Source organism: Halobacteriovorax sp. ZH5_bin.2 (assembly GCF_043196375.1).
Classification (GTDB): Bacteria; Bdellovibrionota; Bacteriovoracia; order Bacteriovoracales; family Bacteriovoracaceae; genus Halobacteriovorax_A.
This window is the reverse complement of sequence record NZ_JBEBMJ010000001.1, coordinates 250727-366069: the sequence shown is the minus strand read 5'-3', so window position 1 is coordinate 366069 and position 115343 is coordinate 250727. Positions and strand designations below refer to the sequence as shown.

Annotated in this window: 120 protein-coding genes (2 of these 120 running past the window's edge); 60 read left to right on the top strand and 60 right to left on the bottom strand. The window is 37.2% G+C overall.

Translation table 11 applies throughout. From position 1 onward, the window contains the following. Positions 1-711, top strand: the 3' portion of a protein-coding gene (locus ABMA76_RS01800) for a sensor histidine kinase (protein WP_393060738.1). The gene continues 600 nt to the left of window position 1, outside the view; the window shows 711 of its 1311 coding nt (coding positions 601-1311); its start codon lies beyond the left edge, outside the window; it ends in the stop codon at positions 709-711. A 12-nt stretch (positions 712-723) separates the two neighbouring features. Here ABMA76_RS01800 and ABMA76_RS01795 read toward each other — a convergent pair whose 3' ends face one another. Together ABMA76_RS01795 and ABMA76_RS01790 are read right to left on the bottom strand one after the other, a co-directional pair. After that, complete coding sequence (locus ABMA76_RS01795) at positions 724-1095, bottom strand: hypothetical protein (RefSeq protein ID WP_392912400.1); 372 nt, start codon at positions 1093-1095, stop codon at positions 724-726. An 83-nt stretch (positions 1096-1178) separates the two neighbouring features. Next, on the bottom strand, positions 1179-1592 hold the full coding sequence (locus ABMA76_RS01790) for a VOC family protein (protein WP_392912398.1): 414 nt from the start codon (positions 1590-1592) through the stop codon (positions 1179-1181). A 139-nt stretch (positions 1593-1731) separates the two neighbouring features. On the opposite strand from ABMA76_RS01790, the gene ABMA76_RS01785 reads away from it, so the two are divergent. The 3 genes from ABMA76_RS01785 (at position 1732) to ABMA76_RS01775 (ending at position 3223) form a co-directional block, all read left to right on the top strand. Continuing rightward, positions 1732-2334, top strand: coding sequence for a 2OG-Fe(II) oxygenase (locus ABMA76_RS01785; protein ID WP_392958059.1), 603 nt, complete (start codon positions 1732-1734; stop codon positions 2332-2334). 81 nt (positions 2335-2415) lie between these two features. Continuing rightward, on the top strand, positions 2416-2625 hold the full coding sequence (locus ABMA76_RS01780; RefSeq protein WP_392912394.1) for a DUF2892 domain-containing protein: 210 nt from the start codon (positions 2416-2418) through the stop codon (positions 2623-2625). 43 nt (positions 2626-2668) lie between these two features. Continuing rightward, positions 2669-3223: a hypothetical protein gene (locus ABMA76_RS01775; protein WP_392912392.1), complete on the top strand. Its 555-nt coding sequence runs from the start codon at positions 2669-2671 to the stop codon at positions 3221-3223. 2 nt (positions 3224-3225) lie between these two features. Here the strand turns inward: ABMA76_RS01775 and ABMA76_RS01770 are convergent, their stop codons facing one another. Continuing rightward, complete coding sequence (locus ABMA76_RS01770) at positions 3226-3750, bottom strand: PepSY domain-containing protein (RefSeq protein ID WP_392912390.1); 525 nt, start codon at positions 3748-3750, stop codon at positions 3226-3228. Positions 3751-3753: 3 nt separating this feature from the next. After that, entirely contained in the window at positions 3754-4206 is a 453-nt protein-coding gene (locus tag ABMA76_RS01765) for a PPC domain-containing DNA-binding protein (protein ID WP_392912388.1), read from the bottom strand. 123 nt (positions 4207-4329) lie between these two features. Here ABMA76_RS01765 and ABMA76_RS01760 point away from each other — a divergent pair, with 123 nt between their 5' ends. From ABMA76_RS01760 to ABMA76_RS01750, 3 genes are all read left to right on the top strand, one after another. Then, a complete protein-coding gene (locus ABMA76_RS01760; protein ID WP_392912386.1) occupies positions 4330-5058 on the top strand; it encodes a hypothetical protein in 729 nt (242 codons plus the stop codon). Continuing rightward, positions 5033-5926, top strand: a complete 894-nt coding sequence (locus ABMA76_RS01755; protein ID WP_393060736.1) for a patatin-like phospholipase family protein — start codon at positions 5033-5035, stop codon at positions 5924-5926. Before ABMA76_RS01760 ends, ABMA76_RS01755 begins: the two co-directional genes overlap by 26 nt. A gap of 64 nt (positions 5927-5990) precedes the next feature. After that, on the top strand, positions 5991-6860 hold the full coding sequence (locus tag ABMA76_RS01750) for a mechanosensitive ion channel family protein (RefSeq protein WP_393060734.1): 870 nt from the start codon (positions 5991-5993) through the stop codon (positions 6858-6860). Here the strand turns inward: ABMA76_RS01750 and ABMA76_RS01745 are convergent. The 3 genes from ABMA76_RS01745 to ABMA76_RS01735 all read right to left on the bottom strand — a co-directional run bounded on the left by ABMA76_RS01745 (position 6857) and on the right by ABMA76_RS01735 (position 10939). After that, positions 6857-7891, bottom strand: a complete 1035-nt coding sequence (locus ABMA76_RS01745) for a murein L,D-transpeptidase catalytic domain-containing protein (protein WP_393060732.1) — start codon at positions 7889-7891, stop codon at positions 6857-6859. The two genes, ABMA76_RS01750 and ABMA76_RS01745, sit on opposite strands and share 4 nt — an antisense overlap. 86 nt (positions 7892-7977) lie before the next feature. Then, positions 7978-9393: an MATE family efflux transporter gene (locus ABMA76_RS01740; protein ID WP_392912378.1), complete on the bottom strand. Its 1416-nt coding sequence runs from the start codon at positions 9391-9393 to the stop codon at positions 7978-7980. A gap of 31 nt (positions 9394-9424) precedes the next feature. Further along, complete coding sequence (locus ABMA76_RS01735) at positions 9425-10939, bottom strand: potassium/proton antiporter (RefSeq protein ID WP_393060730.1); 1515 nt, start codon at positions 10937-10939, stop codon at positions 9425-9427. 176 nt (positions 10940-11115) lie between these two features. On the opposite strand from ABMA76_RS01735, the gene ABMA76_RS01730 reads away from it, so the two are divergent. Both ABMA76_RS01730 and ABMA76_RS01725 read left to right on the top strand, forming a co-directional pair. Further along, positions 11116-11601 carry a hypothetical protein gene (locus ABMA76_RS01730; protein WP_393060728.1) on the top strand — a complete coding sequence of 162 codons (486 nt, stop codon included), beginning with the start codon at positions 11116-11118 and terminating at the stop codon, positions 11599-11601. After that, positions 11589-12242, top strand: coding sequence for an O-methyltransferase (locus ABMA76_RS01725; RefSeq protein ID WP_393060726.1), 654 nt, complete (start codon positions 11589-11591; stop codon positions 12240-12242). The genes ABMA76_RS01730 and ABMA76_RS01725 overlap by 13 nt, the downstream gene beginning before the upstream one ends. Here ABMA76_RS01725 and ABMA76_RS01720 read toward each other — a convergent pair. Beyond that, positions 12196-13197, bottom strand: coding sequence for an HAD family hydrolase (locus ABMA76_RS01720; RefSeq protein ID WP_393060724.1), 1002 nt, complete (start codon positions 13195-13197; stop codon positions 12196-12198). The genes ABMA76_RS01725 and ABMA76_RS01720 overlap by 47 nt on opposite strands. A gap of 3 nt (positions 13198-13200) precedes the next feature. Further along, positions 13201-13674: a chemotaxis protein CheX gene (locus ABMA76_RS01715; protein WP_393060722.1), complete on the bottom strand. Its 474-nt coding sequence runs from the start codon at positions 13672-13674 to the stop codon at positions 13201-13203. 310 nt (positions 13675-13984) lie between these two features. Between ABMA76_RS01715 and ABMA76_RS01710 the strand changes: the two genes are divergently transcribed. Together ABMA76_RS01710 and ABMA76_RS01705 are read left to right on the top strand one after the other, a co-directional pair. Then, entirely contained in the window at positions 13985-14683 is a 699-nt protein-coding gene (locus tag ABMA76_RS01710; RefSeq protein ID WP_393060720.1) for a YdiY family protein, read from the top strand. A gap of 8 nt (positions 14684-14691) precedes the next feature. Further along, complete coding sequence (locus ABMA76_RS01705) at positions 14692-15516, top strand: mechanosensitive ion channel family protein (RefSeq protein ID WP_392912363.1); 825 nt, start codon at positions 14692-14694, stop codon at positions 15514-15516. Between the two features lie 39 nt (positions 15517-15555). On the opposite strand, the gene ABMA76_RS01700 is transcribed toward ABMA76_RS01705, so the two are convergent. Then, positions 15556-16917, bottom strand: a complete 1362-nt coding sequence (locus ABMA76_RS01700; protein WP_392912361.1) for a hypothetical protein — start codon at positions 16915-16917, stop codon at positions 15556-15558. A gap of 145 nt (positions 16918-17062) precedes the next feature. On the opposite strand from ABMA76_RS01700, the gene ABMA76_RS01695 reads away from it, so the two are divergent. Then, a complete protein-coding gene (locus ABMA76_RS01695) occupies positions 17063-17752 on the top strand; it encodes an RluA family pseudouridine synthase (protein ID WP_392858664.1) in 690 nt (229 codons plus the stop codon). On the opposite strand, the gene ABMA76_RS01690 is transcribed toward ABMA76_RS01695, so the two are convergent. The 5 genes from ABMA76_RS01690 to ABMA76_RS01670 all read right to left on the bottom strand — a co-directional run bounded on the left by ABMA76_RS01690 (position 17702) and on the right by ABMA76_RS01670 (position 20810). Further along, positions 17702-18454, bottom strand: a complete 753-nt coding sequence (locus tag ABMA76_RS01690) for a DNA-binding domain-containing protein (protein ID WP_392912359.1) — start codon at positions 18452-18454, stop codon at positions 17702-17704. The two genes, ABMA76_RS01695 and ABMA76_RS01690, sit on opposite strands and share 51 nt — an antisense overlap. Next, on the bottom strand, positions 18451-19269 hold the full coding sequence (locus ABMA76_RS01685) for a DUF692 domain-containing protein (protein ID WP_392912357.1): 819 nt from the start codon (positions 19267-19269) through the stop codon (positions 18451-18453). Before ABMA76_RS01685 ends, ABMA76_RS01690 begins: the two co-directional genes overlap by 4 nt. Before the next feature lie 3 nt (positions 19270-19272). Further along, positions 19273-19566, bottom strand: a complete 294-nt coding sequence (locus ABMA76_RS01680; RefSeq protein WP_393060718.1) for a hypothetical protein — start codon at positions 19564-19566, stop codon at positions 19273-19275. An 82-nt stretch (positions 19567-19648) separates the two neighbouring features. Continuing rightward, entirely contained in the window at positions 19649-20272 is a 624-nt protein-coding gene (locus ABMA76_RS01675) for an NrsF family protein (protein ID WP_392912353.1), read from the bottom strand. Continuing rightward, entirely contained in the window at positions 20262-20810 is a 549-nt protein-coding gene (locus tag ABMA76_RS01670) for an RNA polymerase sigma factor (RefSeq protein WP_392912351.1), read from the bottom strand. The genes ABMA76_RS01675 and ABMA76_RS01670 overlap by 11 nt, the downstream gene beginning before the upstream one ends. Before the next feature lie 54 nt (positions 20811-20864). On the opposite strand from ABMA76_RS01670, the gene ABMA76_RS01665 reads away from it, so the two are divergent. From ABMA76_RS01665 to ABMA76_RS01650, 4 genes are read left to right on the top strand one after another with little or no spacing between them, the layout of a single operon-like run. Next, on the top strand, positions 20865-21131 hold the full coding sequence (locus ABMA76_RS01665) for a hypothetical protein (protein ID WP_392858651.1): 267 nt from the start codon (positions 20865-20867) through the stop codon (positions 21129-21131). A gap of 12 nt (positions 21132-21143) precedes the next feature. Beyond that, positions 21144-21461 carry a DUF2288 family protein gene (locus ABMA76_RS01660; RefSeq protein WP_392858648.1) on the top strand — a complete coding sequence of 106 codons (318 nt, stop codon included), beginning with the start codon at positions 21144-21146 and terminating at the stop codon, positions 21459-21461. After that, the gene (locus ABMA76_RS01655) at positions 21461-21898 is read left to right on the top strand and encodes a DUF1499 domain-containing protein (RefSeq protein WP_392912349.1); all 438 of its coding nucleotides are present in this window, start codon (positions 21461-21463) and stop codon (positions 21896-21898) included. Before ABMA76_RS01660 ends, ABMA76_RS01655 begins: the two co-directional genes overlap by 1 nt. A gap of 50 nt (positions 21899-21948) precedes the next feature. Then, on the top strand, positions 21949-23034 hold the full coding sequence (locus tag ABMA76_RS01650; RefSeq protein ID WP_392912347.1) for a hypothetical protein: 1086 nt from the start codon (positions 21949-21951) through the stop codon (positions 23032-23034). Here ABMA76_RS01650 and ABMA76_RS01645 read toward each other — a convergent pair. Both ABMA76_RS01645 and ABMA76_RS01640 read right to left on the bottom strand, forming a co-directional pair. Further along, entirely contained in the window at positions 23002-25320 is a 2319-nt protein-coding gene (locus ABMA76_RS01645; protein WP_392912345.1) for an RCC1 domain-containing protein, read from the bottom strand. The two genes, ABMA76_RS01650 and ABMA76_RS01645, sit on opposite strands and share 33 nt — an antisense overlap. 171 nt (positions 25321-25491) lie before the next feature. Beyond that, the gene (locus ABMA76_RS01640; protein ID WP_392912343.1) at positions 25492-28386 is read right to left on the bottom strand and encodes a FecR domain-containing protein; all 2895 of its coding nucleotides are present in this window, start codon (positions 28384-28386) and stop codon (positions 25492-25494) included. A gap of 60 nt (positions 28387-28446) precedes the next feature. On the opposite strand from ABMA76_RS01640, the gene ABMA76_RS01635 reads away from it, so the two are divergent. Genes ABMA76_RS01635 through ABMA76_RS01615 form a run of 5 tightly spaced genes read left to right on the top strand, consistent with a single transcriptional unit; the run spans position 28447 to position 33306 of the window. After that, positions 28447-30171: a SpoIIE family protein phosphatase gene (locus ABMA76_RS01635; RefSeq protein WP_392912341.1), complete on the top strand. Its 1725-nt coding sequence runs from the start codon at positions 28447-28449 to the stop codon at positions 30169-30171. Positions 30172-30178: 7 nt separating this feature from the next. Next, complete coding sequence (locus ABMA76_RS01630) at positions 30179-30934, top strand: hypothetical protein (protein ID WP_392912339.1); 756 nt, start codon at positions 30179-30181, stop codon at positions 30932-30934. 3 nt (positions 30935-30937) lie between these two features. After that, entirely contained in the window at positions 30938-31399 is a 462-nt protein-coding gene (locus ABMA76_RS01625) for a hypothetical protein (protein WP_392912337.1), read from the top strand. Positions 31400-31414: 15 nt separating this feature from the next. Further along, entirely contained in the window at positions 31415-32890 is a 1476-nt protein-coding gene (locus tag ABMA76_RS01620; RefSeq protein ID WP_393060716.1) for an ATP-binding protein, read from the top strand. After that, a complete protein-coding gene (locus ABMA76_RS01615) occupies positions 32890-33306 on the top strand; it encodes a response regulator (protein WP_392958062.1) in 417 nt (138 codons plus the stop codon). Before ABMA76_RS01620 ends, ABMA76_RS01615 begins: the two co-directional genes overlap by 1 nt. On the opposite strand, the gene ABMA76_RS01610 is transcribed toward ABMA76_RS01615, so the two are convergent. The 3 genes from ABMA76_RS01610 to ABMA76_RS01600 are packed head-to-tail and all read right to left on the bottom strand — an operon-like array spanning position 33296 to position 34768. Further along, a complete protein-coding gene (locus ABMA76_RS01610; RefSeq protein ID WP_392912331.1) occupies positions 33296-33820 on the bottom strand; it encodes a gamma carbonic anhydrase family protein in 525 nt (174 codons plus the stop codon). The genes ABMA76_RS01615 and ABMA76_RS01610 overlap by 11 nt on opposite strands. Continuing rightward, complete coding sequence (locus ABMA76_RS01605) at positions 33821-34213, bottom strand: cell envelope biogenesis protein OmpA (protein ID WP_392912329.1); 393 nt, start codon at positions 34211-34213, stop codon at positions 33821-33823. Positions 34214-34267: 54 nt separating this feature from the next. Then, entirely contained in the window at positions 34268-34768 is a 501-nt protein-coding gene (locus ABMA76_RS01600) for a c-type cytochrome (RefSeq protein WP_392912327.1), read from the bottom strand. Positions 34769-34947: 179 nt separating this feature from the next. Between ABMA76_RS01600 and leuS the strand changes: the two genes are divergently transcribed. Together leuS and metG are read left to right on the top strand one after the other, a co-directional pair. Further along, positions 34948-37356: a leucine--tRNA ligase gene (gene leuS, locus ABMA76_RS01595; RefSeq protein WP_392912325.1), complete on the top strand. Its 2409-nt coding sequence runs from the start codon at positions 34948-34950 to the stop codon at positions 37354-37356. Positions 37357-37359: 3 nt separating this feature from the next. Beyond that, on the top strand, positions 37360-38844 hold the full coding sequence (gene metG / locus ABMA76_RS01590) for a methionine--tRNA ligase (protein ID WP_393060714.1): 1485 nt from the start codon (positions 37360-37362) through the stop codon (positions 38842-38844). 67 nt (positions 38845-38911) lie between these two features. Here metG and ABMA76_RS01585 read toward each other — a convergent pair whose 3' ends face one another. The 3 genes from ABMA76_RS01585 to ABMA76_RS01575 all read right to left on the bottom strand — a co-directional run bounded on the left by ABMA76_RS01585 (position 38912) and on the right by ABMA76_RS01575 (position 42572). Next, positions 38912-39436 (bottom strand): hypothetical protein, encoded by a 525-nt coding sequence (locus ABMA76_RS01585; RefSeq protein ID WP_392910195.1) that lies wholly within the window; start codon positions 39434-39436, stop codon positions 38912-38914. A gap of 165 nt (positions 39437-39601) precedes the next feature. Continuing rightward, entirely contained in the window at positions 39602-40780 is a 1179-nt protein-coding gene (locus ABMA76_RS01580; RefSeq protein ID WP_392910197.1) for a trypsin-like serine peptidase, read from the bottom strand. A gap of 217 nt (positions 40781-40997) precedes the next feature. Then, positions 40998-42572 (bottom strand): hypothetical protein, encoded by a 1575-nt coding sequence (locus ABMA76_RS01575; RefSeq protein WP_392910199.1) that lies wholly within the window; start codon positions 42570-42572, stop codon positions 40998-41000. Between the two features lie 189 nt (positions 42573-42761). Between ABMA76_RS01575 and ABMA76_RS01570 the strand changes: the two genes are divergently transcribed. Continuing rightward, positions 42762-43709 carry a hypothetical protein gene (locus ABMA76_RS01570; protein ID WP_393060712.1) on the top strand — a complete coding sequence of 316 codons (948 nt, stop codon included), beginning with the start codon at positions 42762-42764 and terminating at the stop codon, positions 43707-43709. 1 nt (position 43710) lies between these two features. Here ABMA76_RS01570 and ABMA76_RS01565 read toward each other — a convergent pair whose 3' ends face one another. Further along, positions 43711-48318 carry a hypothetical protein gene (locus tag ABMA76_RS01565; RefSeq protein WP_392910203.1) on the bottom strand — a complete coding sequence of 1536 codons (4608 nt, stop codon included), beginning with the start codon at positions 48316-48318 and terminating at the stop codon, positions 43711-43713. A 207-nt stretch (positions 48319-48525) separates the two neighbouring features. On the opposite strand from ABMA76_RS01565, the gene ABMA76_RS01560 reads away from it, so the two are divergent. Beyond that, positions 48526-49071 (top strand): hypothetical protein, encoded by a 546-nt coding sequence (locus ABMA76_RS01560; protein ID WP_392910204.1) that lies wholly within the window; start codon positions 48526-48528, stop codon positions 49069-49071. A 37-nt stretch (positions 49072-49108) separates the two neighbouring features. On the opposite strand, the gene ABMA76_RS01555 is transcribed toward ABMA76_RS01560, so the two are convergent. Beyond that, complete coding sequence (locus ABMA76_RS01555; RefSeq protein ID WP_392910206.1) at positions 49109-50770, bottom strand: long-chain-fatty-acid--CoA ligase; 1662 nt, start codon at positions 50768-50770, stop codon at positions 49109-49111. A 225-nt stretch (positions 50771-50995) separates the two neighbouring features. Between ABMA76_RS01555 and ABMA76_RS01550 the strand changes: the two genes are divergently transcribed. Together ABMA76_RS01550 and ABMA76_RS01545 are read left to right on the top strand one after the other, a co-directional pair. After that, positions 50996-51247, top strand: coding sequence for a DUF5522 domain-containing protein (locus ABMA76_RS01550; RefSeq protein WP_393060710.1), 252 nt, complete (start codon positions 50996-50998; stop codon positions 51245-51247). A 117-nt stretch (positions 51248-51364) separates the two neighbouring features. Further along, positions 51365-51697 carry a hypothetical protein gene (locus ABMA76_RS01545; protein ID WP_392910210.1) on the top strand — a complete coding sequence of 111 codons (333 nt, stop codon included), beginning with the start codon at positions 51365-51367 and terminating at the stop codon, positions 51695-51697. Here the strand turns inward: ABMA76_RS01545 and ABMA76_RS01540 are convergent. Continuing rightward, positions 51694-52593, bottom strand: a complete 900-nt coding sequence (locus ABMA76_RS01540) for a class I mannose-6-phosphate isomerase (RefSeq protein ID WP_392910212.1) — start codon at positions 52591-52593, stop codon at positions 51694-51696. The genes ABMA76_RS01545 and ABMA76_RS01540 overlap by 4 nt on opposite strands. Positions 52594-52692: 99 nt before the next feature. Between ABMA76_RS01540 and ABMA76_RS01535 the strand changes: the two genes are divergently transcribed. Continuing rightward, complete coding sequence (locus ABMA76_RS01535) at positions 52693-53379, top strand: LON peptidase substrate-binding domain-containing protein (RefSeq protein ID WP_392910214.1); 687 nt, start codon at positions 52693-52695, stop codon at positions 53377-53379. On the opposite strand, the gene ABMA76_RS01530 is transcribed toward ABMA76_RS01535, so the two are convergent. Beyond that, positions 53376-54017, bottom strand: a complete 642-nt coding sequence (locus tag ABMA76_RS01530; protein WP_392910216.1) for a diacylglycerol/polyprenol kinase family protein — start codon at positions 54015-54017, stop codon at positions 53376-53378. The genes ABMA76_RS01535 and ABMA76_RS01530 overlap by 4 nt on opposite strands. Before the next feature lie 104 nt (positions 54018-54121). Between ABMA76_RS01530 and ABMA76_RS01525 the strand changes: the two genes are divergently transcribed. The 6 genes from ABMA76_RS01525 to ABMA76_RS01500 are packed head-to-tail and all read left to right on the top strand — an operon-like array spanning position 54122 to position 59280. After that, positions 54122-55087, top strand: a complete 966-nt coding sequence (locus ABMA76_RS01525) for a P-loop NTPase (RefSeq protein WP_392910218.1) — start codon at positions 54122-54124, stop codon at positions 55085-55087. A 19-nt stretch (positions 55088-55106) separates the two neighbouring features. Continuing rightward, a complete protein-coding gene (locus ABMA76_RS01520) occupies positions 55107-55751 on the top strand; it encodes a helix-turn-helix domain-containing protein (RefSeq protein WP_392910220.1) in 645 nt (214 codons plus the stop codon). A gap of 6 nt (positions 55752-55757) precedes the next feature. Then, positions 55758-56729 (top strand): RluA family pseudouridine synthase, encoded by a 972-nt coding sequence (locus ABMA76_RS01515; RefSeq protein ID WP_392910222.1) that lies wholly within the window; start codon positions 55758-55760, stop codon positions 56727-56729. A 2-nt stretch (positions 56730-56731) separates the two neighbouring features. Then, positions 56732-57316 (top strand): polyphenol oxidase family protein, encoded by a 585-nt coding sequence (locus ABMA76_RS01510; protein WP_392910225.1) that lies wholly within the window; start codon positions 56732-56734, stop codon positions 57314-57316. A 3-nt stretch (positions 57317-57319) separates the two neighbouring features. Further along, positions 57320-58471 carry a thioredoxin domain-containing protein gene (locus tag ABMA76_RS01505; RefSeq protein ID WP_392910227.1) on the top strand — a complete coding sequence of 384 codons (1152 nt, stop codon included), beginning with the start codon at positions 57320-57322 and terminating at the stop codon, positions 58469-58471. Continuing rightward, positions 58471-59280 (top strand): TatD family hydrolase, encoded by an 810-nt coding sequence (locus tag ABMA76_RS01500; protein WP_393060708.1) that lies wholly within the window; start codon positions 58471-58473, stop codon positions 59278-59280. Before ABMA76_RS01505 ends, ABMA76_RS01500 begins: the two co-directional genes overlap by 1 nt. Here ABMA76_RS01500 and cysK read toward each other — a convergent pair. The 4 genes from cysK to ABMA76_RS01480 all read right to left on the bottom strand — a co-directional run bounded on the left by cysK (position 59272) and on the right by ABMA76_RS01480 (position 62979). Further along, positions 59272-60195, bottom strand: coding sequence for a cysteine synthase A (gene cysK / locus ABMA76_RS01495; RefSeq protein WP_393060706.1), 924 nt, complete (start codon positions 60193-60195; stop codon positions 59272-59274). The genes ABMA76_RS01500 and cysK overlap by 9 nt on opposite strands. Further along, positions 60185-61021: a serine O-acetyltransferase EpsC gene (epsC, locus tag ABMA76_RS01490; protein ID WP_393060704.1), complete on the bottom strand. Its 837-nt coding sequence runs from the start codon at positions 61019-61021 to the stop codon at positions 60185-60187. The genes cysK and epsC overlap by 11 nt, the downstream gene beginning before the upstream one ends. Positions 61022-61120: 99 nt before the next feature. After that, the gene (locus ABMA76_RS01485) at positions 61121-62029 is read right to left on the bottom strand and encodes a S1 family peptidase (protein WP_393061045.1); all 909 of its coding nucleotides are present in this window, start codon (positions 62027-62029) and stop codon (positions 61121-61123) included. 56 nt (positions 62030-62085) lie between these two features. Beyond that, a complete protein-coding gene (locus ABMA76_RS01480; protein ID WP_393060702.1) occupies positions 62086-62979 on the bottom strand; it encodes a hypothetical protein in 894 nt (297 codons plus the stop codon). Positions 62980-63129: 150 nt separating this feature from the next. On the opposite strand from ABMA76_RS01480, the gene gap reads away from it, so the two are divergent. From gap to tpiA, 3 genes are read left to right on the top strand one after another with little or no spacing between them, the layout of a single operon-like run. Then, positions 63130-64149 (top strand): type I glyceraldehyde-3-phosphate dehydrogenase, encoded by a 1020-nt coding sequence (gene gap / locus ABMA76_RS01475; protein ID WP_393060700.1) that lies wholly within the window; start codon positions 63130-63132, stop codon positions 64147-64149. Between the two features lie 27 nt (positions 64150-64176). Then, complete coding sequence (locus ABMA76_RS01470; protein ID WP_392910237.1) at positions 64177-65373, top strand: phosphoglycerate kinase; 1197 nt, start codon at positions 64177-64179, stop codon at positions 65371-65373. Between the two features lie 28 nt (positions 65374-65401). Continuing rightward, on the top strand, positions 65402-66127 hold the full coding sequence (gene tpiA, locus ABMA76_RS01465; RefSeq protein ID WP_392910239.1) for a triose-phosphate isomerase: 726 nt from the start codon (positions 65402-65404) through the stop codon (positions 66125-66127). On the opposite strand, the gene ABMA76_RS01460 is transcribed toward tpiA, so the two are convergent. Together ABMA76_RS01460 and ABMA76_RS01455 are read right to left on the bottom strand one after the other, a co-directional pair. Further along, positions 66128-67213 (bottom strand): hypothetical protein, encoded by a 1086-nt coding sequence (locus ABMA76_RS01460; RefSeq protein WP_392910241.1) that lies wholly within the window; start codon positions 67211-67213, stop codon positions 66128-66130. It abuts the gene before it with no gap. 86 nt (positions 67214-67299) lie between these two features. After that, positions 67300-68199 carry an endonuclease/exonuclease/phosphatase family protein gene (locus ABMA76_RS01455; RefSeq protein ID WP_393060698.1) on the bottom strand — a complete coding sequence of 300 codons (900 nt, stop codon included), beginning with the start codon at positions 68197-68199 and terminating at the stop codon, positions 67300-67302. Between the two features lie 160 nt (positions 68200-68359). Here ABMA76_RS01455 and ABMA76_RS01450 point away from each other — a divergent pair, with 160 nt between their 5' ends. Then, the gene (locus tag ABMA76_RS01450) at positions 68360-69796 is read left to right on the top strand and encodes a phosphatidylserine/phosphatidylglycerophosphate/cardiolipin synthase family protein (RefSeq protein WP_392910245.1); all 1437 of its coding nucleotides are present in this window, start codon (positions 68360-68362) and stop codon (positions 69794-69796) included. A 119-nt stretch (positions 69797-69915) separates the two neighbouring features. Further along, positions 69916-70263: a preprotein translocase subunit SecG gene (secG, locus tag ABMA76_RS01445; RefSeq protein ID WP_392910247.1), complete on the top strand. Its 348-nt coding sequence runs from the start codon at positions 69916-69918 to the stop codon at positions 70261-70263. A 47-nt stretch (positions 70264-70310) separates the two neighbouring features. Here secG and ABMA76_RS01440 read toward each other — a convergent pair whose 3' ends face one another. From ABMA76_RS01440 to ABMA76_RS01430, 3 genes are all read right to left on the bottom strand, one after another. Next, the gene (locus ABMA76_RS01440) at positions 70311-71012 is read right to left on the bottom strand and encodes an ankyrin repeat domain-containing protein (RefSeq protein WP_392910249.1); all 702 of its coding nucleotides are present in this window, start codon (positions 71010-71012) and stop codon (positions 70311-70313) included. A 100-nt stretch (positions 71013-71112) separates the two neighbouring features. Next, positions 71113-71583 (bottom strand): single-stranded DNA-binding protein, encoded by a 471-nt coding sequence (locus tag ABMA76_RS01435; RefSeq protein WP_021268448.1) that lies wholly within the window; start codon positions 71581-71583, stop codon positions 71113-71115. Positions 71584-71795: 212 nt separating this feature from the next. Beyond that, on the bottom strand, positions 71796-72218 hold the full coding sequence (locus ABMA76_RS01430) for a hypothetical protein (protein WP_392910251.1): 423 nt from the start codon (positions 72216-72218) through the stop codon (positions 71796-71798). 389 nt (positions 72219-72607) lie between these two features. Between ABMA76_RS01430 and ABMA76_RS01425 the strand changes: the two genes are divergently transcribed. The 7 genes from ABMA76_RS01425 (at position 72608) to ABMA76_RS01395 (ending at position 80357) form a co-directional block, all read left to right on the top strand. Continuing rightward, on the top strand, positions 72608-75358 hold the full coding sequence (locus ABMA76_RS01425) for a Tad domain-containing protein (protein ID WP_392910253.1): 2751 nt from the start codon (positions 72608-72610) through the stop codon (positions 75356-75358). 134 nt (positions 75359-75492) lie between these two features. Then, the gene (locus ABMA76_RS01420; RefSeq protein WP_393060696.1) at positions 75493-76515 is read left to right on the top strand and encodes a histone protein; all 1023 of its coding nucleotides are present in this window, start codon (positions 75493-75495) and stop codon (positions 76513-76515) included. Positions 76516-76584: 69 nt separating this feature from the next. After that, a complete protein-coding gene (locus tag ABMA76_RS01415) occupies positions 76585-76827 on the top strand; it encodes a glutaredoxin family protein (RefSeq protein WP_392910257.1) in 243 nt (80 codons plus the stop codon). Positions 76828-76847: 20 nt separating this feature from the next. Next, positions 76848-78161 (top strand): HD domain-containing protein, encoded by a 1314-nt coding sequence (locus tag ABMA76_RS01410; RefSeq protein ID WP_392910259.1) that lies wholly within the window; start codon positions 76848-76850, stop codon positions 78159-78161. A gap of 50 nt (positions 78162-78211) precedes the next feature. Beyond that, positions 78212-78886: a hypothetical protein gene (locus ABMA76_RS01405; protein ID WP_392858550.1), complete on the top strand. Its 675-nt coding sequence runs from the start codon at positions 78212-78214 to the stop codon at positions 78884-78886. Next, a complete protein-coding gene (locus tag ABMA76_RS01400) occupies positions 78879-79784 on the top strand; it encodes a hypothetical protein (protein WP_392910261.1) in 906 nt (301 codons plus the stop codon). Before ABMA76_RS01405 ends, ABMA76_RS01400 begins: the two co-directional genes overlap by 8 nt. A 66-nt stretch (positions 79785-79850) precedes the next feature. After that, positions 79851-80357, top strand: a complete 507-nt coding sequence (locus tag ABMA76_RS01395; protein WP_392858547.1) for a rhodanese-like domain-containing protein — start codon at positions 79851-79853, stop codon at positions 80355-80357. Positions 80358-80365: 8 nt separating this feature from the next. On the opposite strand, the gene ABMA76_RS01390 is transcribed toward ABMA76_RS01395, so the two are convergent. The 6 genes from ABMA76_RS01390 to mreC form a co-directional block, all read right to left on the bottom strand. Beyond that, complete coding sequence (locus tag ABMA76_RS01390) at positions 80366-80851, bottom strand: MarR family winged helix-turn-helix transcriptional regulator (RefSeq protein ID WP_392858546.1); 486 nt, start codon at positions 80849-80851, stop codon at positions 80366-80368. Between the two features lie 77 nt (positions 80852-80928). Further along, the gene (locus ABMA76_RS01385; RefSeq protein ID WP_392858544.1) at positions 80929-81201 is read right to left on the bottom strand and encodes a hypothetical protein; all 273 of its coding nucleotides are present in this window, start codon (positions 81199-81201) and stop codon (positions 80929-80931) included. 63 nt (positions 81202-81264) lie between these two features. Further along, positions 81265-82377, bottom strand: a complete 1113-nt coding sequence (gene rodA / locus ABMA76_RS01380) for a rod shape-determining protein RodA (RefSeq protein WP_392858542.1) — start codon at positions 82375-82377, stop codon at positions 81265-81267. A gap of 14 nt (positions 82378-82391) precedes the next feature. Then, positions 82392-84407 carry a penicillin-binding protein 2 gene (gene mrdA, locus ABMA76_RS01375; protein ID WP_392910263.1) on the bottom strand — a complete coding sequence of 672 codons (2016 nt, stop codon included), beginning with the start codon at positions 84405-84407 and terminating at the stop codon, positions 82392-82394. After that, a complete protein-coding gene (locus tag ABMA76_RS01370; protein WP_021268664.1) occupies positions 84407-84937 on the bottom strand; it encodes a hypothetical protein in 531 nt (176 codons plus the stop codon). The genes mrdA and ABMA76_RS01370 overlap by 1 nt, the downstream gene beginning before the upstream one ends. Further along, on the bottom strand, positions 84934-85824 hold the full coding sequence (gene mreC, locus ABMA76_RS01365) for a rod shape-determining protein MreC (RefSeq protein ID WP_392858539.1): 891 nt from the start codon (positions 85822-85824) through the stop codon (positions 84934-84936). Before mreC ends, ABMA76_RS01370 begins: the two co-directional genes overlap by 4 nt. A gap of 128 nt (positions 85825-85952) precedes the next feature. Here mreC and ABMA76_RS01360 point away from each other — a divergent pair, with 128 nt between their 5' ends. The 3 genes from ABMA76_RS01360 to ABMA76_RS01350 all read left to right on the top strand — a co-directional run bounded on the left by ABMA76_RS01360 (position 85953) and on the right by ABMA76_RS01350 (position 89626). Then, positions 85953-87416, top strand: coding sequence for a SurA N-terminal domain-containing protein (locus ABMA76_RS01360; RefSeq protein ID WP_392910265.1), 1464 nt, complete (start codon positions 85953-85955; stop codon positions 87414-87416). Between the two features lie 24 nt (positions 87417-87440). Then, positions 87441-87671 carry a ferredoxin gene (locus ABMA76_RS01355; RefSeq protein ID WP_021268351.1) on the top strand — a complete coding sequence of 77 codons (231 nt, stop codon included), beginning with the start codon at positions 87441-87443 and terminating at the stop codon, positions 87669-87671. Positions 87672-87793: 122 nt separating this feature from the next. Beyond that, the gene (locus ABMA76_RS01350) at positions 87794-89626 is read left to right on the top strand and encodes a hypothetical protein (RefSeq protein ID WP_393060694.1); all 1833 of its coding nucleotides are present in this window, start codon (positions 87794-87796) and stop codon (positions 89624-89626) included. Between the two features lie 410 nt (positions 89627-90036). Here ABMA76_RS01350 and ABMA76_RS01345 read toward each other — a convergent pair whose 3' ends face one another. The 4 genes from ABMA76_RS01345 to ABMA76_RS01330 form a co-directional block, all read right to left on the bottom strand. Then, entirely contained in the window at positions 90037-91062 is a 1026-nt protein-coding gene (locus ABMA76_RS01345) for a hypothetical protein (protein ID WP_392910269.1), read from the bottom strand. Between the two features lie 74 nt (positions 91063-91136). Then, positions 91137-92276, bottom strand: coding sequence for an acyl-CoA dehydrogenase (locus ABMA76_RS01340; protein ID WP_392858529.1), 1140 nt, complete (start codon positions 92274-92276; stop codon positions 91137-91139). A 3-nt stretch (positions 92277-92279) separates the two neighbouring features. After that, positions 92280-93071, bottom strand: coding sequence for an enoyl-CoA hydratase/isomerase family protein (locus ABMA76_RS01335; RefSeq protein WP_392910271.1), 792 nt, complete (start codon positions 93069-93071; stop codon positions 92280-92282). After that, complete coding sequence (locus ABMA76_RS01330; RefSeq protein WP_393060692.1) at positions 93061-93906, bottom strand: 3-hydroxybutyryl-CoA dehydrogenase; 846 nt, start codon at positions 93904-93906, stop codon at positions 93061-93063. Before ABMA76_RS01330 ends, ABMA76_RS01335 begins: the two co-directional genes overlap by 11 nt. 227 nt (positions 93907-94133) lie before the next feature. On the opposite strand from ABMA76_RS01330, the gene rpsT reads away from it, so the two are divergent. Further along, positions 94134-94394, top strand: a complete 261-nt coding sequence (gene rpsT, locus ABMA76_RS01325; protein WP_021268462.1) for a 30S ribosomal protein S20 — start codon at positions 94134-94136, stop codon at positions 94392-94394. An 88-nt stretch (positions 94395-94482) separates the two neighbouring features. Here rpsT and ABMA76_RS01320 read toward each other — a convergent pair whose 3' ends face one another. Beyond that, entirely contained in the window at positions 94483-95439 is a 957-nt protein-coding gene (locus ABMA76_RS01320) for a hypothetical protein (RefSeq protein WP_392910275.1), read from the bottom strand. After that, entirely contained in the window at positions 95399-96058 is a 660-nt protein-coding gene (locus ABMA76_RS01315; RefSeq protein ID WP_393060690.1) for a hypothetical protein, read from the bottom strand. The genes ABMA76_RS01320 and ABMA76_RS01315 overlap by 41 nt, the downstream gene beginning before the upstream one ends. A 77-nt stretch (positions 96059-96135) precedes the next feature. On the opposite strand from ABMA76_RS01315, the gene ABMA76_RS01310 reads away from it, so the two are divergent. Beyond that, on the top strand, positions 96136-96666 hold the full coding sequence (locus tag ABMA76_RS01310; RefSeq protein WP_392910279.1) for a DUF721 domain-containing protein: 531 nt from the start codon (positions 96136-96138) through the stop codon (positions 96664-96666). On the opposite strand, the gene ABMA76_RS01305 is transcribed toward ABMA76_RS01310, so the two are convergent. From ABMA76_RS01305 to ABMA76_RS01260, 10 genes are read right to left on the bottom strand one after another with little or no spacing between them, the layout of a single operon-like run. Further along, on the bottom strand, positions 96649-97272 hold the full coding sequence (locus tag ABMA76_RS01305; protein WP_393060688.1) for a methyltransferase: 624 nt from the start codon (positions 97270-97272) through the stop codon (positions 96649-96651). The two genes, ABMA76_RS01310 and ABMA76_RS01305, sit on opposite strands and share 18 nt — an antisense overlap. Beyond that, a complete protein-coding gene (locus ABMA76_RS01300; protein WP_392910283.1) occupies positions 97256-97843 on the bottom strand; it encodes a Sua5/YciO/YrdC/YwlC family protein in 588 nt (195 codons plus the stop codon). Before ABMA76_RS01300 ends, ABMA76_RS01305 begins: the two co-directional genes overlap by 17 nt. Continuing rightward, positions 97840-98901 (bottom strand): hypothetical protein, encoded by a 1062-nt coding sequence (locus tag ABMA76_RS01295; RefSeq protein ID WP_393060686.1) that lies wholly within the window; start codon positions 98899-98901, stop codon positions 97840-97842. The genes ABMA76_RS01300 and ABMA76_RS01295 overlap by 4 nt, the downstream gene beginning before the upstream one ends. A 29-nt stretch (positions 98902-98930) precedes the next feature. Then, on the bottom strand, positions 98931-100049 hold the full coding sequence (locus ABMA76_RS01290) for a hypothetical protein (protein WP_393060684.1): 1119 nt from the start codon (positions 100047-100049) through the stop codon (positions 98931-98933). Between the two features lie 14 nt (positions 100050-100063). Continuing rightward, positions 100064-101434, bottom strand: a complete 1371-nt coding sequence (locus tag ABMA76_RS01285) for an MlaD family protein (protein WP_392910289.1) — start codon at positions 101432-101434, stop codon at positions 100064-100066. A gap of 27 nt (positions 101435-101461) precedes the next feature. Continuing rightward, a complete protein-coding gene (locus ABMA76_RS01280; RefSeq protein WP_392910291.1) occupies positions 101462-102214 on the bottom strand; it encodes an ABC transporter ATP-binding protein in 753 nt (250 codons plus the stop codon). A 1-nt stretch (position 102215) separates the two neighbouring features. After that, a complete protein-coding gene (locus ABMA76_RS01275) occupies positions 102216-103016 on the bottom strand; it encodes an MlaE family ABC transporter permease (protein WP_392910293.1) in 801 nt (266 codons plus the stop codon). Between the two features lie 37 nt (positions 103017-103053). Continuing rightward, positions 103054-104181, bottom strand: coding sequence for an alanine racemase (gene alr / locus ABMA76_RS01270; RefSeq protein ID WP_393060682.1), 1128 nt, complete (start codon positions 104179-104181; stop codon positions 103054-103056). Beyond that, a complete protein-coding gene (locus ABMA76_RS01265; RefSeq protein ID WP_392910297.1) occupies positions 104178-105530 on the bottom strand; it encodes a hypothetical protein in 1353 nt (450 codons plus the stop codon). Before ABMA76_RS01265 ends, alr begins: the two co-directional genes overlap by 4 nt. 59 nt (positions 105531-105589) lie before the next feature. Continuing rightward, positions 105590-106096 (bottom strand): shikimate kinase, encoded by a 507-nt coding sequence (locus ABMA76_RS01260; protein ID WP_392910300.1) that lies wholly within the window; start codon positions 106094-106096, stop codon positions 105590-105592. A gap of 97 nt (positions 106097-106193) precedes the next feature. On the opposite strand from ABMA76_RS01260, the gene ABMA76_RS01255 reads away from it, so the two are divergent. From ABMA76_RS01255 to acpP, 7 genes are all read left to right on the top strand, one after another. Beyond that, entirely contained in the window at positions 106194-106766 is a 573-nt protein-coding gene (locus ABMA76_RS01255; RefSeq protein ID WP_392910302.1) for a YceD family protein, read from the top strand. 101 nt (positions 106767-106867) lie between these two features. Beyond that, positions 106868-107074, top strand: a complete 207-nt coding sequence (gene rpmF, locus ABMA76_RS01250; RefSeq protein ID WP_021268644.1) for a 50S ribosomal protein L32 — start codon at positions 106868-106870, stop codon at positions 107072-107074. A gap of 150 nt (positions 107075-107224) precedes the next feature. Then, the gene (locus ABMA76_RS01245; RefSeq protein WP_392910304.1) at positions 107225-108535 is read left to right on the top strand and encodes a cytochrome-c peroxidase; all 1311 of its coding nucleotides are present in this window, start codon (positions 107225-107227) and stop codon (positions 108533-108535) included. Positions 108536-108678: 143 nt separating this feature from the next. After that, positions 108679-109677 (top strand): beta-ketoacyl-ACP synthase III, encoded by a 999-nt coding sequence (locus ABMA76_RS01240; RefSeq protein ID WP_392910306.1) that lies wholly within the window; start codon positions 108679-108681, stop codon positions 109675-109677. Positions 109678-109692: 15 nt separating this feature from the next. Continuing rightward, positions 109693-110646 (top strand): ACP S-malonyltransferase, encoded by a 954-nt coding sequence (gene fabD / locus ABMA76_RS01235; protein WP_393060680.1) that lies wholly within the window; start codon positions 109693-109695, stop codon positions 110644-110646. Between the two features lie 8 nt (positions 110647-110654). Next, positions 110655-111419, top strand: coding sequence for a 3-oxoacyl-ACP reductase FabG (fabG, locus tag ABMA76_RS01230; RefSeq protein ID WP_392910310.1), 765 nt, complete (start codon positions 110655-110657; stop codon positions 111417-111419). A gap of 85 nt (positions 111420-111504) precedes the next feature. Continuing rightward, on the top strand, positions 111505-111729 hold the full coding sequence (gene acpP / locus ABMA76_RS01225) for an acyl carrier protein (RefSeq protein WP_021268262.1): 225 nt from the start codon (positions 111505-111507) through the stop codon (positions 111727-111729). Positions 111730-111781: 52 nt separating this feature from the next. Here acpP and ABMA76_RS01220 read toward each other — a convergent pair whose 3' ends face one another. Continuing rightward, positions 111782-112039, bottom strand: coding sequence for a hypothetical protein (locus ABMA76_RS01220; RefSeq protein WP_392910312.1), 258 nt, complete (start codon positions 112037-112039; stop codon positions 111782-111784). An 11-nt stretch (positions 112040-112050) separates the two neighbouring features. Continuing rightward, positions 112051-113640 (bottom strand): protein-glutamine glutaminase family protein, encoded by a 1590-nt coding sequence (locus ABMA76_RS01215; RefSeq protein WP_392910314.1) that lies wholly within the window; start codon positions 113638-113640, stop codon positions 112051-112053. A gap of 224 nt (positions 113641-113864) precedes the next feature. On the opposite strand from ABMA76_RS01215, the gene fabF reads away from it, so the two are divergent. After that, positions 113865-115124, top strand: a complete 1260-nt coding sequence (gene fabF, locus ABMA76_RS01210; protein ID WP_392910316.1) for a beta-ketoacyl-ACP synthase II — start codon at positions 113865-113867, stop codon at positions 115122-115124. A 3-nt stretch (positions 115125-115127) separates the two neighbouring features. Further along, positions 115128-115343: the 5' portion of a serine hydroxymethyltransferase gene (glyA, locus tag ABMA76_RS01205; protein WP_392910318.1), read on the top strand. 1035 nt of this gene lie beyond the right edge of the window; only the first 216 of its 1251 coding nucleotides appear in the window; the start codon lies at positions 115128-115130; the stop codon falls past the right edge of the window.

Here is a 115343-nt window from a genome sequence, read left to right as displayed (position 1 = left end):
AAAGAAAGCCTTATCTATAGTTCGCGCTTAAGCGCAATTGGAGAGATGGCCGGTGGTATTGCTCACGAGATCAATAACCCTCTAACTGTTATCTACGGCTCTATTTATCAAATTAAGCGTTTACTAGATACCGGAAAAATGAATAAAGAGGCATACGATATTCACATTCAACGAATTCTTGAAACAATCGATCGCATCACTCGTATCATTTCTAGTCTTAAAGTTGTTTCTCGTGAATCAGCTGAGATAAAAAGAGAAGTCGTATCTCTTAAAGAAACTCTTGTGGACGCAACGGCCATTTGTGCTGAGAAATTTAAGGCCCACGGAATCAAGCTTAAGTTTGATCTTGAGAGCAAGGAATTCAATGTTAAAATCGATGCAGATAGAGTTCAAATCTCTCAAGTTTTTATCAATCTATTAAATAACTCTTATGACTCAATTGAAGCATCTGTATCACCTTGGATTGATATTTCAGTGAAAGAGGTAGAAGACTTTGTTCTTGTCAGTGTAATGGACTCAGGCCCAGGCATTGGCCCAGATCTTCAGCGTAAAATATTTGAGCCTTTCTACACTTCGAAAGAAGTCGGAAAAGGAACGGGATTAGGACTATCGATTTCAAAAGGAATTCTAGAAAAGCATCAAGGGGAGTTATTCCTAGACACAAGTAAAAAAACAACTTGCTTTGTGGTAAAGATTCCCAAAGCAAGCTGATTAGTTTCTATATTAGAAACAGGCAATATACGAATCGCCGATGCGACCTAGGAGCTTAGACCCAGATTCATCGAAAATATTTCCATAAGAATTACCACCGTCACAATGATCTTTAACAGTAACGACGATTGTATAGACTGTACCAGTTTGTGTCGCCTCAAGCCTTCTAAGCTCTAGGGCATCAGCACAGTAGTCATAATCAAAATCTGCTAATTCAGTGTATTTTGCAAATTCTTCTTTTGATAATTTAGGAAGGCGCTCAGAGTAAACCTCAGTGTATTCATCACGATCATAACTTGAAGCAAGATCAACGTTATTCAATTCTGGGCAGGCCATAGCTGAGCTAAAAAGAATAACTGATAAAAGAACAATAACTGATTTCATAGCGACCTCCACTTAAATACAGACTTTATTTACCGCGAGGCCGTTCAGTTATCAATTATATTAAAAATATAGATTTCATCTAATTATGAGATATTTACGAGATGACCATCGTCACTGGGTGACTGCGTTATCTCCCATCGATTCCCATCTGGATCCATTAAAAGAAAGCTCTTCTCTCCCCATGGGTGATCCTTTGGTTCTCCACTCACCTCAAATTGATAGTGAGAACTTAAGACCATTAACTTTTTATAGAAGTCATCGACATTTTCAACGGTCACACCATAAGAGACTTGCGCTGGATTTTCTACTAATTCAAAGAATTTTGCAGCCTTTCCTACAGGGCGAAAGAAGGCCACGCGACTTTTATCAGGAAGGACAAAATCTGCAAAATCTTCATTGGCAAAATGGGCCTTAACACCAAAGACATCTGTGAAGAAGTTCGAAATATTCGTAACATTCTTAGAAGTTATTACTAAGTGAGAAAGTGCTTTGATCATAATTCATCCTATTTCTATTCATGTTATAACAATTCGATTGACTTAGGTAGCCTTTAAGATTAAATCATCTCATCCATTATTTAGGTGGCCAATCCTTCCTGCCACCCTTTGAGGCCCTAGGCCTAGTGAGAACATTTAAATGCAAGAGCTTGATACGCTGATCGAATCCTTAACTGAGAAGCGATTTTATGTGAGCGATACGCTTATTTCAAACGAATTGGCCCGTGCCCTAAAGGACGAGGCCCAGACTCGTTTTCATATTGGTGACTTCCAAGAAGCAAAGGTCGGACGACAACTAACAAAGCGACTTGACGAAAAAATTCGTGGAGATCTCACTTCGTGGATTGAAGGAGAGATGGCCGACCACCCTCTGGCCCTTCAACAATATTTAAAGTTTCTTGATAATCTCAAGGATCAACTCAACCCTATTTTCTACTTAGGCATTCGCTCTTACGAAGGACACTTTGCCTGCTATGACAAAGGAGCCTTCTATCGAAAGCATGTGGACCAGCACAGAGGTAGAGGCCTTAGACGCCTAAGTGTGATTCTGTACTTAAGTGATATGGGGGAAGCTGACGGTGGAGAGGTCGTTATCTATCACCATGAAAGACAAGATGAGGAAGTATCTCGTATTAAGCCTATGCTTGGAAGACTTCTTATCTTTCTATCCGAAGACCTTCCCCATGAAGTTCTCCCTGCATACAAAGCGAGACTTTCACTAACAGGATGGTTAAGGGCCTAATTGTTAAGATTTTCTAATATCACTCCATACTATGCTCAGGTTTTATGGCCAATATAATGCTGAATTTAAAAGGAGAGAGTAATGAAAATGAATGAAGGTAATGTAGATCGATTTATTCGAATCATTGTAGGGATGATCCTTATTTCACTAGTTGTTATAGGTCCTAAAACTTATTGGGGTCTCATTGGTGTAATACCATTAGTAACAGGAATACTGGGGATTTGCCCTGGATATTTACTATTTGGCTTTTCGACTCGCCTTTCACCTCCTAAGAACAAGAAGGCCCACTAGAATTTAAACTATGATATAATCTCTCTTAAAGAGAGGTCATGGTTTGAATACAAAAGAGCTCATAAAATCAGAGTTAGGCTTTGACGATATAACACTCTATATCGATAAGAGAAGTAAGTTCTTCTTTTTCATGAAGTATGAAAAAGAAAATTACATGGTGCTCTTAAAAAATGAAATCGAACCGGAAGCTCTTCCATTAATGAGAAGTTTTACGGCCGAATACCCAGAGCTTCCAACTCTTATCAAAGAAACAGACTCTCTTATTCTCTATGATATTCCAAACGGAAAACTAGCAAGACTTGTCGAAGAAAAAGTAGATAAGGAGCTGGCCAAACGGGTCTCAGAGATTCAAGTTCGATTAAACAAGCTAACTGCTCCTTACGGTTACCATTTTGAGTGGCAACTCAATTACTTTTTTATTACTAAAAGTAAACTTATGTATATTGATTTAGAAACATTAGAATTTGGAGAGGAAACTAAGACGATAGATATTCCAATCTATGATCAATTGAGCTTAGAAGAGCGCGTGAAGCTTAAAATCCAAAAAGAAAATAAGAGATTAAGCAATCACGAGCGCTTCACAAGATGGCTAAAGTAATTCTACATGAATAGATAAAGACTTAGGCCAATGAGAAATAAGATCCCGACAACCTTTCTTTCTTTTTTTATTGTATATGCTAAGTACAATCCACTTAAAATGATTAGAAGTAGAAAGGTCCCAACAATTTTTTCAATATAACGTAAGAACTGCGGCCCATGACCTTTATGAAGTTCAATCAATCTTTTTAGAAGGTTTGGCTTCACATAAGAGATATGCGTCCCATCATCTTTTACTTGAAATTTATAGTAGTCTCGGGTTGTCGGTCTAGTGATTGCTCCATCCCCGACACTTTTAACGTAGGCAAAATCATAACTTTCATCGATTTCATTTAACTCTACTGAAATATTTTCTTTTGTTAACTGTGCCTTTGAAAGTTGGACGACTTTAACTGGCTCAATGACTTCACTTCCCTTAAATCCTAATAAGTAAGAGACTCCTGTAATGGCCATCATCAGAAGCAAGGGAGAAGCTAGAGCTGACAAGTAGAGGTGAATCTTAATGAAAAATGGGCGATTAAATTTCATATTCTATCCTTTAATTCCACAACGAGAAAAAGCTTGTGGTAATGATAATAAGTTTAAACCAATTTCTTCATCCATCTTTCTTTCGATTTTTTGAACGATTGGAAAAAAATAGATTTCAGTTGTCACTGCAACTGTGGCGCGAAACAGGTGTCCTCCTTTACAAGAAAAATCTTCATCACCTAAAACAGTATGGATGTGAAAGAAAGGCCTTCCATCTAAATGAGAAAGATTTCCATCAAGGCTTAATAGCTCAAAGTCACCATTAAATTCTTTGCGGTCATATGTTTTCGTATCAAGGTGATAAAAACCAAGCTCCACATCTTTTAAAGCACCGATCCCCTTTAACATCCCAGCGCCAAGGTTCTCTGCTGCCGCAAATTCTTCGAGGGACGTAAAAAGATCTTCGTCTTTATATAATTTAATTAAATAGCACTCTTCTTGCTTGATATATTGCATGGGTAAGCTCCTGATTTCATTGTGTAATTATAACAACTTCACTATCAAAGTCTCGACCCGATGCTCCCTGAAAAACTTCTACTCTCTCTTTACTCAAACAAGGCTAAATGATAGTAATTGAGCATGAGAACGCTTCCCTTCATTCTCGCCTTCTTTTTATTGGCCCAAGAGTCGATAGCAATGGAGTGCTTCAAAGAGCATCTCGACGCCGCAATCGCAAGCAATCGAAGCCGTAGAGAAATTTACTCAAATCATACTAATTCTAAAAGTAGAAAGATTTCAAATAGTCTAATCTTCGTAGAAAAAATATCTCTTGTCTACGCAAGGCTTTTAAATCCAAGCTTAGAAAAGTATCGTCGCGCCGGTATTCCAATCCTATGCCTCGACTTTATTGAAATGAGCAAGGCCCCAAATATACCAAGTGAATTTTCTATCCCTAATTATGAGTATCAAGATATTGAATCAGTTGATATAAAAGGACTTCGCTCAAATATTTCTAAACGACTTAAGAATGAAGACTATCTTGGTATCGTTGAGTATATCGAAGCAGAAGTTTCAAATAAGAAAAAATATGGTCAATATAACTGCATGGTAAGACATGTTCTTGAATCCCTAGGCCGTAGCGCATTCTTAACTCCATATTATATTGAACATGCCAGTAGCTTAGGAGTTAAGTCTCCCAAAAAATTACTAAACAAATATCTAAGAAGAAATATCTTTGCCCTAAAATACTCCCACTCTCTCGATAAAAAGGCCGTATCCTTTCAAGAAGAAGGAATTTCAATTTTATGTGGAGATGTCCCTCATATTCCGATAAGATTAGACTATGAGATGGAACTTTCTAAATACTAAAATTGGTCTTGCTCTTGGTGGAGGTGCCGCAAAAGGTATCGCTCACATTGGCGTCTTAAAAGCATTTGAAGAACAAAGAATTCCAATTTCCTATTTATCAGGAACAAGCGTTGGCGCTATTGTTGCTTCTTACTATGCCTTTGGTAAGAATTACGACGACTTTCTATCCTTAGCAAAGAAGCTAAATTATAAAGACACAATAAGCTTAACAATTCCTAAGAAAGGTTTTTTTAGTACGAAGTCCATACGAGAAATGCTCATCAAAGATCTTGGTGATGTAAATATCGAAGATGCAAGAATTCCTCTGGCCATTTGTACGACTGATATTTCAACTGGTGAACAAGTCGTTTTCTACAAAGGAAATTTGGCCGATGCAGTTTGTGCCTCTGTCTGTGTACCTGGTGCATTTGTTCCTCAGGTAATCAATGGCAGAACTCTCGTTGATGGAGGTATAACAGAAAATGTTCCCGTCTCCCCACTTGAAGATATGGGCGCCGGAATTATCGTCGCAGTCGACTTAAATGGAGTACAAAAGTATCAAGAACCTGATGATACTTTCGCTATCATTAGTAATGCCATGGATATTGCCATTGATCTTAGGACACGAGAGCAAATTGAAGATGCAGATATTATTCTCTCACTCGACTTAAGTAAGTATAATCGCCTCGATAATTCCAAGTGCATTCAAGAACTCATCAATGAAGGTTATTCTCCGATGACTAAAAATCTCTCTAGCTTAACTTGGTATCGCAGAGCGAGTTACCTCGAGTTCTTTAAGAAGCTTATCATCGAAACAATCCCATTTAAAGTACCTAAGATAATTTCAAATCTTTACAAAGAAAGACTTGCTAAGATCTCAATCAAATAAGCTCCTTTTTTATTTCTTTTAAATGCGATAAAATTTAAAGAAATAATTTAAGATGGAGTTTACATTGTTTGATATTAATCGAGTCTTTACACTCATTTCAGGAAAACTAACTTTTTGGTACGAAGCATTTATTAAGAATATCCCAAACTTAATTGTTGCAATCGTTGCCCTATTTGTTTTCTTCTACCTTGGTAAAACTCTACGTAACTTAGTTAAGAAAGTTTTACAAAAAGTTTCCTACAAGAAGTCTGTAAATGAAATCCTAGGAACAACGACAAATGTCATTGTCATTGTTGTTGGTATTTTTACGGCCTTAGAAATTATTGGCCTTGAAAAAACTGTTACATCAATTCTAGCTGGGGCCGGGGTAATCGGTCTAGCACTAGGTTTTGCCTTCCAAGAAATTGCAGCAAACTTTGTTTCAGGTGTTCTTATTGCTTTTCGTGAGCCATATCAAATTGGTGATATTATCGAAATTGATAAGATTGTCGGTCAGGTAACAAATATCGAATTAAGAACAACGGGAATCACGACTTACCAAGGACTTGAAGTTTTTATTCCAAACAAAGATATGTTTACAAAGCCTTTTATTAACTACACAAGTACGCCACGACGTCGTGTGGATATTTCCGTTGGTGTTTCGTACCACGATGATCTTGAAAAAGTTGAAAAGGTAACAAGAGAAGCACTTGAGGCCATTAATGGAAGGCTTGAAAATGTTCCTGTCGAAGTTTTCTTTGAAGAATTTGGTACAAGCTCAATCAATCTGACGGCCAGAGTATGGATTGACTATAAAGCAGGAGTCGCATTTTATAAGGCACGCCATGAGGCCGTTATGAACATTAAAAAATATTATGATAATAATGGAATTACAATTCCATTTCCGATTCGAACAATTGAGTTTTCAAATCAGCTTGATGTAAATAAGGGCTAATTGCGTCCAGTACACATTCTTTCCCAGCCCTTAACATCCTTAAGGGCCTTATTATAATCACTACGGCATCCTTCATTAGGAACATATGAATAATAGAGGGAGCCGTTATTGATTTTTTCCATGATCTCTCGCCCCTCACCTGGTACGAATGCAGGACAACCAAAACTTCTTCCCATAATATTACCGCGGTTATAATAAGCCTCGTGCATAACAACACCTTGTGAACGGGCCTTATCATTAACACCTTTTGAAAGGCCATCTAAGCGCATTCCATTATAATTTCTTCCTGAAGTTCTAAATGTCGGCCAACCTCTTTGCCCTTTCACTCTTTCATCATGACTACTAGACATATAAAATTCACCGGTCTTAAAAAAGCCAGGTCTCGTCATTGCCCACTGATCATGCTTAGGCTTCGCCCTTGCAGGCACACGACAGCGAATGAGTCTTCCAACATGATTTGATGCCCTAGTCACTCTACCGCTATCAGTGATTGTCGCATCAGCGTAAGTGACACCTCTAACCTTTCCGCTACCATGAGACACTTTATAATTCTTAACTTCACCAGTTTTCATATCCAATAAGAAGAATCGTTTATGTTTAGAGTTCTGAGAGTAATCTGCAATTGTAATATAATTCTTATTTTTAAACTTACTCTTATTCTCTTTATAATAAAGGAGTGACTGCTTTAGGGCCTCTATAGGAACACCTTGATCGAGAAATCTTTCGTAGAATTGGCAATCCTCACCTCTTGCAGCAGCTTCAGCTAAAGCCAGACCTTCTTCTAGAGCTCTTTTGGCCTCTGGAGCATGGTTATCTATTGCTGTATTGGGATCGCAGGTAACCGCACTTTCAGGAGTAGAAACAGGGTCCATCTCAATATCTTCAATTGCTTCATTTACGACATTATCAATTTGATTTTTGACGTCATCAACATAGTTTGAGTTAGACATATTTTCATAGGTATTAACAACAACGGCATTTGCATACGTATGTAGCACCAGTACACAAAGCATCAAGTAAACCTTTCTCACGTCTCCCCCTCTCAAAGATATCTCTCAATACTTTATCGGGAAACTAGGTTATTATCTTAACAACAATTCTTTATAACTCAATAAAATCAAGAGATTACACCGTCCTCAACAATAGTCTCTTCAATGACTTTACGCTCTTCTTCAGTAATTGGATCTGTTAGATTCTTAATCCATCGATTCTGCTTGATGATGAAAATAGCAATTGAGGCCCCAAGAATATTCCCCACGACAAATGAAAGATAGATTCCAGTTTGACCAAGAGGTGTATGTTTTGAAAGAACATATGCAATTGGAAAACGAATGACCCATAAAGAAACAATGGCCACCATCATGGAGATCATCGGACTTCCCCCACCCCTCATGGCTCCTGAGGCAACTTGTTGAACCCCAATAAGTCCAAATGTTAGAGCGATAATTCTAACGAAGTTTGCCCCTTCGTTAATGACAGCAATTTCATTTGGAACAAAGATTTGTAAAGTTTGCTCAGCGAAAATAAAAAAGCCAACTCCGGCAATTGAGAGAGCAATAAAGATTACCCATAGGGCCTTACTCGTAACTTCTTTGGTTCTTTCAATTTTTCCCGCACCAATATTTTGACCAACCAAAGTTGATGTTGCCATTGCAAATCCTAAGCTTGGGATAATCATTAATGTTAGTACTCGAATTCCAATCCCGTAAGCAGCTAATGCGATATCACCGAAGGTCGCAATGAGAAATGTCATCACCATCATGGCCATTGCTCGTGAGGATTGTTCCGTCGAAGCAGGAAAGCCAAGGTGAATAATTTTTTTGGCCAAAGAGAAATCAAAAGAGATTTTTGTGAAATCTATTTTTATTCCCCCCTTACCTTTTGCAAGTAAGTAGAGTCCGATAACTGCAGATAGTCCTTGAGTACAAATCGTTGCGTACGCAGCACCATCAACTCCATATGCCTTAATAGGTCCATATCCCATAATTAAGATGGGATCGATAATAAAGTTTAAGACAACAGAGAAGAGAACAATATAAAAAGGTGTCTTAACATCTCCGACTCCTCGGTACAGAGATTGGAACATCATATAGAGGTAGCTAAATATCAGACCAATAAATGAAATCCTCAAATAAGAAATCGTAATATTTTGAATCTCAACAGTCGGAGTCATTGCACGAATGATATAAGGAATAACGGCATAAGCAATACCTGCTAAAATTGCTGATGTAATGAGAATAATAAATAAAGTATGAAGACATACCTTAGAAACCATCTTCGTATTTTTTTGACCTGTATATTGAGAAACTAAGATTGTTCCTGAAACAGCAAAGCCTGCTCCCATAGAGATTAAAAGAAAGATTACAGGAAATGAAAGGGAAAGGGATGCGATAGCATTTGTCCCTAAGCGCCCTACCCAAAAAGTATCCGTTAACTGATAGGCCGTTTGTAGGAAATTGGCCATGACGATCGGTATTGATAATTTAAACAAAGACTTGATGACAGATCCTTGTGTAAGGTCATGAACTCCCACAAATATCCTTTAGTTAGTGACCTAACTAATTTTAGGCCGCATGTAACTCTTGTGTATCATCATCCTCTTCATCTAATTCTTCAATCTTTTTTTTTTCAAAACACTCTTGTGCTGCTTCGAGATCCTCTTTTAGTTTAGTCACTAAAAGAATTTTATCCCCATTTTCAAAAACTGTAGCTCCATCAGGGATAATAAATGCCCCATGCCGCTTGATAAATAAAACAATTGCTCCAACAGGTAACCCTAGGTCAACAACTCTATTTTCAACAGCATAATCAGTTTGCTTAAGTTCAAGTTGAACAATACCATGCTTGGTTTGTTCGAGAAGTTCCATATCAACAGGAAAGTTTGTTTCATCTTCTTGCTCAACAACAAGTCCTAATTTCCTTGCAACAAGTTTAAGAGATGATCCCTGCATAAGAGCTGAAATAATCACAACAAAGAACACAATATCGAATAGGACGTGAGCCTTTTCTCCAATATGAGTTGCTGCAAAACTTGCAAAGACAATTGGTGTTGCCCCCTTAAGTCCTGCCCATGAAACAAAGAGTTTTTCATTTAAGTTGAAGCGACTCTTAATTAAGCAAAGGAAAACAGTTATTGGTCTTGCTGCAAATGTTAAGAAGCAAGCAATGAAAAGTCCTGCCGGAGCAACTGTAAGAAGTCGACTTGGAAAGACGAGTAATCCTAACATAATGAAGAGACCAATTTGCGAAAGCCAAGTAACTCCGTCAAAAAATAATGAAAGTAAGTTCTTGTGTAGAATTTTTCGATTTCCAATAATCATCCCAAAAACATAAACTGCTAAGAAACCATTTCCACCAAGCTTTGTTGTTAAAGAATAACCAAGAAATAACATGGCCATTGTAAGTGGTGGATAGAGTCCATTAAAGTCTAGTTTTACCACGTTATTGATTAAGATGAATGAGCGAGCAGTTATCCAACCACCAATTAAACCAATAATAGGATTTGAGATAAACATGATTGCCGTCGTTTTGGCATCTCCCATTCCTTGCTCAATGAAGCCAATAATGACAGAGACAAGAAAATAGGCCATGGGATCATTACTTCCCGACTCAAAGCGAAGAATATTTTTAACGTCACCAACTTGTGCCGTTGGATCCTTAAATGCAGAAAAGACAGCAGCTGCATCAGTTGCCGAAAGAATGGCACCGATGAGTAGAGATTCAAGTAAACCTAAGTCTGTTACAAGATGAGTGAAGCCACCAACCAAGAGAGTCGTGAGCATAACTCCGATAGAGGAAAGAACAACTCCTCTTCCAAAGTCTTTTTTAACTTTGCTAAATGGAGTTTCAAATCCCCCATTAAAAATAATTAGGCATAGAGCAACTAAGCTTAAAGAGTGAGTTAACTCGTAATTACTAAAGTTAATTCCACCAATTCCATCAGAGCCGGCTATCATCCCTATAAAGAGAAATAGCACAAGAACCGGTAGACCAAAGCGGCTTGATGACTTACTAAGTACAATACTTAATAAGAGTAAAATTGAAGACGCTAATAGAAAATTATTTAAATATTGCTCCATAGGACTGGGCTTATCGGCAAAAAGTGTCAGAACTTTAGTAAAAACATCAAGTTATTAAGTTCTTTTTAGAGAGTATCAATCAAAATTTCATACTAACTTTACTCTTTAGCCGGTCAGGAGTATGAATAAAGAAATTAATGTTTTAATCGTCAAACAAATATTAAAGGATCGAAAAGATGAAAAAACTCCTTCTAGCTATTCTCATGATATCAACAACTTATGCCAACGAGCTTACACCTAGTGCAATCGATATGAAGTTTGTGACTGATTTTACGACTTTTGCCTGTAAGAGTTTTCGCGATAAAGTAGCTGCACCAAATGAGATTGCGGCCCTTGATGTCTCTTTTACAAAGTTAGGGATCTCTGACTCGACAAGAAGAATTATTCTTGATGTTCAATCTAATGATGGGCAATGTTTCTATAGCGCTGACTTCTCAAGACAAAAGGGTTTTAAGAGACTTGATTTTGAAACATCATATATGACTGACTCTCCAAATTGTATGGAACTTAAAGAAGAGCTAGACCGCTACATTTCTCCAGGTTTTAAATATATCATTAAATACAATGCCTATATTTCTATGCTATTCTTAACAAAAGAATTAACAAGCGTTTGTGATGAAGTAAGCGGAAATAAACTAATCGAGTTTCAGTGGAAAATTTAAAAGAAATTGAAAAATATTGTTTAAATAAATCAAATATCCCAAGTGATCTTTGCGTCGAGCTGGGCGATTATACAAAAGATAATCACCCTCTTGGGCGCATGATCTCTGGCGAACTAGTGGCCTCTCTTTTAGGCTTCTTTATTCGTTCAAATAATTACAAGAATATTTTAGAGATTGGAACTTTCACTGGCTACTCTGCTTTGGCCATGGCCGAGAATATTCCGAGTGATGGAAAAGTTATCACAATTGATAAGAATAAAAAGATTAATACTTTTACAAAATCCTATTGGGATCGTAGCGAAGTAGGAAATAAAATAGAGGCCCGATTCGGAGATGCAAATCTAGTTTTAAAAGAATTAGCTGGTCAAAAATTTGATCTCGTCTTTATCGATGCAGACAAAGGAAGTTATAAGAACTACCTTGAGCTCTCTCTTGAGCTACTGAGTGAAAATGGCATGATCGTAGTCGATAACGTACTTTGGAACGGTAAAGTTGCTAGTGAGACCATCGATCCAGAAGATAAGACGACGAATGCTCTTGTCGACTTTAATAACTATATTGAATCGAGAGATGACCTTTATAAGACCATGCTCCCTATTCGTGATGGACTTTATCTGATTCAGAAAAATAGATCTGTTTAAAATCTTTTTTCATACTGATTAAGTTTACGAAGTACTTATCCCCTTCACTTAGAACTTTATCTAACTTTCCAACATGAGAATCTCTATCGTATGCAAACTCACGTGCGCTATCATCGTGATGAATAATTCCAACAAATGACTTAAACTTTGAATTTAAACTTGCATACTTCCCCATTGCGAAGTCACCATCTGAATTTCCTAAAACAAAAACTGGAACCTTTCCAATATGTTCTAAAATCCCCACAGGTTTATTTTCTTTGTCATTTAAGAAAGCAAGCTTGGCCTGATTTTGAAATTCAACTTTACCATTTTCAGAAAATTTCTTTCCAAATCTTGTCCCAATAATCTGATACGAAGGGAGATCATAGACTATATTATTTAAGGCCCTAACAAAGTGAGTTCCCCCACCCGTGACAATAAAAACCTTAAAATCAAATGCTTCTAGTGTTCTCATCAGCTCAACGCTTGGAGCATAAACGAGCTGCGTGTACTTCTTCTTTAGCTCCGGATGCTTTTTAGTTGCAAGCCACTTGGCCATATACTCCATATATTCATCATTAGTAACTCCGGCCTGCATATCAAGCAGTGCCTGATAAAGCTTTCCCTTATCTTTTACATTTGGAAATTGCTCCACCACCACATCGACTAGAGCATTGCTTCTATTATACTTCCCAACAATGATATCCTTATAGAAGTCCAACAGCGCTATAAACTGAACATACATTGGGTACTCACCCCAAAGTGTTCCATCATTATCAAAGACTGCTATTCTCTCACTCTTAGGAATAAAGTTTTTAGACTTCTCGTCTGAGATATCTTTTAAGTAAGTCTTAATCTTTTTTGTTACAGGAGTGTCATTCCAATACTTAAGCTCAGCTTTTGGAGAGGACTTTTTGTTACATGAAATAAAAAGAAAAATAGATAGAAAAGAAATTAGAAATATTTTTTTATGCATTTACTACTCGTCTATTGTTAAGCTCATATAAAATACTTGCTTATCCATCCCTACTGGAAGCTCAAAAGGAATTGTTACTGTTCTTGGCCCGGTGATGCGATCATTCTTTATACCATCTCCTAAGAAAACTTCAGGAGTTGTTCTCTCAACAGTCAGCCCTGTAATCTTATTAATTTCGGCCTTTGCTTGACCAAGCACCATATTTACAAACTCAGCTGCGGAATCAGAAATTTCTTCATTAAGCTCTTTTTGATTCTCGGAGAACATTGTGTTGTAAATATTTAGAAAACTAGCTTTATTAAAGCAAAGAGCAAGTTCCCCATTGATCTTCTCACTACTTATTCCTATTAGGCCTACGATATCAACGGTATCTTTAAATTCGTAATTAGGATAAACCTCACCTGCCAGTAGTGGTATATTTAGTTGTTTTTTGAATACTTCAAGTAAAGCATTCAAGAATGGTTCGATTAACTCCATCAATAGCTCCAAATTCTCAATTAAGTAATTTTAATTGAGAAAAACACTTCGCACAAACAATTGCCCCATTTTGCCGATAAACAGACTATTTTTAATCTAGTTTTTTTATCAGTTTCTAAGTCTCTGTAATGAGTGGCCCAATAATTAATGCTTCCCAATAAGTGTTATCTCAAACCAATGATAATTGGCATTTTTAACTAAAGGATCGATTGTACAAAAAAGTTAATCATAGTTAAGATAAATAGACAGAATTTAGGAACAAAAAGATAAATGATGAACATAAAATAGTTTTTTATAAAGGAATCTTGTTATGAAAAAAATTTTAATTATGGCCATCTTATTTGGCCAATTTGCCCATGCTCAGTTTAAATCGGAAGATGAAGTAACATTCATTGCTTCTGGTGGAAATACTAACAAAAAGACCTATGACTTTGCTTCCCGCAACTCATATAAGTGGGAAACGAATACTCTTACTTTCAATGGGACTTATTCTTACGGTGAATCAGATGATGAAGTTGATGATGAGAATTGGAGTGCCCTACTTCGTTTCGACCATGTCCTTTCAAAGAAAGTTGATATCTTTGTGGCCGACCTATTTGAATCAGATCGATTTAAGGGTTTCTGGGCAAGAAATAATATCGACGTCGGTTTTAAGTATAAGTTTATTGATGAAGATAAATTCAAAATGCTTGCTGAACTTGGTTATCGTTATACGAGAGAAAATTTCGTTCAAAATGAGCCTGATAATCATGAGCAAAAACTGCGTCTATACTATGAAGTGAGTAAAGAACTAAGAAAAGGTGTAACAGCTCGTTACTGGCTCGAATATATTCCAAGTGTACAGCATAGTGAAAACTATATTATTAATATGGAGCCTTCAATTCGTATGCTAATTAATAGTACATTCTCTCTTAAAGCAGGTGTCCTTTGGGAATATGAAAATCAACCTGTTGAAGAAAGAGATCAACACGATTACAAAACTACAATTAGTCTTCTGGCGAATTTTTAGGAGAATGAATGAAAGAATTATTAAACGAAGCCAATGTTGAAAAACTAACGAATATTGCTGCAGATTACGGGATTCAATTTATAAAAGTCATTATTGTCCTAATTATCGGACTTAAAGTTATCAATTTCATTGATAGACTTGTTGATAAAGCACTTCAAAAGAAAGAAGTTGAACTCTCACTAAGAGGATTCATTACTTCAATTGTAAGTATTGCCCTTAAGATAGGATTATTTATTACTATCATTGGAATGGTAGGAATTAAGACGACTAGTTTTGTTGCGATGCTTGGTGCCGCCGGTCTAGCCTTTGGTATGTCACTTCAAGGAGCTCTTGGGAACCTTGCAGGTGGTGTCCTTATCCTTTTCTTCAAACCATTTAGAGTTGGAAATGTTATTGAAGCACAAGGTTTTATTGGAAAAGTAAAAGAGATTGGTCTTTTTTGCACAATCTTAAATACGGCAGATAATAAGACGGTTGTCCTACCAAATGGTTCTCTTTCATCGGGAAGTATTGTTAACTATTCAGCTGAAAGTATCAGAAGAGTTGATATGATTTTTGGAATTGGCTATGGTGATGATATTAAGAAGGCCAAGGAAGTTCTCATGAGACTTACAAAAGAGCATCCTTTAATTCTTAACGAGCCTGAAACAGTTGTTGCTGTTTCCGCCCTTGCTGATAGCTCTGTTAACTTTGCTGTAAGGCCATGGGTTAAATCAGCTGATTACTGGCAAGTAATGTTTGATATGCAAGAGAATGTAAAATTAGAATTTGATAAAGAAGGGATTTCAATTCCTTTCCCTCAAAGAGATGTTCATATCTATCAAGAAAAATAAAATCTAATTTCTATAGTCGAAAAGGTTCTTTGCTTACGCTTAGAACCTTTTTTCGATACCAATACCTAAGTAATGTTGAATATCTAAGTTTGGATTAAGAAAAGACTTTCCATAATTTTCATATTCACGAGTATAGTGATCATCTTCAATCCCCATCCCCGCTTTAATATAGACAACAGACTTCTTCGTTGTGTAAACATTTGTCTTGGCCTCAACACCGTAATAATGGTTCATCTCACCCTCTTGTGTATATTGCCCATCATAGTAGAAGCGTGTTTCGACAGCAGGAAATTTCCCATTGCTATCTTGTGGCTCAAACTTAACCTTAAATTCGCCTCCCACTCCAATATAATTTTCATTTCCACTTATATGAGAGAGTTGCCCACCAGTATAGATTTGTGAAGTTGTTGAAATAGTTCCTTCATCATTTTTATAGTCATAGATCTTTCCAACCTTAAAAGTGGCCTTAGGTGAGATGACTTGCTCCATATGGCCATAATTCTTATACTGAACTGTACCAGCACCTTTAGACATCTTATGCCAGGCCCTTTGAGTATTCATAGCAAGTCCATTATCATCTAGAATCGTTAGCCCTGCACCAAGTTGGACAAAAGATTTCTTATCATCACCTAATTTTCGGTAAACACTAATATCGATATCGTCTCGATTAATACCTTCTTGATTCCAACTTCCATCATCATTTTGGTAGCAAAATCTTTCATATAGACGCCCACGTATTTCAACCATTCCACATGGTTTTTCAACAAGTTTTGTATAGGCCCTTGAATTATAACTTAATAGGACTTCACCATTTTCAAATTTAAGCTTAGCAGAAATTTTCGCCCCAAAAGTTAGTCCTCGATCATCCCCTTCAATACCATCACGTTCGTTAAAATTAGTAACTCCAAGGGCCATAAGACCGCCGTGTAATGGGTTATCGTTAGATGTATTGACTTCAAATTCAGCACCTTCAAGCTCTCCTAGACCAAAGAGGCCTTCTTTTTTTACATCAAGTTTTTCAATTTCGATCTCTGCAGTAAAAGCGACCTTATCATCTCCAATATTTATTCGAGAATCACCGCATCCGTAATTATCTGCTTCATTAATTTTAGCAGCAACCGCTAAACTTTCTTGAAGAATCTCTTCAGGAGCAGGGGCCGAAAGATGGTACGTTTGCTTTACTAACTTTAAGCGCCTTTCAATTTCTCCGTGATCCTCAACAGGAATGCGGTTAAATTTTTCAAGAATTAAATCATTGTAGCGAAATCTAGAATACTCAGAAACCGACTTTCCATCTCGAAAGATAAATTGATCTTTACTTCGATCATAGGTGATTGAAGTCTCTCCATTGCGATAAAGGACCCCAGACTCTGACGCCCCAGCAGAGAGTGAAACTCCCATGCATATGAATAAAATAAAATATAATTTCTCTCTTAATATTCTCACGTTTCACATATCGGTAACTTACACACAGTACCTTAGTAAAAGAGTAAGACATCCTAAAATTTCATATACTTATCTCCGCTTAATCTGTTATAAATTAGACGTGAAGAACAAAATCCAAGTCCTATTTGAAGATGATCACTATATTGCGGCCACTAAACCTAGTGATCTTTTAGTCCACCCTTTTAAGGAAAGAAGCTCTGATCGTAGAAGTCTACTTAGATCTCTCAAGAAGCAAACAGACCTATACCTCTTTCCGATTCACAGGCTTGATAAGCCCGTTTCAGGAGTTGTCCTTTTTGCAAAATCAAAGGAAGCAACAAGACTTATGAAAGAGCAGTGGAATAGTGACAATGTCTCTAAACACTATGTTGCCATGGTTAAGGGGATCGCAGAGAAAGAAGGTGTATACGATTTTCCGATTAAAACGGATAAGGGTATTCAAGACGCTAAGACAGCGTTTAAAAGAATCTCAACGAATGAAGAGTATAGTCTCGTTGATATTGAAATCTTCACAGGCCGACAGCATCAAATAAGAAAGCATTTCTCACGACGAATGCATAATTTAGTTGGTGATACTAAGTATGGACACTCTTCAATTAACAACCTATTTAGAAAAGATTATAAATTCTATCGCATCTTTCTTCATTCATATAAATTGTGCTTTAAGCACCCTATCACTCAAGAAGATATCGTTATTGAATCTCCTGTGACTGAAGATTGTCTAAAAATTGCAAAGGATCTATTTGCTTTTGATCTCAGCAATATAACCAAGAAGATTGAAGAAAACTGACCACAGATTTGGATCACTTAACTTCTCTTCCTGAATATCTTCCACAGCAGAAAGAATTGTTTCGTGATTTCTTAGGTTAGAGATGAGTTCAAAAATTCCCTCTGAGATGACCTGAATTTGCATCTTCTCTTCTCTCTTATAAAGAATTGTTAATTCATTGCCTTGAATGTCATTAAAGGTCTTACTACTATCCCCTTTTCGCATCTGCCAAAGCTCGGACAACTGAATATCACATGAAAAAAGAGAGAAGGTATCTCTTAGCTTTAAAGGGGTTTCAAAGACTCCCTCTCCTAGCTCTTGAGGATTAAAGGATTTAAGATTGTCCTTTTGATGAAATAAGTGCCAAAACGTTTTTTCAAATTCAGCAAGGTCTTTAATGAAAGAGAACTCTTTTACACGAGAGGCAATGAAATCAGGAAAGTCATCACCGTAATGTAGAAGATTAGTAAACACTGAAGGCCTAGATTCAACATAAGAAAGTGAGATATCAAGAAAGTCTTCGTCTCCTAAAACAAACCAACAAGTCTCATAATTATCACCAATTACTTCTTGCAAGCGTGCACGATAATCGTTTTGATAAACTTCCAGTACTTGCTCATTTGATAATTCTCCAATGGGAATCATCTCAGTCATAATATCTTTTGAGATATCCTTAGTAAGGACACCCTTTAAAAATTTATTTTGAAACTCATGATGATTCATAATTGAGCTCCTTTAAATATCTCCTTTGCCTTTAAGACTTCAGCTTCTAAGACAGGAAACTCAGGAATGTCTTCATCCCATTCGAGAAGAATTGGAACATCAAATTTATGACAATATTTTTTAAACAATTGCCATACCTCGGCGTGAACAGGATGAGAGTGAGTATCAAAGAGATGCGTTCCAAGGTCAGAGTAGCCCGCCAAATGAATTTGAGAAACGTTCTTAGAGTCAATTGTTTCAAAGAACTCACTGGCATCAAAGTTTTGGTTAACTGCATTCACATAGACATTATTAAAGTCTAAAAGAATTTTACAACCACTCTTGTTGGCCAATTCATTTAGAAATTGGGCCTCGGTCATTGTGGAGTTTTTTAGGGTAAAATAAGCTGAGAGGTTCTCAAAGGTCATCTCCCTTCCATAGAAATCTTGCACCCTCATGACTTTCTCTGTAATTGAATCGAGGTTTTCTTCGGTATACGCAAAAGGCAAAAGATTGTGTAGGTTTGAATGGGCATGCCCTGTCCAACACATATGATCACTTGTCACAAAAGGATCGAAGTTATCATATAACTCTTTTGCCTTTTTCATATAGTCAAAATTTAAGTCTTCGCTAGATGCAATTGATAGAGAAACTCCATGAAACGCTATTGGATAGTCTGCCCTAATCTTCTCTAGCATCTTATATGGTCTCCCTAAAGTTCCCATATAATTTTCGAGAAGGGCCTCAAACCACTCAACACCTTTTTGTGATTTTGAGTGCTCATTTTCGAGATAAGGAAAATGAGTATGTCTTAATCCAACACCGTATTTTTGCATTTCTTACCTTTTTGCTACTTTTCCGCCTTTCGCTTCACACTCATCTTTTGAAAGCTTTATTAGGCCTTTACCTTTACAAGAGTTTTGTCCACCACACTTAAGCTCTGCTTGGCATCCGTTCTTACCGTTACAAGCATCAACCTTACCGTGACATGCCCCTTGACCTTTACAAGAGTTTACTCCGTAACACATTACTTCATTCGCTGAAGTCTCAGGCATCTTAGTTTCTGTTCCCGTACACGAGATCATTAGACCTGCAACTGCAGCCCCCATTAATAGTGATTTTTTAGAATTCATAACATTCTCCTTTAGTATTTTTTTAAGAAGCTTAAATTCTTCTTACTCTGTTATTCGTACTTATAATTAAAATAGTTACACTCTATTTAATCTTTTTAGTTAATTTAAAAATTAATAAACCTAAAGTTGTAATCACAATAATTGGAAGATAATGAGATACAACTAAGTGTTGAGTTGAGAAAGAGCATCCAAAGTATAGAATGACCAAAGGAATCATTCCACTTGTTAAAAAGCCTGTCGCAACAGTTGCACTGCTAAAGGCAATAAAGCCCTTTTTAAGCATATAGTAATTATGAACAAAGCCAATAAGCATAAGAACACTTAACTCTTGATAGCAATTTGCACGATGCTCATGTGTAAGATCAAGTCCTACTGGGTAAATAATATTAAATATAATGAGTCCTAGTAAAATTAGAAATGGAATAAAAGCAAGCTTGGCCTTCCTTTCACTAAGAAGTCCGGGAACAGTATTAGCAAAACCAAGATACGAGCCTATACCAAGAGCAACGATGGCAAATAACACTTGAATGATAAATTGTGCATTTAACATATACTTAAATTCAATTGGCGAACTTATTGAAATAGCAATGAAGCTAAGAAGAAATTGTGGCACGGCCCATAGCAACGCACGAATCCCCGGAGTGGCCAATCGTTTTACAGGCCTTAAGTCACTGACCAATGAATTTATTAATTTTTCATTTTCCATTATTAATCCTAACCGCTTTTTTTAGCTTTGCCATTGCGCGAGAAATTCTCGTTCGAGTTGCCGCTTCAGAAATTCCAAGCTCCCTTGAAATCTCCTTGGTCTTATGCCCCTCAAGCTTTGCCATCAAAAGTGGCCTACGTAATTCTTCTGTTAGATACTTCTCAATCAGCATCTCTAATTGCTGTTCTACAGCAAGTCGTTCTATATTGTTATTCGTTGCATTGGCCTCTTTTGTGACGGCCTCATCAAAGATTTCTTCTCTTTCTTCTAATTTCGTGTATTTACGAATGTAATCAATAATTCGACGCTCAATAATACAGTTAATCCAAGGCATTATTGGTCTTTCAGGAGAATATGTTGGGAGTGAATGATGAATACTTATTAATATTTCCTGACATATATCGTCGCGGTGAGATTCGTTAAATACTTTAAAAGAAACAATTCGTTTTATTGTTTGAGATACGGTTTCCAAAAAGGCGTGATATGCCTCTGTATCGCCGCCTTGGGCAAGAATAACTAGTTTCTTTAAATCATTCACAGAGCAATTTTAACATAGTATATTTATTACGAAACTAAATCATGAGGTGTATTTTTGAAAATTTATCATATCGTATGGTCGATGATTGCCGTTCTTGCTTTCCTCTTTATCCTTACTCCTTACTACCGTAAGAAGGAAGAGAAAAAGAACAAACTAGAAAGAGAATATTACTCTCTTCTTAAGAATGAAATGGACAAGGAAGAGCCTTCTAAAGAATTAATAGAAGCGGCCAAGAAAGTTCATACATCTAACTACATCGATACAGATGAGAAGTTAATTGCACAAATTAATAATGATAAACAAATGATGAAAGCAATTTAATAGGAAATTAATATGAACGATGAAAATAATAATGAGAACCTATTAGAAAGACTAGCTAATGACATCGATGATGCAAAGTGGGATCTCTTAAAACCACATCATGAAAGAGAAGCATTATTTATGATCACTGATGAACTTGAACTTGCTGCTGTTGGCTTTACCATGGCCCGCGATGAGGTTGAGTATATTAAGAAGTGGCTTGCGGATGAGCAAATGTTTCGCCCAACTGATGAGCAAATTGGAACATGGGAAGAAGAGAATACAGAATTCCAATACCTCATTGTTCAACCATATGTTTTAGTTAAGATTAAGAGAGAAGGACTAAACTAATGAAGAGACTCGCTAGACTATCACTGATTACCGCAATTCTTATGACGACAGCATCTTGCTCAAAAGAATTCCTTATTCAAGAGTCTGCGAGTCTGGACAACTTCACTTGCCCATCAATCGACAATTGTCTTTCTTCAAAAGAAAAGAAGGCCTCTTCTAGCTATATCATGCCTTTTAAAATGCTTGGGGCCACACCAGAAGAAAATATTGAAAAGATTGCAAGTGTCATCAGAAAAATTGGTGGCTACAAAATGGAAAGAAATGATGTCTACCTAAAGGCAAGAAATGAAGAAGTTCAACTTGAGTTTATCTTCAACCAAAAAAGCAAGCAAATTGAAGTACGCTCTCAAGTTTTAAAGCAAAGCTTCTTCTCATATAACCAGGGAAGAAAAGATATTGAGGCCGTTCGCTTTAACTTCTTCCAAGGTAATTTCTAGTCATTTATACCTAGTTAAAGACATTCCTAAGATATGTTAAAATTTCTTCAGTGAAGAGATTTATCCTACCTATATTCCTACTAATATCATCAACTACTTTTGGCGCCGTTGATACTGGTGACGGTAGTGATCTTTCATGTAGTTGGACAGGAGCAATCCCTAGTGGAACCTATAATTGTACAGACCTCACAACAACAGGTGCAATTACAATTACGGGAGCTAATCCCCTCATCATAAAAGTTCAAGGTGACGTTACAATTGATCACTCGATATCAGTCGCAGAAGGTCTTGCTGGAGGCTACGGTGCAGGATTAAGTCCAGCAGCATTTCCAGGATCAGAAGGCTCTAGTGCAACGGATGCGGCCTGTGGTGGCTCAAGCTTTGCCGATATTGGTGGAAGCGGAGGGGCCGGAGGCTCACATGCTACCCTTGGTGGAAATGGTGGCTCAGGTGTTTCTTCAGGACCAGTTGATGGATCAGACACTCTTAGTGCCCCTGGTTCCACGTCTGTAACATATGACTCAGCTTTAAATCTTGAAACACAAATGCTTGGTGGTGCCGGTGGCGGAAACGGTGGCGGTGGCTGCGAGCAAGGTGGTGCAACAGAAGGTGGAGCAACACCTGGTGGAAGTGGTGGTGGAGTTATTCATATCGCCGCAGGTGGAGATATGTATATCAACGCTCCCATTCTGGCCAATGGTGGAGTCGGACAGCCGGGCACAACTTCGGCCTTTGGAGATTCTGGTGGCTCAGGTGGTGGTGCTGGTGGAGTTATCTTCTTACAAGCAGTTGGTAATATCGAACTCAATTCAGCTCTCGATGCCTCAGGAGGTACCGGTGGAGCCGCAGGTGGAGTTTTAGGAAGGGCCGGCGGAGACGGAGGCGATGGAATTATTCGTCTTGATGAACTTGACGGAGTTATCACTGGAGTTGGTGGATCTTACTCTCCTACTCCGACGATAGTAACTCTTGGAGCAAGTGGATTTGAAACTCTTCAATCAGGAATTGAGCCAGGGTGTGCAGTTCGAGAAGATATGACACCGAATAATGAAAGTATCCTCGGTGCCATCGTTCTTATGATTTTATTATTTGGAATTAATTTCTTAAATATTAAAAAGAGCAAGGAAGCTTGTTAGTACTGGTGATTCATCATCACCGATAGACTCAGTATTTCCATTACCAAGTTGTCCCTTACTACCATTACCAATACATTTTACAAGGCCTTCATCCGTCGTTAAGAAACAATGGTGATTTAGCCCACCAGAAACTTGTGAAACACTCTTACCTAGTTCAATTGCAGGAAGGTTGGCAAGATCACCTGTAATCTTAGCTGTCCCGACTTGACCTAACTTACCTGACGATCCATTCCCCCAACACTTGGCCTCTCCACCTTTAGAGATTGCACAAGTTGCTGTATTAGAAGCAACAACAGATGCTACTTCAAAGCCTAAATCAAGTGCTGTGTGATTCTCTAGTGTTTCATTATCACCCATGGCCTCACTAGTTCCATCCCCTAGCTGTCCTTGAGAGTTATGCCCAAAACAGTAAACTGTAGAGTCAGAAAGGAGGGCACAAGTATGGACACCACCAGTTGTAACAGCAATAACTCCCTTAGGGGTTGGTGTTGCTAAACTTGGAGAATTAACACTATCAGTATTTCCTAAACCAAGTTGTCCGTGAGTTCCACGTCCCCAACACTTAAGAGTTCCACCTGATAAAATGGCACAGGCATGATAACTCATTGATGAAATATCCATTTGAATTGCTTTAGCACCAAGTGCCACAAGATTACCTTCGGCCGGTGTTTCATCATCACCAATAATTTCCGTATCACCTGTTCCAAGTTGGCCGTAATAATTTTGTCCCCAACAACGAACATCACCTGTCGTTAAGAGAGCACAATTATGATAAGTTCCACCATATAACTTTCTTACAATTCCACCAATTTGAGTATAACCATATTCAGACAGCTGTTCGTCATCTCCAAGCGTATCAGTTGATGCCATTCCTAACTGTCCATAAGTATTATCACCAAAACATTTAACCTTATTAGACTCCGTTAGAATACATGTGTGAAGATTTCCTGCAATAACTTGAAGTGCAAGTTCTCCATTTAAATCAATGGCAGGAATCGAATTAATATCTTCATCATCACCACGATCAACAGTATCCCCCTGACCAAGCTGACCTTTTGAATTGTCTCCCCAACACTTTACTTCACCATTAGCAATAAGGGCACAAGAGTGAGAACCACCAGCGACTATCTGAATTACTTGCTTTGAGACTGAAGGCTTCTCACAGTATTGAACTGCTGCAATAGAGAAAGGCCCACGCTCTTCATTAAGAGAAACAATATTTAGTTCAGCATCGTATGAATACTGTACTTCTTTTCCATCAACAAAAGTTCTAATCGTATTCGTATCAATATTTGCAACTTCTAGATTAAATGAGTTAACTGGATCAATACGTGACATGGCAAGTGTACCTAACTTAGATAAACCATCACCGTACTCACCTGTGGCCATATCAACAGTAAATCCTCCACCAAACTCAACGAACTCTTTATATCCATAGCCAATCTCATTTTCTCCACCAAATGGGATGGTACTTAAATTGTTGTAAATAACTCCACCTGTAACTAATGGACGATCAGTATAGCGGGCCTTTAATTTATCAAAGACACTCTTTGGAGTAACAACCTGTGTGTCACCATCAAAACATTCTGTAATACGTGAGCGGTCCTCACCACCTTGTGGATCAGGAACAGGCGTTACACCTTCCGGATAAATTGCACAAATATCCTGTTCATCAGCAACAAAGACAACAACGAGGGCAGCATCCTCTCTAAAGAAGCCCTGTGCTTGTATATTGCTATAGTAATCATCTTCAAGTGCACGATTAAGAGATGCAAGACCGGCCTCTCCCCCATCTGTACGATAATCACCAGCAGGGTTTTCCATCTTAGTTCTTAAGTGTGCTTTAATCTCTTCAATTGTCAGAGAACGATTTGAAAGAATCGTTGGCTCAGTTGACTTTGTATAAAGAGTACCAAAACGTGAAGAGCCAGAACCGTGACCAAGCATAACTGCGATATTCACATCTGCTGCAGCAGGAAGGACATCTAAGAAGGCATTAAAACCCTCCGCAATCTGTGCTCTTTCCGCAATGATCGAAGCAGATGTATCTGGAATTACCAGAATATCGATATTTCTTGTAATATCTTCTTCTTTAGGTGCATACACATCTTGGTAACAAGCAACGTCTAAATTTGGAAGCGTTGGTAGGTCAGCTCCCGGAACATTAACTAAATCATCAATCTCATCTTGTGGAACACAAGAAGAGGCAGTCATTATAATCCCAACGAGAAAAGAAATTAGCTTTACCGAATATAAATGTGAATGTGGCCTTCTTCTTTCTCTCATCAAAATGCCCTCACAAGTTCTAGTTCAAATCTGGTTTCATTATAAAACGCCCTTCGGCATGCCTCGAAAATGGTCTATTTTTTTGTAGTTTTCAATAACTTAGAAAGGAATATCAAGATAAATAGGCCCAGAATATGGCCCATATACTGGTCAGTCTATAAAATATATTTCCTAATAATTATATTGGATACGAAGGGCGATATTAGTAGTGTCAGCTTCTAGCTTGGAATTATTTCTCGATTCTAAGCTAATCCCGACTTCGTAGTTACGATTAATTTCATAACTAACCTGAGCGCTAAGGCCTGCATAATTTAAGAAGAAATAATCCAGTAAAAGGCTTATCTTTTCATATTGAAACTTTCCAGTAAGTCCGAGGTTAAAATAGAACTGTGCACTTGATGTAACTTCGCTACCATTATATTCAAGTTCACTACGGTACTCTAGAAGTGAAGTTAGTCCATAATGAAATCGCTGATATTCTTTAAGGGCCTGACCCTTAAGAGCTGTTTGATTAAAGCCAAGATCATCAAAGACAACACCACTTGATTGCTTAAGTTCAAAAAGGTAGTGATAGTTATCTAATTTTCCTTTGTGGCCCCCATAAAAAGAAATGAAGTTCATGTCATCAACAACTATTTTCTTTCCTCCGCTAATGACTTCATAACTTGTTTTTTCTGGAGCGTAACCAAAGTACCAACTCTTTCTTCTCTTAGATTTTTTAGGAAGCATCACACTTTCAACCTTCTTAGGTTGAGCTATTTCTTTTTTTGTAACATCTACTCTTCTCTTCTTAGAATAGATAATATCTTTTTTCTCAATCGCCTTCACACGCCAATAAAAACTGGATCCCAGTTTATTTCTAAACGTATATGTCGTCTTTTTTCCAAGCGCAATTTCTTTAATACTCGTAAAATATTTATCCTTGGAAATTTCAATAAAGAACTTATCTCCACGAACTTGATTAAATTTCATTTCAACCACGTCGCCTTCATTAATAGCTATGCCGTGTCTTGGAGAAACAAGATCAATTCCCTTTGCTCCACCAAACTTCTTTGTAATGATTAAATCTTCTAATACAGAAAATGGACTTTCTTGGTTCCAATAATCGATCGCAGAAACTCTCCATTGAAAGTGACCTGTTAAGTAATCGTTCCATTCAAAACGATTAAGTTTCACTTTTTCATCAACAATGATTTTTTCCCCATCGAGAATCTGAATACGATACTCTTTAACATCACTTACTGGTTCCCACTTTAGCTCAACACTATCTTGAGCAAATGCCTGATCAACAAATAGATTAAAAATTGCCAGAGGAAGCGACTTTTTTAATATCTGAACTCTCTTTTCAACTTTATCAATTCGAGGTGCCTTTGGAGGAGGCGGAGGAACAATAATAATCTTCACAGGAGGAACAAATTTATTCTCTTCATTCTTCACGCGCCAATAGTGTACTCCAAGCTCTTTGATAAGAAGTTTTGTATTACTACCAGTTGTATTTATCGATTCCTTTATTATTTTAAAATTACGTTCTCGTGAAACTTCGACAACAAACTTATCACTTCCCTGCTGTTGCCATGTAAGATCAATTACATCTCCAGGCTTCTTAACAACAATCTTGCGTCCCTTTTCGAGAGCACTATTATCATCATCAAAAGTCACACGATATTTACTTTCTTTAGAGCGTGCTATCACTTCATTATTTAACACATACTCTAGAGACCAAAGGTACTCACCACTCTCTGTTACAGGAGCTGAAAAAGAATTCCCTGCAACTAACTGCCTTTTGCCATTTAGGACGAGATATGTACTCACTTCACTAAAGAGGTCTTGAGTTTCCCAAGAGAACTTAACAACACCATCATCATAGAAATAATAATCTTCTCCATAAAATGGTCTCTTTAAAACAATCTCACCAGGCTTTGCAACGACTTTTATTAAGACAGGCTTTGAAAAAAGAGCATAAGGGTGATCTTCAGCTTTATTTCGATAAGATATTTCATAGTCACCGACTTCTTCAAAAGTAAGTCTAAGCTCACCATCGTCATAGTCATAATCATTCCACATCTTTCCATTAACCATTAATTCGATGTCATCAAATGGCTGAGTATAAATAAGCTTTTCATTATCAACTAAGATCGTATTTTGAGTCTCATCCAGATTTTCAAATTCAGGAATCACTTCATATACAACTTCAAAAGACTTCTCCGTTGAAACATTATTCACATCACTCACTTGCCAATAGAAAGTCCCCTCAGATAAGTTCTCAAGTGCGATTTCAAGGCCATTAACCTCATGGGCCTCTCCATTTTCAAAAGCCGAGCGAGAATTGGATAAAAATAGTTTCTCTACTTTTTCATTGAAGTTAAATGTAATTAAATTCTTATCATTGACGTAAAATACATCACCATCGAGCGGTGAAAACTCACTAGGCCAACTCTGCTTAATCGTATAACTTTCGTCTGTAAGAAGAACTCTTACACCTTTTTCAATAGTTTCTTCACGGTCTCCAAGTCTAACACTTGCCTTACCATCAAGAACAGAAAGCTCCTTATTCCCATTTGAGTTTGAGATCTTAATCTTTGAATCATTCGAAGTGATTTCATAAATCTGATCGCCCACTTTAACCACAAAGGCTTCATTGGCATTATTAAGAGTAGCAAAGATTGTACCTTGCTCGATATTTAGATTAATTCCGTCCGTTTCTTGTGTAATTTTAAAAAGACTTTCTTCAGACACTTTGATGCGATTACCAGAACTAAATTCTAACTGCGCTGTAGAGTCCTTATCAGTGAAAATACGGTCGTTATGAAAGAGGGCCTCATTAGAGCCTAGATCATGCCAAGAGAAATTATCAAAGCTTCTTCTTCTCACATCATTTTGTAACTCGAAGACTTGACCTAAAGTAATGCGCTCCCCACCCATGATCGGTGGAATATATGATGTATTGAAAACTTGGTTGCCAGCAAAGGCCGCAACACAAATGCACATCAAGATTAGAAATGTATCAACTAATGAATCTAGTCGCCCCAACATTGTTCCTGGTACTCTTTTCTCATTCTTGCGCATGACGCAAATCGTTAATATCATTGTAGCTAATTAATCAATAGACTTCTACATAGGTAAATAATGGGCAAGAGACCGACATTTCCGATCAAGCTTAAATTAATATCGCTAAATACAGCGTTACTAATTATCGTTATCGCTTTTCTAACTAAATATGCCACTCACCTCTTTGAAAAGGATAAGAAGGCCTATTTATACGAGAACTCGCTTTTTAATGTCACAAGTGTGGCCAAGGAAATGAATTACACTCTTAATAAAATAGAGAATGATCTTCAAAACTTAGCTCTTATAAAAAATAATAAACTAAGAGCAAAGGCCGTTGCGGAAAGTAAGTATATTCTCGCCTTCATTGAAAAGAACCAATTCATCATTAATAAAGATTTTGAAAAGAATGAAAATGATTTTAAATTAGCGATTCCAAAAGATACGAGAGATAATTCTCTTAGCTCTTTCAAATACAAAGAAGAGCTTTTTGTCATTCTCACTAAAAAGATAAACAAAGGCCTTACTTCAATCGTTATTAAGGCCAATATTTTAAATAACCTACTCTCACAAAACAGAACCTATAATACGCTTGTCTTTAAAGATGGGAACCTCGTTCTTGGTAATGACCTAATTGGTCTTCATAATTATGATAAGAGTGAGCTTAAAGGTAATAATATCGTAAAGAAACTTACCTTTAATGAAGATGACTATTTGGTTTCTCTGGCACAAACAAAGGCCTTCACTCTCTCTATTGTGTCTACAATCTCTGAGTCAGATGCCTTATCAGTAACGAAGTTTCTTGTCCAAAGAGCGATCTTCTTTGCAATCTTTATCATTGCCCTGTCGACAATCATTATCATCTTATTATCAAAAACGATTTCCAAACCAATTGAAAAACTCTATCAAAGGGCCATTAGTATTGGTCAAGGAGACTTTGAGTCGACAGTTGAAATCAACACAAGTGACGAGCTTGGAACCCTTGGTGATTCTTTTAATCAAATGAGTCGCGAGATTCTAGAATATATTGAAGAAATGAAAGAGAAGGCACGCCTAGACGAAGAAGTTAAGGTGGCAAAAATGGTACAAGAAGAATTCTTTCCACCAAAAGACATTGACACTCCAAGTGTTCGCCTAAGCTCTTATGCTGCTCCAGCTTCAGAGTGTGGTGGTGACTGGTGGGGACACTATGAGTTTAATGAATATATCATTACCATTATCGCAGATGCTACTGGTCACGGCCTACCTGCGGCCCTTCTTACTTCAGCGATTAATTCGGCCTTTAATAGTATTAAAATAAGACTGTCAGAAGATGAAACACAAATCTCACCAGCTTTAATTACCTCGCATTTAAATAAGGTTATTAACCTTTCAAATAACAAAATCCTTCTTACGGCCTTTGTTTCCGTATACAACACAAATACAAGGGAATACTCATATACCAATGCTAGTCACCTAGAAGTACTAAAAGTTCCAAAGAAGTCAGAAATCACAAAAGCAGATATTCTTCCCCTACTTGAAGCAAAAGGGCCACGACTAGGTGAAAGCTCGGACTCTAAATATGTGTACGAAACTATTACTCTCGAACAAGGAGACCTACTTGTGTATATGACTGATGGAATAACTGAAGCAGAGAATAGTGATGGTAAACAGTGGGGACTTAGAAATCTACTTAAGATCTTAATGACATATGGGAGTCACACGGGTAGCGAGATTCGTGATACAATAGTTTCTATTGTACACAATCACAGAGGAAGTGATTCATTTGACGATGATCTAACTCTGATCTGTCAGGAAATAAAGTGATGCGCTTATGGGTATAGAATTCAAGATTGAAAATTCAAAATTCAAAAAGGTTGAAGCGTTAGATTTTCAAGCTCCAAGTCTTAACCTTAAAATAAGTGATGTGCTTACAAGTTCATGCGATATCTTCTTAAGTCGCTACGACACTCTCGTAAATTTAAAATACCTAAAGAAAAATAGAACAAATCACCTGATAGGAACCTCACCTTGTCTACAGGATGAGATCACAAATATCATTTCATACTTAACGAAACAGAAGCCAAATAATCTCGAAAGTAGAATCGTTACTAAGAAAACAAGTAAGGTGACGATCAATCTTGAAAATGAATTTGATCAAAAATGTAATATTCTTTTAAGCGACATTGACCTAAAAGATTATCACGAAAGCTTCGAAAATAAATTAAAATTGATTACAAATGAGTTTTACACAAATGATATTTTTCATCGAGTAAGCAACCAAAAACACGGAGAAATTGAAATTTCTCAGGATGAATACAAAACGATAGTACACTACAAGAGTTATACTAGTGTGGCCAAATCTTCAATTATTGACTCACTCTACCGTGCAGCTGTAGAAAAGAGTCCAAGGCAAGAAGGAAGAGGAGCAGGACTAGGGCTATACTTAATATTTCAAAACTGTGATCGACTTCATATTGTCGCAAATGAAGATAGCACTAGTTTCTACCTCTATATAGAAAAGAACAAAAGGTATAAAGAGATTAGTAAGAGAATACCATCGATAAGTTTTTATAATTTAAAGGATTAAAATATGAGTAACTTAAAGGTCGATATAAAGACTGAAAATGATGTAACAATTTTAAACTTAACGGGAAGAATTGATGAGGATGCAGACCTTACTCCTATCCTTGGAGTGAAGGATAAAGATCTTCATATTAATTTCAACGCTGTTGAAATGATTAACTCGTGTGGGATTCGAGAATGGATTAACATGCTTGGGGAATTGACAGGTACAATCACCTACTCTCACTGTCCTCAGACCGTCATTGAACAAATCAATATGGTCCATGGTTTTGTTAAACCTGGAATAAAAGTAGAAAGCTTCTACGCTCCCTACTATGAGGAATCTTCTGACGATGTAAAGATGATACTAATTAAAACTAATGATGTCGTTGATAACAAAGCGCCAGTCATGAAAAATGACGATGGTGAAGAACTAGAATTTGATGCTATTGAAGCGCAGTACTTTCAATTCATTAAACAAATGAAATAACTAAAGAAGTAACTGATGGTAAAATACGAATTATACGACTCTATTTTTGAACCAATATGTGTCATTAATAATGATAATGAGATTATCTACTATAATCACTTCTTTGCTTCCTTCTTCAAAAAATCGCCAAGGGTGTTAAAGAAGTCACCTAAGCTCAGTTCCCTATTCACAGGTTTTGATATTGAGCATTTCCTAGAAGATATTCACGATGTTAAGGTTGGACCAGAAGTAGAGATCTTTCTCGATGATCAAACATTTTACCATGTGGTTATCAAAGTTATAGAAAGTGAAAACAATGAGAAAGTCATCTGCTTTAATGACATAAGTATCGAAAAGAATCTCTACACGAAGTATCGCTTTCAAATTGAAGAACTTAAGCAAATTCATAATCAAATTATCCAAGCTGATAAGCTTAGTACTATTGGAGAGATTACAGCGACAATTTCACATGAAATTTCAAACCCCTTAACAATTGCTTCAGGAAATATTGAATTAATTAGTGTTCTCTTAGCTGGAGAAGAACTAAAAGAACAAAGTATTATTAATGAAAGTATTAATGATACTCGTGAGTCTATTGATCGTATTACAAAGATCGTAAAAGGCCTAAAGAGCTTTCTTCATAATAAAGACAGTGATAAGAAATTCATGTCTCTAGAAGATATCATTGAAAAATCTCTAACTCTTTTAAAACTCCCTATAGAGCAAAATCAAATCGAGTTAGATTTCTCCCCTTCAACCTCTTCGATTGTAAAAGTAAATCCAATTGAAATTGAGCAAGTTATTATTAACTTAATAACAAATGCTATTCATGCTTTGACTGAAGCCCAAACAGCTTCACCAAAAATTGCTATCACGATATCAAGCAATGATGTTTGCTATCTCTTAACAATTAAAGACAATGGCCCAGGTATTCCTAAAGAGAACCAAGATAAGATTTTTGATTCTTTTTTTACGACCAAAGAAGTTGGCGAAGGTACTGGCCTTGGACTTTCAATCTCTTCTAAGATAATTGATTCTTATTCAGGCTCACTCGAGTTAATAGATTCAAAATCAGGATGTGAGTTTCAAATCACTCTTCCTAAAATGGAGACGACGACATTTACTGACAGCGAGTTAAGTACAAATCATGATTTTAAGAAAGTACTTGTTATCGATAATGAGCCAAAGATTCTCAATCTCTTTACAAACTTCTTTGCACAGGGACCGATCACTCTCATCTTTGCATCAAATGCTGTTGAAGCGAAGAGAATTTTAGATGGAACAGATGTCGATGCTATTATTACAGATTATGATATGCCTAAAGTAAATGGTGTTGAGTTTGCAAAAGATATCATTGATCTTGGTATAGAAGTTCCTACATATATTATGTCTGGGATAGCTGATCGTGCAAAGATTGAGAAGAATAATGAAGTAAAAGGCTTTATTGAAAAGCCGTTTAATAAAGAAGATATTTTAAATATGCTTGGTATTAAAAATGAGGAGCAGGGCTAATGGCGATGTCCCCTTCAAAAAATACTCTTACGCCTAGAAAACCTTCGATTCTCATCGTTGATGATGAAGAAAAGATTTGTTTTCTAATAAAGACATTCCTTGAGCAAACCGGTGCTTTTCGAAATATTGTCACAGCAGACTCTGTGAGTGTTGCACTTCTAAAGCTAAGAAATGAAGAATTTGATCTTGTTATTATTGATTACAAGCTGCCGGATAAAGATGGTACCTACTTCATAGATATCGCTAGTAAGTCCATGAAGTATCAAAAAATGAAATACCTTCTTATTTCAGGGTTCTTAGATAACCGTTCAATGGTGAGTGTCATCAACTCAGGTGTAACGAATGTTCTTGTTAAGCCTTTCTCTAGAGATGACCTTGTGGACAAGGTCTTTAATCTTTTAAAGCTTAGCAAATAACTTCGACATCATTTAAATACTCATCTTTTGTAATTAAGTATGACTTATAGTGATTACTATACTGCTCCACTTCTTGTGGTGTTAGTTTTCTTTTTACAACTGCTGGAGTCCCTATGATAAAACTCTCGGGAGGATAGACTTTTCCAGGAGGAACCACACTCCCTGCCGCTACAATCGAGTTCTTGCCAATGACTGCACCATCTAAGACCGTCGCCCCCATACCAATAAGGCATCCCTCTTCAACAGTACAAGCATGAAGAGTCACGCTGTGACCAACACTAACATTCTCTTTAATGATTAGGGGAATATTGTCTTCTACATGAAGCATTGTTAAATCTTGAATATTGCAATTGTCGCCAATGTGAATTTCATTAACATCACCACGGGCCACAACCTGAAACCACAAAGAAACATTCTTTCCTAGAAAGACATTCCCTATGACATCGGCAGAATCCGCAATATAGCACCCCTCACCTACACTTGGTTCAATATTCTTATAACGATATAAAGTCATTTATCTCCACCCGATTACTTCGTAGCCTTTCTCTGCAAGACAACGGTTTACAAAACGTTGCTTAATTTGATCTTCACTAAGCCCTTCTCGAGCTACGCCACTAGCACCACCAATTGCTGCGCCCTGAGCTGCACCCTTGCCAGCATTACCACCAAAGACTGCACTTGCGACAGCACCAACGATAGCACCCCACGCGGCACCTTTTCCACCTTCACGCACCATTTGCCTTCCACGATCACTCTCGAGGAACTCATCGGCCTTACCCATACAAATCTCAATATCGCGTTGCGCCTGTATCTTTCCATACTTTTGATAAGCAGAGTTTGGATAAAGCTTCGGCTTTGATGCACAAGCAGTAATTGCTAAAAGAAGTAAAAGTGAAAAGATCTTCATAGTTTCTCCCAAAAAAAAGCCGCTTTAAAAGCGGCTTCTTATTGAAATTAAATTTTAGTTTTTAACTCCGCCCCATGGCACCTTTGATAAGTAAGCCGCTAGGTCTGCAATATCGTCAGCAGAAAGTTTCTTTACGATTGTTAACATCTGTTGGTTAACACGGGCCCCTGATTTCATATCAAGAAGTTGCTTCTCAATATACCAATCCATTTGACCACCGATTCTTGGTGCTTTATTTGCGGCCTTACCAGATGCATCTTTGCCGTGACATGCAATACATTGCTTATAAAGTTTATCCGCTCTTACTAGTTGTGGAGTATCAAGAGGAATTAGAGTTTTCTCTTCAATGACTTCATCAGTAACTTTTGGAGGTGCTGTAACTTCTGCATGCTTTTTAGCAAGCTCTGCTAATTCAATTACGTGAGCAGCATGTGCTTTCTTTGCATCTTCAAAATTATATTTATCATTGTTGACTTCAATACTCTGATAACCAGAAAGGTTCATAACAAGAACTAGCCCTACTAGAGTAAGGGAAAAAAGCACTAAACGATACATCGTTTCTCCATTCAAAAAATTAATCTACTTTTAATGGCTTAAGTATAAATCCACTGACTTATTTTGGCAATTCCTTTAGCAGGACATCTCCAAGTTAACGCGACACACATAATAGACGATCTACATTATAGGGTTTATAATTCGGCCTGATATTTTACTAGTAAATTCAGGAGCTTTTAATGCAGTACAACTTTGGTGAAATTGAACCAAAATGGCAGAAGTTTTGGGACGACAACAAAACTTTTAGAACAGACTCAACAGACAAATCGAAACCTAAATACTATGTATTGGACATGTTCCCATACCCTTCAGGAGCTGGTCTTCACGTAGGTCACGTTGAAGGTTATACAGCAACAGATATTCTTGCTCGTTTCAAGAGGATGAATGGACACAATGTTCTTCACCCAATGGGCTGGGACTCATTTGGTCTTCCGGCAGAAAACTATGCCATCAAGACAGGTACTCACCCTAATGTGATCACAAAAGAAAATATTGGTAACTTCACAAGACAACTAAAAGCTTGTGGTTTTTCATATGACTGGGATCGCGAGATCGCAACATCAAGTATTGACTACTATAAGTGGACTCAATGGATCTTCACTCAACTTTACAATAAAGGTTTAGCCTTTGAAGATGAAATCTCAGTTAACTGGTGTCCTGAACTTAAAACAGTTCTAGCTAACGAAGAAGTCATTGATGGAAAATCTGAAGTTGGTGGTCACCCAGTCGTTAGGAAACCAATGAAGCAGTGGATGCTAAAAATCACTGAATATGCAGACCGCCTACTCGAAGATCTTGATGATCTTGACTGGCCAGAGTCTCTTAAAGAACTTCAAAGAAATTGGATTGGACGCTCAGAAGGTGCTCAAGTTTCTTTTACAGTAAAAGGTGTTGATTCAAAGATCGATGTTTTCACAACTCGTCCAGACACTCTATTTGGTGCAACTTACATGGTTCTAGCTCCTGAACACGACCTTGTTGCACAAATTACAACAGACGATAAGAAAGCTGAAGTTGAAGCTTATATCAAAGAAGCATCTCTTAAGTCTGATCTTGATCGAACAGATCTTAACAAGAATAAGTCAGGTGTATTCACTGGTGCATACGCAATCAACCCACTTAATGGAAAAGAGATTCCAGTTTGGATTGCAGACTATGTTCTAATCTCATATGGAACAGGTGCAATTATGGCAGTTCCGGCCCACGATGAAAGAGACTGGGAATTTGCTAAGAAGTACGATCTAGAAATTATCCCTGTCCTTGAAGGTGGTGACGTCAACGAAGCAGCTTTCACTGGAGACGGAACACATATTAACTCAGGGTTCCTTGATGGCCTAAATAAGGAAGATGGGATTGCAAAAGCAATCGCTCACCTAGAAGAAAATGGTATTGGAAAGAAAGAGATTAACTACAAGCTTCGTGACTGGTTATTCTCTCGTCAAAGATACTGGGGTGAACCATTCCCAATTCTAAAATTTGAAGATGGAACAGTGAGATGCCTTGATGAGGATGAACTTCCAGTTGGTCTTCCAGAAGTTGAAAAATATGAGCCATCAGGAACTGGTGAATCTCCACTAGCTCGTATTGATGACTGGTTATACCTAACTGATCCAAAGACTGGGAAGAAAGCTCGAAGAGAAACAAATACAATGCCTCAATGGGCAGGTTCTTGTTGGTACTACCTACGCTTCATCGATCCAAAGAACTCTGAAGTTGCTTGGGATAAACAATTAGAAGAATACTGGATGCCTGTAGATCTATACGTTGGTGGTGTTGAGCACGCTGTTCTTCACCTACTTTATGCTCGTTTCTGGCACAAGGTTCTATTTGACCTAGGACTTGTTTCAACTAAGGAGCCATTCCAAAAACTTTTCAACCAAGGTCTTATCCTAGATGAGCACGGTGAAAAGATGAGTAAGTCTAAAGGTAATACTGTAAACCCTGATGATATCATCAAGGAATACGGAGCAGATGCTTTAAGACTTTACGAAATGTTTATGGGGCCACTTGAAAAAGTTAAGCCATGGCAAACAAAAGGTGTAAAAGGTGTTTTCAACTTCCTAAGAAAGTCTTTCTCTTTCTACGGTAATCCAGAAAATACTTATGAAGGCGAAGAAACAAATCAAGACGTTCTTAAGCACCTACACAAGACAATTAAGAAAGTTACTGAAGATGTTGAAAACCTTCGTTTTAACACGGCGATCTCTGCAATGATGGTAATGAATAACGAAGTTATCAAGCTTGGTAAGGTATCAAAAGATACAGCAAAAGCTTTCACAAGACTTCTTTCTCCATTTGCTCCACACGCAGCTGAAGAGATGTGGGCAAACCTTGGTGAAACGACTTCTTGTTCTCTTGCAGCTTGGCCAGCGTTTGATGCTGATCTTGCAAAAGATGACCTCATCACGATGGCCATCCAAGTTAATGGAAAGACGAGATCAACAATTGACGTACCTGCTGATATCTCTAAGGAAGACTTCCTAGCTCAAGCGAAAGCTGATGAGAAGGTTGCGAAATTCCTTACAGGAACAATTGTAAAAGAGATCTATGTACCAGGAAGAATCTGTAACATTGTAGTTAAAGGATAAACTATGAAGAATACATTTTATGCCACGACAGCGATTGACTACCCTAATGGACGTCCACACATTGGTCACGCTTACGAGAAGATCGTAACTGACTCATACGTTCGCTGGAATAAACTTCTTGGAAAAGGAGTACACTTCCTAACAGGAACAGATGAGAACGGACAAAAACTTATTGAATCAGCAAAAGCAGCGGGACTTGAAACACTTGAATTTGTTAATGCTAATGTTGAAATTTTCAAAGAGCTTTGTACAAAAGCAAATATTCAATATGATGATTTCATTAGAACAACTGAAGAGCGTCATGCTGAAACTTGTGTTGAGCTGTGGAAGAATCTAGAAGCAAAAGGACTTATCTACCACGGTCACTACTCTGGTAATTACTGTCTTTCTTGTGAGTCATTCTATACTGAAGCACAAGCTCCAGATGGAAATTGTCCAGAACACCACAAGCCACTTGAACTTAAGGAAGAAGAAGGATTCTTCTTTAAACTAAGCGAATACCAAAAATGGATTATCGATCACCTTAAAGCAAACCCTGACTTTATCGTGCCACAAGCAAGATACAAAGAGATCCTATCTCGCCTTGAAAATGACGACCTAAGAGATCTTGCAATCTCTCGTCCAAGCCAAGGTTGGGGTGTACCTGTTCCTGGTAATGAAAACTTTGTTATGTACACATGGTTTGATGCTCTAATTAACTACTACTCTGCTCTTAATAAAGAACAAGCTGAAAAGTTCTGGCCAGCAGATATGCACGTAATTGGAAAAGATATTCTTTGGTTTCACTCTGTAATTTGGCCTTGCATGCTAAAGGCCGCTGATCTTCCACTTCCAAAACAAGTTTACGTTCACGGAATGGTACTTGCTGAAGATGGTAAGAAAATGAGTAAGTCACTTGGTAATGTTGTTGACCCATTTGAAATGCTTGAAAAATATCCAACAGATACTTTCCGTTACTATATGCTAAAAAATATTTCTTCTTCAGGTGATGGAAAATTCTCTGAGCAAGAATTAGTTGATAAGCACAATAGTGAGCTTGCAAATGACTACGGTAACCTTCTTATGAGAGTTATCAAATTAGGGCTGAAGAGCTTCCCTGATAAAGTTTATACTGCACAAGGTGTGACCCAAGAGATCGACGCTCTTCCACACTTTGAGCGCGCTAAAGAGTTCATGGAAAAGCGTGAGCACAATAAAGCAATTGATGCGATCTGGGATCTTATTGTTAGCCTTAACCAATACGTTAACGACAAAGAACCTTGGAAGCACAAAGCTGATGAAGAAGCATTTGCACCAATCGCTTACAACTGTTTCTACGGAATGGCCGCGGCATCTTATATGCTTCAAGCTTTCCTACCTGAGTGTACAAAGACTGCTCTTGAATATATTGGTTCAAGTGTAAGCGGATCTGAGCTTATGGAATTTGGTAAGGCGACTTATACGCCTCAACCGCCGGAGGCGCTTTTCCCTAAGGTAGAACTAAAGTAAACTAATCTAATAAAAAAGCCTCCGATTCGGAGGCTTTTTTCATATAGTAATAATGTAATCAATCAGACTACAAACACTCATTAACAATATCATCATCAGAATAGAATTTGGCACGCCCTACGATTGTTCTAGTATCAATAATACTTCGAATGTCATTTGTGATTTCCATAAGAGGTGAAATTTTATCATTCTCTATAGTTGCTTTGATATTAGCAAAATTCTTTAGAACAATGCTATTTTCCACAACTTCATATGTACTTGATAAGCTCGTTGTATAAGACATTTGATCGACATTGGTAGGAAATGGATACTCAGAATAGGTCATATCATACGTCTTTGAATTTTGATCAAGAATGACCTTAATTTCGGCCATATAGCGCTCGCCTGCGATTTCTCTTGAAAGAATTCCAGTGAATGATAAGGCCCTATGCATGCGAGTGTTATTTGAACATCTTCCTATGGCCTGAGCATAAAATGCTTCTTCAACAGAGAGGCTCTCTAAAGGATTAAATTTTCCACCTACGACAATGTCGCTCTTTCCACATGACAATAAAGTTAAGACAAGTAAGAATAAAGTAAGAAAATTTCTCAACATCAACCCCTAAGTAAATTAAAACTTAATTTATTGTAGGATACATAAAATGTTTTTGGAAAGAATTATTATTGAGGGTAATTGATATTAATCGTTATCGCTTTGAAACAACCAAAAGCTGCGCCTACGACGGCCAGCTTCGGTTAATATTTAAATCACATGATATTAATAACACGGAACATTTACGACATAATCCCCATACTTATCTGTTGAATACCTTTTGAATTTTTGTGATCCACTTCCTGGTAGCTCATATACATTTCCACCACTGATGATGGTCTTCCAATTACTACTTCTAGCATGAAGGTAGAATACTCCATTAGGGCTTACTGCTAGCTGACTAGTTTCCCCTACACCGACAGAATAGAATCCTATTTTCTCCCATTCACCTTCTACGTTTTTGAAGTTTAATGCGATTCTAGCAATATCATTTCGACATGTATTTTTAACAAGAATACGAACCAAATTATCCTGAACAATCTTTTTCGTGATCCACTTTTCTTCAAAATCATTATTCGTCGAAAAGCTTCCCTTTATAATTGTATTAATGATTTTTTGCCTCTCTTTGGAAAGAAAACTTCCAAAGTTCATTGTACGACTCTCACTAGAGATAACTCCGTGTATATAGAAGTTATCGTATTCTGAATTATAGACAAAAATTGGTGAACCACTTTGTCCTTTAATAACATCACATTCTACATTCAAAGAAAGATGATTATATTTACTATTAGAAATATCACACCCTGATTCATAAAACTGTCTTGCACTCGGCTTATCTCCTGGATAGCCGATCGTTAGTGTTTCACCACTTGGGAATGATTCTTTTCCCCAGAAGCCATGAGTTCCAACTCTTTGCCCCGCGTTTTTTCCATCACTGCCAACACCAAGCTCAAGTATTGCAATATCTTCAGAAGATGAGAAATATTCATTATCATAAAGTTCAGGGTGATAAACACGAACAACTGGATAGCGTCCACTATCAAACTTATCAACTCCATCAATGCCTGGATAAAAATAAGTATTCTTAAGTAAATCATTTGTATCGCCCAAGTATGCACAGTGAGCTGCAGTAATAACAAACTTCTCATTTATAAGTGTCGCACTACATGTTGAAATTTTATTAATTCCAGAGTCTCCATACTTCACTTCTGTGCGTAGCTGACCAACTTTTCGATAAAAGGTTTTATTTAAGCTATCGACAGTTAATCTTCGATCATCTTTTCCGGTAATAGCATTATTACTATTGGCCTCTACTTCCTGAGAAATAATCGCATTGTCATTTTGACAAGAAGTAAGCCCCATAAGTACCGCTGTTAAACAAATAAGCTCTTTTGCTCTGATCATACTAAAACCTTTTATTAAGTTGATTAATGATTAGATTTTAAGACTTTTGTCGGTAAACATCTTCTATTGTGAATAAATTTCATAGGACGTTTAAGATATATACGGCCCCCAAAAATACGTATTATTAAGTACTTAGATAATAAAAAAGCCTCCATTCGGAGGCCTTTTCTATGTTCGTTGTTTCCCAAATTCGATCAATGCCTAGGCACTGATAAAACTAGTCGTTGTCGTATTGATTTGAGCAATTCATATAGATTGGAAGGTGGTCACTCATTACCTCTTTTAGATAGCTGTAATAAGTTTTATCGAATAATTGAGAGTCGATCACACGATCGTAGAACTCTTGCTTGCTTTCTTCGATATCAAATCTCTTTACTAGCTGACCACTCTTTACCGTCATTTTATTTTCAATAGAGCGCACATAATTGCTTACAAGTGACTCTACTTTTTCACGGCCACCAGCTTTTAAGCGGTACATCTCTTTCTCTCTTGTCGTTGAATAATACATGGCATTTGAGCGAACAAGGTATCTTCTATTGATTAGACGAGAAAAATCTCCTTCAATGAAGTTAAAGATCTTAGCAGCACCGTCACCTTGGCAGTTAGTCGTTTCACTAGGATCGAATAAAAAGTGATCGTAGTTACTCTTTGTCCCATGTGTAATTGTTCCATCTGAAAGACTCTTTCCAACGGCCATTGAAGTTGCACCTTCAATTCTGATCTCTAGGTTACTAAAGTCATTAAAGAAAGTTTCCCAGTAATTATTAGAGCTCTCTAAATTAAAGTCCCCTAAGATAATATAGTCTTGTTCGTAGTATGACTTTCTCAGATAGTCGACAAACTCCGCCATTAGCCTTACTTCAGCGAAACGAGCGTACTTAAGTTGAGTTACCCCTGGCCCAATATCTTTATAGTCTTCGACACCATAAACATTTTTAAGAATTTTTTTCTGAAGTGCTTCGTCTGAAGGAGTGTTGTGAATCACGTGTGTTGCAAGTAAAGTAAAGTCAAATTCACCTGATTCAAATGTAGAAATAAACGGCCTTCTTGAAAATAGCCCATCAACATCACGTCCAAAAGTCTTCTCATCTAAAACTGGTAGACAGCCAAAGTTACCATTTCTTCCATAACGATCACGACAGTAGTTAGTCTTTTTTAGGCTCACGACACTACTTCTATAGTAGAAACCTGTTAGTTCTTTTACGGTCGCGTTCTCACTTCCCTCTTGCTTACCTGATAGAACAAGAGACCAAGAAGAGTCTAGCTTTTGCAGCTCTTTAAGAAGAAGAATATATCCTGGAAAGTCGTATTGCTCACGAATAAGAGCTAGCTCATTTCGTGTTGTTAAAGAGTTTACATCACCATTAGTCGTTTCAATTTCAGTTAGACGATTTGTGTAGTACTCAACGATTGCATCATTGTGTCTCTTGCTAAGCCCATTATTAGAAGTAAGCTCAATGGCCGCAACAACATCCCAGTGATTAATCACTTCAGCAACGAGTTGATGATCTTTGTATTCTGTTTGAGTCGCACCTGGCTTAAATAAATTAAAGGCACCAATACGAACATTCTTAGATTCTTTTTTTACTCTCTGACGATCGTAATTACCAACAAACTTAGAGTAGATTTGATATTCAGTTTGGCACTCAACTTCACCAACAGCTCCAGCAAGAAAAATTCTTAGACGGCGACAAGTTTCGATCTCAGATTCTGTCGCTCCATCAATACTTGCTAAGGCCAAGTTCGGCAGTAGAAAAGTAGATAAAACTAATACCTTAAATAAGTTTACCATAATATGATCCCCAAAGTGAGGCGTCATTGTACCCAAGTGAATATCTTAATTCAAGAATTGTTCATCTTTATAACATCCTGATTTCCTTGATATTTTGAGGATTCACACCCATAACACATAGCTCCTTACTAAATATTTGATAAAAATTAGCCGATATTTTACTTAAGAAATTATCAGAAGAGGGTTTGAATGAAATTATCATCAAAAATAGTATTCCTAATGCTTACGAGTCAGCTGTCATTTGGTTCGGTATTCAGTGTATTTAAGTCAGCGGGTCACGGCCTGGATGAGCTTTTAGTAAAAAGTGGGATAGCGGATCAAGAAGTAAGATCTGTTGTCGCCAATAATATTGAATTAGCGATGAAGGATCTTTCTCATACAGGGAAGAAAGAAGACTTCAGTATGAATACTCTAAAAATGATGGTTTCTGGATCGCAAGACAAGGCCCGCTTTCAGAAAGTAGAAGAAGTCTTTTCAAAAGAGTCGGCCACTCCTGAAGAAATTAAAAACGCAATCAATAACTTTGTCTATCTATCACAACGTTATGGTTATAATAAGAGCGGTATCCTTTCATGTGCACCGTGTGTGAATAAGAATCTATCTGATGCTGGTTTCAACTTTGTCCTATCAGAGATGAAAGATGATTACTCACAAAGAATCTTTAAGGTAATGTCTCGTTATAGTTCACCTGTTAAGCTATCACGCCAGATCAACTCAGCAGTTAAGTCTCAGAAATGGTCAAGCCGTACACCAATGCTTAATGCAACGGATGAAGAAGCACTACTCTACTTTTTAACAGCGGAGAAAGTCGGTTCACCTGTACAAAAAGATTTAATCGCGGCAATCAGAGATGTTTCAGTTAGTGGTGGTAAGGTTGATCTATTCAGCAATACAAATGGACACAAGTTCTACTCATTCCTATCAAGTGGATTTAGTGACGCGGAAATGACTGAGCTAACTCGTCTTTTGAAAGCTACATCTGATGAGATGAAAGATACAAAAAAAGGTACGATGGATGCTTTCTTTGATGTTCTTCAAAGAGAAGCCGATGAAGCAAGAACACCAGCAACTCGTCAAAAGAAGCTGGCCCTGCTTGAATATTTAAGAGATCCAGATACTAAATGTTTTTCTAAATAGTTTAAAAAATTTCGACGCTACCAAGTGTTCCATTGTCCTTAATTTGTAGAACTTTGAGAGCATTTAGGTAGCGTTGTAAGCTTCCAATATTTTCTTTTTCAATTGTGTCTCTCATAACTTTATAAGCTAAACCAGAAAACTCAGGTGCCTTAAATAATCCCTCAACATCAGCACTTGCCCATAGGTAGCGAGAAAGAGTGTTTTCAATAGTCCCATTTGGAGAATAAAGAATTCTATTTAACTCTGTAAATGTTTGGTCCGGAGTAAGGCCATCAAAACTCACACCGTACTTATTCATAAACTTAACGGTAGCGCGATCACTTTCTAAATTTCTAATAATACCTGAAATTGCCTTCTCTTTTACTGTCGCAATCATTGTTTCAACTTCAGTAACTTCTTTTTTCGTCATCTTAGGAAGCGCCTCAAGAACAGATACTTCAAGTCCACGATAAAGGTCACCTACTGTCTCGGCCATAAGAACTTTCTTCATTCCAAGAGTTTCACGAGCTGAGCGACGAGCTACTTCAGAGATAAGTCTTGCACGTGCAGTAAAGATCTTTCTCATTAATACTCCTTCTCCAACAGCTGAGATAACAGGAAGTCTTTTTCCAAAGAACCCACCAGTGTGAGGTGCTCCTTGAATTAGCATATAAGGGAAGTCTCTCTTTCTTAAAGGAATCTTCACAAAAATCTCAGTTAATACATCTGCATTCTTAGCAATATAATCTGCTAATTCTGCTTCAGGAAGTCTTTGTAGTTCATCATAAATTTTAAGGAACTGACGACGGTTCTTAGCTAAGTTTGCAGTATTCTCATTCCAAGCACGAACGATCCAATTTGTTCCAGTCATATATTGACCCTGATCTGCTTTTCTCACTCTTAATTTTGAACGTGCAGCTTTTGAAGAATTACTTAGTTTTGTAGCATTAAGTCTCTTCACATAGCTTCCCATATAATGTCTTAGTTCAAGAGGGCTTCCGTTAAAAAGTTTTGAAACAGTATTCCCAAGGGCCTCGTCAACTTGAGTATAATTTAAGTTAACAGCGACATCACTTGTATAACGATAGATTCCACCATGTGAGCGTGTGATTGCTTCTTCAACACTTGCAACAATATTCTTAATCGCTTTATTATAACTAGCCTGAGATAGTTTCCCAGCTGTATAATTAGCTTCAATACGATCCATTTTCTTAAGAGTCTTCTCGACGAACTCTTGATCTAAATCTAAGTTTCTTAAATTCTCAGCGATATCATCCATCGACTTAGAAGAAAGCATCTTCTTAAATACATCACTATATTTTTTTAGGCCAAGGACTAGCTTTGCAAATTCAACTTCTGATTCATTTACGATAACAGAAGCATCTTTTCCAGATTGCTTTAATGCTTCTTTAATTCCAAGTTGTGAACGATTCTTTACAATGGCCTTTAGCGATTCTTTAAAAATTTTTGAACCAACCGAAACACTTCTTGTCAGAATTGAAATCATTGAGATTGTTCCAATAACTTCAAATGCTACGGCCATCCACCCTCTTGCAACATTTTCAGTAGAGTTTGAATCCGTGAAACCAAGATCGGCCATTTCTCCAACATATTCTTCACTTCTATCAGCACGGAATTTCACTTTAGTTTCCAAACGAATTGCATTTGCCTGCATACCAAATCCAACAGCACCAGCACCAGCGATAGCAAGGCCACATAGACCACCAGTAACGATTGTACATGATCCTGCTGCTAGAACAGCTCCCATTCCAAGTAGGAAACCAAAGACACCATTAAACATTGCCCACTTTTCGTCACTATTCCAGTCATCCATTCTATCCATTAACTCTTTTGGAACAGCAGGAATTCCAAGAAGCTGATTAAGTTGATCTTGAATCTTAACAGTTGCATAGAAGTTTTCTTTAAGACTATCAATATCGTCTTCATCGATTTGGCAAAACTTATTTAGTTTCTTATAAGTATCTTGCTGGCGCTTAAGAGCAGATCTCTTTAAAATTTCTTTATAAACAGGAGCCTTAAGATCCATATTTAGTTTTAGAAAGTTATGTACTAACTCATAGTCATCAAAGATATCAATACTTTCTGGTCGAGAATCAAAGATTGCTGCTCTTTCAGTATGTGACTTAGCTGCTAGGATTTCCTTATAGAAAGCAATTTTTTCAACATCTTCTTCTTGTAGACGAGTGCTAATATCTTCTGTTGTTTGATAAAGTAGACGTCCTTCAATTGTTTCATTGGCAGCGTCTTCAATTTGATTTCGCTCTATAGTTACCTTATTCGAAAGTGAATCAATTAGCTCAAACGCCTTCTTCCCAGAGTTAAACTCTGCTGTCATAATTTGAGTTGTGTCTTTGTTAAACTCATCAAAGATTGTATTCCATAGTCTCTTATACTCATCTTTCTTTAACTCACTAGTTAGAAAGTTAGGTCTGATGCTACGGTTAACTTTAAGAATTTCAGCGGCCTCTTCAAGGTTTTCAAGATAAGCATTCATATTGTTATTAAAACACTTATAGCTATAATCAACTCTCATTCCACGAGCAGTTTTCTTATACGTCTTAACTCGACCATCTCTAATATTTTGAAGCTCTTCACGAGCTACTAGATACCCAAGTCTTACTTTTGCAAGTGGATTAAGGGCCTGCATTTGATCTAATAAATAATCGTATTCATTAGTTACAAGCTCAGGAAAAGCTTTTGGTCCTGTTCTAAGGTAATCGAATACCTTCGCAAGAGTTACATAACTCTCCTTAACCTTTGCTTGATCCAGACGAGCAACAGGAATAAACTTTCCGTCAATCTTTAAAGAATCGATATAACTTACAACTCTGTTAAGAACATTTGATTTTCTTGATAGTCCCTTACAAAGTTGAGCTGGATTTCTATAACAAAAACCAAATAGCATATTATTATGACGTGAACCTACTTTAAACTCTTCTTCATCTTGCAGCTCTAGTGCTTTTTGATAAAGAGTATTAAGTCCCCAGTTACGGTAAGCTTCTTGAGAGTATAGAGATGGAAACTCAATAACAACTTTATTGTTCTTAAGTTCATTTTTAATTGAGTCACTAATAATATCTTCTAAATTCTCAGTTCTGGCCTGGGCCATTTTAGATGCTAAGTAAGGAGAGGCATTGATCGCTGATGGATAAATATTTTCAACATACTTCTGATCACCTTCATAAATATCAACTTCAATTGTTTTTGATTCTGGAACAACAGCAATGATATCATTAATTAGAGCGATATCCTTAGTCGTTACTTCTTTTGACTTTCTTGTTCTTGATCCTCTTTCATAAGAGTAAATATTCTTCTTATAAGCTTGAGCAACTTCACCCATCTTCATATCAACAAATTTGTTATAAGCATTAACTTCGTCAAAACCGGCCTTAAGAAATTTTTGATAAAAGTTTGTCCCTTCCTTACCTTTTGCCGCTCTTAGGAAGTTTTCAACAGAAGTAGAAGCAACCATTGTCTCAGCGAGAGGGTTAAGTTCCTGTGCTTCTCTAACACTCATAAGCTCTAAATTACCTTCATCATACGAAAGTCCAGAGTTCTTAATAAGGTTATCTAAATATGTTTTTGCAACAGACTCATCTACCTTAAGATCTAAAAGGTGTGGCCATGAACCATTTACTTCACTACGACAACTTTTTGGAATAACAATTTTATCTTCTTTCGACTCGATCATTAGGTCATAATTTTTAATTTGAGTTGCCATCATTTGAATTGTAAGGATTCTAAGAGCACGTAGGTAGTTCTTTGCACTTGGTGACTCATTAATTGTAACAACATCTCTTTTAGAATTTAGAAACGTATTAAGTTTTAACTCAACATCACTTCCATCAATATTTACAGTAAAAAAGATTTTATCTTTCATTTCACCGTGAATAAGAAAATTATAAAGCTCAGTATCCTCTTCAATAAATTCTGTCGTAAGCTTTGGAAGAATCTCATCCATATTAACAGCAGACATATTTCTAAATGGAGAAAGGATAACCTTAATGTCGTATAGGCCCTTAATAATAGAATCATTGTAAGTCAGAAGAAGCTCTTCTTTATCTGCATACGCTTCATTAGTATTATTGATAATATCTTCAATCTTAGTCTTTAGTGACTTTGCTCTTGAAAAGTACTTAAGAGCTTGGGCCGAATAAGTATCGATTTTTCTATTTTGAGTACGATTAAGTTTTTCATCAACTTCAACTTCAGCAATAACTGCAGCGATACTAGAGAATAGATTATCTCCTCTTGTAACTTTCTTTGCTTCTGCTTGCTTTTGCTCTTCTTGATAATCTTTAACACCACATGAGTTCTTCTTAATTGAATCAAGAAAAGTAATGAATTCAGTTTGAAACTCAGCTTCACCTACTGACTCTTGAGCGCTTTGAGTTTGAAATCCTTGTGCAATTTGTGCCATTTCTTCTTCAGACAGATCGCTTGAAACACTACCACGAAGATTCTTCTTGATTTCTTTTAGTTCTATTAGGATTTCAGAAAGATCATAAACACTTGCCACAGACCTTGAATTTTCGATCGTCTGAGCAAACGCCATTTGGAATGAACATAGAGAAATAATAATGAATGAGATTAGCTTTTTAAGTTTCATACCCCTATATAAAGCAAAATCAGTGCCAAATAGAGCGAGTAAAAACACTATAATTACAAATAGTTACAGTTTTACATACTGTCTAAATAGTGAACACAGTGTCTAATGTAATGACCTCATTTGTTGATGGCCAATTGCACTTTCTATGCAAAAGTCATAGAATTTAAAAAGCTAACGCTAGTAATGTGAATTTTATTGGGGATGTCTATGTTTAAGATATTTTTTCTTTTATTTTTATCATTCTCCTTTTCTTTTGCGAATGAAGTTAATTTCTACCAATCAGTCTTTCCTAAGGCTTCAAAATTTAAGAAAGTTACGGTTGTTGATTCAATCAGTGACAACCCAATTAATACGGCCATTCAAATTGCCTATGATGAAAATGGAAAGAAGCTGGGCTTTATCCGCGAAGTGAATACGACGACCGGTTGTAATAGTGCCTGCCTGCCTGTGATCTTCACACTCTTTTACAATACAAAATATGAATTTCTAAAACTAAAGTCTAAGAGTGGATTAACGAAGAAGTTTCACAGGCCAATGACTGATGATGATATCAACCGCCTTCACCTATTAATCGGACTTAATCCAGAAGTTTTCAAAAAGGTCAAACATCCAACTGAAATGACGGATGCCTTAACAGGGGCAACGAAGCCTGAGTTCGTGGATGCTGTTGTGAAAGATGCTGCATATTCGACGTTGAGAATTAATCTTTATAATTTAGATACGATTAAACAATTAAAAAGTTTACGATTATAGAAAAGGGAGCTTATTAGCTCCCTTTATTATTTTAGGACTATTGTCCTCTTAGATCTTTTCTTAGAATCTTCCCAACATTAGACTTAGGAAGCTCAGTTCTAAATTCAATAATCTTTGGCCTCTTATAACCAGTTAGGTTTTCTTTACAGAAAGCCATCAACTCTTCTTCAGTTAATGATTGGTCATTTTTAACGACAAAGAGTTTTACAATTTCACCTGACTTCTCATGTGGTACACCAACTGCAGCACACTCAAAAACTTTAGGGTGAGTTACAATAATCTCTTCGATTTCATTTGGATAAACATTGAATCCTGAAACAAGGATCATATCCTTTTTACGGTCAACAATCTTAAAGAAACCATCTTCATCCATAACACCGATATCACCAGACTTGAAGAATCCGTCATCAGTCATAACTTTTGCAGTTTCTTCAGGGCGTCCCCAGTAACCTTTCATGACCTGTGGACCTTTAATACAGATCTCACCAACTTCACCTGCATTTAGCGTATTACCATCATCATCTTTTATACAAACTTCAGTTGAAGAAACTGGAAGACCAATCATTCCGTTGTAGTCTTTAAGATCTAGTGGATTGATACAAGCGGCAGGAGATGTTTCAGTTAAACCATAGGCTTCAATTAATGGTGTTTTTGTTACTTCCTTCCATCTTTCAGCAACGGCACGTTGAACGGCCATCCCACCACCAAGAGTTAGTTTTAGATGAGAGAAGTCTACTGTTTTAAAATCTTCATTATTTAAAAGTCCATTAAAGAGAGTGTTTACACCTGTAAGAGCTGTAAAGTCCCACTTCTTAAGTTCTTTAATGAATCCAGGAATATCTCTTGGGTTAGTAATTAGAACATTTAGCGCTCCAATTTTAGAGAACGTAAAGCAGTTCGCTGTTAGCGAGAAGATATGATACAACGGAAGAGGAGTGATAATAATCTCTTCACCTTCTTTAACAACTGGAGAAACCCATTCACCTGCTTGTAATAAGTTGGCAACAATATTTCTGTGAATAAGCTCTGCGCCCTTAGAGACACCAGTTGTTCCACCTGTATACTGAAGAAATGCTAGATCAGAACTATTAATTTCAGGTTTCTTAAATTTAGACTCATCACCTTTATCAAGGGCCTCAAGGAATGATTTTGCTCCAGGAAGATCCCAATTTGGTACCATCTTCTTAACGTGCTTAATAACAAAGTTTACAAGTAGTGACTTTGGAAACTTAAGCATATCACCAATTTGAGTTACTAGAACATGCTCAATTGGTGTGTTCTTTACAACTTCAGCAAGAACAGAAGCAGAGTTTTCAAAAATAATAATAACTTTAGATTGTGAATCAGTTAATTGATGCTCAAGCTCTCTTGCTGTATAAAGTGGGTTTACGTTTACACAAACCATACCAGCACGAAGGATTCCAAAAAGAGCAACTGGGTATTGAAGAATATTAGGCATCATAATAGCGACACGGTCACCTTTTTTAAGCCCAAGATCATTTTGAAGATAAGAAGCAAACTTCTTAGATAAATGATCGATTTCTTTATAAGTTAGAGTCTTTCCCATACAGTGGAAAGATGGCTTATCTGCAAATTTTGCAAAGCTTTCATCTAATAATGCTGGAATTGAAGGATATAATTCAGGATTAATTTCTTCAGCAACACCATTTTGGTAGTGCTTAAGCCAAGGTTTAGTCACAGGACAGCTCCATTTGTTACCATTAATAAATTTAGTCTAGATTTTATTGTATTTTAATTTTTAGCTACTTACAATACGCAATCTGTATGCGTGTTGCATTATCCTGAATCTATTTGAAAATTTCCTTGATGTAATAAATTTTATTAGATATAAGAGTGACCGTTTTGCAAAACACCACACACACTTTAGGCCCCCTGAATTAGGGGCCTTACTTATTTAGAGCCTATGACTAACTCTCACGACGATTCCAAAAAAGATTTCTACATTAACGAAGACGGTAATACTGTTTTTACAAAAGAATTCCATTTACGTCGTGGTTACTGCTGTGAGAGCGGCTGCCTTCATTGCCCATTTGGATTCAATGAGAAAGATGACGATGATTCTAGTAGTATTCCTCTTGAGCTCAGAAAGCAGGATTTAAAAGAAGAAGTTTCAGATGAGGATCTAGCAGAGTACTACCTAAAAGATTTTGAATAAAACTTAGACAATTGCAAAATCATTTTACCTTCTAGTCCACCATAACATATTGATATTACGATCAAACATTTGGCATTATTCCTGCATCTAAGACAGTGTCTAAATCTTGGAGGGAATATGAAACTACTTAGCTTAATTGCATTTTCACTAGCATTCACACTATCAGCTCAGGCTTCTGTTAATTTTAAATGCTCTACAATGCGTAAGAATATTGAATTCAATTTAAAAGGAAATCAGATTCAAGTAGAAGGTCGTACACCGGCCCAGGCCCTAATTGGACGCACACATAAAGTTGGAAACTCAGTAACAAAGCACTACCAACTTGCTGGACAAAAATATCAAATTCACTTTGATGATGTGACGAATTCAAATGAAATGAATACTTATATTTCTATTCGAACTAAGAATGGGCACGAAGTAACATACCCACTAAGTTGTAATATTATCTAAACTTGTTTAACGACTAAAACCTTCGAGTCCGTTGTTGCCTTCAAGATAGCGGACTCAATATCCTTTACCACTGCCGACTCATACTCATTAATTTCAGTATCATCAATTTCACAAGTTCCTTCTAAAACAACAATCGAGCTAATTCCATTTAGAGAAAGGACACTTTCGTCTCCTGCTCCAAGTACTTTCACTCTTGTATTGAAGTAGTTATTACTTGTTAACAGGCCACTTCTATCAAGGTTCTTATATTGAAAATGCTCTAACTCATTAGCACTTGGTTTAAAGTTAATTACATCCATGGCCTTCTTTACATGGAGCTCACGAGGCTTTCCATCAAGGCCCATACGATTCCAGTCCCAAACGCGATAGGTAACACCAGAGTTTTGTTGAACTTCTACAAGTGTAACTCCCTTACCAATAGCATGAATTGAGCCGGCCGGAATATTGAAAAAGTCACCCTTTTGAACATTAATGAAATTCAGAAGCTCATTAACGTTTTCACCACTTTCAATGGCCTTTTGTAATCTTTCTTTAGTGATCCCTTCTTTTAGGCCAAGGTAAATTCCAGCATCATCTTCAGCATCTAGAATATACCAACACTCATCTTTTCCGAGAGCATCTTCATGGATATGAGCGTATTCATTATCTGGGTGAACCTGTATCGATAAGTTCTTACTTGTGTCGATAAATTTAATTAGATAAGTAAGGATCTTGCCTTCTAGAACTTCTTCAAGGCTTTGGCCATTTTCACAAAGAGAAAGGCCATTTTCTAAAGTTGAAACTTCCCATGTTTCACCTAATGGGCCATCAAACGAACCCTCAGGGTCTTTATATTTTTTTAACTTTTCGCCACCCCAAACAGTGGTAACTAAATGTGGAATTTGCTTTAAAATCATAGTGCTATGCTATCTTACTTTCCAGCATGAGCAAAGAAGATTTACCATTTTTAATAAGGTTTAATATGCTTCAAATGCCTATAAAAGCTATGATAAAGCATGACTTTAAACTTCCCAGAACGTATCGAAATTCCAGTAATCACTCTTCCCAACATTGTCTTTTTTCCGGGAACATCTCTCCCTCTTTATGTTGTCGATGATATTTTTCAAGACATATTTGAAGAGGCCACTTGCGCAGGAAACCCCATTGGAATTTCTCTGGCCATGGAAAAAGATTTTGAAACCTACTTCGCATACCCATGTGAAGTCTTTGGTATTGGACAACCTCTTATGATTGAAAGAGTAGACGGTAATACCCTAAAGGTATTGGTGCGCTGTATAGGCAAATGCCAAGTTAATTACCCAACCCAATCTAATCCCTACCCGATGTACAACGTAACGATTTTAAAAGATGATGAATGTGTCATGAGTAATATTGATGAATTCTATCGCCTTGAAAGTATTCTCTATAATTGGCTTGATATTAATATTCCAAATGATCAAGACCGTGACTACTTTATTGAAACTCTAAATAAGCCAGATCAAATCATCAATTATGTTGCTACTTTTATTATCAAGAGTCGTCAAATAAGACAGCTTCTCTTAGAGCAAGATAATATCAATGATAAAATTAAAATTTTAAATTCTCTAATTACTGATGAACACATCTTTCATGAAGACCCTATCGTGGCACAGGCCTTTGAAGAATTTGTTAGTGAAAATCTTCAGCTTAAACAGGCCAATTAAACAAGGGCAACTAAAATATTTATTAAGGCCATGGCACAAGCACTAAAGAATGAAAGCGTGAAGTTATCATCAACTCGTGTCGACAATAATTCAATAAATGCCGTTGCAATAGCGGTAAAGAAAGCAAAGATAATAATTTTCAAGCTCAATGGAAAATACATAAGTCCATAAATTGCTACAATTAAAAATGTCGTCAGAAAACAAGCATACGATCCCTCAAAAGTTCGGTCTTGCATTACTTTTCTTTTGCCATAACGAATGCCAATAAATGAAGATGCAGGGTCTGCTAATGAAAGAATGATTGTTGCTAAAAGTGCAATTTGTTCATCAAAGAGAAAGAAAGAAAGTCCAATACCTAGAAGAAAAAAAGGTGTGCCCGTAAAGCTATTAATCTCAGTATCCCTTAGAACACCACGACAAGAGTTTATAAATACTTGATTAATTCCATCAAATTTCAGGCGAAGAATTTCAACCAGTGTAAATAAAGCACTCGCTCCAAGAACTATTATTGAAAACTTATGAGAATCAAGATTAGACAGAAGATAAATTGAGGCAATCCCCAATCCAGCAAAAATATGAACTAACTTTCTTAATAAGTGTGGTTCAAACTTACTTGGGAATCTATAAATACTTTCCATTACAACAATATATAATTTTAGAAAAATAAAATAAAGACCTTTTCGAGGCTTTTTAATTTTGGCTATAATGATGGAAAGTTAAGCAAGTAATACAAGGACGTATTTTGAATAATAGTACAAATTCACATTTAGCAGATGCTGGCCAATATCTAGGTGCATCAAATAATGGCAAGAAAATCTGGGCCATTGGTGGCGGAAAAGGTGGCGTAGGAAAAAGTCTGGTTACGTCAAACTTATCGATATGCCTTGCCCTAATGGGAATGAAGGTTATTGCCATTGATATGGACCTCGGAGGTGCAAACCTTCACACATGCCTTGGGGTAAGTGTTCCATCTAAAACTTTAAGTGACTACTTCACTAAACCAAATACAAAACTTTCAGATCTAATTACTCCTACTCCACTTAAGAATTTAAGTCTAATCAGCGGAGCACAGGATAATTTAGGGATGGCCAATCTTAAGGCCGCTCATAAATCAAAGGTTTTGAATGATCTTCGTGAATTAGATGCCGATTATATTCTTCTCGACCTCGGAGCGGGAACAACTAATAATACTTTAGATTTCTTCTTAGGAGCAGATCAAGGTATTCTAGTAACTCTTCCAGAGCCAACCTCAATTGAGAATACTTATCGTTTTATCAAGTCAATTTACCACCGCAAACTTCAATCGGTTGATGACTTCTTAGAGCTAGGGCCACTAATTGATAAAGTTCTAAATGGAAAAGTAGGTGAAAATCGTACTCCATCTGAGATTATAGAAAAGGCCATGCAAATCAATGAGGCGCAAGGTTTAAAGCTTAAGAGAGAAATCGAGGCCATTACTCCAAAATTAGTTATCAATCAGGCAAGAACCCAAGCCGACATTGATATTGGTTTTGCTATGAGAATCATTTCTAAGAAGTACTTTGGTATCAACTTAGATTACGTTGGATTTCTTGAATACGATGCAACGGTTTGGCAAAGTGTAAAGAAAAAGAGGCCTCTAATCCTAGAGTTCCCGAATTCAGCACTTGTAAAGAATTTCGAGCACGTCATCAATCGTATTTTAAATCTAACGAAGAAAATTATTTAATTAATTTAATGAGGAATAAATGAGTAAAGATAAGAACTATTATGAGGTTTTAGAAGTTGCACCTAATGCTTCGGCCGATGAGATTCAAAAAGCATATACAGCAGCAAGAACTGCATACAGTGGTGATAGTCTGGCCATTTACTCTCTCCTATCAGAAGAAGAGGCACATAAAGTACTTGAGCTTATTGAGGAAGCTTATAATATTCTAAGCAATCCAACGAAGAGAAAAAAGTACAATCAAGCACGTGGAATTGTTATCGAAGATGACACAAACTACATTCCAACAACAACAAAGCCTGAAGATGAAAATACGATTAAAGTGACTAACCAGATGAATCGTCTTGTGGCCAAGAAACGCTACGGCCTAGAGTATGAACAGAACGCTGAGTTTGAAAAAGAAATTGAGCAATGTAGTGAATATACTGGTGAATTCCTTAAGAAAGTTCGCGAGTACAAAAAAGTTGATGTTAGTCGTATGTCTGATATGACAAAGATTTCAAAAACATTTTTACAATATATTGAAAATGAAGAAGTCGATAAGATGCCTGCTATCGTTTACGTTAGAGGATTCGTCTACCAATATGCAAAAGTCTTAAAGTTAAACCCTGATCTAGTTGCTAACTCATACCTTCAAAGAGTTAAGGCTTTAAAGGAAGGCAATTAAGTTGTCATGAGTGATCAAAATTCTAAGTTTATTATTAAGATCACCCAAGAAGACCATGATGAGTTTACTCGACTCGATCAAGTCCTCGCTAGTAAACTTGAGCAATCACGAAGTTTCTTAAAGGAGCTTTTTAAAAAAGGCTCCATTACTTCTAATGTAAAAATTGAACTAAAGAAAATGCCTGCAGTAGGCACGGAAGTTCTGATTGATATACCTCCCCCAAGAGAATCCACTGCCAAAGCAGAAGACATTCCACTTAAAATTTTATTTGAAGACGAGCACCTTGCTATTGTCGTAAAACCTGTTGGAATGGTGACTCACCCAGCACCGGGAAATTACACAGGAACTCTTGTCAACGCAATCCTTCATCACTGTAAAGACATTCAAGGAGTTGGTGATGAAAAGCGTCCAGGAATTGTTCACCGTCTTGATAAGGGAACAAGTGGTGTAATGGTTGTGGCGAAGAATCAAAAGTGCCACGAAGAACTTGTAAAACTCTTTCAGGCCCACGATATTGATCGTTACTATGAATGTATCAGTGTAAGCACTAAGCTTGCTCCGGAAGGAAGACTAGAGTCTACTATCGGCCGCCACCCAAATAATCGCTTAAAAATGGCCGTTAATGTTCGCACAGGTAAAAATTCAATCACTAATTATAAAGTACTAAAATATTACCAAAATCTAAGCCATGTTGAGCTTAAGCTTGAAACAGGACGCACACATCAAATTCGTGTTCATCTAAGTCAGCTTCTCAATGCTCCCATTCTTATGGACCCTCTTTATGGCGTGCCTAAGAATGACCTCTTACGAGTTGATAATCGCCTTAAGGCCATTATTAAAGATTACGAGCATCCTTTTTTACATGCAAAAATTCTTGGCTTCACTCACCCGATGACAAAAGAGAAATTATTTTTTGAAGAACCACCTCCACCAATCTTTCAAGAAGTCCTCGACTTTCTTGAGTCGGAAGCGGAGTAGACTTGGCTAAACTACTTTATCAGAAGAAAATTTCAGATTATCTCTTCGAAGTATATGATGACCGACCTGATTTTGATTTTGATGAAGTAAAGCAAATTCACTCCTCTATTGTGGTCGGCACCCCTGCTTCTAACAATAATGAAGCTGATGCCATAATATCTGGTCTCAAACTTGAGCGTCCACTAGCAATTAAGACCGCTGATTGCTTACCCATAGTAGTTATTGGTAAATCGGGAGTTGCTAATATTCATGCCGGTTGGCGCGGCCTAGCTGAACAAATTATCTTAAACGACGAAATTAAAGAAATTGAACCTGAAATTATCCTTATTGGTCCACACATAAGTGCTCTAAATTATGAGGTTAGCGAAGAATTTAAACAAATTTTTCCTAACTCCCAAGCATTTGCCGTGATAGAAGGCAAGTTAACGTTCAACTTAGAGATGGAATTAAGGGCACAAATTGCAAAAAAATTTCCAAATGCACATGTCATATCTACCAATATATGCACATTTGAAAATCTCAATTATAATAGCTTTAGAAGAAATCAAACAACTAAGAGAAATTATAATATTTTAAAAAGGAATTAAAATATGACTGATAGTTTTTTAAATCGCCTAAGTTTTAACAAGAGAGTTTTATTTTTTGTCGCAGGTCTTGCGATGTTTATTCTCTCAATTTATCTAACTAACCACTACTACCAAGTTAAATTTCCTGTAGGTTTTGGTTCTGCTTCTGCATGTAATATCAACTCATTCTTAACATGTGATGCAGCAACTCTTTCACCTCTATCAAATATCGCAGGTGTTCCAATTTCCGTCTTTGGAATTGTTATGGGTGCCATGGTTATGCTTTTTTATATGGTTGATAGCAAAAGAGCCGAAGGAAGTTTATTTCTTCTACTTCTATTAAATGGTATTGGATGTCTTGTCCTATTTATCTACTCTTTAGTAATGCTTGGAACTCTATGTCCATTCTGTACACTTTACTATGTAGCTTCTTGGATTGGACTGGCCATGATGTTTCAATACAAAGCGGATCGTGATTTTGATGCAAAATTCTTTGCAACAGCTGCAATCTCTATGGTTATCAGTGGTTCTGTCGCTTATGGTTTTACAAATTCAAAAGTTGAAAATTCGACTGCAAGAAATGCACAAATCGTTGCAATGTTTAAGAATCTAAATAACTTAGGAACTCCGGCGAAAGCTTCTCCTTACCGTCTAGCTTCTTCTTCAGAAGATTTTAAAGATGCGCCAATTCAAATGTCAGTCTTTTCAGACTTTCAATGTCCAGCGTGTAATGCTCTTAACTTAGTACTTCCTACAATTGAAAAGAAATACGAAGGAAAGATTAATATTCAGTACTTCTTCTATCCACTTGATCACAATTGTAATGCTGGAATGAGTGGACCTCTTCACCAGCTAGCATGTGAAGCGGCATACCTTGCAAGTTGTGTTGGGCCTCAAAAATTCAAATCTGTTCACGATGCTATTTTTGAAAATCAATCAAACCTAACTGCTGAGTGGATTAGCAACAAAGCAAAAGAGTTTGGAGTAACTGAATGTATGGCAAAGCCTGAAACAAAGCAGGCCGTTGTGGATATGATCGCTCAGGCCAATTCTTTTAATGTACAATCGACACCAACTCAGCTAATTAATGGTGTAAAAATTGAAGGTGTAAGGCCATTAAGTGACTATACTGCAATTATGGATCACCTATTAAAAGAGAATAAAGCTAAAAACTAATGAGTAAAAAAAAAGAAAGAATTATTCCTAAATATACAGTGGGTCCGATCGAGACCCACTGTCATCTCGACTACCTCAAAGGCCAAAAATTAATTGATACACTAGAAAAATGCCAAGAATATGGTGTTAATAAAGTTGTGACAATTGCGGTCTCTCCTGAAAATCTAAAAAAAGTGAGAGAGTTAACGGCCAATGAAATTGTCTACGGTACTCAAGGGATTCACCCTCATGAGGCCAAGCATATTACAGAAGAAACTTATCAAGAAATAGAAGATAGTTTAGCAAATCCTAAAATTGTTGCTGTTGGCGAGATTGGACTTGATTACTACTACGAGTTCTCAGACCCAAATATCCAAAAAGAAGCTTTTGAAAAACAATTACAAATTGCATGTGATAGTGACCTTCCTGTTGTTATTCACACACGTGAAGCGGATGAAGACACAAAGGCCATCTTAAAGAACTTCTCAACAACACTTAAAAGAAAAGGAGTGATCCATTCTTTTACTTCAGGTATCGAGCTTGCTGAGTTTTGTTTAAGTGAAGGGTTTCACATTGGATTTAATGGAATTGTGACTTTCAAAAATGCTAGTAATGTTCGCGATGTTTTAGATATCGTTCCTATTGAGCAAATGCTTCTTGAAACAGACTCTCCTTATCTTACTCCAGTACCTTTTAGAGGACGTGAAAATGCCCCATTCTATCTTCCATGTGTTGCAGACTTCATTGCAACTCATAAAGAAATAGATGCCCAAAAATTAATCGACGTTGCCAATAGCAACGCCGAAAATCTATTCTTTAAATTAAAATAATCCCTCAGTTGATAGATAGCGCTCACCTGTGTCGTAGCAAAAAGTTAGCACAGTTGAGCCTTCAGGCATCTCGCTTATTTTCTTAGCGACTGCCGCGAGAGATGCTCCACTTGAAATTCCCAAAAGAATTCCTTCTAAGCGAGCTGTACTTCTAGTAAACTCAAAAGCTTCATCTTTTGTTATTGTGACCACTTCATCCAGTAGCTCACGCTTAAGAACACTAGGAACAAATCCTGCTCCTATTCCTTGAATAGGATGAGGACCAGGATCACCACCCGATAGAACAGGTGAATCACTAGGCTCTACCGCAATAACTTTTAAAGAGCTAAATTTCTCTTTTAAGACCTCTGAAACTCCAGTTATATGGCCACCTGTTCCAACACCAGTAATAAGATAATCAATGCTACCATCAATATCTTCTAAAATTTCTTTTGCCGTTGTATCTCGATGAACATCAACATTTGATGGGTTATCAAATTGCATTGGCATCCACGAGTTAGACTCTTGATCACAAATCTCTTGGGCCTTCTCTATTGCTCCCTTCATTCCCTTTTCTTTGGGAGTGAGTACTAACTCAGCTCCAAATAAGGCCATTAAACGTCTTCTTTCTAAGCTCATACTCTCAGGCATCGTAATGATTAGTCGATAACCTAGAACTGCACAGGCCATGGCCAATCCGACTCCAGTATTTCCAGAAGTAGGCTCAACGATAACTGTTCCATCTTTCACAAGCCCCTTCTTTTGCGCATCTTCAATCATTCTCTTCGCAATTCGATCTTTGATTGATCCACCTGGATTTGCACGTTCAAGCTTTGCATAGATTGTAATATTTTTCTTATTGGCCTCGGGAAAGAGACGATTAATTTTAACGAGAGGTGTATTTCCAACGGTGTCCAAAATATTATTAAATTTCATATGTAAGCTCCTCGGTACTAAATTGTCGATCCTTCACATCTAAGTGAACTTCGCTTTTATGATAAACAATTGATTTTTTCTTCACACTTTGTGTTAGCCAGACATTCCCACCAATCGTTGAGCCTTCACCTATTACAGTCTTTCCTCCAAGAATTGTTGCGTGTGCATAGATCACGCAATCATCCTCAATTGTAGGATGGCGCTTCGTATTCTCTAATTCCTTACTGACGGATAAAGCTCCTAAGGTTACCCCTTGATAAATCTTTACCCGATTACCGATTATAGCAGTCTCTCCAATAACAACCCCTGTTCCATGATCAATAAAGAATGATTCCCCAATCTTAGCTCCTGGGTGAATATCGATTCCTGTCTTATTATGGGCGTATTCTGCAATCATACGAGGAAAGATTGTTAAAGATTTCCCGTAGAAGAAATGGGCCAATCGATAAGAGGCAATGGCAAAGAGCCCGGGATAGCATAGAACAACTTCACAGATATTTTTTGCAGCAGGGTCTCCTTCCATTAGTGCTGTCGCATCAACTTCAATCTTTTTTGCAAGCGTAAGTAATTCCAAACTGTAATTTTCGATAAGCTTGAGCCTAACTTCACTATCAAGCTTTAAGTGATTTAAAATTTGATCTGTACTATTAAGGTGACGATTGAAATACAACTCGAAGTCTTCATAATTTAAAAATTGCATCCTGACAGAACCTGGTAAAATTATATTGAGGGCCTCTTCGACAAAATCCTCAATCATCTCAGGTTTTATTTCTGTATCGTGACATACCTTCTTCTTATGCTCATAAAGCTTCTTTATCGTTTCCATCGCGCAATTATAACACGCAGTTAAGGTGACTTAATTCACATATTTCTTTATAAATGGTTAATAAAATAACACTCGATTGTAAGTCATTGATTTAAATGACTAAGGATAGCTACGAAGGATTTCGTCTGAGTATTTATCGGCACAACTTAAGAGGTCTTTTTCGTTTTTGATACCAAAGCATTCTTGCGCAATTTTAATATTTCGCCCACAGTGGAAGTCAGTAAACTCATCAGAGATTCCTGTTACCTTCTTAAGCCAACAAGCAGAGTGATAGGCCAGAGAATATAAAGTGGCATACTTTCCTTCAGCACAAAAACCAAAAGAAGCAGAAACAACGGCCGCAATTTTCTTTTCTCCATTAACATCTACAAAAACAGGTCCACCACTATCGATATAGCAAGTATCTGTTTGCTTATTTCTCATATCGACTTCATTGAAAAATGCTTCAAAGATTGGGATATCGGCAACCCTCTTTTGCCCATAAATAATATTGGCATGAGCTGAGTCCATTGGCATGAAACCGATTTCGCCTGTGTATCCAAATCCAACAGCAGTTGTCACTCCACCTGGAATAATCTTGGCCAATACTTCTCTTGGGTCAGTAAGAAGAGAGTAAAACTTTTTAATCCTCAAAGGTAAATCGACTGTTAGAACAGCAAGATCAACTGTTTTCAAACTTGCTAGATCGGCCAGCGGCCCATTTGGGTATTTAAACTTTAAGCTCGGGTGTAGCTCTATTCCAGTGACGCTATATTGGGCATCAAGATTCTCTCTTGTTGACGCCGTCATAGACTTGCCTTCACCAATATAGACGCGAATTGATTTGAAATTTTTATTCTCAAGACAATGAGCTGCAGTAAGAATATGCATTGGAGTTAGGGCAACCCCTGTGCAAAAGGGACGCCCAAGCCTAACAAGGGCCACGACACTCTGATATTCACCTTTACTCACAGCTTCTCCCCCAACAATTGCAAAGCAAGAGCTAGAGAAAACAATGCAAAGGATCATAACATATTTTAGCATGACACTTCATAGCATAATGAGTTGATAAAGACTAGAAAGGATTACGAGTTATTTTGCTGATTCATCTCATAGAAAGCGCGATAGAGGCCCGCAAGTTGTTGCTTTCTCTTGGCCAAGTAGTTCTGATCTAAAACCTGGGTAATTTCTTGAAAAATTTCGCGATGCACATCGGCTGCTTCATCTATCTTCGTGTGACCCTCTGGCCTTAAAATATTGATCACATCTGTTGTCTTAAAATCACGAGCAACATTAGGCCCATCATTGAAAATAAAAGAACGATCCAGCATAAAATTGAGATTCTTTTTTACATTCTTCGGAATGATATCATTATCAAAGCCTACCGAATCGAGAGTCACAAGAAGATTCACCTCTCTAAAACCGGCCTCTGCACTGTTGAGTCGATTGGCCAAGTTCACGACCGCATCACCTCCAAGGGAGTGACCAACTAGGATAATTGGTTGATCCTTAGGTCGCCTAAGAACATCCTCAAAAACCTTATCTTCATCATTCCAACTTACAAACTCTCCATCGCTAAAAGATTTAGCGATATCTTCAAGGCCACCTTTAGAGCTAAGAGTTGAAAGATGAAGTCCTTCTAAAAAGAAAATTGCAGGCTTATTAATTGGTAGTAATTCCTTTACCGGCTGAATCTTCTTAACTTCACTACTCTCCTCTGGTGCATTAACAGCTGACTTAGCAATTGTTGTCACGGCATCCACGGCAAGTTTCTTTCCGGCTTGAGCAATAGCAAGAGCATCTGTTGATATTGATGTCTTGGCAGCAGCTTCGGCAACCTTGGCAGTTTTCTCCACAACTTTAGTTGCATCCTTAACAAGCTTTTCAGGCACAGAGGCTTCACTCTTGATTCCATTCTCGTAATCCGCTTTGGATTTATAGTGAATGATATTTGATGGCATTTTTGAACTTGTCTGCATTAGTAAAATTATAGCTTGTTCAGCTATTTTTTGGGCAGTGAGCAAAAACGTCGCATCCTCTTAGAAATATGTGCTTTAGGTAGGCAATCTCTCTCGTTTGTGGCATATTACAGGGGTATTTTTTTTAATAATTAAGCACAGGAGTCAGGTATGTCTGGAAAGATCCGCGTTGGTATTAATGGTATGGGCCGTATTGGTCGTACAGTTCTTAGAGAAATCTTTAACCGCAATATTGAAAACTTAGAAGTCGTTGCAGTTAACTCACCAGGAGATATCAATGACTACGTTCACCTAATTAAATACGATTCAGTATTTGGACGTTTCAACGGTGAAGTAAGTGTCGATGAATCACACAAAATGCATGTTAACGGAAAAGAGATTTCTTTTCATAAGTATAGAGATCCAAGTGAAATTCCTTGGACACAAGATAAAGTTGATATCGTAATTGATGCAACAGGTGTTTTTAAAGACCAAAAATCTCTCATGAAGCACGTAACTGGAACAGTTAAAAAAGTTATCCTTTGTTGTCCAGGTAAAGACGTTGATAACACAATCGTTATGGGTATCAATGAGAATACTTATGATGCTGAAAAACACACAGTTGTTTCAAATGCATCTTGTACAACTAACTGTCTATCTCCAGTTGCTAAAGTCCTTCACGATAAGTTTGGAATTACAAATGGTCACATGACAACTGTTCACTCTTATACAGGTGATCAAAATATCCTAGATGCTTCACACTCTGACCTTCGTCGTGCTCGTGCAGCAGCGGTTTCAATGATCCCAACAACAACTGGTGCAGCTAAAGCGGTTGGTCTTGTTATTCCTGAACTAAAAGGAAAGCTTGATGGTTTCGCAATTCGCGTTCCAACTCCGAACGTTTCTCTAGTTGACCTTACAGTTAATCTTGAAACAGAAGTAACTGAAGAAGAAGTAAACGCAGCTCTTAAAGAAGCAAGTGAAACTTCAATGAAAGGTATCCTTGGATTTGAAGATGAACCACTAGTTTCTGTTGATTTTATGGGCATGAGAGAGTCTTCATGTGTAGACGCTCCTCTGACAAAAGTAATTGATAAGAAGAGTGTGAAAGTTGTTACTTGGTATGATAACGAAGCTGGTTTCTCTAACAGAGTAATTGATCTTGCAGGCTTCATCGGTAGCCAACTTTAATACTTAAAAAGTAAATTAGGAAAAACTATGGCATTACAATTTATTGACAGCATTGATGATTCACAAATCAAAGACAAGAAAGTTCTTGTTCGTTTTGATTTCAATGTACCTCTAGATAAAGAAACTAAAGAGATTACTGATACAACAAGAATTGATAATGCTCTTGAAACGATCAAGCTAATTCTAGACAAAGGTGCATCTAAGCTAATTATGATGTCTCACCTTGGTCGCCCAAAAGGACAAGTGAATCCAGACTTCTCTCTTGAGCCAGTTGCAACATATCTTGCAGATAAACTTGGTGAAGAAGTTACGCTAACTGAATCATGTCTTGATCGAGGAATTAAAACTCTTTTAACATTAAACTCTAACAAGATCATTCTTCTTGAAAACCTTCGTTTTCACAAAGAAGAAACACAAAATGATCGCGAGTTTGCCCGTAAACTTTCTGAATACGCAGATATCTATGTAAACGATGCATTCGGTGCTGCTCACAGAAAACACGCTTCAACTTATGAAATCAACGCATTCTTTAAGAACCATGCTTACGCTGGCCTTCTTATGAAAAAAGAAATCGCAGCTCTTTCGAAAATTACGCAAAGACCTGAAACTCCATTTGTTGCAGTAGTTGGTGGTGCAAAAGTAAGTGATAAAATCAAGATCATTGAAAGATTACTTTCAAGTGTATCAAGTCTTTTAATCGGTGGTGCTATGGCCTACCCTTTCCTAAAAGCAAAAGGAAATGAAGTTGGAACTTCTCTTTGCTCTGATGAAGACGTAAGTCTAGCAAAGAAAATCTTCTCTCAAAGTACTGCACACAAAATTGTTCTTCCAATTGACCACGTTGTTTCAAGTGAATTTGGTGGAAGGCCAGAGGCAGTTGATAAAGTTGGTATTCCAGATGGAAAGATGGGACTAGATATTGGAGAACAAACAATTGCAAAGTATAGCTCACTTCTTCGTGAAGCAAAGACGATTCTTTGGAATGGGCCAATGGGAATTTTTGAAAATGAAGATTATGCCAAGGGTACTTTTGCAATCGCTGAAGCTTTAAGTGAGTCAGATGCCTACACTCTTGTTGGTGGTGGAGACTCGGTAAGTGCCGTAAACAAATCAGGACTTGCAAGCAAGATGAGTCACGTTTCAACTGGTGGTGGTGCTTCTCTTGAGTTTATCGAGAAAGGCAGCCTTCCAGGAATTAGTGCTCTAAAATTTGGTGTTGAATAAAACTTAAACAATTAAAAGGGATGTAAATATGACTGAGAGAACGAAGTATATCGTAGGAAACTGGAAGATGAATCAGAACACAGAAGACGTTATCGCCTTCTTTGATGCTATCGACAGCTCTAAACTTCGTCACGAAGCATGGATTGCTCCACAAGCAATCCACATCCCTATTTGTCTTCAAAATACTGACGACTTTAAGATTGGTGCCCAAAACTGCGCAACAGAAAATAGCGGAGCCTTTACAGGAGAAATCTCTCCTGCTTCACTAAAGGACATCGGTGCCCACTTTGTGATCATTGGTCACTCTGAGCGCCGCTCAATCTACAATGAAGATGATGCAACTCTAAATGCAAAAACAAAAATCGCTCTTTCAAATGACCTAACAGTAATTTTTTGTATCGGTGAAACTCTTGAGCAAAGAGAAGCTGGTAAGGTCGAAGAAGTACTCTCAGAGCAACTTCGCCTAGGTCTTGCTGGTATTAAGAGTGACAAAATCATCATTGCCTATGAGCCAGTATGGGCCATTGGAACTGGTGTAACCGCCACTCCTGAGCAAGCACAAGAAACTCATGCCTTCATTAGAAAATACATCAATGAAAGTTTAGAAATCGATGGAGACAAAACTTCGATTCTCTATGGTGGATCTGTTAAGCCTTCAAATGTAGAAGACCTCCTATCATGCCTAGACATTGATGGAGGCCTTGTTGGTGGTGCTGCCCTACAAGCGGACAGCTACATGGGTCTTCACGCTTAATTAATAAACGTGAACTTTCATTTCTTCAGTATCGTTACAACTTAATTCCTTGTAAGTCTGAACATCATCAATTGATGGCAAACTTCCCCTTGGTAAGTATAGATTTTTAGTAACTCCTAAGACCGTTCCGTCGGGCTTAGCAAAGACACGCCAGTCTGTTCCCCAATCTGTTTCAAACTCAAACTCACCTAAATATTTTCTTTCTTCACCAAAATAAATAAGACTATCAACATTGATCTTCATATCACGACGAGCAAACTCTGGATGATACGGTAAGTAGAATTGAAACTCTTGTCGATCCCCTGCTTTAGCTGCAGGAAGAATCTTTAGAATCCCCTGAGAATTAGTAATTGCTACTTCCATTGAGTCCTGAGTAAGTGTGCGAACACCTTTGACAAGATAGCCATTCTCTTTTGCACAATGAAAGTAGTTATTAACTTTTAAGAGATCTTCTCTTCCATAGAAATCATGGCGAAAGATTAGTGACTTCTTCCTAAGGAAGAATAATCTCTTCTTTGTATAACCAAGTTGTCCTACTGATGCTTTAAGAGATTTCTTAAGGCCCTTACGTGCATCAATTTTCTTTGTGAATGAATGAGTGATTAAGTTTGGATTATAACGATAGTGTCCTTCCCGTGAGATCTCATTAAGGATTCCCTCAGCATCACATCCAACAAGCCCAAGGTAGCGAATATTTGGATGCACGGACTTGAAAAGGTCCTTTACGTCTTTTCCGTTAATACTTAAAACAGCTCCCATATTATTTGAACCTGTTGTATTCTGACTTGTACCGGCCGCATGGGATGCCCAGAACACAGCAATATTATTTGGGTTGTGCAGCTGGCGACGTAGCTCGTGAAAGTCCACACTATGTTTGACGACAATATTGTAGCCAGACTTATCAAAGTGCTTCTTGAAGATTTTTTCAAGTTTTGGATCAATCTTCCAGCCTTTAGGCTTGTACCAAATACGAGGTGTTTCAAGAGATGTTAGTAATACGACATTTGGTTTTACATCTTGCGCATATGTAAAATGCGCAGATACAAACGTCAGGACAGAGAGTGACAAAATAATTAAAGCTTTCATGCCTGAGAAATTAGCATAAAAAAATGAACACTAAGGCCTAATTAAAGTTAAATTCAAATGTTAAAATTTACCAACAATTAAGCTTACTATTGTATATCAACTCTTAGTGAGACTGGACAGTGGTCAGAAATAAAGCGTTGATACCAAGAGAGATTTTCTAATCTCTTTGTATTGCGGCTACTTCCACCACAAGCACGCCAAATTTCGACATACTTTGTTTCAGTCTTATCAGATACGTAGAAGTGATCAAAAACATTTCCAGAGCCACCATTACGATAAGTATAATCGTAGTCACTAGTTCTTCTCGTCACATCAATTGACTTAAAGGCATCTCCTAGAACAACGAGGTCAGACTCCTTGTCTTCATAACGAGAATTACGATATGTATTTAAGTCCCCTGCAATAACAACAGGAAGATTGTTTTGGCGATACTCGAGAACTCTCTTATTTAAATTATTAACTTGCTCAAGGCGCGCATCTATCGAGCTAGGCCCGGCCTTTAGGTGGAGGCCGACTAAGTGAATTAATGGCTTCTTTGAATAACGATCAATAACTTGTCCATAAAGGGCCGGTCTTAAGTAAGGACGGTTTTCCATAAGTGGATAAGTATAGTCGTCATCACCTTTTTCAGGAACGATATCTAGAGACTTTTTTAAACAGATCATAAGATGCTGGTGATTGAATTGCTCATGACGATATGAAACACAATGGTGACCAAGGCCATTCATTAATTGCCCTAATCTTTCTGTGTCGATGACTTCTTGAAAGAGAAAAATATCAGTATTGATATACTTCGTACTTAGAAACTCTGTAATAAAAGGATCACGATACTCGTCAGATCTTTGTCCTGAGATCTCTCCTCCCAGTCCATACCAACGTAAGTTAAATGTTGTAATTTTTAAACTACTTGCAAAGCTATTTCCAGAAATCGAAAATACCGTTGCAGCACAGGCCAGCCATGGCCAAAGTCTCTTAAGTCTTCCCATATGAAAATGGTAAATAAGGGATTGCCGAAGGTCAAAGTAATAATCCATTTAAGTTGCTGATATCACTTTCTGACCATTTTTTTTATTGAAATAATTTCTTACAACCTTCTCATTTCGCATTGCGTGGGATACACAATGCTCAAATCTGAAGGGAGACTGAATGAAAAAACTGCTATTTACGACACTAATTGCAAGTAATATCTTCGCTGGGGCAAGCTTTTGGGCGCTCTTCTCACCGCACCAAGGAGAGGAAGCATTTAATCAGATATACTCAGCAATCGATGGTTCAAAAGAAAAGGTTTGGCTAACTGTCTACAGCTGGTCGGATTCAAAAGTTGCAAAGAGTTTAGAAGTCGCATGCTTATCAGGTGTTGACGTAAAAGTTGTCCTCCACCCTAACCTTAGAAATAACTCTCGAGTTAATGATTACGCAACAGCAATCGAAGATGCTGGTTGTGGTGTAAAGTTTGCTTACAAAAAAATGCATGAGAAGTTCTCCATTGTAGATGATAAATGGGCCTTCAACTCAAGTGCCAATCTTTCAGGTGGTGCCAAATCTCGCTACTCTGAGAATTTTATTTTCAACAATGACTCTTCACAAGAAGGTCGCCTAACAATCAATACTTTAAATCGTGAGTTCAAGTTTCTATGGAACTCGGGAAAAGATATCTACACTTCAGAAACACAAGAAGAAAACCTAGCATCTCTTGATCTTGAAAGTTTAAAGAATGATCCAAATGAAGAAGAGAATCCTTCCTTTGTTTCAAGTTCAATGAACTTTAAATACACAAACCTAAAGCCATCATCTAAGAGCTACCTTCAGGGACGCTATATCAAGATGACTGCTCGTAAAGTAAATGGACAAAAGACATGGCTAGTTCGAGATGCCATGATTAAGCTAATCAATGAATCGCAAAAGAATATTCTTGTTAATGTTAATCACCTTGTTATCAAAGAAGTTGCTGATGCACTTCTAGATGCAGTTAAAAGAGGTGTCGACGTTAAGATTGTTGCCGACAATCAAGAATATAAAACAAGCACAAAATCAAAAGAGATGACTCCTTACTTTGTTTATAATTGGAAGAAACTTCCTGGAAATAAGAATAAGGTCGCACCAGTAAGAATTAAGTACTATTCTCACGCACCATCTCCACGCCACTGGGCATTGAATCACCATAAATACATGATCTTTGACTATGATGAGAATGATTTCTCAAAAACAAAGTTAATGAGTGGTTCATACAATATTTCAGAAACAGCGGAGCTCACTCAGTTTGATAATATGTTCACTTACAAAGGTGAAACTTTCGCTCAGCTCTTTAAAGACTTTAAAGGTGAATTTGATAACCTTTGGTTCTTAAACAGAGACGAGGATGATAAGCCGACTCAGGAAGCTTGGGACCGTGTTGCAAAACCTTATAATGGAAATATCTATCTTCACACAAAGATGCCCGTTTCTCTTACTTGGCCAGAGATCTACAAAGTTAGAAAGGCCGTCGCAAAAGCAGCACCTCAATTCTTTAGAAATGCTTACAAGAAGCGCGACTGCTATCTTTTTAATCTAGAAAAGCAGATCTTCACAGGTTGTCCAAACTAAATAAACGATCAGTTTCAATATTTATAACTCATCAGGTCATAGACAATACTTGTCATGGCCTCGATGTGTTGATATAAATTGTTGTTAATTTATCTATTTATATTGAAAGGAAATAAATTATGGTTACTGGTTTAATGATTTTTCACGGTGTTGTTTCAGTACTTCTAATCATCGTAGTTCTTCTACAATTTGGTAAAGGTGCGGAAGCAGGTCTTCTAGGTGGTGCTTCAGAAGCCGTATTCACAGGTAGCCAACAAGGTAATATCCTAAGTAAAATCACAGTTGTTCTTACAGTTCTTTTCCTAGGTAATTGTATTCTTCTAGCGAAGATTCAATCAGGTAAAGAGTCTAAGTCACTTCTTGATAGTGCAGCACCAATTGCAGCTCCACTTAACTCTGATACAACAGCTCCAGCACAAGCTCCAGCTGAAGAAACAAAATCAGAAGCAGCTCCAGCAGCAAAGTAATCAAACTAAAAGTTACATAATAAAAAAGCTCCCATCGGGAGCTTTTTTTATTTCTTCTTCATTAATTTTATAATTGAGTCTAGTCCCATCTCCTGTGCATACTGAGCAACAGTCTTTCCACTTGCATCCGGTATATTGGGGTCCGCCTTCATTCCTAATAGTGCACGAACATTGTCAAAACGCTTATTCTTGATCGCAATATGAAGAGGAGTATCCCCTCTCTTATTCTTCTCATTTACATCAGCGCCTTTTTTGGCAATATAGTAACGAATTGATTCTGGTGTTGATTTCTTTGCCATAGCAAAAAGCGAGGCCGGTCTTCTCTTCTTGTGAACTAGGCTTACTTCTGGAACAGAAGCAATTCCACGAGACTTTCTCTTCTTTGCAGCTTCGGCCGCCTTGGCCTCGGCAACAAGTTGAGCTTCATTTTTAAATTTATCTTCAACGAAGCTTACTTCATAATCACTGATGACAAATGAGCTATTTTCAATTTCATTGAGGTTTACATCCTCAAGTTGCCAATCTTTTTCAGTTTGAACAACTCTCTTTGGAGCATCACCTTTAAGATCCAGCTTCTCTTCCGAGATCCCATAAAGGTCTGCAAGATAACGATACTCAGCCTCTTCACTTTCAGTTAAAAGCATCTCATTACTTTCAACCTTACTTAACGGCAGAAGACCACCGTGCTGTTCAAAAGAACCACACGAAGCTAAAACAACTAAAAATGTTAAAAATCTTAACTGACTCATCAACTCACTTATCGCCAAGAAGTTAAGATTTCTTTAACAAATAGTAAGGCCACTCATAAGAGTGGCCTTAAGTATTCAAATTTATTTAGAAAATTAATCTCTAGAATGGGATGTCATCAGCTGTGAATGAAGCGTTAGATGAAATATCGTAACCTTGGTTCATATCATCTTGCTGAGGTGGCTCTTGATTGAATGAGTTGTTATTTGACTGACCCATTGAAGCACCTTGACCTGCAGATGGAGCTGCTCCACCTAGGAATTGTACAGTTCTTGCATTGATTTCTGTTGTGTATCTCTTGTTACCGTCTTTGTCTTCCCAAGATCTTGTTTGAAGTTGACCTTCTAAGTAAGCTTGACGGCCCTTTGCTAGGTATTGACCACATAATTCAGCAAGTTTTCCCCAAACAACAACTCTGTGCCATTCAGTTCTTTCTTGTTTTTGTCCGTTTTTATCTGTCCAAGACTCACCTGTTGCTAGTGAGAAGTTGCATACTGCCATCCCAGATGGTGTGTACTTAAGCTCTGGATCTTGTCCTAAACGTCCTACTAAAATAACCTTGTTTACACTCATTTGTTCCTCCAATCTTAATCGCGTATAACTGAAACAATACTTTAGAATTCAGTTATAACCGCAAGGTTGAGTATTACCTTAATACTTTACTACAATAATACGACTTTCCCTTATCGAGAAGTCATAAATAGCCTTGCAAATACAAAAAATAGAGCAAGCTGCGTCAAGAGCTTGAAATGATAAAAGTGAAAAAATTGGGATTCTATTTTTTTTTAATTCATGTCTGCAAAAGCTTGCTCTACATTTTCTGGAGCAATTTGAGCATGGCCACCTCTGGTCTGCCAAAACTCTTTTACTTTCGACTTAGCGATACGAACATCTTTCTTGTACCATGCTGCATCAAAGCCACAATGAGGACATGGTATTTCTTTTTTGAAATTCAGTCTTAGTGCTGCTTCAAAACCGGCCCAGTATAGAAAGAATGAGAAGATTCCTGCAAAGCTCACAAATGGGTATAGCATCCCAGTTGTAGCAACAGTCAGCATGAATACTTGGAAGTAATTTTTTGCATTCATATGAGGGTTTGTGATAACTGCCCTTTGAGTGCGACAAAGAGGACAGAAGAATTCAATATGCGCTTTCTTAAATTTGTAAGTACGCGTCTCTAATGGATTAAATGAATTCAATGTCTTCAATTATCGCCCTCCTAAGCATCGACAAAGTTAACAAACTTCGACTCCTTAATTTTACCAATTTAACTCCCCTGTTATAAGCAGGTAAAAAAGGTACCAGGCCCTGTTCTTATTCATCCATGAGTCGAACAAGACCATAAGCCTGGTAGAGATAAGCACCCAATAATCAGGTACTTAAAGATGACCGATGTGGCCATGGTTAAGGTGGTTAGCCTTGCCTGCACAAACGTTCTACTCCAGGGATCAGGCACCATATCCTTGGTACCTATTACTATTACAAGTTCAATGCCAAAATAACTCAGTGCAACTAACTGAAAATAGAAAGTGTTCATATGAATTGACGCATAAATGCCACTTTCGGTAGCATTAAGTTACCGGAAAAATAAGGCACTATGACACAAGCACATCATTCACATTCAGAAAAACTAGTTAAAAATAAAAAAGGCCAAATCAGTATCTTCTTTGGAGTTACCCTCGTGGCCATCTTCTCATTTATCGCATTTGTGGTGAATGTAGGACTCTTTGTAAAGGCCAAGATCAATCTGCAAAATGCAGTTGATTCGGCTGCATGGTCAGGGGCAGCCTCCCAGGCCAGACAGCTAACAAATATCGCTCACCTAAACTGGGAAATGCGAAATACTTATAAAGAGTGGATGTTTAAGTACTACGTTCTAGGTCAGCTTGCTAATGAAAATACTCACGCTAATACAACAGCGACAATGAACTTTGCCTTAAAAAGGTTTGATGAAACGGGATCTGACTTTAGTAGTGGTGTTAAGGGTGACCATTATAACGTTCCTTCTATATGCCTTCACTTTGGTTCAGGTAATAATGAAAACCTTTGTACAATTTATCAAATCCCTGGTCTTCCACGTTTTCACGTTGCAGGTATTCCAGATGTAAGTGAAGAGTTTGAAAGAACAATGGATGCCTTTGTTAACTTAAAGGCCAAGAACTGTATGGTTCGTTCGACTTACAACTTTTCGGCCGCAAAGAACTATGCCTTTGCCGCTGGAGTTTCCCAAAACGATGTTCCAATTGCAGCTGCAGACCGCACTGGTGCTTGGATTGAATCGATGGAGCTTGCCCTTCGAATTAGAAACCTTGAAATGATTGTGAATCGCCCACCTATTACTCAAGGAATTTGTGGTGGTGGTGCGGCTACTGGCTGTATAAATCCACAACAACTAAGTATGGAGAACCAGTCGACAGGTATTCCAATTAACGATCGACCACTTAAGGCCTATTTTGCAGCATCTAAGTCTGTTGGTGGTGGGATTTTTAATGAAAGCTTTGGTTCTTCCCTACAGAACTCATTAGTTCTTTATGAGTTAGCACCAAAAACTTTTACACCTTCTCCACAATCGCTTTCCAGCTTTCTCATCCCTCAAGATGCCAGTTATAATGGTGGAGAGCTTGTTGCCTCTTCAAAGCGCTATCTTGATCTTGTTCCAATGATCATGAACTTCACAACTTTCTTTACTACTTTTGCACCAACGACTGAAGGGATTTCAACAATTGCCGTTCCAGACTCAAGTGGAACAGCAGCGGAAGCCTCATGTGCCTCAACAAAAACGGCCCTTCCTGTACCGGGCTATATCCTTGGATTCTACAAGAACCCAAAGGTTGTGACTTACTATGCAGTTAAGGCAAAAGTTAAGTACACAGGACTTTTAAACCCATTTGGCCAAGTTATTGATATGGCCGCATACGCAGCGGCAAAGCCATTTGGAGGACGAATTGGACCAGCTCTTGTTTCTCCTACGGTTGGAAAAGACTACGCTGAATCAAGCTCAAACTCTGCTCGTATCGCTAATGCTTCTGGTTCAAGAAGTGCGAACTTCATTATGGGATTTACAACAACAGGTGACCCAAGAACTACTAATGACCCAACAGATGGTGTAAAGATTCAAGGCCTTCCACTACCAGCAACTTCAGACTTCTTTCTTGATGCAGCAGATACAACAGCGGCCATTGGTGGTATTCCTTCAAACGTCGATGTTAAGTTTACAATCCCGAATATGATCTACAATTTAAACTCGCAAACGACTTCGGAATCAGATCTACCAACCCTTGCTTACAACCCGAATCCAAGTAATATCACAGGTGAAAATGCCGGATTATTTACAACAAGGCAATTTGTAGATCTGAGAGCAAATATTCCAAACTACACTGTTAATCAAGCAGGTGTAACGGCCCAAAACCTCCTGGAGGCATTTCAAAATGTTCGTGCTCCAACCAATTACGATGCCATTAACTATATGGTTCCTACAGTTGATAGTTTAGAAACTGATACAACAGCTGATCATTTTCCTTCTGTTCGCTATATTGATCCATCGGCCAAAACAATTGGTTATTTTGCTCCACTCTTTCATGGGACTCTTCTCTATAAGGACCGTGAAGCTCTAACTGGAGTTCTAACTGACTATATCGATACTTTAAGTGATGCTGTTATTGTTTTTCGCAAGGCCCTCAGCTTTTATGCTACTAAAGTTAGGAATACGAGTGCGCAGGATCCAACGGCATATATTGATGCATCAAAGGCCATATTTGATCCAGATGTTGATGGGGATCCGACGACAACAACTGTCGCCCTACCAATTCCACAGTGCCAAAAGCAAAGTATCGCATCTCGCTTCACATACTTCATTCTTGGAAAAGATGAAGAAGCAAAACCAGATAATTGTGAAACAATCCCACTATTGGGTGCCGTAAAGACCTATATTAATAACAAGGCCCAGCAAAATCAATCTAACCTCTACTATATTACGACGTATCGCCAAAATAACGAGGCCAACCCACCTTCTCCCTCTCTAAACAACAACTCACTTAGGACAGCATATGCTCCAGGTAAGGATTATGGCGGGGAAAACAATGGCCGTTCGGTGAACCCATTTACTAACAAGGGTAAGAACCATCGTCGAAATGCCTATTCAACAAAGCTTATTAGCCTCGTATCAATAACAGATACTGCATCTGGTTATGCAAAGAATGAATCGAATTATATGGAGTTTCAGGCAGGCTTTTCACCAGAGGGCGAAACTCCTCGAAGCCCAGAAGATGTAAAAGCCACGGGGGATGTTATTTCAAACCCTCTTCCAAAAACAGAACTCTCTGAATTTGGTCCTGATTTATACTTCTAATCAATTTATCTTAATTTACCGACTCCCCTTTAGAATGGCCTGTAATGGGCCATTATAAATAAAAAAGAGCTTGCGAAAATTTAACGATCTTTTATATACTAGGGACGTATTTATAACTTTTTCGCGAGGTATATATGGCAAAGAAAAAAGTAGCCAAGAAGACTGCCAAAAAAACTGCAAAGAAAGCAACGAAGAAAGTTGCAAAAAAAGCGGCAAAGAAAGTAGCTAAAAAAGTAACAAAGAAAGCAGCAAAGAAAACTGCAAAGAAAGTAGCTAAAAAAGCAACAAAGAAAGCAGCAAAGAAAGTAGCTAAAAAAGCAACAAAGAAAACTGCAAAGAAAGTAGCTAAAAAAGCGACAAAAAAAGCAGCAAAGAAAGTTGCAAAAAAAGCAACAAAGAAAGCAGCAAAGAAAGTAGCTAAAAAAGCGACAAAGAAAGCAGCAAAGAAAGTAGCTAAAAAAGCGACAAAGAAAACTGCAAAGAAAGTAGCTAAAAAAGCGACAAAGAAAACTGCAAAGAAAGTAGCTAAAAAAGCGACAAAGAAAGCAGCAAAAAAAGTAGCTAAAAAAGCGACAAAGAAAACTGCAAAGAAAGTAGCTAAAAAGGCGACAAAGAAAGCAGCAAAAAAAGTAGCTAAAAAGGCGACAAAGAAAGTAGCTAAAAAAGCGACAAAGAAAGTAGCTAAAAAAGCGACAAAGAAAACTGCAAAGAAAGCAGCTCCAAAAGCAGCAAAGAAAGATACTAGTAAAAAAGACTCAACAAAAGGTCTTTCTCGTGAAGAAGCAATTGCAATGTATAAAGAGAAACACAAGGATGCTCTTGATTCTCAACTGGCAGACTCACTAAAAGAGTATGAGATTGAAGATAAACTTGCAGTGGCCGAAGAAACTAAGCTTGAAACAATTGAAGAAAGCGAAGATAGCGTTGGACTAGAAGCTGCAGAAAACTACAGTGAGCCAGGACCAAATCTTCAAGAGGAATATAATCCTGACGATGAACAAGATGAAAAAGATGATATGAGCTTTGGATGGGGATATAATGATGCATTTGACTCACCGGAAGAAGAAGTATCAACAGACGATCTTGATGAAGACGAAAGATACGCTCTTGGTCTTGATAAGTCTGAAGAAAATGAAGATGAGGATGATTTTTACTAAAATCTATTGAGATAAAATATAAATAACGAAAAAGCGGCTTTTGCCGCTTTTTCTATTTGGAACGATATTATGAAATTAGAATTTTTTTACTATACAGGTTGCCCATTTTGTCATCGCGTTATGGATGTAATTGATCAACTAGGGATTAATTTAACTTATTGCGATATAATGAATGACACATCGGCCCTAGAAAGGCATATTAAGACAACAGGAAGACGTACAGTACCTTGTCTCTATATTGACGATAAGCCAATGTTTGAATCGCAAGATATCATTAACTGGTTAGTTCAAAATAAGGATAAGCTTAAATAATTTTTTGAGGAAGTTATTCAATGGAAGTAAGAGACCCGGTCCACGGATCAATTCACATCTTAAAAGAAGAAGAACCAATTATTCGTGCAGATTTTTTTCAACGTCTTCGCAATATTAAACAACTAGGTTTCTCTGAATATATTTTTCCTGGTGCGACTCATACCCGTCTCATTCACTCTATTGGTGTGATGAAAGTTGGAGAGATGGCATTTGATCGTCTCTTTAAAAACCAAATCATCACAAAAGAACACTTAAGAATTAAGGAGACTTTTAAGCTAGCTTGTCTTCTACATGATATTGGCCACGCTCCACTAAGCCACTCGACAGAGGTCGTGATGCCAAAACTTAAGGATCTAAAAATTCCTCAAGAATATCTTCTAGGTCGTGATCAAACAAGTGATCGTCAAGCGACTCATGAAGACTATACGATTAAGGCCATTGCAGATAGCTCTCTCGCACATAGCTTAAAAGAAGTTGAAAAAACTTTTGGTGTTGAAAGAAAGTATATTGCGGATCTTATTCGTGGTGAGACTAACGACCATGACTATTTTAAAATTGATGGTATTAGCTACTTCCCTCTTCTTCATCAACTTGTTTCAAGTGAGCTTGACTGTGATCGCATGGACTACCTTTTAAGAGATAGTTACTTTTGTGGTGTTAGCTACGGTTCTTATGATCTTGATTGGCTACTTGATAATCTTGAAGCTGCAATTATTGATGGAAAGGCCACGTTAGGAATATCTGAAAGAGCTGTCATTACTTTTGATGATTTTCTACTAAGTCGCTACCACATGTTCATCATGGTTTACTTCCACTACCGTGCAGTTTGCCTTGAAAAGCTTTTACAACGTTATTTTAAAACATCTCCATATGAGTACTTAATCCCGGCCGATATTGAAAAGTATATTGAGCACGATGATTATCACCTTATGAAGATTTTAAGACACTCAAATAATCCATATGCAAGGGCGATTGTTAATAACCAAACGCCAGAAAAGATTTTTGAATCTTTCAACTCTTCACAATTAGCAACTCTAGAGAAGGTTCAAGCCTACTTAGAGTCTATCAATATGGAAGTAATTCGCTCATCTTCAACAGGACGTCTATCTAAGTACTACGCTGCAGATAGACCAAAGAATAAGGGGCAATACACGATGAAAGTTGTAAGGAACTCAAAAATGGGTGGAAAAACAGAGTACTTCGATATTAACGAAGCAACTGACCTATTCCACAAATTTTCGAAGTCCCATGCTATTAATAGACTTCATTGTGATATGGAAAAACTAAGCAAAGAGAATTTAGCAGAAATTAATAAAATTATTTCTTCAAATTAATCTTTGATTCTTTGGACTAGGCTCGTCAAGGTCGTCTATAATAAATAGATATGAATAAGTTTTCACTTTATGTGCTATTAATTTTGCTTTACCTCGGTATATCGAAGAGCTTTTCTCCGTCTGAGAAAAGAACAATCTTTGTTCCAAATGCTAATGCATATGCAAATATTTTTAAGGGCTCACCTATTTCAGTAATTCTTGAAAGAGAGTTTTCAACTGGCGCCCTCATTAAAACTTATCATCACCGCTATCAAATCATTCATGCCTTTAAGGCACCACAAAGAATTAATGTAAGAATCTCTCGTGAGTTCTTTCTTGAGAACCAAGCAAATATTGGAATGTCTCTTTTTAGAAGATATGAAAATGATGTAAGCTCAACAGTTCCGATGCCCCCTGGTTCAATTTACATTGGCTCACCTGCTTATGGAACATGGAGAACTTCGGATTCAGGACAAAAGGTTTGGCGCTTTCACCGAACATATAAGAACTTCCCTCAATTATTTCACTGGGGAGACTTTACTCCAACTTATGATTTCTACCGTAGGATGATTGTTCTTGAAAAGGCAAACTCTCCTTTCTATGGACTAAATAATGAGTTTGGAACAAAAGGTTCTGTAACCACTGCACACTACGCATTTAAGAAGAAAAGTGAAAACAAAACAACACTAAAAGACATATTAAAAAAATATACTAGTTTACCTAAGTGGGAACAAAAGAATGAATGAGTTATACGATAAATTAATTATTCGAATTATTTTTGCACTAATTATTTGCTTTATTATTTATATTTATAAGCAAGCTCATTTAATTCTCTTTCCATCAATAAAACACCAAATTTTAAAAAAGTTCTCTCCATCAAAAAACTCAACTGATACGATTCACCTCTTCGGGCGAATTATTGGTATTGGAATCATCTATTCAAATATTGTGATCAATGTTTCTGATGGGATGTACTTTGCACTAGGGCAGCTTTTCTTAGAGTCTCTAATGGTTATCGCTCTCTACCTTGCATCTCTTTATATCTTAGAAAGTATTGTTCTCTACAATTTTGAATATGCTGATGAAATCTTACGTCGCAAAAATTACGCCTACGCTATTATATGTTTTTCTCACTCAATCTCGTTGGCCTATATTTTAAAAACAGTTATCAAGGTATCAAATAGCTCTCTGATTATGACGCTATTCCTATGGCTCTTTGCCGTTGTTCTCATAGGATTCTGCTCTAAAACTTTTCAAATTATATCGAAGCTCTCTTTTAACAGACTTCTCGTTCAAAAAAGTCTTGCTGTTGCAATTTCATATATGGGATTCATCTTAGGACTTTGTACAATTATCTCTTCTTCTCTTGATCACTCTCTACAAGATATTAAGTGGTATACAATTCAAGTGATTCTAAAAATCCTACTTTCCATTATCATCATCCCTATTATTAGAAAGGGGCTCATTCTGGTCTTCTCAATTCAAGATGATCTACAAATTAAGAAAGATGATACTGATGATGCAAACCTAAGTGTAGAGCTCGGGTATGGTATTTATGAAGGAGCTATTCTTTTCACCTCATGCTTCTTAACGACGGTTATCACTGGGAATATCTATTACGGAAATTTTTACCCGCTCTTCTAATCAAGACTCGTTTTCTCATTACTCCTTTTGTTTAGCCGATATGGAATTGGAACGAGGAGGAATTTCGTGGATTTAAAATATTTTCAAATGCTTGATTTTATCAATACTAGACTAACTAATATTGAGCGTAACCTTGCAAAGATTGACGAAAAAGTCGACTTCTCTGTTTCACTTCAAAGAAATCATTTAATTCGCGTAAAGAATGGCGAATTTATTGATGATAATATGATTCTAATGGGACTTCCATATAATGACCTATCACCTCGCAAGGCATTTGATGTCTACGAAGACAAGGATATGGACTATATTATTTTAGATATCACTCCAAAGGATTATGAGAAGCCTGTTAAGCTTGAAGGCGCAATTCATATTCCTTATGAAGATCTCGATCACCGCTATGTTGAGATCACAAATAAGACAACACCAATCCTAGTCATTAGCGAAGATGGACTTAAGTCAATTCAGGCGTGTGAAAAGCTGGTAAAGAAAGGCTTCTTTAACGTGAATAACGTTTCAGGTGGCTACAAATTTTGGCCAGCAACACAAGGTTCCGTTGTTGTAAAAGTAGCTTAAACTATTTACTAAAAATCGAGTGATAGGTTGAGTTGAATCCTCGACTCTAATGTATGCCTTTCAACATTATTTAATTTGTTGTGCATATTCTCTAGAGTAGATTGAATTCTTTCAAGCTCAACCTCTCCAATTCTTCTCGAATAATTTCCTTCAATTAACTCAAGAACATCAAAGAGAGAGAACTTAAATTTCTCACCATATTCCGTTAAATAAACGCGTTGTTCACGCTTATCAACTTCAGAAGACTTACGAATGATATAGCCACGTTTTTGTAATTCATTTAAGTGACTCGTCATTGTTTGCTTCTTTAGGCCACAAGCAGAACCAATCTCCTTGATCGTCGGGCCCTCGTTTTCACAAATATAAATAAGAATTTCAAGAAAGCTCGGCCTTAAGTCTGTAAAGCCTTTCTCTTGTAGATAACTAAGAATGTGATTACTGTAGATACGATAGATCTTCTTCAGTAAACTTCCAATTGCAGATACGTTCTTCATTGCATACCTCACTAGCACGAATATTGTAGCGAGAGTAAAAAGACATAGTCAAATATTAGTACTATTTTAATCAAATCTTAAAATGAGCGCTCAAAACGATGGATCAATTCATAAGGCACTGATTTCACAAGAAGCTGTCCCTGTTCCATCTCTCCACCTTCGTGAATGGCGTCAGTATTAGGTAATTTAAGATCAGCAGTATGAACATATTCAAAATCTAGCCCTAGATTCCACATATCTTCCTTAAGACGATCGAATAACTCGAATTCACTACCAAAACCGGCCCCAAAAGCCTGTGGTGCGGATAGTAATAGGACAAGTGTTAAAAGTTTGATCATCTTTTTTGGCATATTTGCTCCATATTAAGGTGTATTACCTATATAGATGCATTATCGATGCCAAAACTCCCCTATTTAAAAGAAGCGTCTCGTATTTGAAATTGAAGTAGCAACCCCTATACAAACCCCAAAAGTTAAAAGAGAAGAACCTCCATATGACATCAGAGGAAGAGGCAATCCTACTACTGGAAGCAGTCCCATAACCATCCCCATATTGATAAAGGTGTGCCAAAAGAAAATACTCATAACTCCAATAATGGTGACGGACTCAAATATTCGACTGACGTTCACGGATAGCCAGACAAATCGAAAGAATAAAAAGAGATAGAGTCCAATAAGAAGAATGGCTCCAAAGAATCCATGTTCTTCATTGTAAATTGAGAAAACAAAGTCGGTGTGATTTTCAGGTAGGTAGTTCAGTGAAGCCTGAGATGACTTTCTTAAACCTTTACCAAATATCTTTCCTGAACCGATCGCAATTTTTGACTGAATGGCATTGTAGCCAGTCCCCTTTGCATCAGCAGTGGGGTTGATGAATGTTCTAATACGATTTCGTTGATATTCCTTTAGACCAAATTGATACATCACTCCACCACTAACAAGACCAACAAGTGCGAGAATAAGAAGTGTCTTCCACTTTAGTTTTCTAAAAAATACCATTGTAAAGAAAATCAAAAGAATAAGAAGCCCTGTCCCTAAGTCTGGTTGAACAATAATTAAAATCGTTGGGATAAAAGCTAGGATGGCAGGCTTGATTAAATCCTTTAGTCCAAGTTCATTATCAGGAGCATAGTTTCTAAAGTACCTTGCTAAGACGAAGATCACAGATATCTTCATTAACTCCGAAGGCTGAAACCTAATAGGACCAATCATTAGCCAACGCCTTGCCCCCATTCCTTTGTGACCTAGAACGATTACTAAGATGAGCAGAACGATATTGAATAGATAGATAGGCCAAGCAAAGCGATAAAGGTTTTGAGGGTTAATAAAGCTAATAACAAAAGCAATTACAATTGAAAGAGCGTACCAACCGATCTGCACCTTAAATAAATTAGCATGCGCAGTCGAAGCTGATGCATGAGTTGCTGAATAGAGGTTTAGAATTCCGAAGAAGAAGATTACCGTACTTAAAAGAAAGAACGAAAAATCATACCTTTTAAAAAATTCTTTAATATTAGATAAATCCATTAAGCTCTCACTTTTTAATCTTCCGTTTGACCTTCATCATCACCGTCAGACTCTTCATTCTTTTTTTCTTTCTCAGCTTTTAGCCTTTCAGCTTCTTGTCTCTTCTTTCTTCTTTCAGCAAAGAAGTCAGACATTATCTTACGATCTTCCTTAGCGTAAATTTTATGAAGATCAGGCATATACTTTTTCATATATGTTGTAAGGACATTACGAACAATTGGACCAGCAGCACCTGAACCTGAACAACCGTGTTCAACGACAGCGGCAACTGCAACACGCGGGTTCTCATAAGGAGCGAAGGCCACAAATAAACCGTGGTGTCTTTGATTATACGGTTTATCAGCACAACGAGAGAAAAGTTCAGTTGTACTCATTGAGATAACTTGTGATGTTCCTGACTTACCGGCCATCTTAACACCAGTCCCTCTGACCCACCAACCAGTACCTCTAGGGTGATTTGCAACTTCATAAAGGCCTTGCCTTACATCAATTAAAGTTTGTTCACTTACTTTAGCTGTTTGGACAAGATCTTCTTTAAAGCTTTTAATAATATCACCTTTGTTATTAAAAACTTCTCTTACAATTTGTGGTTTATAAACTTTCCCACCATTAGCAATGGCCGCATATGAAACGGCTAACTGAAGAGGTGTCGTTAGCATATAAGACTGCCCGATAACACAACTTACCGTTTCACCATCTTGCCACTTCTCTCCGAAGCGTTTTTCTTTCCATTCACGAGTTGGGATTAGTCCCGTTGTTTCTCGTGGTAATGCAATTCCAGTTTTTTCACCAAGTCCAAACATTCTCGAGTATTTAGCAAGAATATCAATATCAAGCTCAACTGCAATCTTGTAATAATAAACGTCTACAGATCTTCTTAAAGATTTATATAAGTCAGTAATTCCGTGTCCTGATCTTTTCCAATCATTATATGTACGACGTCCAAGGCGAAAGCGAGGGCCACACATCACTTCATCTTTAGCTTTAATTATGCCTTCTTCTAAAGCAGCAATTGCTGTAAAGACTTTAAAAGTAGAACCTGGTGCATAGTGATCTTGAATCGTACGATCTCGAAGAGGACGATCAGGGTTATTAATGAGAGAGTTCCAATACTCTGAAGTTAAACCTTTTGAGAATTGTCCTGGATCAAAAGAAGGACGTGAAACCATAGTTAGAACTTCACCATTTCTAACGTCAACGGCCACTACTCCACCAACTTTTCCCTCTAATGATTTATAGGCCGTCTTCTGCATATCTCGATCAATAGTTAGCCTTAGATTATTTCCAGGTGTTGCCTTTTTATTTTCAATTCCGGCAAGAATATTACTCGTTCCAATAGATCGACGCATACGCCCTCTGGCATCAACTTCCATAATTTGATAACCATCTTCACCACGTAGATCACGATCAAATCTTTCCTCAACACCAGCTTGTCCGATAAAGTCGCCAAGCTTGTAGTCGATATTATCTCTTTTGCGATAGCGTGGAAGTTGATTTTGAGAAATCTCTCCAATATACCCTAATAAGTGAGAGCCTACTTCTTTGTCTCGATATTCACGTGAAATAAATGTTTCGACCTGAACACCAGGAAGCTTCTCGTTCTCTGTCTCAATAATAGCAACTTCTTTATTAGAGATATTCTTCTTAATACGAACAGGACGATAGCGTGCTTGACCACGATACTTTTTTAAAGTCGAATGAATTTCTTTCTCACTCATATCAAGAATCTTAGCAAGCTTTTTAATCGTCTCTTTTCTATTATCAAGATATTGAGGAATGATAACTAAGTCGAAGCGAGGAACGTTATCAACAAGTAGTTGATTATTACGAGAAAAGATCATTCCCCTTGGGGCCTTAACCGTTTCCTTTCTTAGTCGGTTTTGAATTGAATATTGATACAGAAGGTCACCTTGGTAAATCTGTAAGTACCATAAACGTATTAAAATAACCGCGAATGCAAGTGTGATTAATGTAAATAGAATGTCGGCCCTAGTCTTATGGGACCGAACTACTTCTTCTTCAGCAAACATTAGACATTATTCCCCATGAGGCCTTCACTCTTCGTTCTCCATACCTTATCAAGTAGAGAGAAGAAAATTGGAGCTAATAAAGATAAGATAATACTCTCAGGAATAAAGCGCCAAAATTTCTGTACAATATAATCGAAGCTATCAAATTTTAAGTAAAGTAATGATGAACTAATTAAAAACCAAAGTACTTGGAAGAGAAAAACTGTAAGCATTGTAATAAAGCTACTTGTAAAATGCAGAAGGTCTCTTAAGTAACCTATAACAATACAAATTAGAATTCCTGAAATCGTTCCATACTCCCAACCTTCAATAGAAAATAGGGAATGTGTTAACTGAAGAATTAAAATGATAATTGCAAGGTATGGAGTTTCTAATTTGAAACCAATATATAGAACAAGAAGTACATTAAATGGAATCATATACTTGTTAAGGCCAAATAGTGGTAAGAACGCACTGGCCAGAACTTCTAAAACAATTAGGATTAATACAGTAATTAGTAATCGAATTGGGATATCTGAAGACTTAATCATCTCCCATCTCCTTGTTGGGCATTATTCTCTAGAGCTTCCCACTCCACTCGCTTCTTATCTTGATCCTCAGAAGGAACAAGGACAGCAACTTCTTCTAGTTTTGAAAAGTCGACAGTTGGAGTTACTTCAAGGTGTTGAGTAATTCCGTAACTCTCTCTTTCAATCTTTGTGATAATCCCTACCGGAATTCCGCGAGGATAAATATTTCCAAGACCGGAAGTAATAACTAAATCATTTAGACGAACAGGGTCTGTACGAACAACATATTTCATCACAGTACGCCAACCAGAATACCCTTCTAGGATCCCGTATGAGCGAGTGCGGTTAACAATGACATCAACGCGGTTACTTGGATCAAGAATTGTTAAAATATCTGCAAAGTGATCTGTTAGACGATAAACGTAACCAACAATCCCATCAGAAGTAACAACCGTTGATTGTAGCTTGATCCCATCTTTAAAGCCTTTATCGATACGGATAACTCTAAAGTCACTCGATGAATCCCACGCAACAACTTGGGCAGAAATCATCTCGTGTTTGATTTTTTTACCAAAATTTAAGATTTGACGCAGACGTTGGTTTTCTTGCTCCAATTGCTTTAATGCAAAGACTTCTTGCTTTAGAGAACCAATTTGTTCTTTAAGCGATACATTTTCTTTCGACGCATTAACATTGAGCATATAGTCTTCAAAGAATGATGCTACATTCTTGTATGCATTTGAAATACCTCTTTGTAGAGGGGCCAAGGTGTCCATCATAACATTTTCAAAAATAGAGGCTTCTTTATAAGGGGCCTTACGCTTTGACACGCCGTAAAATGCAAGTGATAAGACAACTAGGTTAATGATTAATTTGGTTCGAGATCCTTCCGATGCAATTAGCTTCATTCTAATCCTAAGTTGCTATTTTTTTTATATTAAAAGAGTACACAGGATTATTTAAACTGCCAATATTCTTTACGGAGTAGCATATTTAAGTGATAATATCGAAAATTAAAATTACATGGAGTGGTAAAATGTCATCTAATTTTCAGAAAAAATCATCGCAGATATTCCTGACTCTTTTCATCGGGATTATCGTTATTTCATTCATGGTTTCAGGCCCTTTCTTCAACACTGGTACACCAGACTCAATTGGTAGTGTTGCTGGTCATGATATCAAAGTACGTGACTTCAATATGGAAGTTCAAAGACAGTCAGATTTTTACTCTAAGTTTATTGGTGGAGGACAACCTCTTACTTCTCAACAAATGAGCCAGTATAAAGTTTACGACAACGCGATCAGAAATTTAGTATTCCAAAAGCTAAGAGTTGTTCTTGCTGAAGATCTTGGTGTTCTTGTTTCAAAAGATGAAGTTGTTAACGACATTAAAAATACTTCATACTTTCAAACAAATAAGCAATTCGACATCAATAAGTATAAGACTCTTCTTTCATACAATAAGTTCACTCCAGAAAATTATGAAGAAGAAACAAAAGAAAGAATTGCACAAAGAAAACTTCAAAATATTGTTCAACATGTACCTGTTTCAAAGGCACTAAATGAAGAATTAAATAAGCTATATAACGAAAAGAGAAATGCAAAAATTATCACAATCAAAAATGCAAACGTTAGAAAACTTGTAACGATCTCATCTTCTGACATCACTGAGTTTCTAAAAGAAGAAGCTAACAAAGCAAAAGTTGAATCTCTTTTTAAAGACAAACTTCCACTACTAAGCCAACAAGAAGAAGTAAAAACAAGACATATCTTAATTACTTTTGAAAATGGTAATGAAGCAGATGCACTAAAAGAAGCAAATAAGATCAGAAAAGAAGTTAACAAAAAGAACTTCGTAGCACTTGCAAAGAAATACACACAAGAGCCACAAGGTAAGGCCAATGGTGGAGACCTTAATTGGGTTAAGCGTGGCCAAATGGTTCCAGAGTTTGAAAAAGCAACTTTCACACTTAAGAAAGGTGAAATCTCGCAGCCAGTTAAAACTTCATACGGTTACCATATTATCTACGCCGAAGATCGCAAGGAAGCTGTTACAGCAAAGCTAGCAGATCACCAAAGAGATATTGCAAAAGAAATTCTTCAAAAAGAAAAAGATGTTGCTCCTCTAATGAAGAAAGCAATCACAGAAGTACAAAAAGCTGCTTCAAACTCAAAAGCACTTAAGTCACTAGAAGAAAAATACGGGCTTGGTATTAAAGAAATCAATATCAATAAACTTGAAGGTGCTGGGCCAACAGGTGAACTTGATGAAAAACAAGTTGCTGAAGTTTTCACAAAAGACTCAGGTCTATTTACTTTTGAAGATGCAACACAAACAACAATTGTTGCAACAACTCCAGCTAAGTCAACAGATTCAAAGGGTTACGATGTAAACGCACTTACTAATATTAGTGCTCAACAAACTCTAAAAACTCTGCTAGATAAGTTAGGTAAAGAATATACTTTCAAGCAAAATAAATACGCACAATTACCACAGTAATTTTAAATAATTTGGAGAAGTGAGATGGCCGACAAAAGCGCAAAATTTGATCAAAATGTAGATGGAAAATTCTATGTTGATGACCAATGCATCGCCTGTGATGCTTGCGTTATGGAGGCCCCTCGCTTCTTTGAAATGAATGACGATGAAGGACACGCCTTCGTAAAACTTCAACCTTCAAACGATGCAGAACTTGAAGAATGTATGTCAGCTCTTGAGGCATGCCCAGTTGAAGCAATTGGAGAGGACGGTTAAGTCCTCAATTTCTTTGCAACAACCTCCCCTCTCGACTTCTCCTAACCTACTAAAATCACATAAAATTAAATCAAATTGAATTAAAGTTATCTGCCCAAATAACCGAGTAGTATAATATGGTTATGAGGTTTAAAACTCTATTCATTCTAACGAGCTTAAGCTTTAGTGCCATTGCAAAGAATAGCAATGACACTGGAGAAGCACGCTACCTTCAAGTACTAACAAGTCAAAACCCTATGTTTGAAAGCGCCATGAGTGTACCAGGCGTTCAAGATATGTACTCTGAATGCTACAAACAAGAAGCACAAAGAAGTTCATTCAACGGAATTGAAGTTGGAAACTGCCTATGGAGTAAAATTCAAGCAGATGAAGGAACCCTTAAACAGATCAATAAATTAGTTGAAAAGCAAAGTGGTAAAGATGGATCAGGACGTTATCGTACAACAATGGATACAACGAAAGGAACATCTAAGGGCCTTGAAACTTTAAAGCAATTTCTTATCGAAAAACTTGAAAAGGCTCTCTACGGAGAATTTGATAGCACTAAAGGTAAATTTGATAAGATTGCCAGCCAGAAAACTTTCTTTGAATTATATAAAACACAATTAGGTAAGAATATTATCTCTGCGGCTACAAGCTATTGTATTGAATCGAAGAACTACGGTTATCCTCTTATCTCTGAAGATGAAACAGAAAGAGAAACTATTAAAAATGAAAACCTTGCAGGCCTTAATCAAACTGTTGTTAAAACAGACCCTAATACAGGTGAGCAAAAACAAGTTCTAAAATCAGCAAGTAATTGGGAAGCCTGTATTGGTAATATTAATGCCGTCTGCTACGCAGGTGCGGCGGGCGGAGAATTCAAAGTCTTCAGCCCTGACCCAAGTAACGCTCAAGGTGGCCGTAAAGTCGTCCGTGCAGATATCGTTAATGAATGTGCCAAGCATGTTGCAGGTAAAGATAGTGATGAAAAAGTTGATAAGTGTGATGCCCTCGTTCGCTACTCCTACCCTAGAGCGTGTACTGTTATTCAATATATTGAGTTAGCAAGACAGAGTATTACGACAACTGATGGAATTGCAAAAAAGTTTGAAAAACTACAAGGTACTGATAGTTTATCAAACGTAAAAATGTATGACTCAAGAGAGAACTCTGACGAGAGTATTGATGCTCTTACAACAATCTCTTCTGGGGATGCAATGGAAGCGATGGCCAAAGGTCAAAAAGAAGAGATCGCAGCAATGGAAGAGTGCTATAAAGATGGCCAAATCGTAGACGCTGAAGCTTGTCAAAAATTTCTTTCATCAAATAGAGAAGAACAATACTCCTTACTTGGAGAGCTTAAAGTTCAAGAAGAAATCACACTACAAAAACTTAAGGATATCGAAGATAATCCAGAAGAAGTTGCAAAGCTATTAATTGAAGAAGGCTACACTGAGGATGAAGCAAAGAATCTTGCCACAGTACAAGGTGTAAAAGACCAAATCGCCAAACGCTACGAAGCCAAGAAAGACGCTATCCTTCAGTCATTAAGTGATGAAATAAAGAAGCATACAACAAAGGGTGATGAGTTTAGCGAGGTCGAAGACCTAGAAACAATAGCCGCACTTGCTGAAAAAACACAAAAGAGAGCGGAAAACTTCTCAAAACTCGTCCACTTCAACAATATTGTTTCTTCATATCTTGAAATTCGCAGTGGAGATGAGAATGAAGACACTCAACGAAACACTCGTGCACTTGCCATGGAGATGAAAAACTCAATTCTATCTGAAGAGAACCGTGAAAAATATCAAGAGATGGGAGTTGATCTAGGATCGATTGGCTACTCTGCTGATGAGCTCAATGAAAAATTTGCATCAACAGGTATGGACTATTCTGAATCTTCAAATGATGATGCCACACTTGATGTTGGTGACATTAACACTTACCTTTTAAGTTTGTTTAAGGGTGAGTAGTTTTTGGTTTTTGCTAAATTTTACTTCGTAAAATTGTCGCTTTGATTATATGAGAAAGGTTGTTGCTTACTTTCACTTCGTGAAAGTGTCGCTTTTATTTATATGAGAAGGTTTGTTGCTTACTTTCACTTCGTGAAAGTGTCGCTTTTGTTTATATGAGAAGGCATATTGCTAACTTTAGCTTCGCTAAAGTATCGCTAAGAGCAAAGCTCGCGTGTTTCGGTCATGTAAGAAAGAATTTTCACTCATTTTCACTTTGTGAAAATATCGTTTTTTTTTTGCGGATGCTTTCCCATTGCTCCAGAGGCAACAAAGCCGGGCTTGAACCCGGCTTGTTGAAATAATTTTTTAGCTAAAGATTGGGGAGCTGGCGTAGCGTCCAATAGTTTGCCTGTGGGCAAACAATGACGCTACTCCTCATCCATAATAGCTTTAACAGATGACTTCGTTTCGAAAGCGATATCTTGATCGTCTTCTGCATCAATATCATCAACTTCGTCAAAGCTTTCATCCGCTTCGATATCCATCTCACGAAGAACATCAACGAATGACTTATCATCACTAAGATCTTTTAAGATCTCATCGATAACTTTTACCGGATATTTACCAATAATCTCTTTTACATATTTTTGAAGCATTCCTTCTTCAAGAATAGAGATCTTGTTTTTGATCTCTTTCCAATATCCAATATAGTGAAGACGACAGAAACCAGCTGTTGTAGCAGGGTTATCACATCCCTTTGCTAAACACTCATCCGTATCACCAAGGAAGTAATCTAAAGTTTCAGCAAGTCTAAATACTTCTTCTACTTTCTCTTCTTCTGATGATGGAAGTGGAGTCTTTTTAATGACAACTTCTTCCTCAACCTCTTCTACTTCTTCTTCAAAAAGCTCAGGCTGAAGCTCAACAACTTCTTCCTCTACTTCAACTACTTCTTCAACAATCTCTTCCTTCTTAGCTTTTGCTTTAGTTGGCTTCGTCGTTGCTTTCTTTGCAGTTGTTTTTGCCGCAGCTTTTTTAGTTGTTTTCTTTGCAACTTTCTTAGCTGGTGCCTTAGTCGCTTTCTTTGCTACTTTCTTTGCTGCTGCTTTTGTTGTTTTCTTGGCTACTTTCTTAGTCACTTTTTTAGCTGCCTTTTTTGTAACTTTTTTAGTTACTTTCTTTGCTGTTTTTGGGGCAGCTTTCTTAGTTGTTTTTTTGGCTACTTTTTTGGCCGCTTTCTTCGTTACCTTCTTAGCAGCTTTTTTGGCCGTCTTTTTTGTAACTTTCTTAGCTGCTGATTTAGTTGTCTTCTTCGCAACTTTTTTTGCAGTCTTTTTAGCTGTTTTCTTAGCTGTCTTAGGAGCTGCTTTTTTAGTTGTCTTCTTAGTCGTTTTTTTCGCAACTTTTTTTGCAGCTTTCTTAGCTGTTTTCTTCTTAGTAGTTTTTTTGGCCATGCCTACTTTCTCCAAGATTTTCTTTAACATAACAAGTTAAAACCGTATCACTTCTCTTTCAATTGAACAACTATCTACTTTAAGCTCTTAAGCTCATTAGCAGCGATAACCACTCTTTGAATCTCTGAAGTCCCTTCATAAATTTCTGTAATTTTAGCATCACGGAAGAATCTCTCAACCGGATACTCTTTTGTATAACCATTACCACCACAAACTTGAATTGCTTGAGTTGTAATCCACATTGCAGATTCAGCAGCAAAAAGCTTAGCTTGAGCTGATTGTAGTGAGTATTCTTCACCATTATCTTTTCTGCGAGATGCTTCCCAAATAAGAAGACGTGACGCAGCAAGTTTTGTACTCATATCAGCAAGTTTAAACTGAATTGCTTGAAGAGCATGTAGAGGCTTTCCAAACTGAACTCTTTCATTTGAGTAGTGCTTAGCATAACGGAAAGCAGCTTCACCAATACCTAGAGCTTGAGCAGCAATACCAATACGTCCACCATCAAGAGTATTCATGGCAATTTTGAAACCTTTTTCATATTCACCAAGTAAGTTCTCTTTTGGAACTCTTACTTTATCGAATGCAATTTGAGCTGTAGAAGACCCTTTGATCCCAAGCTTTTCTTCACACTTCATAACTTCGAAACCTTCCGAGTCACACTCAACGATGAATGCAGAGATTCCTTTGTAATTATCAGTCTTTGAAGTTTTTGCAAAAACAACTGCAATATTTGCTTCTTTACCATTTGTAATGAAGTTTTTAGTCCCTGTGATTTCGTAGTAATCACCTTTGTCTTCTGCATAAGTTGTTAATGAACCAGCATCTGTCCCAGCATTTGGTTCAGACAGACAGAAACAACCAATATGCTCACCTGAAGCAAGTTTTGGAAGATATTTTTTCTTTTGCTCTTCATTACCAAAATTTAAGATCGGGTATACACAAAGAGATGTGTGAGCTGAAATTAAAACACCAGTTGAAGCACAGGCACGAGAGATCTCTTCAACAATGATTGAGTATGAAACGTAGTCCATACCTGCTCCACCGTACTCTTCTGGAACATATGAACCTAGAAAACCATTCTCACCAAGCTTACCAACAAGCTCAGTTGGAATCTTTTCGTTCTTATCAATAGAAGCAGCAAGTGGTGCAACTTCACTGTCTGCAAATTTAGAAACTAGGTCTCTAAGTTCTTGGTAGTCACTTAACATCATTTATTATTCCCCTTTAAATACAGGTTTTCTTTTTTCAACAAAAGCCGCTGTCCCCTCTTTCATATCGTAAGAAGAGAAAATATCACCAAAGTGGCGAGCTTCAATATCAAGACCTTGCTCAATTGTAAGGTCATTACCTTCATTCATAATTTGTTTAGAAATCGCGACAGCATTTGGTGAATTCTTAGCAATACTTTCTAAAGTTTTCACTGCCTCATCAAGCATTTCTTGTTGTGTCTCAAATGAGCGAACAACAAGGCCTATTTCTTTTGCTTCATTAATATCTACATTACGTCCAGTGTAGATTATTTCTTTAGCACGATTGCGACCGATAAGCTTAGCTAGTCTCTGTGTTCCACCAAAGCCAGGAACAAGACCTAGCTTCACTTCTGGCTGACCAAATACAGCAGTATTTGTTGCATAAATAAAGTCACATGCCATGGCCATCTCACAACCACCGCCTAGTGCAAAACCATTTACACAAGCGATCACTGGAATATTTAAACCTTCAAATAGAAGCGTTACATCTTGACCAAGAGTTGAGAAGTCATGTCCTTCATCAACACTCATATCACTCATTTCTGCAATATCTGCACCAGCAATAAATGCTTTCTCACCAGCACCTGTAAAAATCATTCCCTTAAGGTCATGACCTTCACTAAGTGAAGATAGGAAATCCTTTAGCTCATGAAGAACTTGAGAATTAAGAGCATTATATTTCTTTTCACGGTTAACTTTTAAAACACCAAAGTCACCCATTTTTTCAAATGCAATTGTTTCAAAATTAGTATTCATAAACACCCTTTCCAACTTTACGCCCAAAACGACCAGCTGTTACGTACTTCTTAAGAAGTGGACATGGACGATACTTAGTATCACCCAGGCCATCGTGAAGAACTTCCATGATTGCAAGACAAGTATCAAGACCGATAAAATCTGCAAGCTCAAGTGGCCCCATTGGCTGGTTACAACCAAGTTTCATGGCATCGTCGATTCCCTTAGCTTCAGCAACACCTTCATAAAGTGTGTAGAATGCTTCGTTAATCATTGGCATAAGAATTCTATTAACAGCAAAACCTGCTACGTCATCTGCACGTACAACAGTTTTACCCATTTTAGTTGCAGCCTCTTCAACTGCGTTGATCGTTTCATCACTTGTCTCAAGACCTGTGATTGTTTCAACAAGCTTCATTACAGGAACTGGATTCATGAAGTGCATTCCAGCAACTTTTGCAGGACGAGAAGTCGCAGCGGCAATTTCTGTAATAGAAATTGAAGAAGTGTTTGAAGCAAGGATCGCTTCAGGCTTTGCAATTTCATCTAGTTGCTTGAAGATTTTAAATTTAATTTCTTTGTTTTCAGTTGCAGCTTCAATAAATAGGTCACAATCCTTAAGATCGGCCATATCCGAAGTTGCTGTTAGGTTTGTAAGAGTTGTCTCAACATATGACTGCTCCCACTTTCCTTTAGTAACACCTTTGTCCAATTGCTTTTTGATAAAGTTGTAACCGAACTCAAGGCCCTCGGCCGAGATATCATACATAAAAACTTTATAGTCATTCATGGCGGCAACCTGAGCAATCCCACGCCCCATTTGCCCCGCTCCAATAACGGCAATTTGTTTAATCATTGTGTCTCCTTTGTATTGGCATTGAAAGTACCTAATTTATAAGGGATCGTCCATTAAATTACTGGTAAATAGGGCCTTATTTGGTCCTATGGACCACCCTTCCCATTCAATAAATTATAGTGACTTATCGTGTAAATTTAACTTTTCCCTTGCAAAAGGGCCCTTGGCAGATTATAAAAAGGGGCTTATTAATTAGATGTTGAACAAGTTAAACGTAGGAGTCGATTGTGGCAAACCACAAATCTGCAAAGAAAAGATCTAGACAATCAATTGTTAGAAACGAAAGAAATACTGCAAGAAAAACTGCTGTTAAATCAGCTGTTAAAAACGTAAGAAACGCTATTGAAGCAGGAAAAAAAGAAGAAGCATCATCTCTTCTAGTAACTGCACAAAAGCTTCTTTCTCGTCTTTCTAAGCACGGTGTTATTAAAGGTAACGCTGCTGGTAGAAAAACGTCTAGACTAGCTAGCCAAATCAACAAACTTTAATCTTTTACGAAAGTTTGAATATATAAAAAGCGGAGAGACTTCTCCGCTCTTTGTGTTTGTGCTTATTTCTTAATAATTTATTATATTTCTAAAGACCTAAGTATTCCCTTCTTAGGCAGTCTCTTAGCCAGAAGTCCTTAGACTTCGCCATAATCTCAAAGTTAATCATCTTTTGTTGAAAATCTATTAATTCGTTAAAGTCCCACTTACGAGCAGCAAGTTGAATCCCTCGATCGTACTTACTTGGAGACTTCTTCGCTGCCAAATACGAAGGATCAATAACTTTATTCACGTGTCCTTGAAAAGATCGAAAGAAATCTAGATAAAGTCCGAAGTCATCTTCTATTAGAAGAAGGTTTAAATAAAACCTTTTAAGATTCGATTGGTTAAATAGATCGGCCTGATCAAAGAAGTCTAACTTCTTAACCTTAATTAATGACTTCGCCTTTTCAAGAGAGATCGCTCCCCTTTCGTCAACATGGTGAGAAAGAATATGGCAACAATTGAAATAGTCACTGGCATTATCTGGAACCGATTTCTCAATAAAGTTTTTAATTTGTGGTGAGATTTGAAAACCAAAGTACTTAGCGAATACATCGAGATATTGGCCAAAGTGCCACGGTTTTGGAGCACTTAAAGAAAGTGCTGTTAAGTCATCTTTAGGAAAACCTTTTGGAAGCCTTCCCTTCGTTATAAAAATAATCGACTCATTAATTAAATGACGATTATTATTAAAAGTTTCGAATGCATTTGCCTTAATTTCTTGAGCATCAATAATGATGAATGGTCCAGAAGGGCCAAATAAACCACCACCAGCTAAAAGCTCTTGCTCAATAAAGTCGAGGCTAAACTCATGAGGCCAAAGTTTTTTTGCTTTCTTGGCCAAACTGTCACAAATAATCTTTGAGGTAAACTCATCTGGAACACTTAAGTGATAGACACCTTCAAAAGCTTCCAAAATAGAAACAATCTTATCAATTCCATTAAGTTCAAAGCTTTGCTTCTTAGAAGGCATAAAGAAGTACCTCTCTAAAATCTTCTCCAAAATCCTTCGCATCATCTGCTAGAGACTTTTTAAATGTTCCTCTATTCTTAACACTTCTTAAAGGTGCAGAACTATCAATTCCTCCAACAGTGTTTTCAATGATATATGAACTATTGATAGAGAACTTCTTTGAAAAGATACTACGTGGAAATTGTGAATGATCTAATTTATAAAATGATTCATAGAATTTAATTTCTTCAAAATTTGGTTTTTTAAAGACGCTAACTTCAACTTCAAAGTCATAAGCACCTTCAGTTGAAAGGTAGAAGGCGTTCCTATTTCCACCAAGTTGATTCTTTTGATCATCACTCATCAGTGTATCACCCTGCTCTCTTACTTCTTTACCCGCTGTCTTCTTACTCGTAATTTCCGCAAGTAAGATAGCATCACTGCGATAATTCTTTCCGGTACGAACTCTTAAGTTACTAAATGAAGATAATGTTTCAACGATTTGATCGGTATAGATTTGTGAAAGGCCAGTTATTCCCGTGTGATTCTTAACAACAAAAACTGTTACACTGTGAACACCTTGTGCCTCAAACGGATTACTTGAGTCACTAAAGCGATACCCCGCACAAGAGCTCAATAAAACGACGCTGATAAGTATAAGAAACTTCATATTACTAATATGCCTAGGATTAATGGAATCGTCTATTACTTTGACTGTAAGAGCCTATTTAATATATGATGCATGCTGTGAAAAACCTTAAAGACATCCTCAAAGATATTGATACTGACGGGCAATTAGCACGTTACAAGAACTATGCTCCAAAGAAAAAAGGACTTGGGAGTGTGGATCTTTTTGACTTCCTCGATCTTTCAAATTCATGGGATAAAATTGTTGGTCCAAGGCTTTCACAATTTACAATTCCACTAAAACTTAAGCACAAGTCACTGACAATTTTAACTTCTCACCCTGTCTATGCTCAACAACTAAAATATATGGAAACAGAAATTATCAAATCGATTGGTAATGTTCTACCACAAACAAAAGGCCATATCACAAAAGTATTCTTCCAAGTTGATAATCAATATTTCACAAAGAAGAAATCGGCCGTTGTAAAGAAAGAGCAAGTAAAGAAGGAAGTTGAAAATAGACTTCACCCTCAATCTCCCGAATACAAGGCCATTATGCAGGCAGCTGAGAATGAGTTTAAAGACATTGGTGATAAGGACCTTAAAGAATCTCTAAAGTCTTTATACTTTCAATTAAGAACGAAGAAGTAAGTAGATTGAAAAGGCACTGGCCTCGCTAACTTTCTCAACTTGATACTTAAGAGAAAGCTCATCAATAACTTTGATACTTTCTTTATCCTCACGGCATACAAAGAAGAACCTTCCATTAGTAGATAAAAATTCAATTCCTCTATTCAAGAGGCCCTTAAGTTGTCCCTCTTTATATTCTCGACAAATTCTTGTTCTCTCATCTTTTGGTGAACGGCCACTGGCATGGTGAAAGTATGGAGGGTTCATTACAATGAGATCATATTTATCTTGAGACTGTTCTAAGTCACTCAGAATATTACAAATATTGATATTGAATTCTGTATTAGAGAAGTATTCACTTACTAGGTTAATATTAGTTTCAAGATGTTTACGATAATCCTCTTGAATCTCATAGAAATCAATAGAGATCACTTTAAGTGAGGGCTCATCCATTAATTTTTGAATAATTTCAAGTGAGATAACACCACTGCCACAGCACAGGTCTGCAACTCTTCCAGGACTAATAGAGTTTTCGATAAGACGATTGACTACGAGATTAGCTAGTTCAATTGAATCACGTGAAAAACGATAAAACTCAGGTTGGGAGTAATTAGTAATTAATTCCATGCCTATCTAAAGTTTCGAGAATACTTTGAATATCCTCACCTTCACGAATAATCTTTGCACTAAGGCCAGAAATAAATACAATCGTTGAAGACTTACCGCTTGGAACTAAAAACTCTGAACTAATGAAGTTTGTTTCTGGACAGTGCTTTTGCCAAAAAAGGTTTGCCTCATCAGTATCACTAATTGGATCTTCTCCAGTTAAATTTAAACTAGTAGAAGTGATAAAGCCTGGGAAGTCCTTTATGCACTCATCAATAATTTCATTTTGAATTACGCGAAAACATATATAACTTGTTTCATCAAATGGCCCAGATGGAAAACGAAGCTTTAAGCTGGCCTTAGGAATACCTACTGTAATTTGATACTTAAAAAGCTCATCAAATAATTCATCTAAACTTTCAGATCCACTAAAGCTTTCGACTAGGTTCTGTATGTCATTTGTTAAAATACTTAAGGGCTTATTTATTGAAGTTCCCTTAATTTTAGCAATTAGTTCATAAGTTTCGATTTCAAATGGGTTTCCACCAATTCCCCAGACGGTATCAGTAGGATAGATAAAGATATTTTTCATAGATCAACCATTATATTCTTAATTATATTTTCGTCCCTTTGACCAAGATATAATAAATGAAACGCAATCCAGCTACTATTTTTTTCACTTAGCTTATTGGCCAAATATGTTCTTTCAATACTAAAGATGGGCCTTTCAAAATATGAATCTTTCTTAACGAGCTCTCTCTTAAAGACAGGATTTCTTAGTCCGACCATTAATGCCATCATTTTCTCGAAATTATAAGACTTATATGAAGTTGCGACTTTATTAATTAAATCGTCCCTCTTCTTACCAATATTAGGAATATTATATTCAAAAAGAATATTCCCATAATCATCGAAGCCTTGAATCGCTGGTGTATTAAAATAACGTTCAACAAGCTTCTGTTTCATCTTAAAGTCATCAAGCTCTTGAACCCAAAACGGAGCGAGCTTAATTCCAAACTTATAGCTTGATAGGTCAAACTCCAGAGCCGATCCAAAAGTTTGATTGAGAAGCTGTGTTAACTTTAATCGACTATCTCCTGAAGAGATGTGAGTAAATTTTTTAAAAAGCATTAATTTATAAACTTCATCTATACTTGAGTTATTTACAATATCAAATACTTTAATAAGAGCGGCCTCATATCGAGCTCTGGCCTGCTTTGGAATATTATCATTGATCCATACAGGGTAAAGTTCGATATTCCTCTTTAGAAGGTCGATGATAACTCCTGTAAGCCACTCTCCCTTATTAAGAGAAGATGCTATAACAATCTCTTGCACAAGTTGATGAAAATTACTTCTTTCTAACTTTTTTAAAAACTTTTGATGAGCAATATTCTTACTATCAAATTTAATTTTGAGAGCTTTTTCTAGTTCTTCAACCTTCTTCATTGAGCGGACTTCTCCTTTATTCTGCATAATAATATCAGAATAGAAAAGCTGCTGGCATTTGGCCTGAAACTCAATCCACTGATTTGAAGACTGACCAGATGTAGTGAAGGCATAGATTAAATTAAATTCAAACTTTGAGATATTTGAACAATTAGCTGGCGGTGATTTTACAAACTCTGGCTTATATTCAACACCACTCAAAGATAAGTTGTATGAAATATTAACGTAGTTTAAAAATATCTTTTTTTTTTATCTGCTTGAAACTCTTGGGCAAATACCGTTGTTATCGGCATCTTGAATTGCACTTGAGAAAAAAGATCTTTCCCTACTAGCTTTGAGTAAAACTTAGAGATAAAGAAAAGTAAAATAATGAGAACACCAATCGCTACATAAACGAAGCTATAATCACTCTTTCTTTTTTTCTTCTTGGATTTTCCAGACTTTTTCTTAGTTTTCTTTTTTTTAGGTCGAGGCATTTCAACGGCCTTCATAGGCTGAATAACGTCCTCTTCCTCATTTAGATCGGGAGCTGATTTTGGTAGCTCGGCTAACTTCTCTCTCTCAAGAGCAAGCCTAGCATCTTCAGCAATATCATCAAGGTCAGACTTTGCCTCAACCTCAGAATCTTCATTCTGCGAGATAGCTTCTGCTTCAGCTTCCGCTACTAAGAGATCAATTTGGCTACCAGTAGAGGGTGCTTCTTCAATCTCTTCTCCTTTGACTAGTGAGATTGTAGATTGGCTACTGCCTATATCAGGAAAATCTAAATCATCATCACTTGGTAGAATTACTTCTTCCTCTTCAACATTCATGGCCGAGGCCACTTCTGACATGCTTACGCCAGAGTCCATATCCTTTAGAGGACTTGGGCTTACTGGAGCGTCGTGCTGTGGAAGAGTGTTATTGCTATAATCAATTGGCTCAGGAAAATCGAGATCACCATCTTCAGGTAACACGATCTCTTCACCATCTTCATTTGTATTGATCGAAATCGTTCCACTCGTTGGAACTTCAACTTCTGGAGTTGGAGGCGTCGATGGAATTTCATCTTCTGAATCTTTCATCTTATCAACGATACCAGTGGTCTTTACTAGTTTTGTTACACTAGAGGCCACTTTCGTTTTTGCTTCAGAAACTGGATTGAAATTTTGCTCTTCTTCGCCAAATAAATAACGATTTAATAAGTCCTCTTCTTTAATCCAAAACCAATAACCGTTCCCACTACAGATTTCATCTTCATCCGTTAGAGTTCCATCTTGAACAAATTCGATAACTTTTTGTTTCGAAAGTGGGCCAAGAATCTTATTTGATTTTGTGCGAATTAGCCAATTTCTATTGTCCATCATCATCTATTTACTACATCCTATAGAAAAATTCCTATGAGTCCTTTTAAGTCCTCATCATTAAATTTTAGACCAAGACTGTAAACCGCATGTGGGTCATTAATTAAATCTTCACCTTCGATTTTACCATAAAGAACGTTCCAAAGTTGTAAATCTAGACCAACACGAATATTTGGCCCTACATCTTCTCTGTAATCAAAAATTTCTAGTGTCGATACCAGACCATAGTCATCAAAATTATAATCTACAGCAAAACCACCATAAGATTCAATTAGACCACCACGGAATGTCCAATTATCAATTCGACGTCCAAGCTGAAGATTAAGAAGAACATCATTATACTTTCTCTTCTTCTCATCAACGATAGTTGTCGTTCCACCAACTGTTGTTTCCGTGACCTTTCTTTTTTCTGGCCCAAACTCAGTTGTTGTTACCCCAAGTAAGTAGAAGCGACCAGGAGAAGGAAAAATTCTAAGTTCAGCAGTTGTGTCAGTTTGCCCTGTTCCAGTATTTGCTCCAGTGTAAACAGAGAATTGAGTGCGGATACTATCAACACGTCCAATAACTTTTTGAACACTTGCTAGAGTTGTTTTAACTTCATCAGCAATCTCTTCTTCAACTAAAAGCTTACCAACAGTCCCCTTCCCATCTTTAATATCTCTTACAAGATCTTGTAGATCGGCCATCATGCGATCAGTTTTCTTTAAGATTTCCTTTACGTCCGCTACAGCACTCTCTGGCTCATTGGCATCTGTTTGAAAAGCAATCTGATCAGAAAAGGCTTCTAAGTTATTAACAATATTTTGAATCTTTTCATTATTACGTCCAACGATATCATTTAGTTTGGCCGTCATCTCACGAGTATTTTCTAGAGTAAGCTGAACATCGCGAATGATCTTCTTCATGGCAGGCTCGCCACCTTCAGGAACAAATGATTCTTTGATACTACCGACAAGAGTCTTCACATCTTGCATAACTTCTGTTGCATCTTTTAAGAGAGTTTCAATACCTGCTTTTTCTTCTGCAATAATCTCAGAACCATCAGGAAGTATCTCTTTTGCATTTTCAATATAAATTTCGAGATACTTATCACCAAGGAAACCAACTGAGCGAATCTTAAGTTTAGATCCCTTTGTAATCCCTACTCTTGAAAGAACTTCAAAAGTAATTTCCGCTTTATTTCCAATAAGACGAATATCCTTAATACGACCGGCATTGATACCGGCAACCTTAATTGGTGTTTTTGGAAAAATACCAGATGCATCACTAACTGTTGTGTAGTACTCATTATATGTTCCAAATCCTGATTGATTTGAAGTTACAACAAGTGACATGACAACAACTGCTATCATGGCAGTTAGGGCCATCAACCCTACTTTAAATTCATTCATTTTAACCCTCTTCCCTAGGCTTAGTACTTACAGATTAATAAACTCTTGCACGAGTGGGTGCTTTGAATTTCTAAACTCTTTTGCAGGTAAGTACTCAACAATATTACCACGATTTAGGAAGGCAACGTAGTCGGAAATTTCCAGCGTTGCTTTTACATCGTGAGAAATAATAATTGACGTTAATCCTATATCTTTATGTTTATGGCTTGTATCGACGATTAAGTCGTTGACCATTTTTGTCGTAATTGGATCTAAACCAGTAGTTGGTTCATCATAGAGCATTACTTGTGGGCTCAATGCCAATGCCCTCGCTAGACCAACTCTCTTTCTCATCCCACCCGAAAGTTCACTTGGTAATTTATCAAATGAAATTTCTTGAAGGCCAACAGACTTCAATAGTCCAAATACCTTCTCTTCAATTTCCTTAGGACTCATTTTTGTGAATTCTTCTAATGGAAAGGCTACATTTTCATAAGTAGTCTTAGAGTCAAATAGGGCCGCATATTGAAAAAGCATTCCGTAATTTTGACGGAATCTTCTAAGCTCATCTTCTTCTAAAAGAGAAAGGTCCTTACCTAAAACTTCAATCTTTCCAGAGGTTGGATGGTGGAGTCCTAGGATATGTTTTAAAAGAGTCGATTTTCCAGCTCCTGAGAATCCCAGGATTGTTGTAATACTTCCTCTTTCAATATCAAAGCTAAGATCATTTAAAACAGTATGCTTTCCAAAAGTCTTAGTTAAGTTAAATATTTTTACTGACGAATCTTCAAAGTGTAACATTCTACATCACCTGCACTAAAAAGCTCGTTAAGAAATAGTCAAGAACGAGTACCGAGATCATTCCCCAAACAACAGCTAAGTTTGTTCCCTTACCTACCCCTTGGGCACCTTTTGTAACAGAAAAACCAAAGTATGTTCCAATAACAGAAATAACAAAGCCAAATACTGTTGCTTTAATAATTCCTTGGAAAATATCTGAGACATACATGAACTGACCAAGTTTTGAGAGATAAATTGCATCATCAATTTTTAGTGCAATCGTTCCTACAATATAAGAACCAATATTTCCAACAAGTAAAAAGAAAATTGAAAGTAGTGGAAGAGAAAGTGTACCAGCAACAATTCTTGGTACAGCAAGAAATTGAACACTACTGATCCCCATAACTTCTAGAGCATCAATTTGTTCGGTTACCTTCATCGTTCCAATCTGGGCGGCCATAGCCGCTCCAGCACGTCCAGCAACGATGAGTCCTGTTAAAACAGGTGCAAGCTCTTTTGCTAAAGTAATAGCAACAACAGGTCCAACTAATGAATCAACATTAATTAACTTGAAACCAAAATAGGTCTGATAGGCCATTACCATTCCTGTAAATGATCCGGCCAAAAATATAATGAATAAACTTTTATTGCCAATAAAGTCCATCTGCTCAAAAAATAATTTAAAGCGATAAGGCCTTCTTGTTGCCCAATAAAAAAAGTTAACGATAAAGTTCATTATCGTACCTAGGCCCGCAATATTTTTTATAAAGATGCGACCTAAGTTTTCATTAAAGATTACAAAACTTCTAAGTAAATAATTCATTAATGAAATTTTAAAGGAAAAAGAGTGAAACTGCTACTTACTGTCGATAAATTTTGGGAATTCTTTCTGTTAAGTGAATGAACACTTCATAAGGAATTGTCTTAGACTCGAGGCAAATATTAGAAAAGTTCTCACCTTCCTGATCCCAAACCACAAACCTCTCCCCATTTTTGATTTCGAGATCTTGATTATTAAACAAAATTTGTCCCATATCCATATTCACTCGTCCTACAATCTGTCCAACTTCACTACCGTGTCTTAAGTGAACATTTTGATAACGAGTTGAGAATCCATCACCATAGCCAAGGGCAAATATTCCAACGACCCCATCCGTTGGACATGGAGTTGCTCCGTATCCTATTGGAGTTCCGCGATCAACTTTGAAGCTATTAATAAAAGTAGTTTCGAGCCTTGAAATTAACTTTCCTTGCCAACAACTTAAATGACTATATTGAGGAAGAAGCGAGGTTGGCCCATACATCATAAGTCCAGGTCTGACATGAGTTTCTTCTAGTCCTACTTTCTGCTCAATTGCACCAGAGTTTGCTAGCGAGGACTTATCAATTTCAATTCCTGCTGCAGTTAATTGAGACTTCAAATCTCGCCAATTTTCCTTCTGCGCAAGATTCCTCTTATTCTTTATCATTGATAAACTTGAACTCGAGAAGTGAGACATTAAATGATAAATACTTTTTCTTCCGGATGCTTTAATTAGTTTAACCACTTCATCAACTCGATCAAGCCTTAGACCAAGACGATTCATTCCTGTATTAAATTTTAAACACAGTGGAAAGTATCTAAAGTCTTCTTGCTCTAAGAAGTACTTCAAATTCGACTCATTAGATAAAACTGGAATGATACGGTTATTTAGATAAATATCAGCTGCTTCTTGAAGGTCGAGATTCACGTCAGAGAAAACGTAAACTTCAAACTCTCCGTTTGGTATTTCTTCACGAAGTCTTAAGGCTTCGCCAATGCTAGCACAGCCAAACTCTTTTATTCCCAATTCAAAGTATGCAAACTTAACGATAGGAACCATTCCATGGCCATATGCATTTGCTTTAACCATAAAAAGGGCTTCATTATTTGGACAAATTTCTTTTAGTAGTTGATAGTTACTTGCAAGATTTGAGACGTTAATCTCCATGCAACTTTTTATTCTCATAACGTGCTTTCTTGAAACGATCTCTTAGTTTTCAATTTTCTTGCAGTTGTTACCATTGAATATTGAGAATATGGAACTTCAAATACATTTAAAGACATCGAAAGAATTAAGCTCTTATCCTTACCTGAGAAGTACTTTGCTAAACGGATATTCTTACAAAGATCTTTCGTTGCTGCAAAGCTCTCATCAAAGAAGTCATTTTCAACATCTAAAATAATTGATTCAAAAGAGATATTATAAATATTTGATAAATTAGTTACCTGCGATAAGTTAATCTTCATATCGCGCCAAAATGTTTCCCAATCAAAATCAAAGTCAGATCTTAACTCTAGAAGGTCTGTAATTTCAGACGTATCTACTGCAATTAAGTTTCTCCCATGAGTTGTTTGAGATATTTGCCCTAGTAGCTCAAATGGCCCTTGAGCACTTGCCACTGCCGCAGAGTGAGTATTTGCATTCACAAGTTGAGAGTAAACTCCACTTAGCAGAGACTCCACGACTTGCCAGTTAAAGTTAAATAAATAATCGCGATCGACTTCAAGTGCAACAACAGTTGTAATATCTTCGGCGTTAGCAGACATTGCAAGAGTGACAACAGGGTTATGAACAAGATTAGAAACAATATTCTTAACCATATTCATTCCATTCTCATTAACACCACTTAGCTTAATATGACCAAGCCAAATATCTGGGACATTAATATTTTTCATCCCATCGTACTTAACAGCACATAACTTATTTGTTTTACGATTAAAGTCAAAGACCGTAATACTTGTTACGAATTCTTGTGGTTCAAATACATTTGCAATTAATGATTTAAAGTCACTATTATCCTTATTAAAGTTTATCGAATCACAAACTTCAAAAAAGTCCTTTCCATACAGAGTCTTTGTTCTTTCACTTTCAAGACTAGCAACTAGTGCTTCTTGCTTATGACGATACTTATCGTGGAAAGCTTCAAACTGGCTCACCTGTCTCATTAGTGCTGTTTTACGATTGTATTGATCGAGAACCCCTCGAACCTGAACAAGCAGGTCGAGTTCTGTAAAAATCGAGCCAAGGCTTTCAATTTTTGCAACAGACTTAAGGTCAGAATTTGAGGCAACGATAAACACTCTTTCAACTTTCTTTAGCTCAGGGCGATCAAATAGAGATTGGCCTTCATAGTCCACATCTTGAGCACGCACTAAAACTAAGTCATATTGTCTTTGAATATGAGATATTAGAAACGCATTAGCGTCATCAAATGAATCGATAAGAATATTGATATTTTTAAAGATTTTAGAAAATCCCTTACAATCTTCAATCATTGAAGAAAGAACGGCTACTTTTGGACTATTCATTGTCATGGCGCAAAAACTCCTTCTAAGGACATAACATCGTCTAAAATCGTATCAAAATACAAGGGTTATAGCAATTTTAAGAGCTCTTCCACTGTATTTATTTCTTGAATTTGGGACTGTGTTAGAAATAGATCACTTTTTTCATAACGTGGAATTCGTTTTTCATAAAGATCCTTCATGAAAACCATGCCATTCTTTGCCAGCGGACGATTACCATCTTTTTTAAGCCTCTCCCAACACTCTTCAAAAGTACTTTGAATATAAACAAGTTTTCCGCCAACTTCAGAGATAAAATCAATAACATCTTGCTCATCAAGTGCACCGGCCCCTAGTGAAACGAGGTAATTATCTTTCATATTCTGGTGAAGTAGCTTAATCATATCAATTTCGTCTTTGCGAAATTCATCGATTCCAATGTCTTGGATATACTCAGCTAATGAGTCATAACCTGTACCCATGCGATTAAAGATTTCTTCATCTAAGTCAAATACTTGAAATTGATCGTCCTTAGATAACTTCTCACCAAATGTTGTTTTGCCGGCTCCAGAAAAGCCCGTTAGAAAGATTCTCATAAGTAAAAAAGTACACGATTGCGTTCATAATGTCCCAATTTTCTTGCCTTTTGGCCCTTCGCAATATAAACAGAGAGTTCAAACGACAGAGGAAAAAATGCAAATCGTAAATAAAGATAATACATTCTTGAAAGACTCAACGATTCTTATCTCTCGTGTTGGCGACGAGTTTGAAACTTATCAACTAACAGATAAGAATAATGAATGGGTAAAATCAATTCTTGATGGCATCACAAAGGACTTCGATCCGGAAGTTAAGCCAGAAGGTTTTGAGCACTTAAATGTTGAGCTTCAACTTAAGAATGCGCGTGATTATACTTTTGGAGAGCACCTTATTGTGAAAGGAAAAGCTTCTGGAGCCTATACAGCAACTTGTGTTCGCTGTCTACTAGACACTCCCCAAGAGTTTGAAACTGAATTTACATGTGCCTTCATCAATAAGAGATATGAAGACGATCCAGAATATGAAGAAGTTGATGAAATTTATATTTCGGATGAAACGGCCGATATGTTTTTTCATGAAAGAGGTAAGGCAGATCTGAAAGAAGCAGTAGCTGAAAACTGCTTTTTGGCCATAAATCACTACCCAGTTCATGACGCAGATTGCAAAGGTCTTTGTCAAACTTGTGGAGTCGACCTAAATACAGACAGTTGCGGACATAGCAATTAATTAGGCCTAACTTTTAGGCTTGTAATAATGAAGTGAGTAAGGTAATAAAGTAAGCTCATAATTGTAGTTAAAAATTGAAGTTGAATATAACGGAGTAGAAAATGGCAGTACCTAAGAAGAAGACAAGTGTTTCAAGAAAAGGCCTAAGAAGAGCTGGACAAACACACAAGCTTTACGCGAACAATGTAGTTGTAGCTGATTCAACAACTGGTGAACTAACTAAGAAGGGATGTATTTCTCCATCTGGTTACTGGAAAGGTAAGAAAATCTTCGCTACAAAAGCAGACGCAGAAGAAGTAGAAGAATAAGATAATTCATTATTTTTCATATAAAAAAGCCCACTCTTCGAGTGGGCTTTTTGCGCTTTAACTGATTTGAATAAAATATAGCGAAAATAAGTTTGACCCATCAAACTCTTTCTTAGTATATATTTATGTACATAAACTAAGAGAGAGACCATGAGATTACTTTTAACAATTGCATTCGTATTTAATACATTTGCATTATCACCTCTAGATGAAGCACTTTCTAAGCTCATCACAAAACACAACTTAACTTCCTTACCTGAATCACAATTACAAAATCAAAATGAAGTGATTCTAGGTTCACGATTATTTGCAGAGGTTCGCCTTAGTGGAAATAAAGATATTACATGCATGCACTGTCATCATCCAATGCTGGGAACAGGAGATAATATCCCCTTCTCGATTGGAACAGGTGGCGCAGGACTTGGAAAAAGTCGTATTCAAGATGGAAAAGGCCTTATTATCAAGCGCCATGCACCAGCATTAATCAATCTTGGCTATGATGAAATCACTGATATGTTTTGGGATGGACGAGTTCATGTTGACTGGACCAAGGGAGAATTTAAAACTCCAAGTAGCGAGCTAAATGCCAAGACAGAATTAAATAGGAAAATTCGCAATGCGCTTGCTGCGCAAGTTATCTTCCCACTACTATCAGTAGAAGAGATGTTAGGAAAGGATAATGAAATCGCTTCTCAAAAAGGCGACCTAGCAAAATGGGATGCATATGTTGATCGTCTATTAAATGGATCTAAAAGTGCCATGTACCAAAACCTCTTTAAGAGAGCATATCCGAAAGACTTTAAGGCCGGTAAAATTGATATCTCACACGTTGCCAACGCACTTGCGGCCTTCATCACAAGAAACTTCAATCTTACAGATACGCCTTACGATGAATACTTAAATGGTGATTTAAGTGCATTAAATGAGTCTGAAAAAAGAGGACTTAAAACTTTCTTAGATAAAGGTGCTTGTATCAATTGCCACAGTGGCCAGCATCTAACAGACTGGGATTATAAGTCAATTGGTCTACCGCAAATTGGGCCAATAAGTGCAACGGCCACTTTAAATGACAAGGGACGTTTCGAAGTAACAGGTAATAAAGCAGATCAATATAATTTCAGGACACCACCACTCAGAAATATACACTTATCTGCTCCTTATATGCACAACGGTGTTTACGAGACCCTAGAAGAGGTTGTTGATCACTATAATCACACTCGCCCAGCTATTAAAAACTATATTGTTAACGAAGTAACTCAAGGTCATTACGAAGAAAAAATCGTTAAAGATGAAAATTTTATTAACAATAAATTGCGATATCAGTTAATAAGCGATGACGATATTAGGCGTCCTCTACAGCTAACAGAGGATGAAAAGGCAGATCTTGTTCAATTCCTAAAGACAGGATTGGCTTCACGCCGTCTACAAAGGCTTGAAGAAGCTTCAAAACTTTTAAAATGAACACAGGGCCACGAATGTGGCCTTTTTATGTAAATTTGACCAAAAAACACACAGTGTCAAATAATAACGCCCCTGCCCTTCCCCATCATTGTTATACTCAATAAAATAGGCGCAATTTTTTATTACCAAGATTAGGAATTTAAATGGATATTAAAGTAAAGATTAAAGGAACTGGAATCTACGCTCCAAAAGAAGTTAGAACAAATGTCGATCTCGAAAGTATGGTCGAAACAAGTGATGAATGGATTTATGAAAGAACGGGAATTCGTCAACGTCATATATGCTCAACAGAAGGTGGCGAGTGGCCAAGTGACATGGCCTACCATGCAACTCAAGATGCACTAAAAGCAGCAAACCTTGAACCGAATGATATTGATATGATTATCTTCGCTTCAGTTACTCCAGATTATAAACTTCCAAATACAGCTTGTATTCTTCAACAAAAGTTAGGAATCACAAATAAATGTGCTGCCATTGATATTGCAGCAGCTTGTTCTGGATTTGTTTACGGTTTAAATATGGTAACAGGACTAATTCGCATGGGTGCAATCAAGAATGCACTTGTCGTAGGTTCTGAAATGCTATCAAGAGAAGTTAACTGGGAAGATCGTAACACTTGTATTCTTTTTGGAGATGGTTGTGGTGTTGCCATTGTTGGTGCAAACGAAGATGGTGATGATTCAGATATTCTATCACTTGAACTGGGTGCAGATGGTGCAGGGAAGGAATTCTTTGACCAACCAGTAGGTGGAGCAGTTGACCCAATTACGCCTCAACACTTAAACGAAAGAACTCACTATATGCAAATGAAAGGTAAAGAAATGTTCCGTGTAGCAACGAGAACTCTTGCCGAAAATGCAAAGAAAGTTTTAGAAAAAGCAGGTAAAGACCTCGAAGAAGTTGACTGGTTAATTCCTCACCAAGCAAATGTGAGAATTATCGAAACAACAGGTAAACTTCTAGGAATCAACCCTGAAAAAGTTATTGTTAATATTGATAAATATGCAAATACATCAGCTGCAACTATTCCAATCGCAATGCACGAAGCAATTGTTGATGGAAGAATCAAACGAGGTCAGCTATTATTACTAGATGCATTTGGTGCAGGTTTAACTAGTGGAGCAACTCTACTTAGGTATTAATTAAGGTTTTATATTATGAAAAAAGTTGTTTTGATTTTCCCTGGTCAGGGATCACAATACGTAGGAATGGGAAAGAGTCTTGAAGGACACCCATCATTTGAATTACTTGAAAAAGCAAACAGTGCTCTTGGCTATAACCTTTCAAAGATTATGCTTGAAGGCCTTGAAGAAGAGCTTACACTTACTCAAAATACACAACCAGCAATCCTAACATACTCAATTGGTCTTTTCCAAAAAGCTAAAGAGATTTTAGATGAAGCGGGCATTGAAGTTTCGTGTGTTCTTGGACACTCTGTTGGTGAATACCCTGCTCTAGTTGCAGCAGGTGCGCTAAGCTTTGAAGACGCTCTAAGATCTGTTCATAATCGTGGAAAATATATGCAAGAAGCTGTTCCTGCGGGAATGGGAAAAATGTATGCCGTTATGAGAGTTCCTGCTGAAATCGTTGAAAAGGCATGTAAAGAAGTTTCAACAGAGGGTAACGAGGTTATGCCTGCCAACTTTAATGAGCCAGGGCAAATCGTTATTTCAGGACATGCAGATGCCTGTGATAAGGCCGTTGCTTGGATCTCTGAAAACTTCTCAGACCCACATAAGACAGTTGAGTTAAAAGTTAGTGCACCATTCCACTCTAGCCTCATGAAGCCGGCCAGAGAGAATATGGCAGCATTTTTTAATGACGTAACTTTTAATAAAACGACAATTCCTTATATTGCCAATATTGACGCCAAAAAGTATCAAATTGGTACAGACGGTGAAGTTGTAAAAGAGAACCTGATCAAACAAATTGATGGTTCAGTTCTTTGGACTCAAAGTTTTGCAAGCCTAGACGATGACACTCTTTGTGTTGAGGTTGGGCCAGGACGAGTCCTAATGGGACTAGCAAGAAAGATTAACCGTAACATCAAAGTTATCTCACTTGATAAAGAAGGTGCTTTTGATGACCTTAGGGAAGCTTTAAACTCATAGGAGCAAATATGATTGCAACTTATAATGATTTAAAAAATAAAAGAGTATTAGTAACTGGCGCAAGCCGTGGGATTGGGCTAGATATTGCAAAATCACTAGCTGCCCAAGGTGCTCACGTTATCTTCAACTACCGTGAAGGAAAAGAAGATGTTGCTAAAGAAGTAGAGTCTCAACTTAAAGAACTAGGTGCTTCAAATGTAACAGGACTAATGTTTGATCTTAATAATGAAGAACAAATGAAAACGGCCGTAAATGACTTCGTAAAGGAATTTGGTCCAATTGAAGGTCTTGTAAACAACGCAGGTGTTTCAAAAGACACTCTTCTTCTAAGAACGAGAAAAGCTGATCTTGACGCAGTAATTGATACAAACCTTAAAGGTGCAATCATGCTAACAAGTATCTGTTCACGTGGATTCTTAAAAGCTGAAAACGTATCGATTGTAAATATGAGCTCAGTTGTTGGTCTTATGGGAAATGTTTCTCAAACAGCTTATGCAGCTTCTAAGGCAGGTTTAATTGGTGCAACGAAGTCGATTGCTAAAGAATTAGCTAGCCGCAACATTCGCTGTAACGCAATTTGTCCAGGTTTTATCCAAACAGATATGACTGATGCCCTTGAAGAAAAGGCCAAAGAAGCCTATATTGCTTCGATTCCAACTTCACGCTTTGGGTCAACTGAAGATGTATCAAATCTTGTGTGCTTTCTACTTAGCCAAGCGTCAGGATATATTACAGGTGAAGTTATTAAAATTGACGGTGGACTTTATATCTAGAAAAATATTAATATACTAAAATTAAATTTTTATATAAGAGAGAGAAATTGAGTTTATAACTTAATATATTTATTAGGAGACAAATATGGAACAAAAAGTAATTCAACTAGTAGCGGATCAAACAAAAATCGATATCGCAAAAATCAATGCTACAACTTCATTCGTAGACGATCTAAACCTAGACTCACTAGACATCGTTGAGCTTATGATGAAAATGGAAGACGAATTTGATATTCAAATTCCAGAAGAAGATGCAGAAGGTCTTAAGTCTGTTCAAGACGTTGTTAAGTACCTAGAGTCTAAGCAATAATCAAAAAATTAATTCTTAGATAAAAAAAGCCTGCAATATGCAGGCTTTCTTTTTATAAATTTTTACAATTTTTAATTTGAAAAGTTTTGTAATCGTACTTTATCTCAACCTTCTCTTTTGAATTAATAGCCTTTTGAAAGCACTTCGCATCTTTTTTACTCGCTCGGTAAAAGGGAGCACTCTCCACGAAGCTAACAGTAATTTCATCCTTCTCTAACTTAAAAGTTGAGACATGATATTGTGATGTTGCCAGATTGGCCGCATGAGCAGATATAAAACTTAATAACATACAAAGAAATATTTTTTTCATTTTATTTATTCCTAAAGAATTCTCTTCTCATAATTTGCTAACAGTTCTTTCGCTGCCTTTGATCTAGCTTCACGACTCATCATATTCGCCGCAGTTTGTGGGTGATAAGACTCCCTACTAGCAATTCCAAAAGCAGTCTTCCCTACACTCACAGCATCTAAGCTTGGAGGAAAGCCCACGTGATCGACCTTAGAAGCATCTGCTCCCATTGTTTCCAGCCACTCATTTACATGAATCGGCTTTGAAGCAATAGCAGGATCAATGATCATCTTTGATACTCCACCTCTTCCATTATCAACATAAACAACAGGGGCCGTATGATAACTCCAGTAAGGAAATTGTTGATTAGGAATTTTAAGTTTTCCTGAAGCCCAGGCCTTATCTGCGATAACCCCTTCTTCTTCAAACATATTAACCATGAGTTCAGAACGAGCATAGCATCCATCTTGAACGTACTGCCATGCCATCCCTTCCATTGCACGGGCCTTTTTGAAAAGCTCATTTGCTTTTTGAATCGAGATAACACCACTAGCGCGTGGACGATAGTCTTGAACTTTTTCATATGAATCAGATGCAAAGTAGCTATCACCATCACGACAGCTATTCTTTGGTAAGAACTGGCGGTTGATATACTGACTATTAATATTTCCATTTACGACATCAACAAGATGAACGAAATCTAAATTATCTCTTTCGCGAACCGATTGCCTGCCAAGGCCTATAATATCTCCCTGGATATCTTTAGGACAATGTGGAAGAACAGTTTTTAAATAATCACTAAATCCTGCATCCTGCATGCTAAAGAAAGTTGTGGAGTTATGCCCCATGGCTTCAGGAGCCTTTCTTTGAACAGTTAGACGAGATTTCTCATACTCTTCATTTCTCTCAATAACAGCGCCACCCATAGTACGAGCATACTTGATATAGCTGTCATTCTTAGTGAACTGAGCATTACCTCTCGTATCACGAGAGTAATTGATAGGCATATACACATTACGGGCCGGATCAAAAATTATGTAGTGATTATCTCCACACTTTTTAATGGTACACTTTGTGGCCATCTCACATTGATGATTTTTATTATTATTATCTTGGACCCACATCTTTGTGTATGCTTGAGTCACCTTTTCATTTTGATTTTCAATATCATCTTCAACACCTTCTAAGATGTTTTGTAAGCTATCCCTAATTTCTTTCTGAGAAGGATCTATATTTCTTATAAGTGAGAAGATAGATTTTTGGGCCTCATCCATTGCTTGTATACGCGCGGCCGGTGTATCAAACTCTTGCACTGCTCTTTGAGAAACAAATTGTTTACTATTGGCATTATGAAAAATAATTTCTTTTCCATCACTAATTGTTTTAACAGGGAATAGCTCTGTTTCTTTAGTACTTCCATTACGGTAAATTCCAAATAAGTGACCGCTTTGGTTTCTTTGAAGGACAACTTGAGAGTCGCCATCCTCACAAATAACTACTGGTACTTCAACTGGAGCATTACAGCTATCAAAACGCATATCGTTGGCAAACTCAACAGAAACCTTTGCGCCAAAAGTGTAAACAGATAAAATTGATAAAATTAATAGGTTAATCTTTTTCATGGCAGTCTTATCGTATAAGTCGTTAAAAATATTAAGTTATTAATGATAAAAATGAATAAGGTGTTCAACCTATTGAAATTGCGTTAAATATTAAACAGTAATCCTTGAAAAGCGTAAAAATTAAGACCCTCTACGCCTTGTCAAAATGCCTGCAAAATTATCAAATACTAGGAAAAAAACTTAGAAGAATTGAATAAAAAATAAAGGAAGATAAAGGAATATATATGAGTAACAAAAGTAATAAACGTGTTGTTATCACAGGCCTTGGAACAATTTGTGGATTAGGTCACAACACGCAAGAAGTTTGGAATGGTTTAATTGAAGGAAAGTCAGGAATCTCAGAAGCTGAAAGCTTCCCTATTCCAGATCTTGCAATTAAGATTGCCGGCGAAGTTAAGAACTTCGAATTAGATGAAAGCATCATGGAAGCTCGTGAGGCAAAGAAATATGACCGCTTCATTCACTTCGCACTTCATGCCACAGAAGAAGCGCTAAAAGACTCAGGTGCAAACCTAGAAGATTTTGATAAGTATAAAGTTGGTGCAATTCTAGGTGTTGGTATTGGTGGTTTTCCAATCACAGAAGAAACAGCAAGGACATTTGTTGAGCGCGGTCCTCGTCGTATTTCACCTTTCTTCATTCCAGCAATTATCCCAAATATGGCATCTGGTGTTCTAAGTATCAGACACGGTTTTATGGGAGTTAACTATACAGTTTCTTCAGCATGTGCATCTTCGTGTCACGCTATCTCAAATGCAGTTGAAGAAATTCGCTCAGGACGTCACGACCTTATGATCACTGGTGGTGCCGAAGCTGTTATCTGCAACCTTGGTATGGGTGGCTTCATTAACATGAAAGCATTCTCAAAACGCGTTGATGAGCCAACTAAAGCATCACGCCCATTTGATGTTGATCGTGATGGATTTGTTATGGGTGAAGGTGCAGGTGTCCTAATTCTTGAAGACTATGACAGTGCTGTTAAAAGAGGTGCTAAGATTTATGCTGAAATCGTAGGCCATGGAGCAACTTCTGATGCTCACCATATTACAGCTCCACATCCAGAGGGAGACGGTGCTTATGGTTGTATGAAAAAAGCAATCGAAGATGCTGGGATAAAGCCAGAAGATATTGATTATGTAAATGCACACGGAACTTCTACTCCACTTGGAGATGTTGCTGAGACTGGTGCGATTAAAAGAGTTCTTGGAGAGGAACATGCTAAGAAAATCAACATCTCTTCAACGAAGTCAATGACTGGTCACCTTCTTGGTGCAGCAGGTGGTGTTGAAACTGTTTTTACAGCTCTTGCCCTTCACCACGGAATCATTCCTCCAACGATTAACTTAGAGAATCAAGATCCAAAATGTGATCTTAACTACACTGCAAACACTGCAGTTAAGAAAGATATTAAATACGCCCTAAATAACTCATTTGGTTTTGGGTCGACTAACTCTTCACTAGTACTGAAGAAAATCGAGGAATAAAGAATGTTTCATAAAAACGCCAATAGCTTAGAAAAAATGGATGAGGAAATTTTCTCATTAACAAATAAAGAATTAGCAAGACAAGAAGAAGGACTAGAATTAATTGCTTCTGAAAACTATACATCAAAAGCAGTAATGGAAGCACAAGGTTCAGTGCTTACAAATAAGTATGCAGAAGGTTTACCAAATAAGCGCTACTACGGTGGTTGTGAAGTTGTT

What these genes read in the sequence shown, in the direction of transcription:
- ABMA76_RS01795 (WP_392912400.1), bottom strand. Translation starts at nt 1,095, where the DNA reads ATGAAATCAGTTATTGTTCTTTTATCAGTTATTCTTTTTAGCTCAGCT.
- ABMA76_RS01790 (WP_392912398.1), bottom strand. Translation starts at nt 1,592, where the DNA reads ATGATCAAAGCACTTTCTCACTTAGTAATAACTTCTAAGAATGTTACG.
- ABMA76_RS01785 (WP_392958059.1), top strand. Translation starts at nt 1,732, where the DNA reads ATGCAAGAGCTTGATACGCTGATCGAATCCTTAACTGAGAAGCGATTT.
- ABMA76_RS01780 (WP_392912394.1), top strand. Translation starts at nt 2,416, where the DNA reads ATGAAAATGAATGAAGGTAATGTAGATCGATTTATTCGAATCATTGTA.
- ABMA76_RS01770 (WP_392912390.1), bottom strand. Translation starts at nt 3,750, where the DNA reads ATGAAATTTAATCGCCCATTTTTCATTAAGATTCACCTCTACTTGTCA.
- ABMA76_RS01765 (WP_392912388.1), bottom strand. Translation starts at nt 4,206, where the DNA reads ATGCAATATATCAAGCAAGAAGAGTGCTATTTAATTAAATTATATAAA.
- ABMA76_RS01760 (WP_392912386.1), top strand. Translation starts at nt 4,330, where the DNA reads ATGAGAACGCTTCCCTTCATTCTCGCCTTCTTTTTATTGGCCCAAGAG.
- ABMA76_RS01755 (WP_393060736.1), top strand. Translation starts at nt 5,033, where the DNA reads ATGAGATGGAACTTTCTAAATACTAAAATTGGTCTTGCTCTTGGTGGA.
- ABMA76_RS01735 (WP_393060730.1), bottom strand. Translation starts at nt 10,939, where the DNA reads ATGGAGCAATATTTAAATAATTTTCTATTAGCGTCTTCAATTTTACTC.
- ABMA76_RS01730 (WP_393060728.1), top strand. Translation starts at nt 11,116, where the DNA reads ATGAAAAAACTCCTTCTAGCTATTCTCATGATATCAACAACTTATGCC.
- ABMA76_RS01720 (WP_393060724.1), bottom strand. Translation starts at nt 13,197, where the DNA reads ATGCATAAAAAAATATTTCTAATTTCTTTTCTATCTATTTTTCTTTTT.
- ABMA76_RS01715 (WP_393060722.1), bottom strand. Translation starts at nt 13,674, where the DNA reads ATGGAGTTAATCGAACCATTCTTGAATGCTTTACTTGAAGTATTCAAA.
- ABMA76_RS01710 (WP_393060720.1), top strand. Translation starts at nt 13,985, where the DNA reads ATGAAAAAAATTTTAATTATGGCCATCTTATTTGGCCAATTTGCCCAT.
- ABMA76_RS01705 (WP_392912363.1), top strand. Translation starts at nt 14,692, where the DNA reads ATGAAAGAATTATTAAACGAAGCCAATGTTGAAAAACTAACGAATATT.
- ABMA76_RS01700 (WP_392912361.1), bottom strand. Translation starts at nt 16,917, where the DNA reads ATGGGAGTTTCACTCTCTGCTGGGGCGTCAGAGTCTGGGGTCCTTTAT.
- ABMA76_RS01690 (WP_392912359.1), bottom strand. Translation starts at nt 18,454, where the DNA reads ATGAATCATCATGAGTTTCAAAATAAATTTTTAAAGGGTGTCCTTACT.
- ABMA76_RS01685 (WP_392912357.1), bottom strand. Translation starts at nt 19,269, where the DNA reads ATGCAAAAATACGGTGTTGGATTAAGACATACTCATTTTCCTTATCTC.
- ABMA76_RS01680 (WP_393060718.1), bottom strand. Translation starts at nt 19,566, where the DNA reads ATGAATTCTAAAAAATCACTATTAATGGGGGCTGCAGTTGCAGGTCTA.
- ABMA76_RS01675 (WP_392912353.1), bottom strand. Translation starts at nt 20,272, where the DNA reads ATGGAAAATGAAAAATTAATAAATTCATTGGTCAGTGACTTAAGGCCT.
- ABMA76_RS01660 (WP_392858648.1), top strand. Translation starts at nt 21,144, where the DNA reads ATGAACGATGAAAATAATAATGAGAACCTATTAGAAAGACTAGCTAAT.
- ABMA76_RS01655 (WP_392912349.1), top strand. Translation starts at nt 21,461, where the DNA reads ATGAAGAGACTCGCTAGACTATCACTGATTACCGCAATTCTTATGACG.
- ABMA76_RS01645 (WP_392912345.1), bottom strand. Translation starts at nt 25,320, where the DNA reads ATGAGAGAAAGAAGAAGGCCACATTCACATTTATATTCGGTAAAGCTA.
- ABMA76_RS01640 (WP_392912343.1), bottom strand. Translation starts at nt 28,386, where the DNA reads ATGCGCAAGAATGAGAAAAGAGTACCAGGAACAATGTTGGGGCGACTA.
- ABMA76_RS01635 (WP_392912341.1), top strand. Translation starts at nt 28,447, where the DNA reads ATGGGCAAGAGACCGACATTTCCGATCAAGCTTAAATTAATATCGCTA.
- ABMA76_RS01630 (WP_392912339.1), top strand. Translation starts at nt 30,179, where the DNA reads ATGGGTATAGAATTCAAGATTGAAAATTCAAAATTCAAAAAGGTTGAA.
- ABMA76_RS01625 (WP_392912337.1), top strand. Translation starts at nt 30,938, where the DNA reads ATGAGTAACTTAAAGGTCGATATAAAGACTGAAAATGATGTAACAATT.
- ABMA76_RS01620 (WP_393060716.1), top strand. Translation starts at nt 31,415, where the DNA reads ATGGTAAAATACGAATTATACGACTCTATTTTTGAACCAATATGTGTC.
- ABMA76_RS01615 (WP_392958062.1), top strand. Translation starts at nt 32,890, where the DNA reads ATGGCGATGTCCCCTTCAAAAAATACTCTTACGCCTAGAAAACCTTCG.
- ABMA76_RS01610 (WP_392912331.1), bottom strand. Translation starts at nt 33,820, where the DNA reads ATGACTTTATATCGTTATAAGAATATTGAACCAAGTGTAGGTGAGGGG.
- ABMA76_RS01605 (WP_392912329.1), bottom strand. Translation starts at nt 34,213, where the DNA reads ATGAAGATCTTTTCACTTTTACTTCTTTTAGCAATTACTGCTTGTGCA.
- ABMA76_RS01600 (WP_392912327.1), bottom strand. Translation starts at nt 34,768, where the DNA reads ATGTATCGTTTAGTGCTTTTTTCCCTTACTCTAGTAGGGCTAGTTCTT.
- leuS (WP_392912325.1), top strand. Translation starts at nt 34,948, where the DNA reads ATGCAGTACAACTTTGGTGAAATTGAACCAAAATGGCAGAAGTTTTGG.
- metG (WP_393060714.1), top strand. Translation starts at nt 37,360, where the DNA reads ATGAAGAATACATTTTATGCCACGACAGCGATTGACTACCCTAATGGA.
- ABMA76_RS01580 (WP_392910197.1), bottom strand. Translation starts at nt 40,780, where the DNA reads ATGATCAGAGCAAAAGAGCTTATTTGTTTAACAGCGGTACTTATGGGG.
- ABMA76_RS01575 (WP_392910199.1), bottom strand. Translation starts at nt 42,572, where the DNA reads ATGGTAAACTTATTTAAGGTATTAGTTTTATCTACTTTTCTACTGCCG.
- ABMA76_RS01570 (WP_393060712.1), top strand. Translation starts at nt 42,762, where the DNA reads ATGAAATTATCATCAAAAATAGTATTCCTAATGCTTACGAGTCAGCTG.
- ABMA76_RS01565 (WP_392910203.1), bottom strand. Translation starts at nt 48,318, where the DNA reads ATGAAACTTAAAAAGCTAATCTCATTCATTATTATTTCTCTATGTTCA.
- ABMA76_RS01560 (WP_392910204.1), top strand. Translation starts at nt 48,526, where the DNA reads ATGTTTAAGATATTTTTTCTTTTATTTTTATCATTCTCCTTTTCTTTT.
- ABMA76_RS01550 (WP_393060710.1), top strand. Translation starts at nt 50,996, where the DNA reads ATGACTAACTCTCACGACGATTCCAAAAAAGATTTCTACATTAACGAA.
- ABMA76_RS01545 (WP_392910210.1), top strand. Translation starts at nt 51,365, where the DNA reads ATGAAACTACTTAGCTTAATTGCATTTTCACTAGCATTCACACTATCA.
- ABMA76_RS01540 (WP_392910212.1), bottom strand. Translation starts at nt 52,593, where the DNA reads ATGATTTTAAAGCAAATTCCACATTTAGTTACCACTGTTTGGGGTGGC.
- ABMA76_RS01535 (WP_392910214.1), top strand. Translation starts at nt 52,693, where the DNA reads ATGACTTTAAACTTCCCAGAACGTATCGAAATTCCAGTAATCACTCTT.
- ABMA76_RS01530 (WP_392910216.1), bottom strand. Translation starts at nt 54,017, where the DNA reads ATGGAAAGTATTTATAGATTCCCAAGTAAGTTTGAACCACACTTATTA.
- ABMA76_RS01520 (WP_392910220.1), top strand. Translation starts at nt 55,107, where the DNA reads ATGAGTAAAGATAAGAACTATTATGAGGTTTTAGAAGTTGCACCTAAT.
- ABMA76_RS01515 (WP_392910222.1), top strand. Translation starts at nt 55,758, where the DNA reads ATGAGTGATCAAAATTCTAAGTTTATTATTAAGATCACCCAAGAAGAC.
- ABMA76_RS01505 (WP_392910227.1), top strand. Translation starts at nt 57,320, where the DNA reads ATGACTGATAGTTTTTTAAATCGCCTAAGTTTTAACAAGAGAGTTTTA.
- ABMA76_RS01500 (WP_393060708.1), top strand. Translation starts at nt 58,471, where the DNA reads ATGAGTAAAAAAAAAGAAAGAATTATTCCTAAATATACAGTGGGTCCG.
- cysK (WP_393060706.1), bottom strand. Translation starts at nt 60,195, where the DNA reads ATGAAATTTAATAATATTTTGGACACCGTTGGAAATACACCTCTCGTT.
- epsC (WP_393060704.1), bottom strand. Translation starts at nt 61,021, where the DNA reads ATGGAAACGATAAAGAAGCTTTATGAGCATAAGAAGAAGGTATGTCAC.
- ABMA76_RS01485 (WP_393061045.1), bottom strand. Translation starts at nt 62,029, where the DNA reads ATGATCCTTTGCATTGTTTTCTCTAGCTCTTGCTTTGCAATTGTTGGG.
- ABMA76_RS01480 (WP_393060702.1), bottom strand. Translation starts at nt 62,979, where the DNA reads ATGCAGACAAGTTCAAAAATGCCATCAAATATCATTCACTATAAATCC.
- gap (WP_393060700.1), top strand. Translation starts at nt 63,130, where the DNA reads ATGTCTGGAAAGATCCGCGTTGGTATTAATGGTATGGGCCGTATTGGT.
- ABMA76_RS01470 (WP_392910237.1), top strand. Translation starts at nt 64,177, where the DNA reads ATGGCATTACAATTTATTGACAGCATTGATGATTCACAAATCAAAGAC.
- tpiA (WP_392910239.1), top strand. Translation starts at nt 65,402, where the DNA reads ATGACTGAGAGAACGAAGTATATCGTAGGAAACTGGAAGATGAATCAG.
- ABMA76_RS01460 (WP_392910241.1), bottom strand. Translation starts at nt 67,213, where the DNA reads ATGAAAGCTTTAATTATTTTGTCACTCTCTGTCCTGACGTTTGTATCT.
- ABMA76_RS01455 (WP_393060698.1), bottom strand. Translation starts at nt 68,199, where the DNA reads ATGGGAAGACTTAAGAGACTTTGGCCATGGCTGGCCTGTGCTGCAACG.
- ABMA76_RS01450 (WP_392910245.1), top strand. Translation starts at nt 68,360, where the DNA reads ATGAAAAAACTGCTATTTACGACACTAATTGCAAGTAATATCTTCGCT.
- secG (WP_392910247.1), top strand. Translation starts at nt 69,916, where the DNA reads ATGGTTACTGGTTTAATGATTTTTCACGGTGTTGTTTCAGTACTTCTA.
- ABMA76_RS01440 (WP_392910249.1), bottom strand. Translation starts at nt 71,012, where the DNA reads ATGAGTCAGTTAAGATTTTTAACATTTTTAGTTGTTTTAGCTTCGTGT.
- ABMA76_RS01435 (WP_021268448.1), bottom strand. Translation starts at nt 71,583, where the DNA reads ATGAGTGTAAACAAGGTTATTTTAGTAGGACGTTTAGGACAAGATCCA.
- ABMA76_RS01425 (WP_392910253.1), top strand. Translation starts at nt 72,608, where the DNA reads ATGACACAAGCACATCATTCACATTCAGAAAAACTAGTTAAAAATAAA.
- ABMA76_RS01420 (WP_393060696.1), top strand. Translation starts at nt 75,493, where the DNA reads ATGGCAAAGAAAAAAGTAGCCAAGAAGACTGCCAAAAAAACTGCAAAG.
- ABMA76_RS01415 (WP_392910257.1), top strand. Translation starts at nt 76,585, where the DNA reads ATGAAATTAGAATTTTTTTACTATACAGGTTGCCCATTTTGTCATCGC.
- ABMA76_RS01410 (WP_392910259.1), top strand. Translation starts at nt 76,848, where the DNA reads ATGGAAGTAAGAGACCCGGTCCACGGATCAATTCACATCTTAAAAGAA.
- ABMA76_RS01405 (WP_392858550.1), top strand. Translation starts at nt 78,212, where the DNA reads ATGAATAAGTTTTCACTTTATGTGCTATTAATTTTGCTTTACCTCGGT.
- ABMA76_RS01400 (WP_392910261.1), top strand. Translation starts at nt 78,879, where the DNA reads ATGAATGAGTTATACGATAAATTAATTATTCGAATTATTTTTGCACTA.
- ABMA76_RS01390 (WP_392858546.1), bottom strand. Translation starts at nt 80,851, where the DNA reads ATGAAGAACGTATCTGCAATTGGAAGTTTACTGAAGAAGATCTATCGT.
- ABMA76_RS01385 (WP_392858544.1), bottom strand. Translation starts at nt 81,201, where the DNA reads ATGCCAAAAAAGATGATCAAACTTTTAACACTTGTCCTATTACTATCC.
- rodA (WP_392858542.1), bottom strand. Translation starts at nt 82,377, where the DNA reads ATGGATTTATCTAATATTAAAGAATTTTTTAAAAGGTATGATTTTTCG.
- mrdA (WP_392910263.1), bottom strand. Translation starts at nt 84,407, where the DNA reads ATGTTTGCTGAAGAAGAAGTAGTTCGGTCCCATAAGACTAGGGCCGAC.
- ABMA76_RS01370 (WP_021268664.1), bottom strand. Translation starts at nt 84,937, where the DNA reads ATGATTAAGTCTTCAGATATCCCAATTCGATTACTAATTACTGTATTA.
- mreC (WP_392858539.1), bottom strand. Translation starts at nt 85,824, where the DNA reads ATGAAGCTAATTGCATCGGAAGGATCTCGAACCAAATTAATCATTAAC.
- ABMA76_RS01360 (WP_392910265.1), top strand. Translation starts at nt 85,953, where the DNA reads ATGTCATCTAATTTTCAGAAAAAATCATCGCAGATATTCCTGACTCTT.
- ABMA76_RS01355 (WP_021268351.1), top strand. Translation starts at nt 87,441, where the DNA reads ATGGCCGACAAAAGCGCAAAATTTGATCAAAATGTAGATGGAAAATTC.
- ABMA76_RS01350 (WP_393060694.1), top strand. Translation starts at nt 87,794, where the DNA reads ATGAGGTTTAAAACTCTATTCATTCTAACGAGCTTAAGCTTTAGTGCC.
- ABMA76_RS01345 (WP_392910269.1), bottom strand. Translation starts at nt 91,062, where the DNA reads ATGGCCAAAAAAACTACTAAGAAGAAAACAGCTAAGAAAGCTGCAAAA.
- ABMA76_RS01340 (WP_392858529.1), bottom strand. Translation starts at nt 92,276, where the DNA reads ATGATGTTAAGTGACTACCAAGAACTTAGAGACCTAGTTTCTAAATTT.
- ABMA76_RS01335 (WP_392910271.1), bottom strand. Translation starts at nt 93,071, where the DNA reads ATGAATACTAATTTTGAAACAATTGCATTTGAAAAAATGGGTGACTTT.
- ABMA76_RS01330 (WP_393060692.1), bottom strand. Translation starts at nt 93,906, where the DNA reads ATGATTAAACAAATTGCCGTTATTGGAGCGGGGCAAATGGGGCGTGGG.
- ABMA76_RS01315 (WP_393060690.1), bottom strand. Translation starts at nt 96,058, where the DNA reads ATGAAGTTTCTTATACTTATCAGCGTCGTTTTATTGAGCTCTTGTGCG.
- ABMA76_RS01305 (WP_393060688.1), bottom strand. Translation starts at nt 97,272, where the DNA reads ATGGAATTAATTACTAATTACTCCCAACCTGAGTTTTATCGTTTTTCA.
- ABMA76_RS01300 (WP_392910283.1), bottom strand. Translation starts at nt 97,843, where the DNA reads ATGAAAAATATCTTTATCTATCCTACTGATACCGTCTGGGGAATTGGT.
- ABMA76_RS01290 (WP_393060684.1), bottom strand. Translation starts at nt 100,049, where the DNA reads ATGATGATGGACAATAGAAATTGGCTAATTCGCACAAAATCAAATAAG.
- ABMA76_RS01285 (WP_392910289.1), bottom strand. Translation starts at nt 101,434, where the DNA reads ATGAATGAATTTAAAGTAGGGTTGATGGCCCTAACTGCCATGATAGCA.
- ABMA76_RS01280 (WP_392910291.1), bottom strand. Translation starts at nt 102,214, where the DNA reads ATGTTACACTTTGAAGATTCGTCAGTAAAAATATTTAACTTAACTAAG.
- ABMA76_RS01275 (WP_392910293.1), bottom strand. Translation starts at nt 103,016, where the DNA reads ATGAATTATTTACTTAGAAGTTTTGTAATCTTTAATGAAAACTTAGGT.
- alr (WP_393060682.1), bottom strand. Translation starts at nt 104,181, where the DNA reads ATGAGAATAAAAAGTTGCATGGAGATTAACGTCTCAAATCTTGCAAGT.
- ABMA76_RS01265 (WP_392910297.1), bottom strand. Translation starts at nt 105,530, where the DNA reads ATGACAATGAATAGTCCAAAAGTAGCCGTTCTTTCTTCAATGATTGAA.
- ABMA76_RS01260 (WP_392910300.1), bottom strand. Translation starts at nt 106,096, where the DNA reads ATGAGAATCTTTCTAACGGGCTTTTCTGGAGCCGGCAAAACAACATTT.
- ABMA76_RS01255 (WP_392910302.1), top strand. Translation starts at nt 106,194, where the DNA reads ATGCAAATCGTAAATAAAGATAATACATTCTTGAAAGACTCAACGATT.
- rpmF (WP_021268644.1), top strand. Translation starts at nt 106,868, where the DNA reads ATGGCAGTACCTAAGAAGAAGACAAGTGTTTCAAGAAAAGGCCTAAGA.
- ABMA76_RS01245 (WP_392910304.1), top strand. Translation starts at nt 107,225, where the DNA reads ATGAGATTACTTTTAACAATTGCATTCGTATTTAATACATTTGCATTA.
- ABMA76_RS01240 (WP_392910306.1), top strand. Translation starts at nt 108,679, where the DNA reads ATGGATATTAAAGTAAAGATTAAAGGAACTGGAATCTACGCTCCAAAA.
- fabD (WP_393060680.1), top strand. Translation starts at nt 109,693, where the DNA reads ATGAAAAAAGTTGTTTTGATTTTCCCTGGTCAGGGATCACAATACGTA.
- fabG (WP_392910310.1), top strand. Translation starts at nt 110,655, where the DNA reads ATGATTGCAACTTATAATGATTTAAAAAATAAAAGAGTATTAGTAACT.
- acpP (WP_021268262.1), top strand. Translation starts at nt 111,505, where the DNA reads ATGGAACAAAAAGTAATTCAACTAGTAGCGGATCAAACAAAAATCGAT.
- ABMA76_RS01220 (WP_392910312.1), bottom strand. Translation starts at nt 112,039, where the DNA reads ATGAAAAAAATATTTCTTTGTATGTTATTAAGTTTTATATCTGCTCAT.
- ABMA76_RS01215 (WP_392910314.1), bottom strand. Translation starts at nt 113,640, where the DNA reads ATGAAAAAGATTAACCTATTAATTTTATCAATTTTATCTGTTTACACT.
- fabF (WP_392910316.1), top strand. Translation starts at nt 113,865, where the DNA reads ATGAGTAACAAAAGTAATAAACGTGTTGTTATCACAGGCCTTGGAACA.